The organism is Pseudomonas sp. S35 (assembly GCF_009866765.1).
In the GTDB taxonomy this organism is placed as follows: Bacteria; Pseudomonadota; Gammaproteobacteria; order Pseudomonadales; family Pseudomonadaceae; genus Aquipseudomonas.
Genome location: NZ_CP019431.1, coordinates 5,715,344 through 5,826,247, shown reverse-complemented (window position 1 = coordinate 5,826,247; position 110,904 = coordinate 5,715,344). Strand labels below are relative to the sequence as shown.

108 protein-coding genes (1 of these 108 running past the window's edge) are annotated in these 110,904 nt (G+C 61.4%); 65 read left to right on the top strand and 43 right to left on the bottom strand.

Annotation, left to right across the window (positions count from 1 at the left end; genetic code table 11):
* Positions 1 to 129 carry the 3' end of a flavin prenyltransferase UbiX gene (gene ubiX / locus PspS35_RS26270; protein ID WP_159937402.1) on the top strand. The gene continues 501 nt to the left of window position 1, outside the view, so the window shows 129 of its 630 coding nt (coding positions 502-630); the start codon falls outside the window, past its left edge; its stop codon occupies positions 127 to 129.
* Positions 122 to 406, top strand: a complete 285-nt coding sequence (locus tag PspS35_RS26265; RefSeq protein WP_159937401.1) for a YceK/YidQ family lipoprotein — start codon at positions 122 to 124, stop codon at positions 404 to 406. Before ubiX ends, PspS35_RS26265 begins: the two co-directional genes overlap by 8 nt.
* Before the next feature lie 56 nt (positions 407 to 462).
* On the opposite strand, the gene PspS35_RS26260 is transcribed toward PspS35_RS26265, so the two are convergent.
* The 3 genes from PspS35_RS26260 to PspS35_RS26250 form a co-directional block, all read right to left on the bottom strand.
* Entirely contained in the window at positions 463 to 1,104 is a 642-nt protein-coding gene (locus PspS35_RS26260; RefSeq protein ID WP_159937400.1) for an oxidoreductase, read from the bottom strand.
* 29 nt (positions 1,105 to 1,133) lie between these two features.
* Positions 1,134 to 2,852, bottom strand: coding sequence for a C13 family peptidase (locus tag PspS35_RS26255; RefSeq protein ID WP_159937399.1), 1,719 nt, complete (start codon positions 2,850 to 2,852; stop codon positions 1,134 to 1,136).
* Positions 2,853 to 2,957: 105 nt separating this feature from the next.
* On the bottom strand, positions 2,958 to 3,413 hold the full coding sequence (locus tag PspS35_RS26250) for a MaoC family dehydratase (protein WP_003194496.1): 456 nt from the start codon (positions 3,411 to 3,413) through the stop codon (positions 2,958 to 2,960).
* Between the two features lie 163 nt (positions 3,414 to 3,576).
* Here PspS35_RS26250 and PspS35_RS26245 point away from each other — a divergent pair, with 163 nt between their 5' ends.
* The 4 genes from PspS35_RS26245 to PspS35_RS26230 all read left to right on the top strand — a co-directional run bounded on the left by PspS35_RS26245 (position 3,577) and on the right by PspS35_RS26230 (position 5,572).
* Positions 3,577 to 3,930, top strand: a complete 354-nt coding sequence (locus PspS35_RS26245; RefSeq protein WP_032884588.1) for a CidA/LrgA family protein — start codon at positions 3,577 to 3,579, stop codon at positions 3,928 to 3,930.
* Positions 3,927 to 4,643 carry an LrgB family protein gene (locus tag PspS35_RS26240; RefSeq protein ID WP_159937398.1) on the top strand — a complete coding sequence of 239 codons (717 nt, stop codon included), beginning with the start codon at positions 3,927 to 3,929 and terminating at the stop codon, positions 4,641 to 4,643. Before PspS35_RS26245 ends, PspS35_RS26240 begins: the two co-directional genes overlap by 4 nt.
* Positions 4,644 to 4,665: 22 nt before the next feature.
* On the top strand, positions 4,666 to 5,256 hold the full coding sequence (locus PspS35_RS26235) for an LON peptidase substrate-binding domain-containing protein (RefSeq protein ID WP_159937397.1): 591 nt from the start codon (positions 4,666 to 4,668) through the stop codon (positions 5,254 to 5,256).
* A gap of 100 nt (positions 5,257 to 5,356) precedes the next feature.
* A complete protein-coding gene (locus PspS35_RS26230; protein WP_159938119.1) occupies positions 5,357 to 5,572 on the top strand; it encodes a hypothetical protein in 216 nt (71 codons plus the stop codon).
* On the opposite strand, the gene PspS35_RS26225 is transcribed toward PspS35_RS26230, so the two are convergent.
* Positions 5,566 to 6,882: a bifunctional DedA family/phosphatase PAP2 family protein gene (locus tag PspS35_RS26225; protein WP_159937396.1), complete on the bottom strand. Its 1,317-nt coding sequence runs from the start codon at positions 6,880 to 6,882 to the stop codon at positions 5,566 to 5,568. The genes PspS35_RS26230 and PspS35_RS26225 overlap by 7 nt on opposite strands.
* Before the next feature lie 26 nt (positions 6,883 to 6,908).
* Complete coding sequence (locus PspS35_RS26220) at positions 6,909 to 7,592, bottom strand: DNA-3-methyladenine glycosylase (RefSeq protein ID WP_159938118.1); 684 nt, start codon at positions 7,590 to 7,592, stop codon at positions 6,909 to 6,911.
* Between the two features lie 174 nt (positions 7,593 to 7,766).
* Between PspS35_RS26220 and PspS35_RS26215 the strand changes: the two genes are divergently transcribed.
* From PspS35_RS26215 to PspS35_RS26155, 13 genes are all read left to right on the top strand, one after another.
* On the top strand, positions 7,767 to 9,032 hold the full coding sequence (locus PspS35_RS26215) for a glutamate-5-semialdehyde dehydrogenase (protein WP_159937395.1): 1,266 nt from the start codon (positions 7,767 to 7,769) through the stop codon (positions 9,030 to 9,032).
* Positions 9,032 to 9,676, top strand: coding sequence for a nicotinate-nucleotide adenylyltransferase (gene nadD / locus PspS35_RS26210; protein WP_159937394.1), 645 nt, complete (start codon positions 9,032 to 9,034; stop codon positions 9,674 to 9,676). Before PspS35_RS26215 ends, nadD begins: the two co-directional genes overlap by 1 nt.
* Before the next feature lie 69 nt (positions 9,677 to 9,745).
* Positions 9,746 to 10,240 (top strand): ribosome silencing factor, encoded by a 495-nt coding sequence (gene rsfS / locus PspS35_RS26205; protein ID WP_003215432.1) that lies wholly within the window; start codon positions 9,746 to 9,748, stop codon positions 10,238 to 10,240.
* Between the two features lie 9 nt (positions 10,241 to 10,249).
* Positions 10,250 to 10,717: a 23S rRNA (pseudouridine(1915)-N(3))-methyltransferase RlmH gene (gene rlmH, locus PspS35_RS26200; RefSeq protein ID WP_003176297.1), complete on the top strand. Its 468-nt coding sequence runs from the start codon at positions 10,250 to 10,252 to the stop codon at positions 10,715 to 10,717.
* Positions 10,718 to 10,732: 15 nt separating this feature from the next.
* Positions 10,733 to 12,631 carry a penicillin-binding protein 2 gene (gene mrdA, locus PspS35_RS26195; protein ID WP_159937393.1) on the top strand — a complete coding sequence of 633 codons (1,899 nt, stop codon included), beginning with the start codon at positions 10,733 to 10,735 and terminating at the stop codon, positions 12,629 to 12,631.
* Between the two features lie 31 nt (positions 12,632 to 12,662).
* Positions 12,663 to 13,766: a rod shape-determining protein RodA gene (gene rodA / locus PspS35_RS26190; protein WP_174244894.1), complete on the top strand. Its 1,104-nt coding sequence runs from the start codon at positions 12,663 to 12,665 to the stop codon at positions 13,764 to 13,766.
* A 17-nt stretch (positions 13,767 to 13,783) separates the two neighbouring features.
* Entirely contained in the window at positions 13,784 to 14,794 is a 1,011-nt protein-coding gene (gene mltB, locus PspS35_RS26185) for a lytic murein transglycosylase B (protein WP_159937392.1), read from the top strand.
* A complete protein-coding gene (locus tag PspS35_RS26180; RefSeq protein ID WP_159937391.1) occupies positions 14,794 to 15,792 on the top strand; it encodes a septal ring lytic transglycosylase RlpA family protein in 999 nt (332 codons plus the stop codon). Before mltB ends, PspS35_RS26180 begins: the two co-directional genes overlap by 1 nt.
* A 180-nt stretch (positions 15,793 to 15,972) precedes the next feature.
* Positions 15,973 to 17,130 (top strand): D-alanyl-D-alanine carboxypeptidase family protein, encoded by a 1,158-nt coding sequence (locus PspS35_RS26175; protein WP_099584672.1) that lies wholly within the window; start codon positions 15,973 to 15,975, stop codon positions 17,128 to 17,130.
* An 85-nt stretch (positions 17,131 to 17,215) separates the two neighbouring features.
* Entirely contained in the window at positions 17,216 to 17,497 is a 282-nt protein-coding gene (locus PspS35_RS26170; protein ID WP_159937390.1) for a DUF493 domain-containing protein, read from the top strand.
* On the top strand, positions 17,497 to 18,144 hold the full coding sequence (gene lipB, locus PspS35_RS26165) for a lipoyl(octanoyl) transferase LipB (RefSeq protein ID WP_159937389.1): 648 nt from the start codon (positions 17,497 to 17,499) through the stop codon (positions 18,142 to 18,144). Before PspS35_RS26170 ends, lipB begins: the two co-directional genes overlap by 1 nt.
* 26 nt (positions 18,145 to 18,170) lie before the next feature.
* A complete protein-coding gene (gene lipA / locus PspS35_RS26160; protein ID WP_174244893.1) occupies positions 18,171 to 19,172 on the top strand; it encodes a lipoyl synthase in 1,002 nt (333 codons plus the stop codon).
* Positions 19,173 to 19,261: 89 nt separating this feature from the next.
* Positions 19,262 to 20,182 carry an LD-carboxypeptidase gene (locus PspS35_RS26155; RefSeq protein WP_159937387.1) on the top strand — a complete coding sequence of 307 codons (921 nt, stop codon included), beginning with the start codon at positions 19,262 to 19,264 and terminating at the stop codon, positions 20,180 to 20,182.
* Between the two features lie 119 nt (positions 20,183 to 20,301).
* Here PspS35_RS26155 and PspS35_RS26150 read toward each other — a convergent pair whose 3' ends face one another.
* The 5 genes from PspS35_RS26150 to leuS form a co-directional block, all read right to left on the bottom strand.
* Entirely contained in the window at positions 20,302 to 21,627 is a 1,326-nt protein-coding gene (locus tag PspS35_RS26150; RefSeq protein ID WP_159937386.1) for a lytic murein transglycosylase, read from the bottom strand.
* 61 nt (positions 21,628 to 21,688) lie between these two features.
* On the bottom strand, positions 21,689 to 21,853 hold the full coding sequence (gene arfA / locus PspS35_RS26145) for an alternative ribosome rescue factor ArfA (protein ID WP_003176285.1): 165 nt from the start codon (positions 21,851 to 21,853) through the stop codon (positions 21,689 to 21,691).
* 159 nt (positions 21,854 to 22,012) lie between these two features.
* Positions 22,013 to 23,050: a DNA polymerase III subunit delta gene (gene holA / locus PspS35_RS26140; protein ID WP_159937385.1), complete on the bottom strand. Its 1,038-nt coding sequence runs from the start codon at positions 23,048 to 23,050 to the stop codon at positions 22,013 to 22,015.
* 39 nt (positions 23,051 to 23,089) lie between these two features.
* On the bottom strand, positions 23,090 to 23,695 hold the full coding sequence (gene lptE / locus PspS35_RS26135; RefSeq protein ID WP_159937384.1) for an LPS assembly lipoprotein LptE: 606 nt from the start codon (positions 23,693 to 23,695) through the stop codon (positions 23,090 to 23,092).
* Positions 23,696 to 23,783: 88 nt separating this feature from the next.
* Positions 23,784 to 26,390: a leucine--tRNA ligase gene (gene leuS, locus PspS35_RS26130; protein ID WP_159937383.1), complete on the bottom strand. Its 2,607-nt coding sequence runs from the start codon at positions 26,388 to 26,390 to the stop codon at positions 23,784 to 23,786.
* Positions 26,391 to 26,651: 261 nt separating this feature from the next.
* On the opposite strand from leuS, the gene PspS35_RS26125 reads away from it, so the two are divergent.
* Together PspS35_RS26125 and PspS35_RS26120 are read left to right on the top strand one after the other, a co-directional pair.
* Positions 26,652 to 26,969, top strand: a complete 318-nt coding sequence (locus PspS35_RS26125) for a hypothetical protein (RefSeq protein ID WP_159937382.1) — start codon at positions 26,652 to 26,654, stop codon at positions 26,967 to 26,969.
* 99 nt (positions 26,970 to 27,068) lie between these two features.
* On the top strand, positions 27,069 to 27,830 hold the full coding sequence (locus PspS35_RS26120) for a YdcF family protein (protein ID WP_159937381.1): 762 nt from the start codon (positions 27,069 to 27,071) through the stop codon (positions 27,828 to 27,830).
* A 64-nt stretch (positions 27,831 to 27,894) separates the two neighbouring features.
* Here the strand turns inward: PspS35_RS26120 and lnt are convergent, their stop codons facing one another.
* The 5 genes from lnt to miaB form a co-directional block, all read right to left on the bottom strand.
* A complete protein-coding gene (gene lnt, locus PspS35_RS26115) occupies positions 27,895 to 29,418 on the bottom strand; it encodes an apolipoprotein N-acyltransferase (RefSeq protein ID WP_159937380.1) in 1,524 nt (507 codons plus the stop codon).
* An 8-nt stretch (positions 29,419 to 29,426) separates the two neighbouring features.
* On the bottom strand, positions 29,427 to 30,266 hold the full coding sequence (locus tag PspS35_RS26110; RefSeq protein WP_005791724.1) for an HlyC/CorC family transporter: 840 nt from the start codon (positions 30,264 to 30,266) through the stop codon (positions 29,427 to 29,429).
* Positions 30,267 to 30,297: 31 nt separating this feature from the next.
* On the bottom strand, positions 30,298 to 30,756 hold the full coding sequence (gene ybeY / locus PspS35_RS26105) for an rRNA maturation RNase YbeY (protein WP_159937379.1): 459 nt from the start codon (positions 30,754 to 30,756) through the stop codon (positions 30,298 to 30,300).
* A complete protein-coding gene (locus tag PspS35_RS26100; protein WP_159937378.1) occupies positions 30,749 to 31,753 on the bottom strand; it encodes a PhoH family protein in 1,005 nt (334 codons plus the stop codon). Before PspS35_RS26100 ends, ybeY begins: the two co-directional genes overlap by 8 nt.
* Before the next feature lie 193 nt (positions 31,754 to 31,946).
* Positions 31,947 to 33,275 (bottom strand): tRNA (N6-isopentenyl adenosine(37)-C2)-methylthiotransferase MiaB, encoded by a 1,329-nt coding sequence (miaB, locus tag PspS35_RS26095; RefSeq protein ID WP_159937377.1) that lies wholly within the window; start codon positions 33,273 to 33,275, stop codon positions 31,947 to 31,949.
* 131 nt (positions 33,276 to 33,406) lie between these two features.
* Here miaB and PspS35_RS26090 point away from each other — a divergent pair, with 131 nt between their 5' ends.
* Positions 33,407 to 33,733, top strand: a complete 327-nt coding sequence (locus tag PspS35_RS26090) for a DUF1820 family protein (RefSeq protein ID WP_003236992.1) — start codon at positions 33,407 to 33,409, stop codon at positions 33,731 to 33,733.
* 8 nt (positions 33,734 to 33,741) lie between these two features.
* Here the strand turns inward: PspS35_RS26090 and PspS35_RS26085 are convergent, their stop codons facing one another.
* The 4 genes from PspS35_RS26085 to PspS35_RS26070 all read right to left on the bottom strand — a co-directional run bounded on the left by PspS35_RS26085 (position 33,742) and on the right by PspS35_RS26070 (position 37,277).
* Complete coding sequence (locus tag PspS35_RS26085; protein WP_159937376.1) at positions 33,742 to 34,296, bottom strand: tetratricopeptide repeat protein; 555 nt, start codon at positions 34,294 to 34,296, stop codon at positions 33,742 to 33,744.
* Between the two features lie 225 nt (positions 34,297 to 34,521).
* Positions 34,522 to 35,805 (bottom strand): glutamate-1-semialdehyde 2,1-aminomutase, encoded by a 1,284-nt coding sequence (gene hemL / locus PspS35_RS26080; protein ID WP_159937375.1) that lies wholly within the window; start codon positions 35,803 to 35,805, stop codon positions 34,522 to 34,524.
* 18 nt (positions 35,806 to 35,823) lie between these two features.
* Positions 35,824 to 36,447 (bottom strand): thiamine phosphate synthase, encoded by a 624-nt coding sequence (thiE, locus tag PspS35_RS26075; RefSeq protein WP_159937374.1) that lies wholly within the window; start codon positions 36,445 to 36,447, stop codon positions 35,824 to 35,826.
* Positions 36,448 to 36,479: 32 nt separating this feature from the next.
* Positions 36,480 to 37,277 carry a hydroxymethylpyrimidine/phosphomethylpyrimidine kinase gene (locus tag PspS35_RS26070; RefSeq protein WP_159937373.1) on the bottom strand — a complete coding sequence of 266 codons (798 nt, stop codon included), beginning with the start codon at positions 37,275 to 37,277 and terminating at the stop codon, positions 36,480 to 36,482.
* Positions 37,278 to 37,553: 276 nt separating this feature from the next.
* Here PspS35_RS26070 and PspS35_RS26065 point away from each other — a divergent pair, with 276 nt between their 5' ends.
* From PspS35_RS26065 to PspS35_RS26050, 4 genes are all read left to right on the top strand, one after another.
* A complete protein-coding gene (locus PspS35_RS26065; RefSeq protein ID WP_159937372.1) occupies positions 37,554 to 39,944 on the top strand; it encodes a 7TM diverse intracellular signaling domain-containing protein in 2,391 nt (796 codons plus the stop codon).
* 67 nt (positions 39,945 to 40,011) lie between these two features.
* The gene (locus tag PspS35_RS26060) at positions 40,012 to 41,667 is read left to right on the top strand and encodes an acyl-CoA dehydrogenase family protein (protein WP_159937371.1); all 1,656 of its coding nucleotides are present in this window, start codon (positions 40,012 to 40,014) and stop codon (positions 41,665 to 41,667) included.
* Positions 41,668 to 41,781: 114 nt separating this feature from the next.
* Positions 41,782 to 43,254, top strand: a complete 1,473-nt coding sequence (gene amn / locus PspS35_RS26055) for an AMP nucleosidase (RefSeq protein WP_003176267.1) — start codon at positions 41,782 to 41,784, stop codon at positions 43,252 to 43,254.
* A 72-nt stretch (positions 43,255 to 43,326) separates the two neighbouring features.
* On the top strand, positions 43,327 to 43,962 hold the full coding sequence (locus tag PspS35_RS26050; RefSeq protein WP_159937370.1) for a pseudouridine synthase: 636 nt from the start codon (positions 43,327 to 43,329) through the stop codon (positions 43,960 to 43,962).
* Here the strand turns inward: PspS35_RS26050 and PspS35_RS26045 are convergent.
* Positions 43,957 to 44,166, bottom strand: coding sequence for a DUF2788 domain-containing protein (locus PspS35_RS26045; RefSeq protein ID WP_016773053.1), 210 nt, complete (start codon positions 44,164 to 44,166; stop codon positions 43,957 to 43,959). The genes PspS35_RS26050 and PspS35_RS26045 overlap by 6 nt on opposite strands.
* Before the next feature lie 124 nt (positions 44,167 to 44,290).
* Positions 44,291 to 44,770 (bottom strand): Lrp/AsnC family transcriptional regulator, encoded by a 480-nt coding sequence (locus PspS35_RS26040; RefSeq protein ID WP_003176264.1) that lies wholly within the window; start codon positions 44,768 to 44,770, stop codon positions 44,291 to 44,293.
* A gap of 398 nt (positions 44,771 to 45,168) precedes the next feature.
* Here PspS35_RS26040 and PspS35_RS26035 point away from each other — a divergent pair, with 398 nt between their 5' ends.
* On the top strand, positions 45,169 to 46,221 hold the full coding sequence (locus tag PspS35_RS26035; protein WP_159937369.1) for a DUF6515 family protein: 1,053 nt from the start codon (positions 45,169 to 45,171) through the stop codon (positions 46,219 to 46,221).
* Here the strand turns inward: PspS35_RS26035 and PspS35_RS26030 are convergent.
* Together PspS35_RS26030 and PspS35_RS26025 are read right to left on the bottom strand one after the other, a co-directional pair.
* Positions 46,218 to 47,111, bottom strand: a complete 894-nt coding sequence (locus PspS35_RS26030; RefSeq protein WP_159937368.1) for a cation diffusion facilitator family transporter — start codon at positions 47,109 to 47,111, stop codon at positions 46,218 to 46,220. The genes PspS35_RS26035 and PspS35_RS26030 overlap by 4 nt on opposite strands.
* Positions 47,112 to 47,120: 9 nt before the next feature.
* Positions 47,121 to 47,540 (bottom strand): polyribonucleotide nucleotidyltransferase, encoded by a 420-nt coding sequence (locus PspS35_RS26025; RefSeq protein ID WP_159937367.1) that lies wholly within the window; start codon positions 47,538 to 47,540, stop codon positions 47,121 to 47,123.
* 929 nt (positions 47,541 to 48,469) lie between these two features.
* Here PspS35_RS26025 and PspS35_RS26020 point away from each other — a divergent pair.
* The 4 genes from PspS35_RS26020 to hrpB are packed head-to-tail and all read left to right on the top strand — an operon-like array spanning position 48,470 to position 53,610.
* Positions 48,470 to 49,279: a ThiF family adenylyltransferase gene (locus PspS35_RS26020; RefSeq protein WP_159937366.1), complete on the top strand. Its 810-nt coding sequence runs from the start codon at positions 48,470 to 48,472 to the stop codon at positions 49,277 to 49,279.
* The gene (locus PspS35_RS26015; RefSeq protein WP_159937365.1) at positions 49,276 to 50,475 is read left to right on the top strand and encodes a beta-eliminating lyase-related protein; all 1,200 of its coding nucleotides are present in this window, start codon (positions 49,276 to 49,278) and stop codon (positions 50,473 to 50,475) included. Before PspS35_RS26020 ends, PspS35_RS26015 begins: the two co-directional genes overlap by 4 nt.
* A 10-nt stretch (positions 50,476 to 50,485) precedes the next feature.
* Entirely contained in the window at positions 50,486 to 51,046 is a 561-nt protein-coding gene (locus PspS35_RS26010; protein WP_159937364.1) for a TetR/AcrR family transcriptional regulator, read from the top strand.
* 56 nt (positions 51,047 to 51,102) lie between these two features.
* Entirely contained in the window at positions 51,103 to 53,610 is a 2,508-nt protein-coding gene (gene hrpB, locus PspS35_RS26005; protein WP_159937363.1) for an ATP-dependent helicase HrpB, read from the top strand.
* Positions 53,611 to 53,647: 37 nt separating this feature from the next.
* Here hrpB and PspS35_RS26000 read toward each other — a convergent pair whose 3' ends face one another.
* Entirely contained in the window at positions 53,648 to 54,736 is a 1,089-nt protein-coding gene (locus PspS35_RS26000) for an endonuclease/exonuclease/phosphatase family protein (protein ID WP_159937362.1), read from the bottom strand.
* 40 nt (positions 54,737 to 54,776) lie between these two features.
* The gene (locus PspS35_RS25995; protein WP_159937361.1) at positions 54,777 to 55,436 is read right to left on the bottom strand and encodes a YciC family protein; all 660 of its coding nucleotides are present in this window, start codon (positions 55,434 to 55,436) and stop codon (positions 54,777 to 54,779) included.
* A 180-nt stretch (positions 55,437 to 55,616) separates the two neighbouring features.
* Between PspS35_RS25995 and PspS35_RS25990 the strand changes: the two genes are divergently transcribed.
* The 3 genes from PspS35_RS25990 (at position 55,617) to PspS35_RS25980 (ending at position 57,591) form a co-directional block, all read left to right on the top strand.
* Complete coding sequence (locus PspS35_RS25990; RefSeq protein WP_159937360.1) at positions 55,617 to 56,360, top strand: DUF2076 domain-containing protein; 744 nt, start codon at positions 55,617 to 55,619, stop codon at positions 56,358 to 56,360.
* Between the two features lie 117 nt (positions 56,361 to 56,477).
* A complete protein-coding gene (locus PspS35_RS25985) occupies positions 56,478 to 56,954 on the top strand; it encodes an NYN domain-containing protein (RefSeq protein ID WP_159937359.1) in 477 nt (158 codons plus the stop codon).
* 25 nt (positions 56,955 to 56,979) lie between these two features.
* Complete coding sequence (locus PspS35_RS25980; protein WP_099584701.1) at positions 56,980 to 57,591, top strand: 3'-5' exonuclease; 612 nt, start codon at positions 56,980 to 56,982, stop codon at positions 57,589 to 57,591.
* Positions 57,592 to 57,782: 191 nt separating this feature from the next.
* On the opposite strand, the gene PspS35_RS25975 is transcribed toward PspS35_RS25980, so the two are convergent.
* Positions 57,783 to 58,079 (bottom strand): DUF3077 domain-containing protein, encoded by a 297-nt coding sequence (locus PspS35_RS25975; RefSeq protein ID WP_122310027.1) that lies wholly within the window; start codon positions 58,077 to 58,079, stop codon positions 57,783 to 57,785.
* Between the two features lie 498 nt (positions 58,080 to 58,577).
* Between PspS35_RS25975 and PspS35_RS25970 the strand changes: the two genes are divergently transcribed.
* The gene (locus tag PspS35_RS25970) at positions 58,578 to 59,144 is read left to right on the top strand and encodes a hypothetical protein (RefSeq protein WP_159937358.1); all 567 of its coding nucleotides are present in this window, start codon (positions 58,578 to 58,580) and stop codon (positions 59,142 to 59,144) included.
* A complete protein-coding gene (locus PspS35_RS30475; protein ID WP_238785937.1) occupies positions 59,134 to 59,415 on the top strand; it encodes an acyl carrier protein in 282 nt (93 codons plus the stop codon). Before PspS35_RS25970 ends, PspS35_RS30475 begins: the two co-directional genes overlap by 11 nt.
* Before the next feature lies 1 nt (position 59,416).
* Here the strand turns inward: PspS35_RS30475 and PspS35_RS25960 are convergent, their stop codons facing one another.
* The gene (locus tag PspS35_RS25960) at positions 59,417 to 59,878 is read right to left on the bottom strand and encodes an Lrp/AsnC family transcriptional regulator (protein WP_159937356.1); all 462 of its coding nucleotides are present in this window, start codon (positions 59,876 to 59,878) and stop codon (positions 59,417 to 59,419) included.
* A 161-nt stretch (positions 59,879 to 60,039) separates the two neighbouring features.
* On the opposite strand from PspS35_RS25960, the gene yedA reads away from it, so the two are divergent.
* Positions 60,040 to 60,936 (top strand): drug/metabolite exporter YedA, encoded by an 897-nt coding sequence (yedA, locus tag PspS35_RS25955; protein ID WP_122310033.1) that lies wholly within the window; start codon positions 60,040 to 60,042, stop codon positions 60,934 to 60,936.
* Positions 60,937 to 60,984: 48 nt separating this feature from the next.
* Complete coding sequence (locus tag PspS35_RS25950; protein WP_159937355.1) at positions 60,985 to 62,322, top strand: DEAD/DEAH box helicase; 1,338 nt, start codon at positions 60,985 to 60,987, stop codon at positions 62,320 to 62,322.
* A gap of 129 nt (positions 62,323 to 62,451) precedes the next feature.
* On the opposite strand, the gene PspS35_RS25945 is transcribed toward PspS35_RS25950, so the two are convergent.
* Both PspS35_RS25945 and PspS35_RS25940 read right to left on the bottom strand, forming a co-directional pair.
* The gene (locus PspS35_RS25945; protein WP_159937354.1) at positions 62,452 to 63,678 is read right to left on the bottom strand and encodes a TIGR03862 family flavoprotein; all 1,227 of its coding nucleotides are present in this window, start codon (positions 63,676 to 63,678) and stop codon (positions 62,452 to 62,454) included.
* A gap of 171 nt (positions 63,679 to 63,849) precedes the next feature.
* Positions 63,850 to 64,770, bottom strand: coding sequence for a histone deacetylase (locus tag PspS35_RS25940; protein WP_159937353.1), 921 nt, complete (start codon positions 64,768 to 64,770; stop codon positions 63,850 to 63,852).
* Between the two features lie 76 nt (positions 64,771 to 64,846).
* On the opposite strand from PspS35_RS25940, the gene PspS35_RS25935 reads away from it, so the two are divergent.
* Genes PspS35_RS25935 through PspS35_RS25925 form a run of 3 tightly spaced genes read left to right on the top strand, consistent with a single transcriptional unit; the run spans position 64,847 to position 66,907 of the window.
* Complete coding sequence (locus PspS35_RS25935) at positions 64,847 to 65,416, top strand: GNAT family N-acetyltransferase (protein WP_159937352.1); 570 nt, start codon at positions 64,847 to 64,849, stop codon at positions 65,414 to 65,416.
* Positions 65,417 to 65,453: 37 nt separating this feature from the next.
* Positions 65,454 to 66,323 carry an acyl-CoA thioesterase II gene (gene tesB, locus PspS35_RS25930; RefSeq protein ID WP_159937351.1) on the top strand — a complete coding sequence of 290 codons (870 nt, stop codon included), beginning with the start codon at positions 65,454 to 65,456 and terminating at the stop codon, positions 66,321 to 66,323.
* Positions 66,320 to 66,907 carry an HAD family hydrolase gene (locus PspS35_RS25925; RefSeq protein ID WP_159937350.1) on the top strand — a complete coding sequence of 196 codons (588 nt, stop codon included), beginning with the start codon at positions 66,320 to 66,322 and terminating at the stop codon, positions 66,905 to 66,907. The genes tesB and PspS35_RS25925 overlap by 4 nt, the downstream gene beginning before the upstream one ends.
* A 71-nt stretch (positions 66,908 to 66,978) precedes the next feature.
* Here PspS35_RS25925 and PspS35_RS25920 read toward each other — a convergent pair whose 3' ends face one another.
* Genes PspS35_RS25920 through PspS35_RS25910 form a run of 3 tightly spaced genes read right to left on the bottom strand, consistent with a single transcriptional unit; the run spans position 66,979 to position 69,312 of the window.
* The gene (locus tag PspS35_RS25920) at positions 66,979 to 67,953 is read right to left on the bottom strand and encodes an alpha/beta hydrolase (RefSeq protein WP_159937349.1); all 975 of its coding nucleotides are present in this window, start codon (positions 67,951 to 67,953) and stop codon (positions 66,979 to 66,981) included.
* Positions 67,954 to 68,841 carry a neutral zinc metallopeptidase gene (locus PspS35_RS25915; RefSeq protein ID WP_068931993.1) on the bottom strand — a complete coding sequence of 296 codons (888 nt, stop codon included), beginning with the start codon at positions 68,839 to 68,841 and terminating at the stop codon, positions 67,954 to 67,956.
* 57 nt (positions 68,842 to 68,898) lie between these two features.
* Positions 68,899 to 69,312, bottom strand: a complete 414-nt coding sequence (locus tag PspS35_RS25910; protein WP_159937348.1) for a membrane lipoprotein lipid attachment site-containing protein — start codon at positions 69,310 to 69,312, stop codon at positions 68,899 to 68,901.
* Between the two features lie 191 nt (positions 69,313 to 69,503).
* Between PspS35_RS25910 and PspS35_RS25905 the strand changes: the two genes are divergently transcribed.
* Positions 69,504 to 70,382 (top strand): DMT family transporter, encoded by an 879-nt coding sequence (locus PspS35_RS25905; protein ID WP_159937347.1) that lies wholly within the window; start codon positions 69,504 to 69,506, stop codon positions 70,380 to 70,382.
* A gap of 13 nt (positions 70,383 to 70,395) precedes the next feature.
* On the opposite strand, the gene PspS35_RS25900 is transcribed toward PspS35_RS25905, so the two are convergent.
* Positions 70,396 to 71,730, bottom strand: coding sequence for an MFS transporter (locus tag PspS35_RS25900; RefSeq protein WP_159937346.1), 1,335 nt, complete (start codon positions 71,728 to 71,730; stop codon positions 70,396 to 70,398).
* Positions 71,731 to 71,953: 223 nt separating this feature from the next.
* Between PspS35_RS25900 and quiC the strand changes: the two genes are divergently transcribed.
* Positions 71,954 to 73,855 carry a 3-dehydroshikimate dehydratase QuiC gene (gene quiC, locus PspS35_RS25895; protein WP_159937345.1) on the top strand — a complete coding sequence of 634 codons (1,902 nt, stop codon included), beginning with the start codon at positions 71,954 to 71,956 and terminating at the stop codon, positions 73,853 to 73,855.
* 80 nt (positions 73,856 to 73,935) lie between these two features.
* On the top strand, positions 73,936 to 74,601 hold the full coding sequence (locus PspS35_RS25890; RefSeq protein ID WP_159937344.1) for a TetR/AcrR family transcriptional regulator: 666 nt from the start codon (positions 73,936 to 73,938) through the stop codon (positions 74,599 to 74,601).
* Positions 74,602 to 75,466: 865 nt separating this feature from the next.
* Here PspS35_RS25890 and PspS35_RS25885 read toward each other — a convergent pair.
* Both PspS35_RS25885 and aroQ read right to left on the bottom strand, forming a co-directional pair.
* Positions 75,467 to 76,315 carry a shikimate dehydrogenase gene (locus PspS35_RS25885; protein WP_159937343.1) on the bottom strand — a complete coding sequence of 283 codons (849 nt, stop codon included), beginning with the start codon at positions 76,313 to 76,315 and terminating at the stop codon, positions 75,467 to 75,469.
* Complete coding sequence (gene aroQ / locus PspS35_RS25880) at positions 76,312 to 76,761, bottom strand: type II 3-dehydroquinate dehydratase (protein WP_159937342.1); 450 nt, start codon at positions 76,759 to 76,761, stop codon at positions 76,312 to 76,314. Before aroQ ends, PspS35_RS25885 begins: the two co-directional genes overlap by 4 nt.
* 206 nt (positions 76,762 to 76,967) lie before the next feature.
* Here aroQ and PspS35_RS25875 point away from each other — a divergent pair, with 206 nt between their 5' ends.
* The 7 genes from PspS35_RS25875 to PspS35_RS25845 all read left to right on the top strand — a co-directional run bounded on the left by PspS35_RS25875 (position 76,968) and on the right by PspS35_RS25845 (position 86,744).
* Positions 76,968 to 77,489 carry an RNA polymerase sigma factor gene (locus PspS35_RS25875; protein ID WP_159937341.1) on the top strand — a complete coding sequence of 174 codons (522 nt, stop codon included), beginning with the start codon at positions 76,968 to 76,970 and terminating at the stop codon, positions 77,487 to 77,489.
* Between the two features lie 63 nt (positions 77,490 to 77,552).
* A complete protein-coding gene (locus PspS35_RS25870; protein ID WP_159937340.1) occupies positions 77,553 to 78,551 on the top strand; it encodes a FecR family protein in 999 nt (332 codons plus the stop codon).
* 152 nt (positions 78,552 to 78,703) lie between these two features.
* Complete coding sequence (locus tag PspS35_RS25865) at positions 78,704 to 81,460, top strand: TonB-dependent receptor (RefSeq protein ID WP_159937339.1); 2,757 nt, start codon at positions 78,704 to 78,706, stop codon at positions 81,458 to 81,460.
* Positions 81,461 to 81,564: 104 nt separating this feature from the next.
* Positions 81,565 to 82,197, top strand: a complete 633-nt coding sequence (locus PspS35_RS25860) for a heme acquisition protein HasA (protein ID WP_159937338.1) — start codon at positions 81,565 to 81,567, stop codon at positions 82,195 to 82,197.
* A gap of 175 nt (positions 82,198 to 82,372) precedes the next feature.
* Entirely contained in the window at positions 82,373 to 84,109 is a 1,737-nt protein-coding gene (locus tag PspS35_RS25855) for a type I secretion system permease/ATPase (protein WP_159937337.1), read from the top strand.
* Positions 84,106 to 85,431 carry an HlyD family type I secretion periplasmic adaptor subunit gene (locus tag PspS35_RS25850; RefSeq protein WP_159937336.1) on the top strand — a complete coding sequence of 442 codons (1,326 nt, stop codon included), beginning with the start codon at positions 84,106 to 84,108 and terminating at the stop codon, positions 85,429 to 85,431. Before PspS35_RS25855 ends, PspS35_RS25850 begins: the two co-directional genes overlap by 4 nt.
* Positions 85,428 to 86,744, top strand: coding sequence for a TolC family outer membrane protein (locus PspS35_RS25845; protein WP_159937335.1), 1,317 nt, complete (start codon positions 85,428 to 85,430; stop codon positions 86,742 to 86,744). Before PspS35_RS25850 ends, PspS35_RS25845 begins: the two co-directional genes overlap by 4 nt.
* 143 nt (positions 86,745 to 86,887) lie before the next feature.
* On the opposite strand, the gene trmA is transcribed toward PspS35_RS25845, so the two are convergent.
* Together trmA and PspS35_RS25835 are read right to left on the bottom strand one after the other, a co-directional pair.
* A complete protein-coding gene (gene trmA / locus PspS35_RS25840; RefSeq protein WP_159937334.1) occupies positions 86,888 to 87,967 on the bottom strand; it encodes a tRNA (uridine(54)-C5)-methyltransferase TrmA in 1,080 nt (359 codons plus the stop codon).
* Positions 87,964 to 89,259 carry an NCS2 family permease gene (locus tag PspS35_RS25835; protein ID WP_099584731.1) on the bottom strand — a complete coding sequence of 432 codons (1,296 nt, stop codon included), beginning with the start codon at positions 89,257 to 89,259 and terminating at the stop codon, positions 87,964 to 87,966. The genes trmA and PspS35_RS25835 overlap by 4 nt, the downstream gene beginning before the upstream one ends.
* Before the next feature lie 188 nt (positions 89,260 to 89,447).
* Here PspS35_RS25835 and PspS35_RS25830 point away from each other — a divergent pair, with 188 nt between their 5' ends.
* The 4 genes from PspS35_RS25830 to PspS35_RS25815 all read left to right on the top strand — a co-directional run bounded on the left by PspS35_RS25830 (position 89,448) and on the right by PspS35_RS25815 (position 93,663).
* Positions 89,448 to 89,894, top strand: a complete 447-nt coding sequence (locus PspS35_RS25830) for a DUF4879 domain-containing protein (RefSeq protein WP_159937333.1) — start codon at positions 89,448 to 89,450, stop codon at positions 89,892 to 89,894.
* Between the two features lie 96 nt (positions 89,895 to 89,990).
* Positions 89,991 to 90,497, top strand: a complete 507-nt coding sequence (locus tag PspS35_RS25825; RefSeq protein WP_159937332.1) for a (2Fe-2S)-binding protein — start codon at positions 89,991 to 89,993, stop codon at positions 90,495 to 90,497.
* Positions 90,494 to 91,483, top strand: a complete 990-nt coding sequence (locus tag PspS35_RS25820) for a xanthine dehydrogenase family protein subunit M (RefSeq protein WP_159937331.1) — start codon at positions 90,494 to 90,496, stop codon at positions 91,481 to 91,483. Before PspS35_RS25825 ends, PspS35_RS25820 begins: the two co-directional genes overlap by 4 nt.
* Positions 91,480 to 93,663 carry a xanthine dehydrogenase family protein molybdopterin-binding subunit gene (locus tag PspS35_RS25815; RefSeq protein ID WP_159937330.1) on the top strand — a complete coding sequence of 728 codons (2,184 nt, stop codon included), beginning with the start codon at positions 91,480 to 91,482 and terminating at the stop codon, positions 93,661 to 93,663. The genes PspS35_RS25820 and PspS35_RS25815 overlap by 4 nt, the downstream gene beginning before the upstream one ends.
* 97 nt (positions 93,664 to 93,760) lie before the next feature.
* Here PspS35_RS25815 and PspS35_RS25810 read toward each other — a convergent pair whose 3' ends face one another.
* Positions 93,761 to 95,008: an MFS transporter gene (locus tag PspS35_RS25810; RefSeq protein WP_159937329.1), complete on the bottom strand. Its 1,248-nt coding sequence runs from the start codon at positions 95,006 to 95,008 to the stop codon at positions 93,761 to 93,763.
* A gap of 319 nt (positions 95,009 to 95,327) precedes the next feature.
* Here PspS35_RS25810 and PspS35_RS25805 point away from each other — a divergent pair, with 319 nt between their 5' ends.
* Genes PspS35_RS25805 through PspS35_RS25795 form a run of 3 tightly spaced genes read left to right on the top strand, consistent with a single transcriptional unit; the run spans position 95,328 to position 97,956 of the window.
* Positions 95,328 to 96,767 carry a cytochrome ubiquinol oxidase subunit I gene (locus PspS35_RS25805; RefSeq protein WP_159937328.1) on the top strand — a complete coding sequence of 480 codons (1,440 nt, stop codon included), beginning with the start codon at positions 95,328 to 95,330 and terminating at the stop codon, positions 96,765 to 96,767.
* 1 nt (position 96,768) lies between these two features.
* A complete protein-coding gene (cydB, locus tag PspS35_RS25800) occupies positions 96,769 to 97,776 on the top strand; it encodes a cytochrome d ubiquinol oxidase subunit II (protein ID WP_159937327.1) in 1,008 nt (335 codons plus the stop codon).
* A gap of 12 nt (positions 97,777 to 97,788) precedes the next feature.
* Positions 97,789 to 97,956 carry a DUF2474 domain-containing protein gene (locus PspS35_RS25795; protein WP_010562540.1) on the top strand — a complete coding sequence of 56 codons (168 nt, stop codon included), beginning with the start codon at positions 97,789 to 97,791 and terminating at the stop codon, positions 97,954 to 97,956.
* Between the two features lie 82 nt (positions 97,957 to 98,038).
* Here the strand turns inward: PspS35_RS25795 and PspS35_RS25790 are convergent, their stop codons facing one another.
* Together PspS35_RS25790 and PspS35_RS25785 are read right to left on the bottom strand one after the other, a co-directional pair.
* A complete protein-coding gene (locus PspS35_RS25790; RefSeq protein WP_159937326.1) occupies positions 98,039 to 99,163 on the bottom strand; it encodes a class I SAM-dependent methyltransferase in 1,125 nt (374 codons plus the stop codon).
* A gap of 123 nt (positions 99,164 to 99,286) precedes the next feature.
* Positions 99,287 to 99,997 carry an autoinducer binding domain-containing protein gene (locus tag PspS35_RS25785; protein WP_159937325.1) on the bottom strand — a complete coding sequence of 237 codons (711 nt, stop codon included), beginning with the start codon at positions 99,995 to 99,997 and terminating at the stop codon, positions 99,287 to 99,289.
* Between the two features lie 462 nt (positions 99,998 to 100,459).
* On the opposite strand from PspS35_RS25785, the gene PspS35_RS25780 reads away from it, so the two are divergent.
* On the top strand, positions 100,460 to 101,236 hold the full coding sequence (locus tag PspS35_RS25780; protein WP_159937324.1) for a ferredoxin--NADP reductase: 777 nt from the start codon (positions 100,460 to 100,462) through the stop codon (positions 101,234 to 101,236).
* A 46-nt stretch (positions 101,237 to 101,282) separates the two neighbouring features.
* Here PspS35_RS25780 and mscL read toward each other — a convergent pair whose 3' ends face one another.
* Positions 101,283 to 101,699 carry a large-conductance mechanosensitive channel protein MscL gene (mscL, locus tag PspS35_RS25775; protein WP_056858221.1) on the bottom strand — a complete coding sequence of 139 codons (417 nt, stop codon included), beginning with the start codon at positions 101,697 to 101,699 and terminating at the stop codon, positions 101,283 to 101,285.
* Positions 101,700 to 101,986: 287 nt separating this feature from the next.
* On the opposite strand from mscL, the gene katB reads away from it, so the two are divergent.
* Genes katB through radA form a run of 3 tightly spaced genes read left to right on the top strand, consistent with a single transcriptional unit; the run spans position 101,987 to position 105,526 of the window.
* Positions 101,987 to 103,528, top strand: a complete 1,542-nt coding sequence (gene katB, locus PspS35_RS25770; RefSeq protein WP_159937323.1) for a catalase KatB — start codon at positions 101,987 to 101,989, stop codon at positions 103,526 to 103,528.
* A 55-nt stretch (positions 103,529 to 103,583) separates the two neighbouring features.
* Positions 103,584 to 104,123 carry an ankyrin repeat domain-containing protein gene (locus PspS35_RS25765; protein ID WP_159937322.1) on the top strand — a complete coding sequence of 180 codons (540 nt, stop codon included), beginning with the start codon at positions 103,584 to 103,586 and terminating at the stop codon, positions 104,121 to 104,123.
* Between the two features lie 35 nt (positions 104,124 to 104,158).
* Positions 104,159 to 105,526, top strand: a complete 1,368-nt coding sequence (radA, locus tag PspS35_RS25760; RefSeq protein ID WP_017737417.1) for a DNA repair protein RadA — start codon at positions 104,159 to 104,161, stop codon at positions 105,524 to 105,526.
* A 34-nt stretch (positions 105,527 to 105,560) separates the two neighbouring features.
* Here the strand turns inward: radA and PspS35_RS25755 are convergent, their stop codons facing one another.
* Positions 105,561 to 105,929, bottom strand: coding sequence for a PilZ domain-containing protein (locus PspS35_RS25755; protein ID WP_159937321.1), 369 nt, complete (start codon positions 105,927 to 105,929; stop codon positions 105,561 to 105,563).
* A 174-nt stretch (positions 105,930 to 106,103) separates the two neighbouring features.
* On the opposite strand from PspS35_RS25755, the gene PspS35_RS25750 reads away from it, so the two are divergent.
* The 3 genes from PspS35_RS25750 to yjiA all read left to right on the top strand — a co-directional run bounded on the left by PspS35_RS25750 (position 106,104) and on the right by yjiA (position 109,477).
* On the top strand, positions 106,104 to 108,170 hold the full coding sequence (locus PspS35_RS25750; RefSeq protein ID WP_159937320.1) for a carbon starvation CstA family protein: 2,067 nt from the start codon (positions 106,104 to 106,106) through the stop codon (positions 108,168 to 108,170).
* A 15-nt stretch (positions 108,171 to 108,185) separates the two neighbouring features.
* On the top strand, positions 108,186 to 108,383 hold the full coding sequence (locus tag PspS35_RS25745; protein ID WP_003176208.1) for a YbdD/YjiX family protein: 198 nt from the start codon (positions 108,186 to 108,188) through the stop codon (positions 108,381 to 108,383).
* A gap of 134 nt (positions 108,384 to 108,517) precedes the next feature.
* Positions 108,518 to 109,477 carry a GTPase gene (gene yjiA / locus PspS35_RS25740; protein ID WP_159937319.1) on the top strand — a complete coding sequence of 320 codons (960 nt, stop codon included), beginning with the start codon at positions 108,518 to 108,520 and terminating at the stop codon, positions 109,475 to 109,477.
* A 53-nt stretch (positions 109,478 to 109,530) separates the two neighbouring features.
* Here yjiA and glyA read toward each other — a convergent pair whose 3' ends face one another.
* Complete coding sequence (gene glyA / locus PspS35_RS25735; RefSeq protein WP_053137906.1) at positions 109,531 to 110,784, bottom strand: serine hydroxymethyltransferase; 1,254 nt, start codon at positions 110,782 to 110,784, stop codon at positions 109,531 to 109,533.
* Positions 110,785 to 110,904: the final 120 nt, after the last annotated feature.

The following is a 110,904-nucleotide window of genomic DNA, read 5'->3' as shown; positions in this document are numbered from 1 at the left end:
TTTTATCACCAGCCGCAAACCATCGATGACCTGGTGGACTTTGTGGTGGCGCGCATCCTCAACCTGCTGAACATTCCCCAAGACATGTTGCCGCGCTGGGGCGAGCACCATTTGAGCAGTGATGAATAAGGCGCTGCTGGTGATGCTGGCGTTGCACCTGACGGGCTGCGCCACGGCCCGCACGCTGGACGCCGCGCAACCGGGCGCGCCGGTGGTGTATGCCGGCACGCGGTTGGATCTGTATGCAATCAATGGCGGCTGCTGTGCCAAGGACCGGTTTGGTGCCGAGGCGCCGAGCTATCCCGGCGTCGACCTGCCGGCGAGTGCGCTGCTCGACACCTTGCTGTTGCCGCTGTCGGTGTTGACGGTGCTCGGCGTGGGGTTTAACGCCACGGGCGGGCTCTAGCGCTGACCTGAAAGCAATACAAAACCAATGTGGGAGTGGGCTTGCCCCCTCCCACATTATTTACCGAGCTTGCGCAGTTCGTCCGACTCCACGATCCGCACCCCATCCTGCTCTTCCAGCGCCAGGCGCCACATGGCACGGGCCAGTTCGCATACTTCAATGCCGTGGTACTTGCCCGGAATCAACCGCGACAATGGCCCGGCCAGTTGCTCGGCCAAGCGTGGTTCCAGCCTTTCCCCCAACAACAATGACGGGCGCACAATGGTCAGTTGCGGCCAGTCTTGTGCCTTTAATGCCTGTTCCATTTCCCCTTTGACCCGGTTGTAGAACACCGAGGATTTCGGGTCGGCGCCAATCGCGCTGATCACGATCAGGTGCCGTGCGCCCATTTCCCGAGCGCGCTTGGCGAAAGCGACAACCATATCCAGGTCAACCGCACGGAAGGCTTCTTCCGAGCCGGCTTTCTTGATGGTGGTGCCCAGGCAGCAAAAGGCGATATCCACCCGGCCACTCAGTTGCGGCAGGAACACCGCCGGGTCGCCCACCGGGTTTTCCAGGTGCGGATGTTCGGCCAGCGGCTTGCGGCTCGGCGCGAGTACACGGGTCACGGTGGGTTCGTTGAGCAGGCGATCTAGCAGGTGTTCGCCGGTGAGGCCGGATGCTCCGGCAAGCAAGATATGCTGAGGCGTCAGGTACATAGTGTTTCCCCCTTGTTACACGTTACAGCTTAGTTGCCTTTGGCTTCCTTGCTATTCATTGAGACGCTTTCGAGCGCCTTTCGTGCCTGCTGCTTGCGTAATAATTGCCAGTGGGCGATCACGCCTTTGGGGGCCCAGATCTGCGGTTCGGAGGCTTCGAAGTTGTCGGCCTGTTCGCGTTCGGTCACGTGCAACTGCGCCAGCTTGAAGGCGTGCTGCAGGTCGTCGGTCTGGTTGAAGGCTTGGGCGAAGAGGGCGTCGCCGAAGTAGGTGAAGTCGGCTTCCTCGGAGCAACCGAAGGACACGCGGTCGGCGCGCGAAGCGGTCATGATCAGGGTGTGTTCGTCTTTGAGCGCCGGGATGAAACCACCGGAGTAGCAGGCGGAAATCACGATGATCTTGTCGCGGTTTTTCAGCGGGGTGAGCACGGCGGCCAACTCATCGGCGGGCAGGTCGGCCAGCTCCATGCGCGGTTGGTCCAGCACCAGTTCGTGTTCGTGGGTGCCGTGGCTGGTCATGTAGATAAACACCAGGTCTTCCGGCCCGGTGCGCTCGGCCAGGGTTTGCACGGCGCGGCGCAGGCTTTCGCGGGTGGCCAGGGGGCGGTCGGCGATATGGTCGCGGTGGTTGACCAGGCGGATCTGCCCACGTGCGCCGAAGCGGGTGGCGAGCATGTTGCTGACGTAATCGGCTTCGCGCAGGAACACGCTTTGCTTGCCGTCGCCTGCCACGGCCAGGGTGTACAACTCCACGGCAGGGGTGGAGGCGGGGACAGCCGCGAGGGCGGCGTCAAGCAAGCGGCCTTGGGCCAGCACGCCGATTTCCAGTGGGTCGGGCAGCAACGTGCCGTCGGCGTCACGCACGCGCATGCCGTTGACCCAGGTGCCGGCCTGTACGGTGCCGTCGGTGAGAACCAGGGTGCCGCGGCCCTGATAGTTGTCGCTGTCGAAGCCGCCAATATAGAAGCTGCCGTCGGTGAGGTTCAGGCGGCCTTCGCCGGTAAAGCGCCAGTCGCTGAATTGGCCGACGTAATGGCTGCCGTCCACGCCGATCAGCTCGCCCTTGCCGCTGAGCGCACCTTCCTTGAACTGGCCGATCCACACGTCGCCGTCGGCGTTTTCATAACGGCCCTTGCCGTTGAGCTGGTTCTGTTTGAACTGGCCTACGTAGATGTCGCCGTCGGCGCTGTTGAAGGTGCCATTGCCTTCCAGTTGCCCATCAACGAAGTGGCCACTGAACTGGTTGCCGCTGTCGTCGTTGCGCTGGCCTTCGCCATTGGGCTTGCCGTGGGCGAACTGGCCTTGGTATTGGCTGCCGTCAGCCAACTCCAGGCGACCGAGGCCGGAATATTGGTCGTCCTTGAACTCGCCGCGATAAGTCATCTGCCCCTCTTTGAGGGTGCCTTCGCCGTTGCGCCGACCGTTCTTGAAACCGCCGACATAGTGGCTGCCGGCGGTGGTCAGGCTGCCTTGGCCGTCGAACAGGCCTTGCTGGAACTGGCCTTTGTAGACCTCGCCGTTGCTGCCATGCCATTCGCCCTGGCCGTGCCACTGGCCTTTGTCGAACGCGCCGGCGTACCAACTGCCGTTGGGGTAGTCCACACGACCCTGGCCTTGCAGCAAGCCATTGACCACATCGCCGCGGTACCGGCCGCCGTCGGGCAGGCGCGCATCGGGCGGCAATAGCGATTCGCCGTCTCCGCAAGCGGTGAGCAACAGGGCAAGGGCGAGGGGAGCGAGTGGGCGCATAGCGGGATCCGGGTAATTGAGCGCCGAGTATGCCGCAGCTGCGAGTTTCATACATAAATTTACATACCCTGTGGCGAGTTTCAGTCCCTCACCACAGGGAAGCGCTTACACGAAGCAGAGTGACAGCGACTCAGCGATGTACGCCGGTTTTTCCTGGCCTTCGATCTCCAGGGTGGCGGTGGCCTTGAACAGCCATTGGCCGGGCTTTTTCTCGGTGACGTCGGTGAGGGTGACGTTCAGGCGTACCTTGGAGTTGACCTTCACCGGCTGGATAAAACGCACGCTGTCCAGGCCGTAGTTGACCGCCATCTTCAAGCCTTCGGGCATGATCAGGATGTCTTCCATCAACTTGGGCATCAGCGACAGCGACAGGAAACCGTGGGCGATGGTGCTGCCGAACGGGGTTTGCGCGGCCTTGACCGGGTCGACGTGGATGAACTGATGATCGCCGGTGGCCTCTGCGAACAGGTTGATGCGGGCCTGGTCGATGGTGAGCCATTCGGAACGTCCCAGTTCCTTGCCGACATAATCTTTGAGCTGCGCTACAGGTACATAGGGCATTGCGTCTCTCCTTGGTTCATCAATCTGTTTTTATGGGTTACAGAGAACCAATGTAGATCATCATGGCCAACAGGCCCGGTCAACCCACCATGCTTTTGGCGAATGCCGATGCATAGGGCGGGCATGCTTATAATGCGAGCGAGCTTAAAGGGGGGGAGAGCGGATGCTGTTACGTGGTCTGACATGGCTGGTGCTGTTTCAGTTGATCGGCACGGCGATCAATCATTTGCTGTTGCCGGTGCTGCCGGGGCCGATCATTGGGCTGCTGCTGATGCTAGGGTTTCTGATCTGGCGTGGCGAGGTGGGCGAGCCCTTGAGCCTGGCCGCTGGCAGCCTGTTACGGTACCTGCCACTGCTGCTGGTGCCGCCGGCGGTGGGGGTGATGGTGTACGCCAAGGACATCGCGGCGGATTTCTGGGCCATCGTCGGCGCGCTGGTGTTGTCACTGGTGATCGCGATGGCCTTTGTTGGCGTGCTGATGCAGCAGATGGTCAAGCGCAAGGAGAAGGATCAATGATCTTCGACTGGCAGGGCGCGTGGACGGCCGTCATTCATCACCCGCTGTTCGGTATCGGCATCACGCTGGGCGCCTATCAACTGGTGCTGGCAGGCTTCGAGAAAACCCGCTGGATCTTCCTGCAACCGGTGCTCGTCTCCATGCTGCTGGTGATCGGCGTATTGCTCACCTGCGGCCTGAGCTATGCCGAGTACCGCAAGAGTACTGAGATCATGGGGGTTCTGCTGGGCCCCGCGACGGTGGCGCTGGCAGTGCCGCTGTATCTGAACCTGCGGCGCATTCGCCAATTGTTCTGGCCGATTTTTACTACGCTGGTGATAGGTGGCGTATTGGCGACAGGCCTGTGTGTACTGCTGGGCAGCTGGTTTGGCGCCGAACACATGATGCTGATGACAATGGCGCCCAAGTCGGTGACTTCGCCGATTGCCATGCTGGTGGCCGAACAGATCGGCGGCGTAGCGGCGTTGGCGGCGGTATTTGTACTGATCACTGGGGTGGTGGGCGCAATGGTGGGGCCAGCGCTGCTGTCACGCTTGGGCGTGCACAGCCCCGAGGCGCGCGGCATGGCCCTGGGGATGACCGCCCACGCTGTCGGCACCTCGGTGGCCTTGCAGGAAAGCGAAGAGTGCGGCGCCTTTGCGGCGCTGGCCATGAGCTTGATGGGCGTGGCCACGGCGGTGTTCCTGCCGCTGGCCGTGTCGGTCATTGTTTAAACCGGGTTTAAGGAAACCTTTTATGAGTCTGGCGCTGTTTCCGCTCAACACTGTGCTGTTCCCAGGCTGCACCCTCGATCTGCAAATATTCGAGGCGCGCTATCTGGACATGATCAGTCGCTGCATGAAAAAGGGCGAAGGTTTCGGTGTCGTGTGCATCTTTGAGGGCAGGGATGCGGGCACTGCCGTGGAGAGCTACGCGCTGGTCGGCTGTGAAGCCCTGATTCGCGACTTCAAGCAGCAGGACAACGGGCTGCTGGGGATTCGCGTCGAGGGCGCGCGCCGTTTCCGCGTGCGTGACGCTGACACGCAGAAGGACCAACTGCTGGTGGCCGACGTGCAATGGTTGGACGAGCAGCCCGACCGGCCATTGGAAGACGAGGATGCCGATCTGTTGGCGTTGCTTGAAGCGTTGGCCGAGCATCCCATGGTCGCCTCTCTGGATATGGGCGTCGATGCAAGTGGCCAGCAAGCATTGGGCAACCAGTTGGCCTATCTGCTGCCATTCACGGACTCTGACAAGGTCGACCTGCTGCAACTCGACGACCCGCAACAGCGGCTGGATGCGATCCAGATGCTGCTCGATGAGCTGCAGGGTGAGCTGTTTACCTGAGTTGCGGACTTAACGGGCACTGTTTTCCGATTTCTCCTTCATTCGCCCTATAACGCGCCTGAAATAGTTTCCGATCGCACACGTTGATCTGGGGATGAAAATGATTCGGCTAACGCAATCGGAACTGGCCATCTGGGATGCTTTTTTTGTCAGCGTCGCCACGCAACTGATCCGGCACCATGAAGGGCGGGGCGCGGAATATATCGCCGAGCGCGCCGCTGAAATTGCCGATGAGATGCTGCTGGAGCGGCGCGAGCGGTTTGCCGAGCGCCGAGCCGCCTCAGTGGATTGGATCGGCCCGGCTAAGGGTCAGTAAGCGTACCTGAGCAACGCGTGGGACGTGCCGGTAAAGGCAATAAAGGCGAGCACCGCCACCACGGCGGGCAACACCAGCCACCAGGCCTTGGGCGACATCGGCGGCAGTGGGCTCTGGAGTTGGCTGGCGGTCAGGCTGAATGCGCATACCGTCATCGCCAACAGCGTGCCGGCCAGGATGTCGGTGGGCCAGTGGGCGCCCAGGTAAACCCGGGACAGGGCGATAAACGCGGCGGGGATGCAGCCCAGTAATATCCAGGTTAGCCGCAACCGTGTCGGTTGGCCGCGACCTGCCAGCACTGCCAGGGCCAGGAAAAACGCGAACGCACCGGAAGCATGGCCGCTGGGCATGCTGAAGCTGGTCAGTGGGTCAGTGAGGATCTCCGGGCGGCCACGGGCGAAAAACAACTTCGTGCCGGTGTTGATCACCGCCGAGCCGGCCAGCGTGACACCGACAAAGACGGCGTGTCGCCACTGCCGGGCCAGTAACAAGAGGCCGGTGAACACCGCGCTGGCGACAAACATCTTCTTGAATTCACCCAGTTGGGTGACTCTCACCATCGCTTCATCCAGCCAGGCGCTGCGATGCTCCTGCACCAGGGCGCTTAAGCCTTGGTCGAAATCATTTAGGTGTGGATAACCGATAAACAAGGCAATCAACAGGGTCAGGCTGGCGCAACCTATCCACAAGGTGGTGCGCCGATGGCCGCGCAGGCTGCTGTTCAGGCTCAACCCCAGCAGCACCGCCAGGCACGCCGTGACAACACCCGCTTCGGGCCAGAAACCTTCCGGCAGCGGCAGGCGGAACGCGGCGCCAGTGGCCCAGCCCGGCAGCAGATACGCCACCGTCCAGCCGGCAGCGGCAAGCAGGCTCACCAGGGCAAAGCGCGGGAACGGCATGTCGCACATGCCGGCCACCATCGGCAGCATGGGGCGCAACGGGCCGATGAAGCGTCCGACCAACAGGCTGGCGATGCCGTACTTGTGGAAGTAGGCCTCTGCCCCGTTCATCCATTCAGGGTGATGGCGCAGGCCAGGCAGGCGGCGGATGTTCTGGTGGAAATGGCGGCCCAGGAAGTAGGAAATCCCATCACCGAGTAAACCGCCGAGTAAACCCAGCAGCAGGGTTTCACTCAGGGACAGCGCGCCGCTGCCGGCCAGCACGGCAATGGCAAACAGCAACACCGTGCCGGGCACGATCAGCCCGGCAATGGCCAGGCACTCCACGCAGGCGACGATAAACACCGCTAACGCCAGCCATTGTGGGTTCAGGGTCAGCCAGCCGGTAATGCTATCGAGCCATTGGCCCATAAAACGTCACTCCATCACCATGAATTTCAAATCAGAAAATAGTCGCGGCCTTCGACCTGGCCTCGGCGCAGCGGGTTCCGTGTGCAATACGGCGCATAGCCGGCATCGACAAAACGGTACATCAGGTGTTCATCGCGCCCGCTGGGGATGCCCAGGCGGGTCGTCTGGATGATCTGCGTCGGCACCTGGCCCACATCTTCCACGTAGAGCCGTTCCTGGTCGAAACGCTTGGCGTCCCATATCGGCACTTTCAGCCCCAGCGCCTTGCACAGCAACGTCTGCCCGGCACACAGTTTGTGCAAGGGGCGTGGGCCGCCGTCGGCATTCGGGTTGTTCAGCAGCATCTGCGCCAGGCTCGCCGGCCCGCAGATTTCATCGATCCACGGATACGCTGACTTGATCAATACGGCATTGCCTGGCCCGTGGGCACTGAAGTTCAGGGAATCGCCGCCACGGGCGTAGTACATGTAGATATGACCGCCATCCAGAAACAAAGCCTTACGCTTTTCTGTGTAGCCAAGTGAGGCGTGGCTGCCTTTTTCGGCCACGTAATAGGCTTCGGTTTCAATAATTCGCGCTGAAAGCCAGATTTCCCCGACGCGGTGACGGATGACTTTTCCCAGCAGTTCACGCGCAAGCATTTGTGCGTCTCGGTCGAAGAAGTCGTCGGGCAGGGCGCTGGCGGGGCGTTGGGGCGATGAAGTGGGCATGACGATCAGGGGAAATACGGCTAAATGTGACGGAATCATAACAACTCCCACCTTAATTACGGCTGAACGCCAGGTTTTTACAGTTCATTTCGACCATCCGCCCCTCACCGCTGTCAGTCGGGCGGCGTCACAGCTATAATCTGCCGCTTTCCTCTTTGCCAAGACTCCCTGACCATGACTGAGTCCGTTCTTGACTACATGACCCGCCTGGGTCGCGCTGCCCGTCAGGCCTCGCGGTTGATCGCCCGTGCGAGCACCGCGCAGAAGAACCGTGCCCTGCTGGCCGCCGCCGATGCCCTGGATGCTTCGCGCTCCGAGCTCGCCGCCGCCAACGAACTGGACCTGGCCAACGGCCGCGCCAATGGCCTGGAGCCGGCCCTGCTGGACCGCCTGGCGCTGACGCCGGCACGTATCGACGACATGATCGAAGGCCTGCGTCAGGTGGCCAAGCTGCCTGACCCCATCGGTGAAATCCGCGATATGCGTTACCTGCCGTCCGGCATCCAGGTCGGTAAGATGCGCGTGCCCCTGGGCGTGATCGGCATCATCTATGAGTCGCGCCCGAACGTGACCATCGACGCCGCGAGCTTGTGCCTCAAGTCCGGCAACGCCACCATCCTGCGTGGCGGTTCCGAGGCGATCAATTCCAATCGCGCCATTGCCGCCTGCATCCAGCAAGGCCTGGCCGTGGCCGAACTGCCGGCCGAAGTGGTGCAAGTGGTGGAAACCACCGACCGCGCCGCCGTGGGCGCGCTGATCACCATGCCGGAATTCGTCGACGTGATCGTGCCGCGCGGTGGCAAGAGCCTGATCGAACGCGTCAGCCGTGATGCCAAGGTGCCGGTGATCAAGCATTTGGACGGCGTATGCCATGTGTTCATCGACATCGCCGCCGATATCGACAAGGCGATCCGCATCGCCGACAACGCCAAGACCCACCGCTACGCGCCGTGCAACACCATGGAAACCCTGCTGGTACACGCCGGCATTGCCGAGCGCGTGCTGCCGCCGCTGGCTGCCATCTACCGTGACAAGGGCGTGGAATTGCGTGGCTGCGAGCGTACCCGTGCACTGCTCGGCAGCGATGTGATCGAAGCGACTGAACAAGACTGGTACACCGAATACACGGCGCCGATCCTGTCGATTCGCATCGTCGACGACCTGGACCAGGCCATCGAACACATCAACAAATACGGTTCCAGGCACACCGACGCCATTGTCTCCGAGCATTTCAGCGATGCCCGGCGTTTCCTCAACGAAGTGGATTCCGCGTCGGTGATGATCAACGCCTCGACGCGTTTTGCCGACGGCTTTGAATACGGCCTGGGTGCGGAAATCGGCATCTCCACCGACAAGCTCCACGCACGCGGCCCGGTTGGCCTGGAAGGCCTGACCAGCGAGAAGTACGTGGTGTTCGGCGACGGTCATGTGCGCACTTGATGGCTAAACGCATCGGGCTGCTCGGCGGTACTTTCGACCCCGTGCACATCGGCCATTTGCGCAGTGCCCTGGAAGTTGCGGACGCCCTCGCGCTCGATGAGCTGCGCCTGACCCCCAATTTCCGGCCGCCGCACCGCGACACGCCGCAGGTGTCACCGCAACAACGCCTGGAAATGGTGCGTCTGGCAGTAGAAGGCATACCGCCGCTGGTGGTGGACGACCGCGAACTCAAACGCGATAAACCGTCCTACACTGTCGACACCCTGGAACTGATGCGCGCCGAGTTGGCCGCAGATGACCAGTTGTTTCTGCTTTTGGGCTGGGACGCATTTTGCGGCCTGCCCTCTTGGCACCGCTGGGAGGAACTCCTCCAGCATTGCCACATCCTGGTTTTGCAACGCCCGGATGCCGACAGCGAACCGCCGGATGCCTTGCGCAACCTGCTGGCCGCGCGGTCGGTAAGTGACCCCTTGGCCCTGACCGGGCCGAACGGGAATATTGCATTCGTCTGGCAGACCCCGCTTGCGGTGTCCGCCACCCAGATCCGTCAACTGCTGGCCAGCGGGAAGTCGGTACGTTTCCTGGTGCCTGACGCGGTCCTGGCCTACATCGATGCGCACGGGCTTTACCGTGCGTCGAACTGAAAAGGCGCGCTTGAACGCACGAACAGTCGTGCAGCGAGCGCCCGAACATACGAGCAAAACGAGTTTTATATGACGAACAAAGACGTAAGCAAAGTTAAGCGCAAAGGCACTTTCAAAAGCGCCCCGCTGCCAGTTGAAGCCCACACCGGCCCTGAGCTGGCTGGCGAAGAGCTGGTAAAAGTCGCCGTAGCGGCCCTGGAAGACGTGAAGGCCCAGGACATCCAGGTCCTGGACGTACGCGACAAGCAGAGCATCACCGACTTCATGATCATCGCCACCGGTACCTCCAACCGCCAGATCGGCGCGATGCTGGACAAGGTTCGCGAAGCCGTCAAAGCCCAAGGCGTCAAGCCATTGGGTGAAGAAGGCAAGGGCGACAGCGACTGGGTGCTGCTGGACATGGACGACGTGATCGTTCACATGATGACCTCCAACGCCCGCCAGTTCTATGACCTGGAACGTCTGTGGAAAGGCGCCGAGCAGAGCCGTGCGGCCGATGGCAAGCACCACAGCCCGGAAGTGGGCCACGCGCACTTCGACAAGCTCAACAAAGACCAGGAATAAGGAACGGCTGTGCGCCTGCGTCTGATCGCTGTCGGTTCACGCATGCCCAAGTGGGTGGAAGAAGGCTGGCACGAGTATGCCAAGCGTCTGCCCGCTGAGCTGTCGCTGGAACTGGTGGAAATACCGCTCAACACCCGGGGCAAGAATGCCGACGTGGCGCGCTTTATCCGCCAGGAAGGCGAAGCCATGTTGGCCAAGGTCGGCCCCAACGAGCGTATCGTCACCCTCGAAGTGCACGGCAAACCCTGGAGCACCGAGCAACTGGCGGTGGAACTGGATCGCTGGCGCCTGGACTCGCGTACGGTCAACTTCATGGTCGGTGGCCCGGAAGGGCTGGCGCCGGAAGTCTGCGCGCGGGCGGATCAGCGCTGGTCGCTGTCGGCGCTGACGTTGCCGCACCCGTTGGTAAGGATTCTGATCGGTGAACAGCTGTATCGCGCCTGGACAGTCCTGTCCGGGCACCCTTACCACAAATAGCCTGCGCCCCTCCCGATGACCCAGCCGATCCGCATCAAGGACCACGAGAAAGACGCACGTCTTGTACGCGCTCGGGTCGTGTTTGGTGCGATTCTGGTCGTCGGGCTGATGTGCGTGCTGATCGCGCGCCTGTATTTCCTGCAGGTGATCCAGTACGAGTATCACTCCACGCTGTCGGAAAACAACCGGGTGCATGTGCAGCCGATTCCGCCGACCCGTGGGCTGATTTTCGACCGCAATGGCGTGGTGGTCGCGGATAACCGGCCCAGCTTCAGCCTGAGCATGACCCGCGAGCGTTCTGGTGACTGGCAGCAAGTCCTCGATGTCATTGTCGAGGTCTTGCAGTTGACGCCGGAAGACCGGGTGATCTTCGAAAAACGCATGAAGCAGGGGCGTCGGCCATTCGAGCCGGTGCCGATCCTGTTCGAGCTGACCGAAGAGCAGATCGCCCGTATCGCGGTCAACCAGTTCCGTTTGCCCGGTGTGGAAGTGGTGGCGCAGTTGGTGCGCCATTACCCGCAGGGTGCGCACTTTGCGCATTCGGTCGGCTACATGGGGCGGATCAACGAGAAAGAGCTCAAGAGCCTCGACCCGGTCAACTACAGCGGCACCCACCATATTGGCAAGACCGGCATCGAGCGTTTCTACGAGCCGCAACTGCACGGCCAAGTGGGTTACGAGGAGGTCGAGACCAACGCCCGTGGCCGCGTGCTGCGCGTGCTCAAACGCACCGACCCGATTCCCGGCAAGGACATCGTGCTGAGCCTGGACATCAAGTTGCAGGAAGCAGCGGAGATGGCCCTGGGCGGACGGCGTGGCGCGGTGGTGGCACTGGACCCGAAGACTGGCGAAGTGCTGGCGATGGTCAGCCAGCCGAGTTTCGACCCTAACCTGTTCGTCACCGGCATCAGCTTCAAGGCTTATGCCGAGTTGCGCGACTCCATCGACCGGCCGCTGTTCAACCGCGTCCTGCGCGGCCTGTACCCGCCCGGTTCGACCATCAAGCCGGCGGTGGCGATTGCCGGTCTGGACGCGGGCGTGGTCACGGCCTCCAGCCGCGTGTTCGACCCGGGCTATTACATGCTGCCCAACTACGACCACAAATACCGAAACTGGAACCGCACCGGTGACGGCTATGTCGACTTGGATACCGCGATCATGCGGTCCAACGACACCTATTTTTATGACCTGGCCCACAAGCTGGGAATCGACCGGTTGTCTGCCTACATGGGCAAGTTCGGCCTCGGTCAGAAAGTGTCCCTGGATATGTTCGAAGAGTCCCCTGGCTTGATGCCATCGCGCGAGTGGAAGCGTGCGACCCGTCGCCAGGCGTGGTTCCCGGGTGAAACCCTGATTCTGGGCATCGGCCAGGGCTACATGCAGGCCACCCCATTGCAACTGGCCCAGGCCACCGCACTGGTGGCCAACAAAGGCATCTGGAATCGCCCGCACCTGGCCAAGACCATCGAAGGCGAGAAGCCGGTGGATGACAACCCGATCCCCGATATCGTGCTGCGCGACCCGTCGGATTGGACCAAGGTCAATCATGGCATGCAGCAAGTGATGCACGGCGCCCGTGGCACCGCGCGCAAAGCGGCCATCGGCGCGCAGTACCGCATTGCCGGCAAGAGCGGTACGGCCCAGGTGGTCGCGATCAAGCAGGGCGAGAAATACGACCGCACCAAGGTCCAGGAGCGCCACCGCGACCACGCGTTGTTTGTAGGCTTTGCGCCGGCGGACGACCCGAAGATCGTGGTGGCGGTGATGGTGGAGAACGGCGAGTCCGGCTCCGGTGTGGCAGCGCCCGTAGTGCGCCAGGTGATGGACGCCTGGTTGCTGGCCGACGACGGCAGGCTCAAGCCCGAATATGGCGGCCCCCCTTCAAACACCGAGGTTACGGCCAGTGAAGAGTAATTTTGACCGCATCCTCTCCAGCGAGGATGTGATGCGTCGCCGTGCGACGTTGCTGCAGCGCATGCACATTGATGGCCCGTTGCTGATCCTGTTGCTGACCCTGGCCGCCGGCAGCCTGTTCGTGCTGTATTCGGCCAGCGGCAAGAACTGGGACTTGCTGATCAAGCAGGCGTCGTCGTTTGGCCTGGGGCTGCTGTCGATGGTGGTGATCGCCCAGCTGGAGCCGCGTTTCATGGCGCGCTGGGTGCCGCTCGGCTACGTCGCCGGCGTATTGCTGCTGGTGGTGGTGGACGTCATGGGCCACAACGCTATGGGTGCGACCCGCTGGATCAACATTCCAGGGGTGATCCGCTTCCAGCCGTCGGAATTCATGAAGATCCTGATGCCGGCCACCATCGCCTGGTACCTGTCCAAGCGCACCTTGCCGCCGCAGCTTAAACACGTGGGCATCAGCCTGATCCTGATCGGCATACCGTTCATCCTGATCGTGCGCCAGCCGGACCTCGGCACCTCGCTGCTGATCCTCGCCGGCGGTGCGTTCGTGCTGTTCATGGGCGGTTTGCGCTGGCGCTGGATCCTCAGCGTGCTGGCAGCGGCCGTACCGGTGGCAGTGGCCATGTGGTTCTTCTTTATGCACGACTACCAGAAACAGCGGATCCTCACGTTTCTCGACCCGGAAAGCGACCCGCTCGGCACCGGCTGGAACATCATCCAGTCCAAGGCAGCCATCGGTTCCGGCGGCGTGTTTGGCAAGGGCTGGCTGCTGGGCACCCAATCGCACCTGGACTTTTTGCCCGAGAGCCATACCGACTTCATTATCGCGGTGATGGGCGAAGAGTTCGGCCTGGTGGGCATCTGCGCGCTGTTGCTGATCTATTTACTGCTGATCGGACGTGGCCTGGTGATTACCGCCCAGGCCCAGACCTTGTTCGGCAAATTGCTCGCCGGCGCCTTGACCATGACTTTTTTTGTTTACGTTTTCGTCAACATCGGTATGGTCAGTGGCCTGCTGCCGGTGGTTGGGGTGCCGTTGCCGTTCATTAGCTACGGCGGAACTTCGCTGGTGACATTGCTGTCAGCGTTTGGGGTTTTGATGTCGATTCATACGCATCGCAAGTGGATCGCACAGGTTTGAATAAGGTGAAGATGTCAATGCAAGTAATGCGCGGCTGGGCGACTCGGCATGCGTCCTGGATGAGCCTGATTGGGCTGCTGGGCGCAACGCAAGAGGCGCAGGCCGGTGACTACGATGGTTCACCCCAGGTCGCCGAATTTGTCGGTGAGATGACCCGCGACTACGGTTTCGCCGGTGAGCAACTGATGGGCGTGTTCCGCGAGGCCCAGAAAAAGCAGGCGATCCTCGACGCCATCTCGCGTCCCGCCGAGCGCGTGAAGCAGTGGAAGGAATATCGCCCGATGTTCCTCACCGACGCCCGCGTGGCACGCGGTGTGGATTTCTGGCGCGAACATGAAGCCGTGCTGGCCCGCGCCGAGCAGGAATACGGCGTGCCGGCGCAGGTGATTGTCGCGATCATTGGCATTGAGACCTTCTACGGGCGCAATACCGGCAGCTACCGGGTGATCGACGCCTTGTCGACCCTGGGCTTCGATTACCCGCCCCGCGCCGACTTCTTCCGCAAGGAGTTGCGCGAATTCCTGCTGTTGGCCCGTGAAGAACAGGTCGACCCGCTGACCCTCAAGGGCTCCTACGCCGGCGCAATGGGCTTGCCGCAATTTATGCCGAGCAGCTTTCGCGCGTATGCCGTGGATTTTGACGGCGACGGCCACATCAATATCTGGAGCAACCCCGACGACGCCATCGGCAGCGTGGCCAGCTACTTCAAACGCCACGGCTGGGTGGGCGGCGAGCCGGTAGTGATTCGCGCCGATGTCAGCGGGGAGCGCGCCGATGAAGGCCTGACCCAGGGCATCGAGCCGGTCAAGACGGTCGGGGAGTTGCGGGCGCTGGGCTGGTCGAGTCAGAATGCGCCACGCGATGACATGCCAGTCACGGCGTTCCGCCTGGAAGGCGAAAACGGCCCTGAATACTGGATGGGCCTGAAGAATTTTTACGCAATCACGCGTTATAACCGCAGTGTGATGTACGCCATGGCCGTGCATCAGCTGTCAGACATGCTGGTCCAAGCACGGGGCAACAAGTAATGCGGGTATCGCCGTTCAAACAACCGCTCAAGCTGGTGGCGTTCGCCGCGTTGTCCCTGCTGGTCGTCAGTTGCTCCACCAGCCGTGGCCCGGCACCGAAGTCCGGCGGCACGGCTGTGCGTTCCCAGCCCGGCCTGGACATCAACCGCGCGCACAAAGACGGCGCGCCGTGGTGGGATGTCGATGTGTCTAAGATCCCGGATGCCACGCCGACCCTGCACACCGGGCCGTACAAGGCCAATCCGTATACCGTGCTGGGCAAATCCTACTTTCCGCTGCAAGAGTCCAAGACCTACGTGCAATCGGGTACGGCATCCTGGTACGGCACCAAGTTCCATGGCCAGAACACCGCCAATGGCGAGGTCTATGACCTGTACGGCATGAGCGCGGCGCATAAAACCCTGCCGCTGCCCAGCTATGTGCGCGTGACCAACCTGGACAACAACCGCACCGTGATCCTGCGGGTCAACGACCGTGGGCCGTTCTATTCGGACCGCATCATCGACCTGTCCTACGCCGCTGCGAAAAAACTCGGCTATGCCGAAACCGGCACGGCGCGGGTCAAGGTCGAAGGCATCGACCCGGCGCAGTATTGGGCCCAGCGCGGCAAGCCTGCACCGTTGATGCTCAACGAGCCGCAGGCTGCGCAGCCGCAAGTGACGGCATCGGCCGGCAAGATCGAACAGTGGACACCGCCACCCCAGCAGCACGCACCGGATACGGTCGTGGTGCCCCGTGCAGCGCCAGGCGCTTCCGTCGCGGGCGGGCAATACCTGCAGGTGGGCGCTTTCGCCAACCCGGATGCGGCAGAACTGTTAAGGTCCAAGCTCAGCGGCATGGTCAACGCGCCGGTCTTTATCAGCTCCATCGTGCGTAACCAGCAGACCCTGCACCGCGTGCGCATGGGCCCGATCGGCTCGCCGAGCGAAGTCGCGCAAGTACAGAACAGCGTGCGCCTGGCCAACCTGGGGCAACCCAGCGTGGTCACCGCCGAATAACAAAGCATTGATGGGTCAGGTCCGTGCGCGGGCTTGAGCCTTGGTTGTTGGCTCGTTGAACAACAAAAACCCAGGGGCAAGGGGTGAGCGGGCAACCGAACACGTGACAGTCTGGTAGCGGGCTGTCTGAATAAGTTTTGCCCGTGAGGGCAAGTTTCCATAAGCAATTTCGAGAGACGGATGAACATCACCACCTTAGCCAAACGCACGTGCCTGCTTATCTCGCTGATCATCACTCCGGCCGCCTGGGCGGTTGAAATGGTGCCGGCTTCACCGCAACTGGCCGCCAAGGCCTGGGTCCTGATGGACGCTGCCAGCGGCAACGTGCTGGTCGAGAGCAACGGTGACCAGCGCCTGCCACCGGCCAGCCTGACCAAGCTGATGACCGCCTACATCGCGACCCTGGAAATCCGTCGCGGCCAGATCGGCGAGAACGACCCGGTGACCGTCAGCGAAAACGCCTGGCGTACCGGTGGTTCGCGGATGTTCATCAAGGTGGGCTCGCAAGTCACCGTGAGCGACCTGCTGCACGGCATCATCATCCAGTCTGGTAACGACGCCAGCGTGGCGCTGGCCGAGCACATCGCCGGCAGCGAAGACGCGTTCGCCGACATGATGAACAAAACCGTGGCCGACCTGGGCATGACCAACAGCCACTTCATGAACCCGACCGGTCTGCCGAACCCAGAGCACTACTCGTCGGCTCACGACATGGCGATCCTGGCCCGCGCGATCATCCGTGTTGACCCTGTGCACTACGCGATCTACTCCCAGAAGGAGTTCTTCTGGAACAACATCAAGCAGCCAAACCGCAACCTGCTGCTGTGGCGTGACAAGACCGTCGATGGTCTGAAAACCGGCCACACCGACGAAGCGGGTTACTGCATGGTGTCGTCCGCCGTCCGTGATGGCCAGCGCCTGATCGCCGTCGTGTTCGGCACCAACAGCGAGCAGGCCCGTGCGGCCGAGACGCAAAAACTGCTGACCTACGGTTTCCGCTTCTTCGAAACCCAGACCTTCTACCAAAAGGGCGCCGAGCTGGCGACCGCGCCGGTTTGGAAGGGCGCAACCTCGCAGGTCAAGGCCGGCCTGGCTGAAGACCTGACCCTGACCATGCCTAAAGGCCAGCTGAAAAAGCTCGCTGCCAGCATGACCATGAACCCGCAATTGGTTGCCCCAATTGCCAAGGGTGATGTGATCGGTAAAGTCGAAGTGAAGCTGGACGACAAGGTCGTGCACAGCGCTGACCTGATCGCGCTGGACGCCGTCGACGAAGGTGGTATCTTCCGCCGCGTGTGGGATAGCATCCGTCTATTCTTCTACGGCTTGTTCAACTGATTGTGTGCACCTGCAAAGCCCCGCGTTGATCCGACGCGGGGCTTTGCCCGTCGCCACGGCTTACCGCTTACGAGGCCGTTACGCCATGACCGATAAAGAAGTAGAAGTAAAGGCGCCAAAGATCGAATTCCCGGTGGTCGATTACCCGATCAAGGTGATCAGCGACACGGGCGTTGGCCGCAAGGACAAGATTCTTGAGATCGTGCGTAAACACGCGACGATCAACGATAACCGGGTGGATGAGCGATCCAGCACCACCGGTAAGTACACAACTATCCAGTTGCACATCGTTGCGACCGGACAAGACCAGCTCTACGACATCAATAGCGAACTGCGGGCCACCGGCTTCGTGCACATGGTGTTGTGATGTCACAGGTCCTGGGCTTTCGCGAGCTCGGCCAGATGGCCTACGAGCCTGTCTGGCACGCCATGCAGCGCTTCACGAACGAGCGCGGCACCTCGGCTCCCGATGAGGTCTGGCTGGTGGAGCACCCGCCGGTGTTTACCCAGGGCCAGGCCGGCAAGGCCGAACATCTGCTACTTCCGGGTGATATTCCGGTGGTGCAGGTCGACCGAGGTGGCCAAGTGACTTACCATGGCCCCGGCCAACTGGTGGCGTATTTGCTGTTGGACGTGCGCAAGCTGGGTTTTGGCGTGCGCGACCTGGTCAGCCGCATTGAGGCTTGCCTGATCGAGCTGCTGGCCAGCTACGGGATAACCGCCGCAGCCAAGCCCGATGCCCCAGGTGTGTATGTAGATGGCGCGAAAATCGCCTCCCTGGGGCTGCGCATCCGTCACGGGTGTTCCTTTCATGGCCTGGCCCTGAACGTGGACATGGACCTGGCCCCGTTCCGTCGGATCAACCCGTGCGGCTACGCCGGGTTGGCAATGACCCAGATGAGCGAGCACGCCACACCGATTAAATTTGCCGAGGTTAGTGCCCGGCTGCGCGCGCAGCTCGTCAAACACCTCGACTATGCTGAGCAGACGACCCTTACGGGCGGAATCGACTGATTATGACTACTGATGCAGTGCAAACCATGATCCCGACGCTGGACATTACCGACCGTCCGGCCCCGGCCCCGCGTGCCAAGGTGGAAGCCGGCGTCAAGCTGCGCGGCGCCGAGAAGGTTGCACGCATCCCGGTGAAGATCATTCCGACCACCGAACTGCCGAAAAAGCCCGACTGGATCCGCGTGCGCATCCCGGTTTCGCCGGAAGTCGACCGTATCAAGGCCCTGCTGCGCAAACACAAACTGCACAGCGTGTGCGAAGAAGCCTCCTGCCCGAACCTGGGTGAGTGCTTCTCCGGCGGCACCGCCACCTTCATGATCATGGGCGACATCTGCACCCGTCGTTGCCCGTTTTGCGACGTCGGCCACGGCCGTCCGAAGCCATTGGACGTCAACGAGCCGCAAAGCCTGGCCATCGCCATCGCTGACCTGAAACTCAAATACGTGGTGATCACCTCGGTTGACCGCGATGACCTGCGTGACGGCGGTGCCCAGCACTTTGCCGACTGCATCCGTGAAATCCGCAAGCTGTCGCCCAACGTGATGCTCGAAACCCTGGTGCCGGATTACCGTGGCCGTATGGACGTGGCGCTGGAAATCACCGCTGCCGAGCCACCGGATGTGTTCAACCACAACCTGGAAACCGTGCCACGCCTGTACAAGGCTGCGCGTCCGGGTTCGGACTACCAGTGGTCGCTGACCCTGCTGCAGAAATTCAAGCAGATGATGCCGCACATCCCGACCAAATCCGGCCTGATGCTGGGCTTGGGCGAAACCGACGAAGAAGTCATCGAAGTCATGAAGCGCATGCGCGAACACGACATCGACATGCTGACCCTGGGCCAATACCTGCAACCGTCGCGCAGCCACTTGCCGGTGCAGCGTTTCGTGCACCCGGACACCTTCGCCTGGTTCGCCGAGGAAGGCTACAAGATGGGCTTCAAGAACGTTGCCTCGGGCCCGCTGGTACGTTCCTCGTACCACGCTGATGAGCAGGCCAAGCTGGTCAAGGCGAGCCTGGTCTCGTAATACAGATCTGCGCTACACCGCAGGTCCAATGTGGGAGGGGGCACGCCCCCTCCCACATTTTTTTGCGCGTTAACGAGGGAGAGTTGTGTATGACAGCAGCCGTTCCAGCCCTTCGTCCTGAAGGCACCATCGCCCTGATCGCCCCCGCCGGCCCCGCCGCATTGGACGTTGAAAAGGCCGGCCAATGGATGCGCACCCGCGGCTACGACCTGCGAATTTTCCCCGGCGTCTATGAGCGCGACGGCTACCTCGCCGGCAGCGATAAAGTCCGCCTCAACGATCTGCACGCCGCCTTTGCCAATCCCGATATCGATGCCATCTTCTGCCTGCGCGGCGGCTATGGAACGCCACGATTGCTGGACGCGCTGGACTTCGACCTGATCCGCGCCAACCCCAAGCCGTTTGTAGGCTATAGCGACATCACCGCCCTGCATCTGGCGATCAACCGTTACGCTGGCTTCGTGACCTTCCACGGCCCGATGCTCAATGCCGACCTGCTCGGAAACAAGCAGCCACCTACCGAGTCCTCCCTGTTCAGCCTGCTACGTGGCCAGCTCGGCGCCGGCAGTGTGCTCGCGCACCCGGTGGCGTTCCCGTTGACCACCATAGAGCCTGGCATCGCCTGTGGGCGCTTGCTGGGGGGCAACCTGTCGATGATCGCGGCGGTGATGGGCACGCCTTTCGAGCTGGAGGCTGAAGGCATCATCCTGTTTATCGAGGACGTCAACGAACCGATCTACCGTATCGACCGCTTGCTCACGCACCTGCGCCTGGCGGGCAAGTTGGCGCTGGTCGCCGGGGTGCTGGTCGGTGATGTGGCGGGGGTGGATAACGGTGCGCTGGAGCGCTTGCTGAAGCAGAGCTTCGAGCCTCTGGGCATTCCAGTATTGTCTGGCTGGCGCAGCGGGCATTGCGATCCGAACCTGACGCTGCCGATGGGCGCATTGGTGCGGCTGGATGCGGGGGAACAGCGGGTGGTGTTGGAGCAGGATGTGGTGTTCAAACCCTGAATCTGTTGGTGTCTGCTCAACCGCAATCGAGGGCGAGCCCCCTCCCACACTTGAATGTATTCACAAATCAAAATGTGGGAGGGGGCTTGCCCCGATTGCAATAGTCGCCATAAGCAGATCTAGCGGTTTTGCAACGACTCCAGCAACTTCACCGTCGGATACCCATCCGCCGGCCAGCCCAGCGCCTGTTGCGCCGCACGAATCGCCTTACGGGTGTTGGCACCGATAATCCCATCCGGGTTGCCCGCGTCATAGCCGTTGGCAGTCAACGCGGTCTGCAGATCCATACGCTGGGAGCGGCTCAACGGCAGCTCATCCTTCGGCCATTCGCCGCGAATCACACCGCCCCCACCAAACCGCTCCGACAGCAAGCCAACCGCCAGCGCGTAGGACGACGAGTTGTTGTACTTGAGGATTGCGCGGAAGTTATCCAACACCAGGAACGCCGGGCCACGGTAGCCCGCAGGCAGCAGCAGGGCGGCGGAGAGTTGGTCGACATTGGCCGGCATGCTTGCGCCCGGCGGCAGTTGGATGCCCAGTTTCAGCCATTCGGCAACGGTCTTGCGAATGCCGCCATCGGCCAGGGCGTAATCGAAGTTCGCCGGCAATTGTTTGACCTCAATGCCCCACGGCTGGCCTTTCTGCCAGCCGGAGCTTTGCAGGTAGTGCGCGGTGGAGGCGAGGGCGTCGGCCGGGCTGTTCCAGATGTCGCGGCGACCGTCGCCATCGAAGTCCACGGCGTGGGTGTTGTAGGTGGTCGGGATGAATTGCGTCTGGCCCATGGCGCCGGCCCAGGAGCCTTTCATCTGGTCGGCCTGGATATCGCCGTGCTGGATGATCTGCAGGGCTGCCAGCAATTGCGCCTGGGCAAACGCCGGGCGCCGGCCTTCATAGGCCAGGGTCGCCAGGGAACGGATCACCGAATTGTTGCCCTGGAACTGGCCGAAGTTGCTTTCCATGCCCCACACCGAGACGAGCGCCTGGCGGTCGACGCCATAGCGTTGCTCGATGCTTTGCAGGATGTCGGCGTACTTGATCAGCAGCGCTTGGCCATTACGCACCCGCAGCGGCGACAGCGCGCCGTCGAGGTATTCCCACACCGGGCGGGAAAACTCCGGCTGGCTACGGTCGGCGCGGATCACTGCCATGTCGGGGGTGACGTTGGCGAACGCGTTGTCGAACACGGCAGCGGTAATGCCGGCCTGCAGGGCTTGCGCGCGAAAGCCGGCCTGCCATTCGGCAAACGTCTGGGTCGGCTGGATGTCGAGGTTGTCCACCGCCAGTGGGGCCACGACAGCGGGCGCTACCACGGGAGCGGTCTGGAGCTTTGGCAGCGGTTGGGCGTCGGCTGCGGTGGGTTTTTCCGCGCAGGCGACAAGCAGAATGAGGCTGGAGGCAGCGATCAATTGGCGAAGGTGCCAATGACGGGAAAGACGAGAGGGCATGCACAGGTCCAGGGGTTACAAATCAGGCACAGACCTTATCATGTCAGAGGGGCGCTTGCCTTCAGGCAGCCAGAAAGTAAGAAGCCTCCCAGCTATTAGACTGGAAGGCTTCGCGGCGGTAGCTGCCTTTGCCCTTGCCGGCGCGTTCCTGACGGCTGCGGAACAGTGGCTGGGCGATGATGGATTTGGCCTTGTTGGGGCCATGCTTGGATGGCTTTTTGCTCATGGTCGATACTCTTGATGGGGGATGCGGCGCAAATAATCTGCCGAAGTTAGGCCGCTGTAAAGCCCATGAATTGTAAACGTAATCAAAATGTGGGAGGGGCGGTGCGACGATTCGACTTGCCCCTCCCACATGGGTTTTGCAGTGTTTTTAAGGGAAGGGTTATTCGGCGGGAAGTGTCAGGCGCTGGCCGGCCATCAATAGCGACAAACGGCTCAGGCTCATCCACGGCGAACCGGCTGCCTGGCCTTTGATCTGCGCGTCGATGCGCTGCGCCTCCAGCAACAGTTGTGCCCAGCGTTGCGCCGAGTACCGTTGCAGGGCTTTGCTCATCAGGGGTTTGCGCTTGTCCCAGACGGGTGGTCGGGCTTGGCTGAAACACTTGTCCAGCGGCGTGCCCTGGCTGTATTGCAGGGCAATATTGGCCAGTACCCGCAACTCACGGGCCAGCGCCCAGAGAATCACCGGCGGCTCCACTCCTTCGCCGCGCAGGCCTTCGAGCATGCGCAGGGCGTGGGCGGGTTCGCCGTTGAGGATCGCATCCACCAGCCCGAATACGTCAAAGCGTGCGCTGTCGGCCACGGCACCCTGGACTGTCTCGACGGTAATCTGCCCGTCCTCGGCCATCAGCTTGAGTTTTTCGATCTCCTGGGCGGCGGCAAGCAAGTTGCCTTCGACCCGGGCGGCGATCAACTCCACCGCATCCTGGGTGGCCGACAGACCCGATTGGGAAAGACGCTGACGAATCCACTGGGGTAACTGGTTGCTGTCCACCGGCCAGATCTGGATGAACTGGGTCTGCGCCCCTTCCACCAGGGCCTTGCCCCACTTGGTTTTCTGCGCGCTGGCGTCGAGTTTGGGCAGGCTGATCAGCAATACCGTGTCTTCTGCCGGGCGCGAGCAGTATTCCATGAGGGCCGCCGCGCCTTTATCACCGGGCTTGCCCGAAGGCAGGCGCAGCTCCAGCAGGCGTTTTTCGGCGAACAGCGACATGCTCGCACCGGCTTGCAGCAGCGTGCCCCAGTCGAAACTGGCGTCGGCGCTGAAGACCTGGCGTTCATCGAAACCTTGCTGGCGGGCGGCGGTACGGATGGCGTCGGCGGCTTCCTGGCACAGCAGCGGGTCATCACCGCTGACGATGTAGACAGGCGCGAGGCCACCTTGCAGGTGTTTGGCGAGTTGGGCGGGGGCGAGTTTCATAGGCAGGGTAAACGGGGCGCTTGGAGCGCCCCGTCTGGCTTACTCGGCGGGTACTTCAACAGGCGATTGTTTCGGCGTGTTGTCTTCGTACTCTTTCGCCGCTTTCAGCGCATCGGCATCAGCCTTGGCCTTGTTGTCAGCCGCTTGCTGCAGGGTTTCGAGCTGTTCTGGGGTCAGCATCGACAGGCGCAGGACCATGCGCTGCACCAGTTCGCGACGCATTTCCTTGCGCACCTGGATGATTTCGGAGTCCGAACCCACCAGGTTGTTGCCGTCGTGGCTGACGATTTTCTGCACCTGGATCTTGTCACCCATCAACGGCAGGTGGTCGCGGCCCTGGATTTCGAACTCCAGCACGGTGCTCAGTTCTATGTCCGAGGCGCGACCGGCGCTGGCGTAGCTCAGGTTACGCTGGGTTTCTTTCTCGTTGGCCAGGAACAGTTTGTAGGTCGCGCCGGTGTAGACGTGTACACCGCTGCTTTCCAGGACCTGGCGCAGTTGGGTCACTGTCTCGCTGTAGGCGTCGCGGGCGCTGACGTCCAGTTCCTTGATCGTCAGGTCATTGGTGCCGGTGCCGCGCAGCTGGAAGCCGCAAGCGCTCAGCAGTACGGCAAGGCCCATAACCAGCAGGTTGCGTTTGATCATTTTGTTGCTCCCCTTGAAACCATGTGGGCCTTATCGAGGCCCTGAAGGCTTTGTTCGGCGCAGGGCTTGAGCCCTGCGCCCGATCCGATTAGCTAGCGACGATATTGACCAGTTTGCCAGGCACCACGATCACTTTGCGGATCGTCAGGCCTTCAGTGAAACGCAGCACGTTCTCGTTGACGCGCGCGGCGGCTTCGACTTCTTCACGGCTGGCAGTGGCTGGCATGTCGATCTGGCCACGCAGCTTGCCGTTGACCTGGATCACCAGTTGCAGCGTGTCCTGTACCAGCGCGCTGTCATCCTGCACCGGCCAGCGCGCATCGATGACCGCGTCGCTGTGGCCCAGGCGGCTCCACAGGTCGTGGCTGATATGCGGCGTGATCGGCGCCAGCAGCAGGGTGACTGTTTCCAGGCCTTCCTGTACCAGTGCGCGATCCTGCTCGGTGACTTGCGGGGCTTTTTCCAGCACGTTCATCAGCGTCATCACTTGGGCGATGGCGGTGTTGAACTTGTGGTTCTGGCCCACGTCCTGGCTGGCTTGCTTGATGGCCAGGTGGGTGCTGCGGCGAATGAGTTTCTGCTCGTCGCTCAGGCTCGCGGTGTCCAGCTTGGCCGGCAGGCCTTGGCTGACATGGGCATGCGCCAGGCGCCAGACACGCTTGAGGAAGCGGTGCGAGCCTTCGACGCCGGAGTCGGACCATTCGGCGCTCATGTCAGGCGGTGAGGCAAACATCATGAACAGGCGGCAGGTGTCGGCGCCGAACTGGTCGATCATCGACTGAGGGTCGACGCCGTTGTTCTTCGACTTGGCCATTTTCTCGGTACCGCCGATTTCTACCGGCAGGCCGTCGGCGATCAGCTTGGCGCTGATGACCTTGGCTTTGCTGTCACGCTCGAGCTCGACGTCCGCCGGGTTGAACCAGGTGTAGGCGCCATTGGCTTCGCGACGATAGTAAGTCTCGGCGATCACCATGCCTTGGGTCAGCAGGTTCTTGAACGGCTCGTTGGAGCTCACCAGGCCTTCGTCGCGCATCAGCTTGTGGAAGAAGCGCGCATACAGCAGGTGAAGAATGGCGTGCTCGATGCCACCAATGTACTGATCCACCGGCAACCAATGGTCGGCCGCGGATTTTTCCACCAGGCCGCCCTCGTAATGAGGCGAGGCGTAGCGGGCGTAATACCACGAGGACTCGACGAAGGTGTCCATTGTGTCGGTTTCGCGCTTGGCCGGCGCGCCGCATTTCGGGCAACTGCACTCGTAGAACTCGGGCATGCGTGCCAGCGGCGAACCAGCGCCATCCGGCACCACGTCTTCCGGCAGTACGACTGGCAGTTGGTCCTGCGGTACAGGAACATCACCGCAGGTGTCGCAGTGGATGATCGGGATCGGGCAGCCCCAGTAGCGCTGGCGGCTGATGCCCCAGTCGCGCAGGCGGAACTGGGTGCGCGAGGCACCGAGGTTTTTCTTGATCAGTGCGACTTCGATGGCGTCGAAGGCGCCCTGGAAGTCCAGGCCGTCGAATTCGCCGGAATTGATCAGGGTGCCGTGTTCGTTGTAAGCGTCCTGCCACGGCGTCGGGTTGGTGTCGCCGGAACTTGTGCGCACCACCGACTTGATCGGCAGGCTGTATTTGACGGCGAACTCGAAGTCGCGCTCGTCGTGGGCCGGCACAGCCATTACTGCGCCATCGCCGTAATGCATCAGCACATAGTTGGCGACCCACACCGGCAGTTTTTCGCCAGTCAGTGGGTGCTCGACGAACAGGCCGGTCGGCAGGCCTTTTTTCTCTTGGGTGGCGACGTCGGCTTCGGCCACGCTGCCGCCTTTGCATTCGGCGATGAACGCCGCAAGCTCAGGGTTGTTCTGTGCGGCCTGGGTGGCCAGTGGATGCTCGGCAGCCACGGCGACGTAGGTCGCGCCCATCAGGGTGTCCGGGCGGGTGGTGAAGACTTTGAGTGCGCCGGCGCTGCCGATGGAATCGACGCTGTACGGGAACTGCACTTCCATGCCCTTGGATTTGCCGATCCAGTTGCGCTGCATGGTCTTGACCTGTTCAGGCCAGCCCGGCAGGTCGTCGAGGCTCGACAGCAGTTCATCCGCGTAGGCGGTGATCTTGAAGTAGTACATCGGGATTTCGCGCTTTTCGATCAGTGCGCCGGAACGCCAGCCGCGACCGTCGATCACTTGCTCGTTGGCCAGGACGGTCTGGTCGATCGGGTCCCAGTTCACGGTGCCGTTCTTGCGGTAGATCACGCCTTTTTCGAACAGGCGAGTGAACAGCCATTGTTCCCAGCGGTAGTAGTCCGGCTTGCAGGTGGTCACTTCGCGGGACCAGTCCACCGCCAGGCCCAGGCTGCGCAGCTGGGTCTTCATGTAGGCGATGTTTTCGTAGGTCCACTTGGCGGGAGCCACGTTGTTTTTCATCGCGGCGTTTTCTGCCGGCATGCCGAAAGCGTCCCAACCCATAGGTTGCAGGACGTTCTTGCCTTGCATGCGCTGGTAGCGGGAAATCACGTCGCCGATGGTGTAGTTGCGCACATGCCCCATGTGTAGCTTGCCGCTGGGGTAAGGGAACATCGATAGGCAGTAGAAAGTCTCCTTGCCCGGCTGTTCACTGACTTCAAAGGACTTTTGCTCGTCCCAGAAGGTTTGGGCGGCATTTTCTATTTCACGGGGCTGATATTGTTCGTGCATGGCTACTTTTGAACTGAATAGGGGTGGCCTAATCCTCTTCGGAGCACTGTCCAGGCAGATCGACACCAAAAAGCGGCGCGTCCATGCCCAAACCCTGCGGGAAGTGGAGTTACAGGAAGCGCCGTAGCATACATGACCCCACTCTATCGAGGGAAACCCTGATTGCGCGGTCGAGGCCGTCTGTCGCGGCGCCGGGCAGGCGTAGCAACGGGGACTACGCTGTTTAGTGGGGAGCAAGTCTTTCTTCAATGAGGTGAGGGGATGGTTGAATCGCAGCGAACCGCAACGAAACCGGAAATCTACGAAGGACTGATCGACCGATTGGGTCGTGCATTGGATGCAGCAAGGACAGCAGGCCGATTGCGTGATGAACGGCCTGTGGAGGTGGAACTGCGCGGGTTGAGCCGCGCAGAGCTGGAACTGATCAAGGCTTACCTGGAACGCAACCCGCGCAGTGCGCCTCCTTGGGTGGCAACCCCGCCAGCCAAAGAGCCCACGCACTCTGCCAAAGTGGTGTGGCTCAAGGACTTGCCGGCCGGTCGTGGCCCGGAAACACTCCGGTCCGCCCGCTACAAGTAGTTCACTCCCCGCTGAACCGCACCAGCGTGTTATGTCACCGTAAAGATTGTCGCTAAACCCCGTTACACCTTAGGCTTCGGGCATCTATGGAGATGTCCGATGCCTATTCGTTATTTCATCAAACAACTGCTGCTGCCGCCCGGCATTTTCTTGCTGCTGTTGGTCGTTGCCTGGTGGTTTCGGCGCAGCCGCCCTCGGCTGGCAGGTTGCTGCTTCGCGTTGGGCCTGGGTGGCATGTGGTTGATCAGCCTACCGGTGATGGTGGAGTGGGGCGCGCGCGCCCTGCAAACCGAGCCGCCATTGGCACGTGAGGACTGGTCGACCCTCGCCCAGCGCGCAGACGCCATTGTGGTGCTGGGTTCGGGCCGTGAGCGCGGTGACCCGGCGTGGGGAACTGACCAGCCCACCGGTATCGGCCTGGAACGCCAGCGTTATGCCGCGCAACTGGCGAAGGCCTCCGGGTTGCCGGTACTGACGACTGGCGGCTTGCACTATGGCACCCCGCCCAGTGAAGCGCAGATGATGGCGGTGTCGATGCAGGATGACTTCGGCGTGGCGGTGCGCTGGAAGGAAGAACGCAGCCGTACCACCTGGGAAAACGCGCAGATGAGCGCCGAGATTCTATTGCCTGAGGGCATCAAGCGCGTGGTGGTGGTGACCCAGGCCTGGCACATGCCACGTTCGGTGTGGAGTTTTGAAAAGGCCGGCTTCACCGTGGTGCCGGCACCCGTAGGCTTCCTGAGCGTGGACAATGCCCGGCCGTTGGGCGGCTGGATGCCGGAGTCCAAGTCGGTGTGGCAGAGCGGGCAGTTGATCAACGAGGCGGTGGGGCAGGTGGGGTATCGGTTGTTTTATCGATAACACCGCAAATCAAAATGTGGGAGGGAGCAAGCTCCCTCCCACATTGGGTTTGGGTTGATTCTGGTTAAACGGTTTTGGACATCCGGCCGGCAAGCAGCGCCCAGCCAAACAGCATCACGCACACGATGATCAGCGGCCACGAACGCCATTGCAGGTACGGGGTGAGGTTGTGCATCGGCACCACTTCGCCGTAGAGAATGCCGCGCTCGAACTGCGGGATCTGCACGGTGATCTGCCCAAACGGGTTGATCAGCCCGGTCACGCCATTGTTGGTCGCGCGGATCATCCAGCGGCCTGCTTCCAACGCGCGCATCTGCGCCATTTGCAGGTGCTGCAACGGGCCGATGGAGCGGCCGAACCAAGTGTCGTTGCTGATGGTCAGCAGCAGGTCGCTTTGGGCCGACAGGCCGGCGGCGAACTCTGGGTAAACCACCTCGTAGCAAATGAACGGCGCAATCTGATAGCCCTTGGCCTGCAACATCGGCTGGTCCGCAGGGCCGCGGGCGAAGTCCGACATCGGCAGGTCGAAGAAGGCAATCAGCCCACGCAGCATGTCTTGCAGCGGCACGTACTCGCCAAACGGCACGAGCTTCTGCTTGAGATAGGTGCCATCGCCTTCGCCCACCACGGTAATCCCGTTGAAGTAGCGCTTCTGGTGGTGCACTTCCTGGCGAATCGGAACGCCGGTGATCAGCGCGGTGTGCCGGTCGGCGGCGAACTTGCCCATCATGCCCAAGTAACCCTCGACGGACTCCTTGAGCACCGGCACCGCGGTTTCTGGCCACACCAGCAAATCGACGGGCTTGGAGCTCAAACTCATGTCGCGGTACAGCGCCAGCTGCGCATTGAGCTGCTCCGGGTCCCACTTCATGCTTTGTTCGACGTTGCCCTGAATAGCCGCCACGGTCAGCGGCGCACCGGAAGGGGCAGTCCACGCATGGTGTTTGAGCGCCAGGCCGATGGCCCAGGGCGCGACCAGCAACAGCAGGCCGGCACCGATAAAGGCATTGCGCTTGCCGGCCAGCAGGCGCGGCAGGTTGCACAGCAAGGCCGCCGTGAGTGCCAAGGCAAAGGAAATCAGCCACATGCCGCCGACTGGCGCCAAGCCGGTGAGCGGGCCGTCGAGTTGGCTGTAGCCGGAGTACAGCCACGGGAAGCCAGTGAGGAACCAACCGCGAAAGGCTTCCTGGCCGACCCACAACGCGGCAAACGTCAGCGCATCGGCCAGCGGCGCTTCATTGCGGCGCAGCCAGCGCGCCCACAGCCACGCGGGCAGGGCGAAGAACCAGGCAATGGCGGCGGTGAACAGCAGCATCAAGAACCCCGCCAGCAGCACCGAAGCGCCGCCGAAGTGGTGGATGCTGTAGTAGATCCAGCTGGTGCCGGCACCAAACAGGCCGAAACCAAAACACCAGCCACGGCCCAGGGCCTGACGCGGGGACAGTTCCCGCAGCCCGATATAGAACAATCCGACTGCCAGCAGCGCAAACGGCCACAGGTCGAATGGCGCCAGCGCCAGGGTGGTGATAGCACCGGCCACCACGGCCAGCAAATTACCGGGCCAGCCGGGAGCGGTGAGACGGCGCATTTCAGTCCTTAACGGGCAATAGGTGTCAGGCGAATCAAATGAATCCGACGGCTGTCCGCATTCAGGATGCGAAAGCGATAGGCGCCGATCTCGGTGGTTTCGTTACGCTTGGGCAAATGCCCGAACGCACTCATCACCAGGCCGCCAACGGTGTCGAACTCATCGTCGGAGAATTCGCTGTCAAAGAACTCGTTGAAGTTCTCGATCGGCGTCAGTGCCTTGACCAGGAAATCACCGCTTGGCAGCGGCTTGATGTAGCTGTCTTCTTCGACGTCGTGCTCGTCTTCGATGTCGCCGACGATCTGTTCCAGCACGTCTTCGATGGTGACCAGGCCGGCAACGCCGCCGTATTCGTCGATCACAATGGCCATGTGATTGTGGTTGGCGCGAAATTCGCGCAGCAGCACATTCAGGCGCTTGGATTCGGGCACGAAGGTGGCCGGACGCAGCAGGTCCTTGATGTTGAAGCTGTCGCCGTTCTCCTTGAGGATCAGCGGCAGCAGGTCCTTGGCCAGCAGGACGCCCATGACATCGTCATGGCTTTCACCGATGACCGGGTAGCGCGAGTGCGCCGAGTCGATCACGGCCGGGAGGAATTCCCGTGGGGTCTGGGTCGCCTTGATGCTGATCATCTGCGAGCGCGGGACCATGATGTCCCGGACTTGCAGGTCAGCCACCTGGATGGCGCCTTCGACGATGGCCAGCGCTTCGCTGTCCAGCAACTTGTTCTGGTGGGCCTCGCGCAGCAGCTCCAGCAGCTCCTGGCGGTTTTTCGGCTCGTGGGCAAAAGCCTGGGTCAGTTTACCCAGCCATGACTTTTGCCCGTTGCTCGATCGGTCTTCGCTCATAGCGATTACTCTAAATCCTTTGTTGTGTCAGTTATGTTTCGTCGTCTGCATACGGGTCAGGGTGACCCAATTGGGCAAGCAACGTTTGTTCCAGTGTTTCCATTTCCTCGGCTTCGTCATCGTCTATATGGTCGTAACCCAATAGATGCAAGCAGCCGTGGATGACTAGATGAGCCCAGTGGGCTTCAAGTTCCTTGCCTTGTTCTTTCGCCTCGCGCTCGACCACTTCGACACAGATCACCAGATCGCCCAGCAAGGGGATATCCAGCAGCTCATCAGGGACGTCGGCGGGGAAGGACAGCACGTTGGTCGCGTAATCCTTCTGGCGCCAGGTGCGGTTCAGCTCGCGGCCTTCGGGCTCGTCCACCAGGCGGATGGTCAGTTCCGAGTCGGCGGTACGCTGGCGCAAGGCCAGCGCACACCATTGGCGCAATTGCTCTTCGCTGGGGGCGGGCGCTTCGGTGGCCAGTTGCAGGTCAAGCTCAAGCATCGCGGCGACCGTCCTTTGACAGGCCATCGTCGCGGTGTTCGAAGCGCTCGTAGGCCTCGACGATGCGCTGCACCAGCGGGTGGCGCACTACGTCCTTGGGCGAGAAATGCGTGAAACTGATGCCCGGCACGTCCTTGAGCACTTCAATCACATGGCTCAAGCCGGACTTGGTACCCTTGGGCAGGTCAACCTGGGTAATGTCGCCGGTGATGATGGCCGTGGAACCGAACCCGATGCGGGTCAGGAACATCTTCATCTGCTCGACTGTAGTGTTCTGGCTTTCGTCGAGGATGATGAAACTGTTGCTCAGGGTGCGGCCGCGCATGTAGGCCAGCGGGGCGATTTCGATCACCTGGCGTTCGATCAGCTTGGCCACGTATTCAAAGCCAAGCATCTCGTACAGCGCGTCGTAGAGCGGGCGCAGGTACGGGTCGATCTTCTGGGCCAGGTCGCCGGGCAGGAAACCGAGCTTTTCGCCCGCTTCAACCGCCGGACGCACCAACAGGATGCGCCGCACTTGCTCGCGCTCCAAGGCATCCACCGCACAGGCCACCGCCAGGTAGGTCTTGCCGGTGCCTGCCGGGCCGATGCCGAAATTGATATCGTTGCCGAGGATTGCCTTGACGTACTTCTGCTGATTCAAGCCCTTTGGGCGAATCATGCCTTTCTTGGTACGCAGGGCCACGCTGGCTTCGGCTACAGGGTTGTTGGCCAGGTCTTCCACGGCGGACTCTTGCAAGTACAGGTGCACCGTTTCCGGCGACAGTTCACTGCCTTTGGTCTCGCGGTAGAGGCGGCGCAGCAGGTTTTCTGCAGACGTGGTGTGTTGGGGTTCACCAATAAGCTCGAACTGATTGCCGCGATTGCGGATCTCGATGCTCAGGCGTTGTTCGATCAGGCGCAGGTGCTCGTCGAACTGTCCGCACAGATTGGCGAAACGGCGAGCCTCAAAGGGCTCGAGGATAAAACGATGGGGTTCTGCTATGGGTGCGTTCAAGGTCGCTTTTAGCCGCCCTTTGGCTGTTTAATTGAAAGAGAGGATAACGCCAGTGACGCGGGTACGAAAGCACTTACGTCATCGCAATGGTGCACGGTTCCTATGTGGGAGGGGGCTTGCCCCTGATAGCGGTGTGCCAGCAATCAATGAGTGGTCTGATTCACCGCCATCGGGGGCAAGCCCCTTCCCACATTTATTGCACCAGAGACCCGCGCAACGAGTGCGGCTGCGCCGCATCGATGTGCACATCGGCAAATTGGCCGATCAGGGTTGGATTGTCGCAACGGAAGTTGACGATCCGGTTGTTCTCGGTACGTCCTTGCAGCTCGCCCGGGTCTTTTTTCGAATAGTCGGTGACCAGGATGCGCTGGGTCGAACCGACCATTTGTCGGCTGATCTCGAAGCCTTGCTGGTTCAGGCGGTGTTGCAGCGCGTTCAGGCGCTCTTTTTTCAGGGCTTCCGGGGTTTCGTCCAGCAGGTCGGCGGCCGGTGTGCCGGGGCGCTGGCTGTAGACGAACGAGTAGGAGAAGTCGAAACCGACGTCTTCGATCAGCTTCATGGTCTGCTGGAAGTCTTTCTCGGTCTCGCCGGGGAAGCCGACGATAAAGTCCGAGCTGATGCAGATGCCCGGCACCGCTGCGCGCAGTTTGCGCAGTTTGGATTTGTATTCCAGGGCGGTGTGGTTGCGCTTCATCGCCGACAGGATCCGGTCGGAGCCCGATTGCACCGGCAAGTGCAGGTGCTTGACCAGTTCCGGCACGTCGGCATGGGCCTGGATCAGGCTGTCGGAGAACTCCAGCGGGTGTGAAGTGGTGTAGCGAATACGTTCGATGCCGTCGACGGCGGCAACCACGCGGATCAACTCGGCCAGGTCGGCCAGGCGCCCATCGTGGGTCAGGCCGCGATAGCCATTGACGTTCTGGCCCAGCAGGGTCACTTCGCGCACGCCGTTTTCGGCCAGGTGGATGATTTCTGCGAGCACGTCGTCAAACGGCCGGCTGACTTCTTCACCGCGGGTGTAGGGCACCACGCAGAAAGTGCAGTATTTGCTGCAGCCTTCCATCACCGACACGTAGGCACTTGGCCCATCGATACGCGGCTCGGGCAAATGGTCGAATTTTTCGATTTCCGGAAACGACACGTCTACCTGAGGCAGCTTGGTGATGCGGGCCGCGTCGATCATTTCCGGCAAGCGGTGCAGGGTTTGCGGGCCGAAGACCACGTCGACATAGGGCGCGCGGTCGCGGATGGCGGCACCTTCCTGGCTGGCCACGCAACCGCCTACGGCGATCACCATCTCCGGATTGGCCAGTTTCAATTCACGCCAGCGGCCCAGCTGCGAGTACACACGGTCCTGGGCCCGCTCGCGGATCGAGCAGGTATTGAGCAGGATCACGTCGGCATCTTCGGCGCGGGCGGTGACTTCCAGGGCCTGGTGTTCGCCCAGCAGATCGACCATGCGCGAGCTGTCGTACTCGTTCATTTGGCAACCGTGGGTTTCGATATAAAGCTTCTTGGCCATGGGAATCGTCAACTGGTGGTAAAGAACCGCGCATTATAGGGGGCATGCCCATTGGTTCCTAGCGTTGTGCATCGGGTGCCATGCTATAGTTCGCGCCCTCATTTATATCCCCGATGTGTTATCCGCCCCCCATGACCAAACGTGAAGCTCCAATCTACAAGGTGATTTTCCTCAACCAGGGCCAGGTGTTCGAAATGTACGCCAAGCAGATCTATCAAAGTGATCTGTGGGGCTTTTTGGAAGTGGAAGAGTTCGTCTTTGGCGAGCGCACCCAGTTGGTCGTCGACCCGGGCGAAGAAAAGCTCAAGGCTCAATTCGAAGGCGTGGTGCGCAGTTTTGTGCCGATGCATTCGATTGTGCGCATTGATGAAGTCGAGCGCCTGGGCACGCCGAAGATCAGCGAAGCGCGGGGCGTGAGCAATGTCATGCCGTTTCCGATGCCGATGCCTGAGAAGTAAGGCGGCTGTCAGGGCAGCGGTGAGAAGGGCGAACGCCCATCAGCGCTCTGCAATTCCTGCAAATAGTTGCGGAAAATCTGGCCCAGCACCTGGGTGGCCACTTCCAGTTCATCGCGCTGCATGTGTTCGGCCACTTCGTCGGCCGTGTCCAGCGCGTCTTCAGCGCCGTTGACGGCCGCCATTTTCAGCACGATATACGCCTGGACGTTATTGGCCGGCACACCTTCGCCTTTGAAGAACATCGTGCCGAGCTGGAACTGTGCCTGGGCGTGGCCCTGCAACGAGGCTTTTTCGAAATAGCTCAAGGCTTTGTTGAGGTCGAGCGCCGGGTTCTTGCTGTCGTGGTAGTACTCGCCCAACTCGTATTGCGCCTGCGCATCCCCACTGTCGGCCTGTTTCTGGCACGCGCTCAGGGATTCGGCCTGGCTGTCTGGCTGGGTATTGAGGGTGCAACGACCCATCGCTGGAATTAACAACGAGTTACCGCCTGCTTGGGCATGTGCCAGCAGCGGCTGAAGGAGCAACAGGCAGCCCAGTACCAGGGTGCGGCCGGTGCGTTTCATGGGAATCGACTTACCTCTGACGGGGCGCGCGGACCCTCACGGGATCCAATAAGCGCGCATTATGAAATAAGCAGGCCTCTGCTTACAAAGTCTTTACTCGTTTTTCTGCTGCTTGGGCAAGTTATCTGCCGGATTGCAGGTGAATTCTCGAAAAAATAAGGAAATATCTGTAAGCAAAGTAGCAAATCAGACATCACCTGGGTGATGTCTGATTTTTGTGGGCGTTTATTTCAGGGCGGCGAAGGCGCGCTCGGCGGCATCGAGAGTCAGTTGCAGCTCGGTTTCGCCATGGGCAATAGACGTGAAGCCTGCTTCGAATGCGCTCGGCGCCAGGTACACACCGCCTTCCAGCATCAGGTGAAAGAAACGCTTGAACAGGTCGGCATCGCTGCCCATCACGTCATCGAAGGTGACGATATTGTCGGCACCGCTGAAATACAGACCGAACATGCCGCCTGCCTGCGTGGTGACAAACGGGATACCGGCCGCATCGGCGCGTTGTTGCAGACCGTCCAGCAGGCGCGTGGTGTAGTCGCTCAGTTCGGCGTGGAAGCCCGGGCGGCTGATCAAGCGCAGGGTGGTCAGGCCGGCCGCCATGGCCAGCGGGTTACCGGACAGGGTGCCGGCTTGATACACCGGGCCCAGCGGCGCGATGTGCTGCATGATTTCGCGCTTGCCGCCGAAACAGCCTACCGGCATGCCGCCGCCGATGATCTTGCCGAAGGTGCTGAGGTCCGGCGTGACGCCGTAGTAGGCCTGGGCACCGCCGAGGGCGACGCGAAAACCGGTCATCACTTCGTCGAAAATCAGTACCACGCCATGTTTATCGCACTGTTCACGCAGGCCTTCGAGGAAACCCGGTGCCGGCGGCACGCAGTTCATGTTGCCGGCCACCGGCTCGACGATGATGCACGCCACTTCCTGGCCGACTTCGCTGAGCATCTGCTCGACGGCGGCGATATCGTTGAACGGCAACGTCAACGTGTGTTTGGCAAATGCGGCCGGCACACCGGCCGAGCTTGGCACGCCTTGGGTCAAGAGGCCGGAGCCGGCTTTTACCAGCAGGCTGTCGGAGTGGCCGTGGTAGCAGCCTTCGAACTTGATGATGCTGTCGCGGCCGGTGAAACCACGGGCCAGGCGAATCGCGCTCATGGTGGCTTCGGTGCCGGAGCTGACCATGCGCACCATCTCCATCGACGGCACAATGGCGCACACAAGGTCAGCCATCTCGGTTTCCATGGCGGTCGGAGCGCCGTAGGACAGGCCGTGTTCCAGTTGCTTGCGCACCGCGTCCAGCACGTCCGGGTGGCTGTGACCGAGGATCATCGGGCCCCAGGAGCCCACGTAGTCGACATAACGCTTGTCATCTTCGTCGGTAACGTAGGCGCCTTCGGCATGCTTGAAAAACAATGGCGTGCCGCCGACGCTCTTGAACGCACGCACGGGGGAGTTCACACCGCCGGGGATGTGTTTCTGGGCATTGGCAAACAGGGTTTCGGAACGAGACATGGTGAGGGCTCTCTGAATTCAGGATTTGATTAAAGCGTTGAAAGCGCGGGCTCGGCGCGTGACTTCCTGGGTGCTGTCGGCGCCGAACAGGCCGTGCACCACGGCGAGCAAGTCGGCGCCGTGGGCCACCAAGGGCTCGGCGTTTTCCAGGGTGATGCCACCGATCACGCAGATCGGCAGGTGCAGGCGCTGGCGGGCCTCGGCCAGCATTTGAGCGGTGGCAGCAGGTGCGCCGGGCTTGGTCGTGGAATTGAAGAAGCGACCGAAGGCGACGTAACTGGCGCCTTCCTTCGCGGCCTGCTCGGCCAGTTCGATCTGGCTGTGGCAGGTGGCGCCGATGATGGCCTTGGAACCGAGCAGTGCACGGGCCGGCGTCAGGGGGCCGTCGGTCTGGCCCAAGTGCACGCCGACGCCCAGGCGCGCGGCCAATTCTGCGTCATCGTTGATGATCAGTTGGGTGTTATAGCGCGAGCACAGCTCCCGCAGCTTTTCGGCTTCGCGCAGGCGCCGGGCTTCGTCGCTGCTTTTGTCGCGGTACTGCAACAGGGTCACGCCACCGTCCAACGCCGCTTCAACGTAGGCGAGGAATTTGCCGGCCAGCAGTTGGCTGTCGGTAATGGCGTAAAGGCCACGTAGTTTCATCGGGCAGGCCTCTTGCTTCTAGAAGCAGAAAGTTACGAACAGAAATCCAGCGGCAAACGGCGCGGTACAAACTGGCCCTGGCCGAGTTGTTCGGCGTCACGCAACGTACGCCAGGTGTAGTTGAGCGCCGATTGCACCGCGCTCACCAGCCCTTCGCCCTGGGCGATCCGCCCGGCCAGTGCGCTGGCCAATGTGCAACCCGAACCGTGATAACTGCCGGGCAGGCGCTGGCAAGTAAAGGTCTGGCGCGTGCCGTCGCGGCTATAAAGGCGGTTGTGCACTTGATGCTCGTCGCCGTGGCCGCCGGTGATCAACAGGTGCTTGATGAATGGCAGCAACTTCTCGGCGCATTCGTCCGCCGTGCCTTCGGGCAGTTCGGCGAGGATGCGCGCTTCAGGCAGGTTGGGCGTGGCGATCAGCGATAACGGCAACAACCGTTCGCGCATGGCGTAGCCGACTTCGTCCTTGCCCAGGCTGCCACCGCCGCCGGCCCGCAGCACCGGGTCGCACACCACCGGCAGGTGCGGGTGCGCCTGCAGCAGTTCGACCACGGTGTCGATCATCGCGGTGGAGCCGAGCATGCCCAGCTTGACCGCCGCCACTTCGGAGTCGCCGAGCACGGCATTGGCCTGGGCCAGTACCCACTCGCGGTCAAGCACACGGAAATCGCTGACATTGACGGTGTTCTGCACGGTCAGGGCGGTAACGGCCGGAGCCGCATGGCACCCCTGGGCGAGCAGGGCTTCGATATCTGCCTGCAAGCCGGCACCACCACTGGGATCATGGCCGGAGAGACAGAGGACAACAGGGCGAGAGCTGTAGATATTCATGGTGCGCGAGCTTACCACCAAACGCTTTTTGCGGGGTTGTCGGGCGGTGGTTGAATTTTGTTCAGTGAATGCCGCTTTTTTGGCGTTTTCTCTCGCGACACAATCCCCTGAAAGGCCCGTTCTAGAGCGCTTTTAAAAATTATTTCAATGGTGTCCAATGGCCTTTAGCGGCTATGCTAAAGTGGATCCAAATAACTTAACTGTACCGCCGGTGTACGTCTTCTCAAAAGGAATGGGGGGCATTTGACATAACCGGACAGGCCACGCTGGGGCTCTATGCGCTATTTGCTGATTTTATTGTTGTGTGGGCTGCCGCTGCTCGCCAACGCCATCGAGTTCAACCAAGACACCCGCAGCCTGCCGCTGGGCCGCGCCATGCAAGTGCTCGAAGACCCGACGGACGCCCTCACCATTGCCGAGGTCAGCGCGCCTTCCGCCGCCCCGCAATTCAAGCCCCACGATAAAGATACCCTCAACGCCGGCTACTCGCGTTCGGTGTTCTGGCTCAAGGTCAACCTGCATTACCTACCCCACAGCCCCGAGGCCCAGCGCACCTGGTTGCTGGAACTGGCCTACCCGCCGCTGGACCACCTTGACCTGTACTTGCCCGACAGCACGGGCACCTATCGCCTGGCCGGGCGCACCGGCGACGCGTTGCCGTTTTCTGCCCGTGAGATCCGCCAGAACAACTACCTGTTCAAGGTTGACTTCAACCCCGGCGAGGCGAAAACCGTCTACCTGCGCCTGCAAAGCGAAGGCTCGATCCAGGCCCCGTTGACCCTCTGGTCCAGCACCGCTTACCTGGAGCAACAACCGCTGCGCCTGTACGTTCTGGGTCTGATCTACGGCGTATTGCTGGGGATGCTGGTGTACAACCTGTTCATCTACCTCAGCGTGCGCGACACCAGCTACCTCTATTACATCTTCTATATCGCCTCGTTCGGCATGTACCAACTGTCGGTCAACGGCGCGGCGGTGGAGTATTTCTGGCCGAACAATCCCTGGTGGGCGAATGCCGCGACGCCGTTCCTGATTGGCGCGGCGGCGTTGTTTGGCAGCCTGTTTGCGCGCAGTTTCCTGCACACCGCCCAGCACAGCCGTTGGATCAATCGCCTGTTGCTGGCGCTGGTGGCCTGCGGCGCGGTGGTGATGTTGCTGTCGTTGATGACCAGTTATGCGCTGGCACTGCGCCTGGCCACGGGCTTGGCGCTGGTGTTCACCGGGACGATCTTTGTCGCTGCCATCAAGGCCTGGTACTGCGGCCAGCGGGTGGCGCGCTATTTCATCATCGCCTGGTCGGCGTTCCTGCTGGGCGGGGTGGTGAATACGCTGATGGTGCTGGGCTACCTGCCTAATGTGTTCCTCACCATGTATGCCAGCCAGATCGGCTCGGCGATTGAGGTGGCGTTGTTATCGCTGGCCCTGGCCGACCGCATCAACGCTATGCGCGAGCAACAAGCGCAGATCCTGTTCGACGCCAGCCAGAAGCTTGAAGTGCTTAACCAGCAACTGGCCCGCAGCAATCGGCTCAAGGATGAGTTTCTTGCCACCCTGACTCATGAACTGCGCACCCCCATGAACGGAGTGATCGGCTCCCTGGAGTTGATGCAAACCGTGCCTTTGGGCGAGGACCTGGCGCAGTACCAGCAAACCGCCGCCGGTTCGGCGCGGGACATGATGCGCATGGTCAACGGCATTCTCACCCTCACCCAATTGCAGGCTGGCCGCATGAGTGCCCAGCCCCAGGCGTTCAGCCTGCGCGGCGTGCTCGCGACCTTGCGCCAGCAATTCAACACCAGCGCGCAGGCCAAAGGTTTGGCGTTTTCCATCGACGTGGCCGATGAATTACCGGACCGCGTAGTGGGCGACGCCGACAAACTCCTCCAGTGCCTGGATTGCCTGCTGGACAACGCATTCAAGTTCACTCACGAAGGCGCCGTACGCCTGCGGGTAGTGGGCGTGCCGCAAAGCGACGGCAGCTTGCGTCTGAGCTTTATTGTGACTGACACCGGCATCGGCTTTGCTTTCCTGGATGAGGCCACCCTGTACCAGCGTTTTTTCCAGCTCGATGGTTCCACCACTCGCGAGTACGGCGGCCTTGGTATCGGCCTGGCAATCTGCCGGCAACTGATCGAGCTACTGGGCGGGCGTCTCACCCATCATTCCGAGCCGCGCAAGGGCAGTCGCTTTCAGCTCGAAATGCAAGTCAGCCCGATGCTGCCGGAGCCCGAGTTGGCGCCGGATCGCCAGCGCACACCGCACGAATGCGTCGTACTGCTGGTGGATGACAACAGCGTCAGCCAATTGGTGGTGCGCGGCATGTTGCTCAAGCTCGGCTACCGGGTAAAAACCGTGGACGGCGGCCCGAGCGCCCTGGCGGCCTTGCAGGCGGAACACTTCGACGCGGCACTGCTGGATATCCCCGAAGGCGGCTTCTCGGTGTGCTGTCAGATTCGTGCGCTGCCTGGCTGCGGTGAGTTGCCGGTGATCGCCGTGAGTTCGTCGCTCAATGCCCCTGAGCGCGAGCATTGTCATGGCATTGGGGTCAGCGATCGCCTGGCCAAGCCGGTGCGCTTCGAGGCGTTGCAGGCGGTGCTGGAACGCCGTGTATTGGGTGTATTGCAAGGCGAAAGCGCCGGGAATTCGGCGGGTATGCCACTTTTTTAAGCGGTATTACGGTGCTTAACTGAAATTCAGGCCTCAACCAAACGGGGCTGTTTCCAGGAGGCCCGTCATGAACCTGCACCCGTTCGCTGAAACCCACGACGTCACCAACCAGCCCCCGTCCCTGGACGGCACCAACCTGTACCGCATCGACCTGCCCCTGCAGGAGTGGTCGCGCCGCTTTGGCGCAGGCTGGGCAGAGGCGCGCATCGATGCCTACGGCGCGCTGGCCGGTGGCCCGCTGATGGCGGCCGGGTTCCTGGCGAACCAGAACAAACCGGTGTTCAACAGCCATGACCGGTATGGCCATCGCATCGACCTGGTCGAGTTTCACCCCGCTTACCACGAATTGATGCGCACTGCGGTCGAACACGGCCTGCCGTCGTTGCCGTGGGCCCATCCGCAATCCGGTGCCCATGTGGCGCGGGCCGCGATGACCTACCTACATAGCCAGGCCGAAGCTGGCACCGGCTGCCCGCTGACCATGACCTTTGCCTGCGTGCCGGCCCTGCGCCTGCAACCGGACCTGGCGCAGACCTGGTTGCCAAAAATCCTCAGCAGCCACTATGACCCACGCAATGTCGGCATCGCCCACAAGGCCGGCGCCACCATCGGCATGGCCATGACTGAAAAACAGGGCGGCACCGATGTGCGGGCCAACACGACCCGTGCCTATCCCGTGGGCGCCGGCGGCCCAGGGCAGCCTTATGAGTTGGTCGGCCACAAGTGGTTCTGCTCGGCGCCGATGTGCGATGCGTTCCTGACCCTGGCACAGACTGATAAGGGGCTTACCTGCTTCCTACTGCCCCGGCAGCGCCCGGATGACACGCGCAACGAGTTCTATATCCAGCGCCTGAAAAACAAGCTCGGCAATTGCTCCAACGCCTCCAGCGAAGTGGAGTTTCGCGGCGCCCTGGCCTGGATGATCGGCGAAGAAGGCCGTGGCGTGCCGACCATCATCGAAATGGTCGCCATGACCCGCTTTGATTGCATGGTCGGCTCCAGTGCCTTGATGCGCCAGGCGCTGACCCAGGCCAGCCATCATTGCGCCCACCGTTCGGTAGGTGGGCGCGTGCTCAGTGAACAACCGCTGATGCAAAACGTACTGGCCGACCTGGCCCTGGAAAGCGAAGCTGCGTTGGCCTTGAGCCTGCGCATGGGGCGCGCCCTGGACCACTTGGATGATGAGCAGGAAGCCAAATTCGCCCGGCTGGCCACCGCGGTGGGCAAGTATTGGATCTGCAAGCGCGCACCGGCGATGATCAACGAAGCCGCCGAGTGCATGGGCGGTGCCGGGTATGTCGAGGACAGCATCCTGCCGCGCCTGTACCGTGAGGCACCGGTGAATTCGACGTGGGAAGGTTCCGGCAATGTGCAGTGCCTGGACGTGCTTCGCGCACTGTCCAAAGAGCCCGGCGTGCTGGAAGCGCTGTTTGTCGAACTCGGTGACGGGCATGGCGACAAACGACTGGCGCGGCATATTGAACACCTGAAGTCGGCGTTCATGGACACCCAGGACATCCAGTATCGCGCGCGGCAATTGACCGAGGATATTGCTGTGACGCTGCAGGCCAAGTTGCTGCTGGAGGCCGGTCATGCGGCGGTCAGCGATGGTTTTATCGCCAGCCGTTTGGGCCAGTCGTCTGGCCGCGTCTACGGCACCTTGCCGCGTGGCGTCGATGTCGGGGCCATCGTCGCGCGCTCAAGCCCCAATGTATGTGAATAAACACGGCCCAAATGTGCGAGGGGGCTTGCAGCCATCTTGAGAGGGCACTCCAATTCAAGGTTTGCGTCTGACAGGGATACAGGCAAGATAAAGGCCTGCACGTTAGAACACAGGATGCTTACCGTGACCGAAGCTTTTGTTGTCGTTCAAACCGCCGAAGAGGCCGTGGACCGGCTGGCGGCTCTGCATGAGCGTGCTACCGGCGCGCTCAACCAGGCCCTCAAGCAATACCTCAAGGACCGCGTCGAGCCCGACGCCGCACAACGCGCACTGTTTCGCTACCCGGAACTGCGCCTTACCTACCACTGCCACGGCGAAGTCCCACAAACCACCCGGGCGTATGCCAAGGTTCAATTGCCGGGGACCTACAGCGTCACCGTCACCCATCCGTCGGCATTCCGTAAATACCTGCTGGAGCAACTGGTGCCGTTGATGCACGACTTCACCGTGACGGTAGAAGTGGGCGTCAGCCAGCAGAACATTCCTTACCCGTACGTGGTGGAACAGGGCGACGAACTGGCCGGCTCCGGCGTGACCGCTGCGACCCTGGCCCGCGTGTTCCCCAGCACCGACCTGTCGGCCGCCACCGATGGCATCGCCGACGGCCTCTACGACTGGGAAAACACCGACCCGCTGCCCCTGGCACTGTTCGATGCGGCCCGCGTGGACTTTTCCCTGCGCCGCCTGGTGCACTACACCGGCAGCGACTGGCGCCATGTGCAGCCGTGGATCCTGCTGACCAACTACCACCGCTATGTCGACCAGTTCATCCTGCATGGCCTGGAGCAATTGCGCAGCGACCCGCGCTTTATCCGCATGGTGCTGCCGGGCAACGTTGTGATCGACAAGAGCATGGACCACGGCGAAGCGTCTGCCATCGCGGCGGGCGTGGTCTGGCACCGCTACCAGATGCCGGCCTACCACCTGCAGGCCACTGATGGCCACGGCGTGACCCTGGTGAATATCGGCGTCGGCCCGTCCAACGCCAAGAACATCACCGACCACCTGGCCGTGCTGCGTCCACATTGCTGGCTGATGATCGGCCACTGTGGCGGCCTGCGCCAATCCCAGACCATCGGCGACTACGTACTGGCCCACGCCTATATGCGCCGCGACGGGATCCTCGACCGTGTGGTGCCGCCGAACATCCCGATCCCGGCCCTGGCCGAAGTGCAGATGGCGTTGCAGCAAGCCGCCGCCAATGTCACCGGCGAAAAAGGCGAAGAGCTGAAAAAACGCCTGCGCACCGGCACTGTGCTGACCTACGACGACCGCAACTGGGAACTGCGCTGGGCCCAGGAGCGGCCGTTGATCAACCTGTCCCGCGCCGTGGCGGTGGACATGGAAAGCGGCACCATCGCCGCCCAAGGCTACCGTTTGCGAGTGCCGTACGGCACGTTGCTGTGTGTCTCGGACAAGCCGCTGCACAGTGAGATCAAACTGCCGGGTTCGGCCAACGCGTTCTATGAGCGCGCGGTCAGCCAGCACTTGAAGATCGGCATCGAGGCCGTCGACCTGTTGCGCACTGAGCTCAACTCGCTGCACTCGCGCAAACTGCGCAGCTTCGACGAACCGCCGTTCCGCTAAGCGGTTGGGATGGTCATTTAGCGGTCAGGCCACTAGCATTGTCGGTCCTGACCGTTAGATGTCCCTTTTGCCATGTCCCGTCCTACTCGCCCCGATTCGCGCCGCCCTGGCGTGAAACCTCCGCACTCCGCTGCTCGTCGTGTCGCCAAGGCGCCGCCGGCCGAGCCGAAGCTGATCCTGTTCAACAAGCCTTTCGACGTGCTGACCCAATTCAGCGACGAAGGCGGGCGGGCGACCCTCAAGGATTTCATCGACATCCCCGGCATCTACCCGGCCGGCCGCCTGGACCGTGACAGCGAAGGCCTGTTGCTGTTGACCAACGACGGCCAGTTGCAGGCGCGTATAGCCGACCCCAAGCACAAGTTGGCGAAAACCTACTGGGTGCAGGTGGAAGGCGAGCCGACGGAAGAACAACTGCAGCGCCTGCGCGACGGCGTCGAGCTTAACGACGGCAAGACCTTGCCCGCCGAAGCGCGACAACTGGAGGAACCGCAGTTATGGCCACGCAACCCGCCAGTGCGGTTTCGCAAAAGCGTGCCGACCCACTGGCTGGAGTTGGTGATTCGTGAGGGGCGTAACCGCCAGGTTCGGCGCATGACTGCTGCGGTGGGCTTGCCGACCTTGCGCCTGGTGCGCGTGCGCATTGGCGATTGGACGATCGAAGGCCTCGACCAAGGCCAGTGGAAGGCTGTGCCAGCGCGTTTATAAAGCGCCGGACTCGATCAGGCCGATCACCACGCTCTTGATGATGAACGCGGCCACGCCCAGGCCCAGCACGAAAAACAGGATGAACGAGCCAAAGCGCCCGGCTTTGGACTTCTTGGCCAGGTCCCAGACGATAAAGCCCATGAAAATGATCAGAATGCTGACCAGGCCGGTCATCATCCATTCTTCGAAGAGGGCGGGGTCGATGTTGTTCATGGGCTCTTCCATCGGGGCAGGCGAGCAGTATACGGCAGGGTTGCGGGCTCAAGATTGATCTGGGTCCAAATGTGGGAGCGGGCAAGCCCCCTCCCACATTTGACCTTTATTGATCTCAGGTGCGCAGGTGAGTCAGCGGCAGCTCGGTGCTGTTAAGCACCTGGTTCAGCACAAAACTCGAGCGCACGCTGGTCACGCCTTCGATCCGAGTCAGGTGCCCCAGCAGCAATTTCTGATAGTGATCCATATCCGGCACCACTACTTTCAACTGGTAGTCCGCATCCATACCAGTCACCAGGCTGCATTCCAGCACTTGCGGCAAGGTGCGGATGGCCGCTTCGAAGTTCTCGAAACGCTCCGGCGTGTGGCGGTCCATGCCGATCAACACGTAGGCCGTGAGGCTCAGGCCGAGCATCTTGCGGTCGAGCAGGGCGACCTGGCGGGAGATGTAGCCGTCGTCTTCCAATTGCTTGACCCGGCGCGAGCAGGGCGACGGCGACAGGCCGATGCGCTCGGCCAACTCCTGGTTGGAGATCCTCGCGTCGCGCTGCAATTCCGCCAAAATACTCAGGTCGTATCGGTCAAGCTTGCTCATTGGGTTGGCCTTTGTCGTAACTATTGCGGTTAATTATCCATGAAGGGTTAAAAATTGCGCAAGCACTGTTTATTGACGCAATCTTCGCAATCATCTGTCAGGCGCGGGCCTGTATCTTTATCAACAGAATCACCGCCTGGACAACAGTCCACTTACAGCGAGCCCAATCAGGCCCGCTGCGGCCGCCACCCCAGCAGGGTTGAGCCGGCCTCCAGGCTGCACACTGTCCACAAGACGGCGTGAGGTGAGCCAACGCCAAAAGCGTTGAGCCAGGACGAAGTTCTCAAGGGGTGGCCGACGGGTCACCCCTTTTCTTTTGCCTGCTGATAACCTGTGCCAGAACCGGGCCCCTCTTTTCCAGTCTCATGGACAGGCCCTAATCCGCAGTGAGGAATAGCATGAAGCGCATCTGGCGTATGGCAGGTGTTGGTTTGCTGGTGGTCAGTGTCGGCACGCAAGTCGTGGCTGACGAGCGCGATAACTCACCGAATCAGGGGCAGCGGCCGCAGGGCGGTGGTGGACAGCATGAGCGGGGTCCTGAAGGCGGGCGGCCAGAAAACAATCCGCCACGACCCGAGAACAATCAGCCACGTCCGCAGAATCAGCATTTTGAACGTGGCGGTCCTAACGGTGCCGGTCAGTGGCAAAGTCGTCCGCAAAGCAATGAGCAGGCTCGGCCGGCACCGCAACCCCAACCGGCAAACAACCTGCCGATCCAGGGCCGGCCTGATACCGTGCGCCAGACCCAGGAGCCGCGCCAGGGCTATTACCGCGACATACCCCGGCGCAACGACGACAACAGGCAGTGGGAGGCCGGTGGCCCAGGTTCGCGTCCGGGTAACAACGGCGGTGGCTACAACAACGGCCATCCCGGTGATAACCGCTGGCCAGGTCGCCCGGATGGGCATGGCAACGGTTGGGGCCCAGGGCCGCAATATCGTCCAGGGTATACCGTCGACCGTTTCCCCGACCGCAACTACCGCGTGCCTTACCGTGGCCAGGATTATTTCTTCTCCGGTGGCTACTGGTATCGCCCGCAAGGCCCGCGTTATGTCGTGGTGAGGCCGCCTTATGGCATTCGCGTGCATTACCTGCCGGATTACGCGCGGGAAGTGTGGGTGGGCAGCTCACTGTTGTTCCTTGCTGCCGGCGCCTACTACGCCTACGAGCAAAGCACCCAGCAATACGTGGTGGTCCAACCCCCGGCGCAAGTGCCTTCGCCGCAACCGGCGCCGCAGGGCAATGGCTATGACGTGGTCGCCTATCCCGCCAACGGCCAGTCACCGGCGCAAGTGCAGCAGGACGGTTACGACTGTTACCGCTGGGCGGTGCAGCAAAGCGGCTTCGACCCGCAGGCCGTCACCTACGCCCCTGACCCGGCGGTGGTGCAAGCCTACCGTCAGGCCCAGGGCAACTGCTTGAGCAGTCGCGGTTACCAGGTCCAGTATTAGGCCTTCGCGCCCGTGACCACTTCCCGCGGGTCGGCATGCACCAGCACTTCGGCGCGCGGGTAGGCCGTGTGAATGGCATCGGCGGCCTGGTCGCTGATGCCGTGGGCGACTGACAGGGTCAACTCCCCCGGCAACTCCAGGTGCAACTGCACAAACCAGTGGTTGCCCGACACCCGCGTGCGCAGGTCATGTGCCCCCAATACCCCGGGCACTCCACGGGCGAGTTCGAGCATGTGCTGGCTCACTTCCGGCGGCAGCTCTTCATCCATCAACACGGCAAAGCTTTCCCGGGCGATCTGGATCGCGCTCCACAAAATGTACGCGGCGATCCCCATGCCGAACCAGGCATCCACCTGATGCAACCCCATCGCGGCCAACACCAACGCTACCAAGATGCTGCCGTTCAGCAGCAGGTCCGAGCGATAGTGCAGCGAATCCGCACGCACCGCGTTGGAGCCGGTTTCGCGGATCACCCGGTGTTGCAGCATCAGCAGTGCCACGGTCAGCACGAGCGAAAACACGATCACCCCAATGCTCAACCACGGCGCGCCCACGGGCTCCGGATGCTGCAAGCGCGCATACGCCTGCAGCGCGATCAGCACCGCACTGGCGCCGATAAACAGCGCCTGAGCCATGCCCGACAGCGACTCCGCCTTGCCATGGCCGTAACGGTGATCGTCATCGGCCGGGCGCAGGGCGTAGTGCACCGCCAGCAGGTTCAACAGCGAAGTCACGCCGTCCAGCAGTGAGTCGGTCAGCCCGGCGAGCATGCTCACCGAACCGCTGAACCACCAGGCAATCGCCTTGGTAACAATCAGTACACAGGCCACGCACACCGACGCGCGGGTGGCCAGGCGCAAAAGCCTGGCGTGTTCGGCACTGCTGGTCATAAACGGTCCTTAGGCGGCGGGCTGCAGGCCCAGGGCCGCGAGTTGCTGCACGCTGCCCTTGAACTGGATCATGCGCGGGTCGTCCAGCGGCAGGGTGCGACCGGTTTCTTTCTGGATGATGGTTTGCAGCTTGGCATTGTCGACCTTGCCGTCGGCGCCGATGGCTTCCTGGAGTTTTTCCGGGGCGACTTGGGCCGTCTTGCCCGGCTCGAAATAAATCGCGCCCGTGGCGAAGTCGACGCCAAACGCGATCAGGCCGGGGATCACATAAAACAGCAGGCCCACGGCGTCGAGCACGGCGATGGTCGGGTCGATCTTGCCGTCGATCTGGCCACGGCGGTCCGGGTAGAAAATCGAACCGCAGGCCGTCAGTTGGCTCAGCAGGGTGACGGCGAGGACACCGCCGATGACACGGGAAGCGATACGCATAGAGGCTCTCCTGAAGGGTTGAAAACGCGACTATATAGGAACAGCTATCAACAAATCTCTCCAAGGCCGGAGGTGGCGAGAAATGTCCAAGGCCATGCCTTCTTCGCCCTGCCCATAGAGTATCAAGTGATTTTTACATTTTGTAATATTTGCTTTGGCTTAGAGCAATGAGTTAGTAGGCCATGAATGGCGTGGTTTCTGGAGGTGGCAAACCTTTTTATATGCTTGCTCGTTCTCTATTTTTCCAGGTGCGGCAAGAATGTTTATTTCGTGGGTTGAATAGGTTTAAAACTATGTTTAATATCCACTCCGCAATTAATGGAATAACGATATTCCTGGGCAAGCCAGGGGTTCTCCAAGGATGGGTTGAGCTGTTTCTATACTGAAAAGTTCTGTTTTGATGAAGTCTCCGAGAGATTGAGTTCTCGTGCGAGCACGTATAGCGCTGGGTGTTTTTTTGACGAATGGGTCGTAAGGCTTAGGCTGCTGCGAGGGCGTTTCTGCCGTTTTCAGTCCGGAATAAATGCACATAAAGATACGTAACTATATGTTTTCAAAGGTTATTATTGTTTTGTCAAGTGTCGCATTCTATTTGGCATTTTTAAATGGACTGCTGGGTTTAGTTAATGTTACTGAACTCCTAAGTTTATTCTTTTGATCGGGTGTTGAGCGGTTCTGTGCTGTTGTTGTACCCGTGAGTATTGTTTGTATTTGTAGTATCGCCAGTTTAGTTAGTGGTGTTGCCAAGTTTGTTTCAGTTGTTCATGGGACGTCGGAGTGTTTCAACTATGGGCTGTGCTCACGCAGCGCAGGCGTGCAGTGTTGGTCGTATGTTTATTAAGTATTAGCAGCGGCTGCCTGTTTAGGGCGGTGGCGCAATGCACAGATGTTTCTGAGTTCTATGGCAATTAACAACAGGGAGCATGAGCGTGAGCAAAGACGAGATGTTGAACAGGTCGATGCCGTTGCTGACCGAAGCAGGCATTGAAAAGCTCGCGGGCTGCAGTGTGGTGATCGCCGGCTGCGGCGGGGTGGGGGGAGCCATGGCATTGACGCTCTGCCGCATGGGCGTGGAGACCTTCAGGCTCGCCGACCCCGGTATTTTCGACCCACCGGACATGAACCGTCAGTGGGCCGCGACCGGAAGTTCGATGGGGCGTAACAAAGCCTTGGTCTACCGAGAGCTCATCCTCGATCTGAACCCGCTTGCCAAAGTCGAAATTTACGTCGAAGGCGTTACCGACCATAACCAGGCTGAATTCCTGTCCGGCGCCGACATCATGGTTGACTGCCTGGACGCCAATGTTCCCCACTCGTTGCGCGAGTCGCTGCACCGTAAAGCTCGGCAGTTGGGTATTTTCAGCGTCGTCGGTCCCATCATGGGGTTCGGTTGTTTTGCGCTGTGCTCCTCGCCACAGGGCCTGGCTATGGATTACTGGCTCCAGACACTCAAGGCGGCCAAGGAACAGGGCACATTGCCGCCGATGTTTGATGAGATCTTCGTGCCGGAGCATATGCGGGCTATCGTGAAAAGCCTGGATATCGGCAAGGTGCCCACCGTTGCCGTAGGGCCGCTGATTGCGACGTCGTTGCTGGCCACTGAATGTGTGAACCACCTGCTGCACGGAACCGCCCCAGGTTTCCGGGCCCCCATCGTGCTGCCGAACGTGATGTTTTTCGACCTGAACCGGATGAATTACAAGGTCGTTGATATTTCTGCCCTGGACGCCAGCGCATGAGTGCCGTCGGTGCAGGTTCTGTCACAGCACGCCGCGACGCCCTCGCGCAGGCCGGCTTCAACCTGGATCTGGTACCGGCTGGCTGCGTGGTTGACGATTATCAAACCGACAGCCTGATGAATGCCGTGGGCCTCGCGTTTGCCCCGGGCGGTGATGCCGATGAGCACACCGACCTTTGGTTGTCGAAGTGCATTGCGCAGTTGTTTGAGATGCCCCTGGCGATTCCCGTTGCACAGGGGCGGCTGGCGGAAGCGATACTCAGCAATGTGCTGGTTGCGCCAGGTGATTGTGTGCCGGGCAGCCTGCCGTTTCCGACCGCGGCCGTGCACCTGGCGCGAAACGGAGCCGTCTCCATGCCCATGCTATCTGCGCGATCGGAAGCCTCAGAACATCTGTTCCTTGGGGGCATCGATACCGCAGCCTTGGCGCGATTCCTGGAAAGCAGCGGCCGTGCCAGGGTTCCCTACCTGATGTTGGAGGCCTGTACCAACGCGATTGGCGGGCACCCGCTGTCTATTGAAAACCTGCGCGCGGTGCGGTCAGTGGCTGAGCGCCATGGCATTGCGATCTATCTTGATGCCACTCGGATCTTCAGCAACGCCTACCTGATTCAGCAGCGTAATCGCGCAGAGGGCGCCAACAGCATTGCGGCCATTGTGCTTGAACTGTGTGCGTTGGTGGACGGGATCTGGCTGAGCGCGAGCAAAGAATTCCCGGTAACCATTGGTGGTGTTCTGGCCCTGCGCAATCGCCAGGTATTCGAGCAATGCAGGGACCAGGCCCTGCTTTTCGGTACCGGCCTCGATGCCGCTGCCAAGCACCGGTTGGCCGCAGCGATGGCGAATGCGCCAGCGTTGGTTGAGCGGATTGTCGAGCGGGCGCAGCGGGTAGAGCGGTTTCAGGCCATGTTGGAGCCGCATTGCGAGGTATCCACGCCGGGCTGTGCTCATGCGGTGTTCCTGAAGGCATCGGCAGTCTCCAGCCACATCGCGCACCACCACCACCCACACCGCGCCTTCTTGAATCATCTGTACGTGAAATATGGCATCAGAGGCGCGCTCAACCCGGGCGCCTCGCCAGAGACGGGCGAAGCGGTGATCCGTTTTGCCGTGCCCATTTTGGGCAAGGACGATCATGCCATCGAATCGGCCGCAACGAGCATTCGCGCGGCCCTGTCCGAGACGCATGAGTTTTGAAGGCAGCAGCATGGACGCCATTGCTGCCGAGGCAGGTGTGTCCAAATTGACGGTCTACAGCCACTACTGTGACAAGGCGACGCTGTTCTCTGCGGCAATCACCGCCAAGTGCGAAGATCAGTTGCCTGAGCGATTATTCGAGTTTTCCCCGCAAGCGAGCATTGAAAGCGTCTTGCTGAAAATCGGCGGGCATTATCACGAACTGATCAGCAGCCGCGAAGCGGTGCAGTTGCAACGCATCGTGGTGTCCATGGCGACCCAGGAGCCCAGGCTTGCCCGAATGTTTTATGAAGCGGGCGCGCAGCACATGCTCAATGAAATGAGCCGTCTACTGGCACTTGCCGCACTCACTGGACGATTACGCGTTGACGACCCGCAGAAGGCCGCCGAGTGCTTTTTTTGTCTGCTGAAAGGCGGGGAGTATTTTCGTGTTCTGATTGGTTTTTGCGCACCGATGGCCGGTGAAGAGGCCCGCCAGCATGTCAGGGACGTTGTGGCGCTGTTCATGCACATCCACCAGCCGGTGACTGGCATTACAGGGGCACCCGAGGCCTTGATCGCATCGGGTTAAGGTTGTGGAACAAGGCTGGTTCGCCGTTACAATCCGCGACCAGCCTTGGAGTCGTCATGAACTCGTTGCCCATAGATTCCGTTTTGCCAGCTCTGCGCGATGCTCTGAATACCCGTGATAACGCCGTGCTTGAAGCGCCACCAGGGGCGGGTAAAACCACACGTGTCCCCCTTGCACTGCTCAATGAGTCCTGGCTGGCCGGGCAGACCATCCTGATGCTCGAACCCCGGCGGCTGGCCGCTCGTGCCGCCGCCGAACGCCTGGCCAGCGAGCTGGGTGAAAAGGTCGGCGAAACCGTCGGTTACCGCATCCGCCTCGACAGCAAAGTCGGCCCCAACACGCGCATCGAAGTGGTCACCGAAGGCATCCTCACCCGCCGCCTGCAGGACGACCCGGCGCTGGACGGCGTAGGCCTGCTGATCTTTGACGAGTTCCACGAACGCAGCCTCGACGCCGACCTGGCGCTGGCCTTGAGCCTCAACGGCCGCGAGCTGTTTCGCGACGAGCAACCGCTGAAGATCCTGCTGATGTCCGCGACCCTGGAAGGTGAGCGCCTGGCCAGCCTGCTGGATGACGCGCCGATCCTGCGCAGTGAGGGGCGCATGTTCCCGGTGCAGATGCGCTGGGGCCGGCCGTACCAGGCTGGCGAATTTATCGAGCCGCGGGTGGTGCAGACCGTCCTCGAAGCGGTGCATGACGAGACCGGCAGCGTGCTGGTGTTTCTGCCGGGGCAGGCCGAGATTCGCCGGGTCCACCAGCAACTGGCCGACGCGCTGGGTGATCGCCCGGATGTGCTGTTGTGCCCGCTGCATGGCGAGTTGGACTTGAACGCCCAGCGCGCCGCCATCGACCCGGCACCCGCAGGTAAACGCAAAATCGTACTGGCCACCAACATTGCCGAGACTAGCCTGACCATCAACGGCGTGCGCGTGGTGATCGACGCCGGGTTGGCGCGGGTGCCGCGTTTCGACCCCGGCAGCGGCATGACCCGCCTCGACACCCAGCGTATCTCCCGCGCCAGCGCCACCCAGCGCGCTGGCCGGGCAGGGCGCCTGGAGCCGGGGGTATGTTATCGGTTGTGGTCCGAGGACCAGCATGAAGGCCTGGCCGCGTATGGCAGTGCGGAAATCCTCGCGGCGGACCTGGCCGGTTTGGCCTTGCAACTGGCGCGCTGGGGCGTCACGCCGACGCAACTGGTATGGCTGGATGTGCCGCCGACCGCCGCCTATGCCCAAGCCCAGGATTTGTTGCAACGCCTCGGCGCATTGAATGAAGACACACTGACCGCCCATGGTCAGCAAATGGCCGAACTGCCGGCCCACCCGCGCATCGCCCACTTGCTGCTGCGTGGGCAGGACCTGGGGCTGGCGGCCACCGCGTGTGATGTCGCCGCCCTGTTGGGTGAGCGCGATATCTTGCGCGGCGGCGGCGCGGATTTGCACAGTCGTCTGGCGTTGCTGTCCGGCGAAGAACGGGCGCGGGGCACCCAAGGCGGCGTGCAGCGGGCCAGGCAATTGGCGCGGCAATATCGCGGGTATTTGCGAGGCAAGGCCACGCAACCGGTGGCCGATCCCGAGCATCCACGTTGGCTCGGCGCCTTGCTGGCCCTGGCATACCCGGACCGCGTCGCCCAGCAACGGCGCCCCGGTGGCGCCGAATACCGCCTGGCCAATGGCCGCGCGGCGCTGTTCGCCGAAGCCGACAGCTTGATGAAACAAGCCTGGCTGGTCATCGCCGACCTGGGCAGCCGCCAGGGCCAGCGCGAAGAGCGCATCTACCTGGCGGCGGATTTTGATCCGGGGTTGTTCGACACGGTGCTCGCCGAGCAAGTGCGCAACGTCGACCAACTGGACTGGGACGAGCGCGAAGGCGTGTTGCGCGCCGAACGCCAGCGCAAAGTCGGCGAACTGGTGCTCAGCCGCGAGCCCCTCACCGGTCTTGACGAAAATGCACGTAGCCAGGCGCTGGTCAACCTGGTGCGGCGCAAAGGCCTGGAGCTGCTGCCGTGGACGCCCGAGCTGCGCCAATGGCAGGCCCGTGTGATGCTACTGCGCCAGTTGGACACCGGCAAAACCAGCGAATGGCCCGACATCAGCGACAAGGCCTTGCTCGCCGGCCTGGAGCACTGGCTGATGCCTTACCTGGGCAAAGTCTCGCGCCTGAGCCATTTTGCCCACCTGGATATTTCCAGCTTCCTGCACAACCTGCTGCCCTGGCCGCTGCCCCAGCGCCTGGACGAATTGGCGCCGCAGCATGTGAAGGTGCCATCGGGCTCGTCGGTGCGTTTGGACTACAGCGAACAGCCGCCGATTCTGGCGGTGCGCTTGCAGGAACTGTTCGGGCTGGCGGATACGCCACGCATCGCCGGTGGGCGCCAAGTGGTGAAGTTGCATCTCTTGTCCCCGGCGCGGCGGCCGGTGCAGGTGACGCAGGACCTGGCGAACTTCTGGCGCAGTACGTATGCCGAGGTGAAGAAGGATTTGAAGGGGCGGTATCCGAAGCATTATTGGCCGGACGATCCGTTGATCGCAGAGCCGACTGCCCGGATAAAACCGCGCAAGTAGCCGCGACAGAGGTTAAATGTGGGAGCGGTGGTGTGGGTTATTGCGCGGCAGGCAATAGGAAGCGTGCAATCACCGGCAAATGGTTGGAGATACGCAATGTATCCTCCTGCCGCACCTTTGCCTCCACCCGCTTGATCCGCGGGCTATAGAACAGGTAATCCACCGTGCGATCCGGCCCGTCCAGGCTTGGATCATTGGGGAAGTACGTCAGCCACTTCTCACGGTTTATCCCGCTGGATTGGCTGTTGCTCGGGATCATCGGGTATTTGTCCCACAACAAATGCAGTTCGCTGTCCGGCGAATACTGCCCACGCTTACCGGCATCCAAACGCAGGAATTGCCCCAGCGGTAGCAAGTTGAAATCCCCGCCGATCAGCCACGGGGTGCCACGGCCTTCGAACTTGTCCAGCAACTTCACGGTGGCTTGCACTTGCTCCTGCACGGCACTGCGTCCGGGGGCGTCGTCGTCCAGGCGGGTGTTGAGCACGGCCAGTTGGCCGCCATCGCTCAACGGCAGGTAGGTCAGCAGCAACGCCGGCTTGGGCTGGAATTGGCGGCGGATGATGTTGGCGTCCGGTGCCGGCAATTGCAGGCGTTCGGCGTGTTCGATCTGGTAGCGGCTGAGGGTCGCGAGTTTGCGGCCGACGCTGCCGAAGATATGCAGGTCGGGCACGAAGTCGGCTTTCCAGTCGAATGCCTGGGCGCTGCAGGGGTAGAGGTCCACCAGGCGCTCCTGCAGCAGGGCGAATTGGTCCTGGTAGTGGGAGGGCTTGGCGTTTTCGTCGAGTTCCTGCAACAGCAGGATGTCGGGCTGTTCATCGCGGATCACCCGCGCCACTTCGTCCAGGCTCACGGCCATGTCTTGTACGGTGGGGCGTTCGTCCGGGCCACTGCCGTCGGGCGTGTCGTACCAGAACACATAGTTCTTGCCGGCCAGGTATTGCACGTTCCAGGTCATCACCTTGAGTGCCTGCCCAGGCAACAGGGTCGGCGCACGGGGCGCGACGCAGCTCACCGGCAGGGTTTCCTTGGCGGCAGGGCGCCAGGTCAGGCTGTAGATCAGGGCAGTGAGCAGGCCTGCGATGACAAGCAGGCCCAGCAAGGTGATGCGCAATAAACGGGTCATCGGCTCGGCTTATAGCGTTTCAGGAATGGCACGGAGCATATCACCGCGCGTCGGCATCGCCACCGATCAGCATGAATAAACGGAACAGCACCACGCTGGTGAACAGTTGCAGGAAGCTGTGGGCACTGTCCATCACCAACCCCAGCAGCGGCGCCGGGTTGGGATACGCCGCCACGCTGGCGCCTTTGAGCAGCCACAGCGGGGTCATGACGCACAGCAGGCACACCAGGATCCGCCAGAAATGCCCACGGGTCAGGCGAAAACTTTCCTTCATCGCCTCCAGTGCCGGCATGCCGCGCAGTACCAGCAGGTACTCGGCGAAGGCCAGCACCACCATCAGCCACAGGCCCGGCAGGAAATACAGCGACAGGCCCAGCAGGATCAGCAGCGTGCTCATGGCCGTGAGCAGCGCAAAACGCGGCCACAGCGTCAGCGCCATCGCCCACACATCCTTGGTGCGCGGCGACTCGCCACGGGTGCGCGCGTCGAGGAACAGAATCAGCGCGCCGGTGTACAGCGGGTACACCAATAACCCCACCACCACGCTGTAGCCGGGAAACGCATCCGCGCCCAACGTGTGGTCCAGTATCTGTTGCAGCAAGGCTTCAAGAATCACCAACGGCAGGCACAACTGGACGATGGCGCCCAGGTTGCTGCGGGTAAAACGGAGGGAGTCGCGCAATACGTCTAACGGATTCATCAGGTTCATCGCAGGCCTGGAAACAAGGGCGACACTTTAACCGATCACGGTCAGAGGGGCACAAACGTAAACCTTGAGTAAAGACTATTGAAACAACTCGTAACACCCCCATAACTGGAAGGCACCTGACCTGACCACAGGCGGGACCAGAATTTCTACCGGCAATCTAACGAGGTCGCCATGAACAGCGAAGAGCAAACCCTGATCGATGGACTGTTTTCACGGTTGCAACAAGCCGAAACGGACTCAGCCCCCCGCGACGCCCAGGCCGAAGCGCGGATCAAGGAGCACATGACTCGCCAACCGGCAGCCGGGTACTACATGACCCAGTCGATCCTGGTGCAGGAACACGCACTCAAGAGTCTCGACGCGCAGAACAAACAGCAGGCGCAGCAGATCCAGCAATTGCAGGACGAACTGCAACGGGCCAAATCCGCGCAACCGGCGGCGCCGAGCGGCGGTGGTTTCTTGTCGAGCATCTTTGGCGGCGGCGGTTCCCGTGATGCGCAACCGGCGCCGAGCGCTCCGGGCAATGCGGGCGGCGGCTGGCGTGAACCGACGCGGCCTTCGTTCGGCGGCCAGCCCGCGCCGCAGCAAAACTATCAACAGCCCCAACAGCCGGCCGCTGCCGCGCCAATGGGCAGCGGCTTTCTCGGCGGCGCGATGAAAACCGCCGCCGGCGTGGCCGGTGGTGTGTTGCTGGCCGAAGGCATCAGCAGCCTGTTCCATCACAACCAACAGCCGCAGGTGGTCGAAGAAATCATCGAACAACCGGCACCCGCCAGCGGTCAAGGCGGCTGGGGCAACGACGACCAGAAGTTCGCCGGCAATGACAGTTGGGGCGCTAACACCTCGGACAGTTTCGCCGACAGCGATTATTCCGACGATTCCTCTTCCTTTGGCGACGACGACTCCTTCGTCTGACACACCCGGTCCGGGGCGCTGCGGCGCCCCTGTCTGATTTTTCACGGAAACGTTCTCGCGGCTGGCATACTGGCACCCTTTCCGGGCCCAGGCGCCTGGCTGTCATGAGGAAGTGCGGTGAAGAAAATTGCAGTGTTCGCCGATGTACAAAACCTCTATTACACCGTCCGCCAGGCGTATGGCTGCCACTTTAACTACGCCGCCCTGTGGGCCGACATCAGCTCCCGCGGGCAGATCGTCGAGGCGTACGCCTATGCCATCGACCGTGGCGACAGCAAGCAGCAGCAATTCCAGCAGATCCTGCGCAACCTGGGCTTTACGGTGAAACTCAAGCCGTACATCCAACGCAGCGACGGCTCGGCCAAGGGCGACTGGGACGTGGGCATTACCCTCGACATCATGGACGCCGCCGACCACGTCGACGAAGTGGTGCTGGCCTCCGGTGACGGCGACTTCGACATGCTGCTCGAGCGCATCATCCAAAAGCATGGGGTTCAAGCCGTGGCCTACGGCGTGCCGGGGCTGACCGCCAATTCATTGATACGTGCTGCCAGCCGCTACGTGCCGATCGAAGGCGCGTTGCTGCTCAAATAAATGCTTAGACGGAGTTGGAACAGGTTTGGAACGTATAGCGGTCATCGACTTTGAAACCACCGGCATCACCCCGAGCAGCCACTGCCGGGCCACGGAAATTGCCGTGGTCATCCTTGAGCGTGGCCAGATCGTGGACCGCTACCAGAGCCTGATGAATGCAGGCGTGCGCGTGCCGGGCTTTATCGAACAACTCACCGGCATCAGCAACGCCATGCTGCGCAGCGCCCCGCCGGCCGAACGGGTGATGAACGAAGTCAACGAATTCGTCGGCACCACGCCGCTGATGGCGCACAACGCCGCGTTCGACCAGAAGTTCTGGGACTTCGAACTGGGCCTGATCCGCCGCACCCGCCTGCAAAAATTCGCCTGCTCCCTGCTGCTGGCCCGCCGATTGATGCCGGCCGCGCCGAACCACAAGCTCGGCACGTTGAATTCATTCGCAAAACTGCCCCACACCGGCCAGGCCCACCGAGCGCTGGCGGATGCGGAAATGGCGGCCAACCTCACGGCGCACCTGGCCCAGGAACTGCGGCGTACCCACGGCTTGCGCGAGCTGTCCCACGATTTTCTGTGCACCCTGCAGAAAGTCCCAGCCGCGAAGATCAATGAGCATCTGAAAAAACATCGCGGGTTCTGATAGAACAACGCCGCTCAAAATGTGGGAGGGTGCTTGCTGTAGTGAGCGGGCTTGCCCCGCGCTGGGCTGCGCAGCAGCCCCCAATGAAGTCACCTCCGAATGTCTGGATTAACGGCGGTGCAGGTTTTAGGGCTGCTTCGCAGCCCAGCGCGGGGCAAGCCCGCTCACCACAGAAGTCCGCGCTCGTCAGGCTATCGAGGCTGCACACACTCCAACGCCCGATCCACTACGCCCTTCGCCATCTCCACCAAATGCATCACTGCCCGCTGCTGCACAGCCATCGCCTCGCCCGACGAGTGGGCAGTGCCCACCGCGCAATGCAGCAAATCTGCCGCATGGGCGAGGGCGTCTTCGAGGCTCAGGTTGTCGTTCAGGATGAAGGGCGGGGCATCTGGGGCGCAGGCTTTGAGGTAGTAGTCGATGGCTCGGCGATTGAGCAGGGCGTCTTCGCTGAGGAAACTGGGTGGATCGGGGGTGACTTTGACCATGGTGAAACTCCTCTTGTTAAGCAGGAGCTGCGTCTATTCGCTTGCACGCGATTAGGGTGGCAGCGGCACGCGGGTGTGCAAGACCGGGACAAAAGGCAAACCCAGTAGATCCGAAGATCTCCCGCGTACAGCTGCCATAACAGACCAGCGCCATCTCGCAATAAATGGGCGCTGATTTTGCGGGCATCTATAAAGCCTATGTTTGGTCGGACTTGCACGTCCGGCCACCGAACATTCGATGACGGGGCGAGACTAGCTACCTGATCCAGCGGAAACAAGGCCGTGGGATTCTCTCGGAAACGTCCCGCAAATGAAAGGGATCGGTCTTGCTGTCCTTGAAACAACAGCTGTTTTTGGGGGCGTTTACCTGCTTTCTGAATAGTCGGTAGGCTTAGCCTTGCTGTCCTGTCGGACCTTTCTGGATTTTACCTTCTCCCGTCTATAGCCCTTCGCTGCGACCTAAGATCCCGACTGTCATTTACGTACAGGGACTACGTCATGCAGGAAAGCGATCTTCACACAGCAATCATGCGAAGCCAGTTTGAACTCCAACGCAACGGCATCGATTTCGGCTCAACTTCAAGCATGGCGTTTCATTTGGGAAACTCGATGATAAGTTGCCCGGCAGTCATGGTTTTACCTAATTCGCCAGACTGGACCCATGGCGCCAGTTACCAGTTACTCAAGCCCGTTCATGCTGACTACTCGGTGCCGAGCACCACGTTTGACGAACTCTGGAAATGTACACAGCAACACTATGGCTTGACGGCCGCAACGGTTCTCACTGGCGCCGCGGGCATACCTATAAGCAAAATTGCCGTGGGCACTTGGGTTCATGTTGGGTCTAGCAAAACGACGAACTTGGCGAGTCTCATTGGAATGCGCTTTTTCCCTCGTACATTGATCAGGCAACCCACGGTGGCCAGAATGGCGAAAGCAACGTTTGGCACCGTCCGGGTATTTGGCATTATTGGACGGGGCATTCCTTTCGTAGCTGCGGGGTTGGCTGTCTTTGATCTAATCAGTATTGGTAAGTGCGCCTATGAGGCAAGAAATGGAAGGTAGCCTGACTAGAGCCGAGATCAGCGAAAAGGTGATTCAGCTATTCGTCGATATCATCGGTTTCATCGACCGAAGCCAGGTCACGGAGCAAACAGACTTCATCCATGACTTCAAGATTATTGATGATGATTTGACCTGCTTTGTCATGCAGATCAAGTGGCAATTCAACTTGCAAGCGACCCAGGAAGATTGGGATCACATCACTACCATCAAGCAGATAGTTGACTTGATCGTTGAACGCTCGGATCTGCAGTGCGGCCCCCGATGGCGGTAGATCAGCCACCATTTTTGCCATTGGTTTCCAACTGTCCCAACGGCACCCGCCGCTCTATCGCGCTCGACAAAATGATCGAGGTCTTGCTGAACCCGAACTTCGCGATTCGGTTAATCAAATTCTCCAACTCCGGCATCGAGCCCACTGCTGCCTGCATGATCACGCACGGATCGCCGGTCACCCGGTGGCATTCAGTCAGTTCGGGGATTTCGGCCAGGGCGTCGTAAACCTTCTGGCTGCCGTGGTTGGTCAGGCGCAGTTCGATCACGCACTGGATCGGCAACCCCACTTTCGACATATCCACCTTGGCCTGATACCCGGTGATCACCCCGCAGGCTTCCAGCTTGGCCACGCGCTCGGCCACGGCGGGGGCGGAGAGGTTTACCGTGCGGGCCAGTTGCGCGTAGGACGCGCGGCCGTCTTCGAGCAGGGCGCTGAGGAGCATGCGGTCGTATTTATCCATAATAAGGCTCCAGTTGCGCGTGGCTTTTGAAAGCATGGTTTATAGCCCTCATAACCATGCTTTGAAAAGTGTATGGGCGGTTTAAACAGGTTTTGTAACTTATGTTTAAGCGCCTGCCTTTTTAGAATAAGCCTCTCTTATTTCTGCCTTCGAGCCGCCCAATGCCTGGCACACGTCGCTTTCCCTTACCGTTGATCGCCGCTTTTTTTGCGTTATATGTGATTTGGGGGTCTACCTACCTGGTGATCCGCATCGGCGTTGAATATTGGCCGCCGCTGATGCTGGGCGGGATTCGCTTTTTGCTGGCGGGGGCTGCGATGTATGGCTTTTTGCGCTGGCGTGGGGCGCCGGCACCGACCTGGGAGCAGTGGAAGGCGGCGGCCAAGATCGGCATTTTGCTGCTGACCTTCGGTAACGGCGCGGTGAGTGTGGCCGAGCACACCGGGGTGTCGTCCGGCGTGGCCGCGCTGGCGGTAGCGACGGTGCCGCTGTTTACCTTGCTGTGCGGCTACTTTTGGGGCGCGCGCAATACCCGCTTGGAATGGGCGGGCGTGATCCTGGGGATGGTCGGCATCGCCATGCTGAATATGGGCAGCACCTTGCAATCGAGCCCGATGGGCGCCGCGTTGCTGCTGTTCGCGGCGGCGTCGTGGGCGTTTGGTTCGGTGTGGAGCCGGCGCCTGCCATTGCCGCCGGGTGCAATGGCCAGTGCCGCAGAAATGCTGGTCGCCGGCGTGACGCTGTTGATCGCCAGTGCGCTCACTGGCGAGCGCCTGCAAGCCATGCCGCCGCTGGAAGGCTGGCTGGCCCTGGCGTACCTGGCCGTGTTCGGCTCGATCATCGCCTTCAATGCCTATATGTACCTGCTCAAGCACGTACGCCCGGCGGCGGCCACCAGCTATGCCTACGTCAACCCGGCGGTGGCCGTGTTGCTGGGGATTGTGTTCATTGGCGAGACCATCGGCCTGGAAGAAGCCTTGGCGATGCTGGTGATCATCAGCGCGGTGCTGTTGATCAGCCTGCCCCAGTGGCGCAAGCCGAAGCCGGAAATAAGGTAAACTGCGGCGCAATTGCGACCTTGCGCTGAATTTTCCTACGGTAACTACATGACTTTCGCCACCCTTGGCCTGATCGAACCCTTGCTGCGCGCCCTTGAGACGCTTGGCTACCAGACCCCGACGCCGGTGCAGGCGCAAGCCATTCCGGCGGTGCTGGCCGGTCGCGACCTGATGGCTGCGGCCCAGACCGGCACCGGCAAGACCGCCGGTTTCGCTTTGCCGCTGCTGCAGCTGCTGACTATGGAAGGGCCGAAAGTCGCCGCCAACTCGGCGCGTGCGCTGATCCTGTGCCCGACTCGCGAGCTGGCCGAGCAGGTGCACGCCAGCGTTGCCGAATATGCGCAAAACCTGCCGTTGACCACTTATGCGGTGTACGGCGGCGTGAGCATCAACCCGCAGATGATGAAGCTGCGCAAGGGGGTCGACATCCTGGTCGCCACCCCTGGCCGCCTGATCGACCTGTTCCGCCAGAACGCGCTGAAGCTCAATCAACTGCAAACCCTGGTGCTGGATGAAGCTGACCGCATGCTCGACCTGGGCTTCTCCGAAGAGCTGGCGAACATCTACCGCATGCTGCCGAAAAAGCGCCAGACCCTTCTGTTCTCTGCGACCTTCTCCGACGAGATCCGTACGCTGGCCGGGCAGATGCTCAACGACCCGCTGAGCATCGAAGTCAGCCCGCGCAACGTCGCCGCCAACACCGTGAAGCAGTGGGTGGTGCCGGTGGACAAGAAGCGCAAGGCGGAGCTGTTTGTGCACCTGATGCGCAAAGGCCGCTGGAAGCAGGTGCTGGTGTTCGCCAAGACCCGTAACGGTGTGGATGCGCTGGTGGATAAGTTGCAAGGCCTGGGCATCAATGCCGACGGCATCCACGGCGACAAGCCCCAAGCCACTCGCCAGCGTGCGCTGGATCGCTTCAAGAGCAGCGAAGTGCAGATCCTGGTGGCCACCGACGTGGCGGCCCGTGGCCTGGATATCGAAGACCTGCCGATGGTGGTCAACTTCGACCTGCCGATCGTGGCCGAGGACTACATCCACCGTATCGGCCGTACCGGGCGTGCGGGCAACACCGGCGAAGCGATTTCCCTGGTGTGCGCCGATGAAGTGAACATGCTGTCGGCCATCGAGATGCTGACCCGTCAGACGCTGACCCGCAAGATGGAGCAGGACTTCGAACCGGAACACCGCGTGCCGGACACCGATGCCAGCGGGCAAGTGGTGAAGAAGCCGAAAAAGCCGAAGAAGCCTAAGGCGTCCGGCGGTGGCGGCGGTAAGCGCAACCTGGGTAAGTGGGTGGACAGTGGGGAGTCGGCGCCGGTGGAGCCGTCGATCAAGCCGGTGCGCAAGGTGCCGGTGTTCAATACTGGGCCGCGCAAGAAGAAGTAATTTGCGCTGTAGCTGATGGCCTCTTCGCGAGCAAGCCCGCTCCCACTTCGACAGCATTCCAACGTTGGAACTCGGTCAAATGTGGGAGCGGGCTTGCCCCCGATGGCGGCTTTGAACTCACCAAAAATCTCAGCGCTCAAGCCACTCCAACATCCCCCGTCCAGCCGCCCGCCCGCTGGCAAAACACCCCGTCAGCAAGTACCCGCCGGTCGGCGCTTCCCAATCCAGCATCTCCCCCGCACAAAACACCCCCGGCAGTTGCTTGAGCATCAGTCGCTCATCCAGCGCCTCAAACGGCACACCGCCTGCGGTACTGATCGCCTCGTCCATCGGCCGCGTCTTCACCAGCGTCAACGGCAAGGCTTTGATATCCACCGCCAGTTGCTCCGGGTCATGGAAGTGATCGGCTGGCGCCAACTCCCGCAACAAAGCCGCCTTGACCCCGTCCAGCCCCAGCTGACTGTGCAAATGCTTGCTCATCGAACGTGAACCGCGTGGCTTGGCCAGCGCCGCCTGGACCTTGTCCAGGGGCCGGCTCGGCAGCAAATCGATATGCACCGTGGCTGAGCCGTCGCGGTTGATCGCCTCGCGGATCGGCGCCGACAGCGCATAGATCAGGCTGCCCTCGATGCCGGTGGCGGTGATTACACATTCGCCGAGCCGAGGTTTGTCATCGCCCAGCCCAATGGCGACGTTTTTCAACGGGGCGCCGGCGAATTTGCTCACCAGCAATTCGCTCCAGGCCGACACCTCGAAGCCGCAATTGCTCGGCTGCAGCGCCACGTAAGGCACGCCTTTGGCTTCCAGCAATTGCAGCCAGGCACCGTCGGAGCCCAGGCGCGACCAACTGCCGCCACCCAAGGCCAGCAGCACGGCATCACTGTGGATAGTTTTTTCGCCTTCCGGGCTGTGGATAACTAAGCCGCCCTCGGCATCCCATCCGATCCAGCGATGCCGGGTGTGGATAACCACCCCTTGGTCGCGCAAACGCTTGAGCCAGGCGCGCAGCAGCGGGGCGGCTTTCATGTCCGTGGGAAATACCCGCCCGGAGGTGCCGACAAACGTCTCGATGCCCAGGCCGTGGATCCATTCGCACAATGCCTCGGCACCAAACCCACGCAGCAACGGCGCCAACTGCGGCGCGCGTTCGGCATAGCGTGAGAGAAAGGCCGGGTAAGCCTCGGAGTGGGTGATGTTCATGCCGCCCACACCCGCCAGCAGGAATTTGCGCCCCACCGACGGCATGCCGTCATACAGCTCTACGCGCACCCCGGCCTGGCTCAAGACTTCGGCGGCCATCAGCCCGGCGGGGCCGCCGCCGATGATGGTGACGTGGTGAGGTGCGGTCTGAGACATGGGCAGGGCTACGGTGACGTGAATAGGCCGAGCATTCTACCCGACGCCAGCCTGGCTGCCTGATCAAAAAACGTACACTTATCTACAGGCCTTATAGGCGCTGGCTCTCAGACGCTTACACTCAAGTTATCCACAGGCCGTTCCACAGCCATTGTGGGTAACGCTCATAACTCAATGACAACCTGATGACGTCCACACCCGTTGCGCACTGTGGTGCAGGATGCCGTGGCGCCTGGCCAGGGCCGGGCGGTCTTTGCTGTAGCCGCCGCCGATCACGCCCATCACCGCAATGTCGCGGCCCAGGCAATGGCGCATCACGCTTTCATCGCGGGCGGCGACGCCTTCGTCTGTCAGCTTGAGATAACCGAGGGCGTCATCCTTGTGCACATCGACGCCGGCGTCGTACAGCACCAGGTCGGGCTGGTAGAGCGGCAGCAGGTAGTTGAGGGCGTCGTCGACCACGCGCAGGTAATCGGCATCGCCCATGCCCATGGGCAGGGGGATGTCCCAGTCGCTCTGGGCCTTGCGCGCCGGGAAGTTCTTTTCGCAGTGCAGTGACACGGTGATGGCATCCGGCGTGTCATGGAGGATACGTGCGGTGCCGTCGCCCTGGTGCACGTCGCAGTCAAAGATCAGCACGCGGTTGACCCGACCGCTGGCCAGCAGGTAATGGCTGATCACCGCCAGGTCATTGAAGATGCAAAAGCCCGCTGGGTAATCGTAATGCGCGTGGTGCGTGCCGCCCGCCAGGTGACAGGCCAGGCCGTGCTCCAGCGCTTGCTCTGCCGCCAGGATCGAGCCGCCCACTGCGCGCACCGTGCGCCGGGCCAGGTCTTCGCTCCAGGGCAGGCCGAGGCGGCGCTGGTCTTCGCGGGACAGTTCGCCGCTCATGTAGCGTTCGATATACCCAGGTTCATGGGCCAGGGCCAGGATCTCGGCAGGGCACAACTGCGGGCGCAGCAGTTGGCTGTCCTCGGTCAGGCCGCTGTCCACCAGGTGGTCGCGCAACAGGCGGAACTTGTCCATGGGGAACCGGTGGTCTTCCGGGAACGCGGGGCTGTAGTCATCGTGGTAGATCAATGGCAAAGGCATGGGATTTTCTGACGGGAACCTGCGAAGGATCTTACCAGCGCTGTACACTCACGCACATGGCAAGGGGAGGGGACCCATGGAGCCGATACTCGAATTGGAAAGTGCACGCCTGGTGCTGCGCCAATGGCGCGACAGCGACCTGACGGCTTTCGCCAGCATGTGCGCCGACCCGCAGGTGATGCGCTATTTCCCGGCCAAGCTGAGCCACCTGGAAAGCGCCGCGCTGATCGGGCGGATTCGCGGCCATTTTGCCGAATACGGCTTTGGTTTCTGGGCCTTGCAACGCAAGGACACCGGCGACTTCATCGGCCTGACCGGGCTGCAGCATGTCAGCTTTGACGCAGGGTTTGCCCCCGCGGTGGAAATCGGTTGGCGCCTGGCCCGCGAGCATTGGGGCCTGGGTTATGCCAGTGAGGCGGCGTGGACTGCGTTGCGCTGTGGTTTTGACCGCGTGCAGTTGGATGAAATCGTCGCCTTTACCACTGAAGCCAATCTGCCATCACAAAAAGTCATGCAGGCCATCGGCATGCATTACGATCCCCAGGCAGATTTTGAACACCCCAAGGTCGCAGCCGATGACCCGCTGCGCCCACATGTTTTGTACCGCATCACCCGCGCCCAATGGTTGGACACGCTGCACGGATAGCAGCCCGGAATGCCCCATAGATTGTAGGAGTTGCTCTATGAGCCAAGTTTTGGAAGATCTGGTGGACCTGCTGACCCTGGAGCCGATCGAGGAAAACCTCTTTCGTGGCCGCAGCCAGGACCTGGGTTTTCGTCAACTGTTCGGCGGCCAAGTGCTCGGCCAGTCACTGTCGGCAGCCAGCCAGACCGTTGACGAAGCGCGCCACGTGCATTCCCTGCACGGTTATTTCCTGCGCCCCGGCGATGCCGCATTGCCAGTGGTGTACTCGGTCGACCGTGTGCGTGATGGCGGCAGTTTCAGCACGCGCCGCGTGACCGCGATCCAGAAGGGCCAGCCGATTTTTACCTGCACCACCTCGTTCCAGTACGACGAAGAAGGCTTCGAGCACCAGACCACCATGCCCGTGGTGGTCGGCCCGGAAAACCTGCCGTCGGAGCTGGAGCTGACCCAGCAGCGCGCGCACCTGATCCCCGAACACATGCGTGACAAGCTGCTGTGCCCCAAGCCGATCGAAGTGCGCCCGGTGACCGAAAAAGACCCGTTCAACCCGCAGCCGTCCGACCCGGTCAAGTACGTGTGGTTTCGCGCCGACGGTGCGTTGGCCGACACGCCGGCGCTGCATAAATACCTGCTGGCCTACGCCTCGGATTTCGGCCTGCTGACCACCTCGTTGCTGCCCCACGGCAAGACCGTGTGGCACAAAGACATGCAGGTCGCCAGCCTCGACCACGCGCTGTGGTTCCACGCCGACCTGCGTGCCGATGACTGGTTGCTCTACGCTATGGACAGCCCGTGGGCCGGCAATTCCCGTGGGTTCTCCCGTGGCAGCGTGTACAACCGCGCCGGGCAGCTCGTGGCCTCTGTGACCCAGGAAGGCTTGATTCGCCATCGCAAGGATTGGGCATGAGCCTGAGGGACTTTAAACACTGGGTGTTCGACATGGACGGCACCCTCACGGTGGCCGTGCATGACTTCGCGGCCATTCGCGTGGCGCTGGAGATCCCGGCTGAGGACGACATCCTCACGCACCTGGCGGCATTGCCGGCGGACAGTGCGGCGGCCAAACATGCCTGGTTGCTGGAGCACGAGCGCGAGCTGGCGCTGGGTTCTGTCGCGGCTGACGGTGCGGTAGAGCTGGTTCGTGAGCTGGCAGGGCGCGGTTACCGCCTGGGTATCCTGACCCGTAATGCGCGTGAGTTGGCGCATATCACCCTGGAGGCGATCGGTCTGGCGGACTGCTTTGCCATCGAGGATGTGCTGGGCCGTGACGACGCGCCGCCTAAACCTGATCCAGGCGGCCTGCTGAAACTGGCGGAGGCCTGGGATGTGTCGCCGAGCGCGATGGTGATGGTCGGCGATTATCGCTTCGACCTGGACTGCGGCCGTGCGGCGGGGGCCGGGACGGTGTTGGTCAACCTGCCGGAGAATCCGTGGCCGGAGCTGGCGGATTGGCATGCTGAAGATTGCGCTGCATTGCGCCGGATGATTTAACCCAAGCAATAGAGATCAAATGTGGGAGGGGGCTTGCCCCCTCCCACACGTTGAGACTGTTTCTTCAGGTATTACTGAGTGAACAGCACCTTCTGCCCTTCGGGCGAAGTAAACATCTCATCCCCGTTATGCCCCACCCCTGGCACCTCAACCAGCGTCTGGCGCAACTGCGGATGCCGATGCTTGAGGTCGTCAAAATAGTTATGCCCCCGCATCAGCCGATAAGCGCCCTGTGCCTCGGCCTCACAGCTTTTATCCAACGCAGGATGGTTCGGGTCAGTGTCTTGCTGGCCCAGCAGGTAGGTGATGTCCCGTGACACGTAAGCCTGTTCCAACTGCGCGGCGCTCCGGCCCTTGGCGTAGGCCGGCAGGTGTTGCAGGCCGTATTTCCAGTCGTTGAAGCCGGGGCAGCGGGCGGCGTCGAACGGCACCGGGCGTTGCGGGCCGAAGTACGCGTACGACGAAGGATTGGCCACCACATAGCGCAGGCGGATGCCTTCGTTTTGCAGGGTGGGGTGGTCATGGCCGATGAGGGCGAAGCGTTGCACCACTTGGCCACCGCCGGAATGGCCGGCGACGACGATTTCCTTCAAGGCCGGAAACAGTGTGCGGTTACCCAAGTGCTTGATGATCTGGTCAAGGGCGCTGTAGGAACTGACCTGACCGGGGCCGGTGGAAGGCTCGCCGGCCATCCAGTCGTTGCCGTTCCAGCGCAGTACCTGGCCGTCCAAGTGGTTGCGCTTGATGTCGGACGCATTCAGAAACTGTGGCGCGATGACCAGGGTATTCGCGCCAGCGCCTGCGTGCTCGGCGGCGTCGATACCACTGTGCAGGTAGGTCTGCGCATTGCGCAGGCGGCCATGCACGATGATCAAGGCACGGGTGACGTTGGGCAGCGGCTGGCGCCAGTCCTGGCTCACACCGAGGCTGAGGTCGCCGGCCTCCAGGTGGAAACGATCGGGGCTGACGATTTTGACGCCGTGTTCCGCTGCCAGGGTGGAACACGACACGACTAGACCCAGCAGCAAACCCAATCGTTTATTCATTTAAAGACTCTTGGCCGTGAAGGTGTCGCATTGCGTGATCTGGCCTTGGGCGAAACCGGTCTTGAACCAGCGAACCCGCTGCGCCGAGGTGCCGTGGGTAAACGAGTCCGGTACCACGCGCCCTTGACCCTGTTGTTGCAAGCGGTCATCGCCAATCGCGTTGGCGGCGTTCAGGGCTTCTTCGATGTCGCCGGGTTCCAGCCAGTTCAGGCGTTTTTGCGCACGGTTGGCCCATACCCCGGCAAAACAGTCGGCTTGCAACTCCTGGCGTACCAGCAGGCCGCCATCGCCTTGCATCTGCCGGCCTTGCTGGCGGGCGGCCTGGATCTTCGAGGAAATGCCGAGCAGCGTCTGCACGTGGTGCCCGACTTCATGGGCGATCACGTAGGCCTGGGCAAAATCGCCGGCGGCCTGGAAGCGTTGGGACATTTCCCGGAAGAAATCCAGGTCCAGGTACACCTGCTGGTCAGCCGGGCAATAGAACGGACCGCTGGCGGAGGTGGCGCCGCCACAGGCGGAATTGACCCGGCCACGGAACAGGATCAGTTTCGGGTTCTTGTAGGCCAGGCCGTTTTCCTGGAACACCTGGCCCCAGGTGTCTTCGGTATCGCCGAGCACGGCGCGGACGAAATCGGCCTGTTCATCATTGGCCGGCGGCGCCTGGCGCGATTGCGTGCTGACGGAAGGCGCCTGTTCCATCTGGCCGGTCAATTGGCCGAGGATCTGCAGCGGGTCCTGGCCAGTCAGCCAGCCAATGCCGACGATCAGCACAATCGCCGTCAGGCTCAAACCCTTGCCACCGCCAAAGCGCATGCCGCCACCGCCGCCGCCACTGTCATCGCGGGCATCCACCACGTTGTCGCTGCGTCGGCCTTTTTTCCATAGCATGGGGGCAATCCTCTTGATGAACGGTCCTACAAAGATGTGGGTTGAGTATGGCCGGTATTAGCGGCAGTACCCTTCGCCGGTATTCACGATCAGGCAGTCTTTTTTATCCGCCAGCCATTTCAACCCAGTGGCTTCGCCGTCGCCGGCGCGCAGCAATTGCGGGCCGTCCGGGCGGGTGAAGGCGATGCCGTCTTCAAAGGCGGCGCCCTTGAAGCTGCCGGAATCTTCAGCGTCGAGGCCGTATTGCATGGTAATGACATAGTGGCCACGGCCGATGGCGTCGTCCTTGGCGAGGGTCAGGTTCAGGCCTTCGACGCCGATCCATTTGCCGACCCATTTATCGGTGGGCGGCGTCTCTGGCACCAGGGTCGCCTGCACGGAGGCCGGCGCGGGTTTGGGCGCGTCCTTGGCTTCCTGGTTGCAGGCGGTGAGCAGGGTGAGGGCAGATAGAATAAAGAGGATTTTTTTCATAGCAGCAGGCCTTGGTTAAAAAGTGTGCAGCGCGGTGGCGAACGTGCAGGGTTGGACTCGATTCCCGTGATTTAGTGCGCTGTTCGCCCGGTGTTTGGTTATGCTCTTGGGGCAGACTGCGGCCCGGCTGCTAGATTACCGGGTTGAGCGCCACCGCGTTCAGCGTTCCGCCCGCCACGCAAGAGAATTCCATGACTGTCAGTACCCCGCTGTCCGGCGTCAACCATCCCTTCAAAGGCATTGTGCTGATTGTGGTGGCGACGTTCCTGTTTTCCAGCCACGACGCGTTGTCCAAATACCTGGCCGGTTTCTACCCGATTGTGATGGTGGTGTGGGCGCGCTACCTGGTGCATACGTTGCTGATGGCCGGCATCTTCCTGCCGCAATCGGGCCTGCGCGTGCTGCGCAGCAAGCGGCCCGGCATGCAGGTGGTGCGGGCGTTGTGCCTGTTGGGTACCAGCCTGTTTTTTACCTCGGCCCTGCATTACATCCCGTTGGCGGAAGCCACAGCGGTGAACTTCCTCGCGCCGATCCTGGTGACGGCGCTGTCGGTGCCGCTGCTGGGTGAACACGTCACGCGTGGCCAATGGCTGGCAGTGATCTGTGGCTTTGTCGGCGTGCTGGTGATCATCCATCCCGGCGGTGAACTCTTCACCCCGGCAGTGTTGTTGCCGTTGTGTTCGGCGCTGTTCTTCTGTTTCTACCAGTTGCTCACTCGCATCCTCAGCCAGTACGACACGCCGACCACCAGCAACTTCTTCGCCGGGCTGTGCAATACCTTGGTGATGAGCGCGCTGGTGCCGTTCTTCTGGCAGATCCCTACGCTGTGGCATGGGGTGATGATGCTGGCGCTGGGCACATGCGGGATGACCGCGCACTTGATGCTGACCCAGGCGTTCCGCTTTGCGGCGCCGGCCTTGCTGGCGCCGTTCGGCTATTGCCAGATCGTGTTTGCGGGGTTGTTGGGTTGGCTGGTGTTCAGCCATACCCCCGACATGACCACGGTGGTCGGTATCGGGGTGATCTGCATGAGCGGGTTGGCCGCTGCCTGGCAGCAGCGGCGTCGATAGCTCAGGGGATGGCTCAGACGTCTACGGTCGGAATCTTGCGCGGCGCCATGAAGTACATCCAGGTCAGCGCAATGAAATACATCGCCGGGATCAGGGTGAACAACACGGTGTAGTTGTTGTTGGTCACGGTGAGGATGTGGCCGACGATCTGGGTCATGAACATGCCGCCGATGGCCGCGCACATGCCGCCGAAGCCAAACACGGTGCTCATCATGTGCTTGGGCGTGTAGTCCATCACCAGGCTCCAGATGTTGGCAGTCCAGGCCTGGTGCGCGCCGATGGCCAGGGAGATGGCAAACACCGCGACCCACAGTTGGCTGGAACCGGCCGCCATGATCACGCCGACGATGCAGCAGGCAAACAGCAGCATCGACAGCAGCCGCGCCTTGATCGAGTTCATCCCGCGACCGATCAGGAACGACGACAGGATGCCACCGCCCACGCTGCCGAAGTCGGCGGTCAGGTAGATGATGATCAGCGGGATGCCCATCTGGGTCACGTTGATGCCCAGGTTGTATTGCTGGTTCAAAAACGGCGGCAGCCAATACAGGTAGAACCAGAACACCGGCGCGGTCAGCGCGTAGGCAATCGCAAAAGCCCAGGTGCCACGCATGCGCAGGATGCGGCTGAACGGTACGCCCGGCTGTTCCGGCTCGACTTCCCGTTGCACGTAGTCCAGTTCCGATTGTTTAACGCTCGGATGATCTTCCGGGTTGTAGTACTTCAACCCCCAGAACACCAACCAGATCGCGCCCAGCGAGGCCATGCACAGGAACGCGGCTTGCCAGCCCCACACATGCAGGATCAACGGCAGCAGCATCGGCGTCATCATCGCGCCGACGTTGGTACCGGCGTTGAAGATCCCGGTAGCCACCGCGCGCTCCCCGGCGGGGAACCACAGGCGAGTGGTCTTGACGCAGGCCGGGTAGTTGGCGGCCTCGGTCAGCCCGAGGATGAAACGACACACCATAAAGCCGACGGCCGAAGTGGCCAGGCCGTGGGCGCCGGTCGCCAGGCTCCACAGCAGCACCGCGCAGAAGAACACGCGTTTCACGCCGACCTTGTCGATCAAGCGGCCTTGCAGCACAAAGCCAATCGCGTAGCCCACCTGGAACCAGAAGTTGATGTTGGCGTAGTCCATCGCCGTCCAGCTCATCTCTTTGGCCAGGATCGGTTGCATCACGCCCAAGGCGGCGCGGTCGATGTAGTTGAGGGTGGTGGCGAAGAACACCAGGGCCAACATGCCCCAGCGAGTTTTACCGACGGCCATGGCGCCGCGGATCTTGTCGCCGATGCCGGCGTGCGGGGTGCCGGGGCGCGAGGCCAGGGCGGAATTTTGCGAAGGCATGTGGTTGTACCCGTTTTTTGAAATTTTTATGGTGTGTTCTGGGTCTTTTCTAAACGTTGGTTGCGGGATCGATGGTGCGCAGTGGCTAAAAAATCGTCAATTCGCCAAAGAGGCTTAGTGTTCGATAATCGCACCAAAAACTAACCGGTTCGTACATTTTAATTGCTGCGTGTAGGCTGGGGGCGAATAATTTGCCACAAACAACAATTGCCGGGAGTCGTCCATGCAACGTTCCATTGCCACCGTTTCATTGAGCGGCACCCTGCCGGAAAAACTTGAAGCCATTGCCGCTGCCGGGTTCGACGGGGTCGAGATCTTCGAGAACGACCTGTTGTATTACGACGGCAGCCCCCGTGAAGTTAGGCAGATGTGCGCCGACCTTGGCATTGCCATCACCTTGTTCCAGCCGTTTCGCGACTTTGAAGGCTGCCGCCGCGACCGCCTGGCGCGCAACCTGGAGCGGGCCGAACGCAAGTTTGACCTGATGCAGGAGCTGGGCACCGACCTGGTGCTGGTGTGCAGCAATGCCTCGGCCGATTGCGTCGGTGATGAACGTATCCTGCTCGATGACTTGAGCCTGCTGGCCGAACACGCGGGCCGCCGTGGTTTGCGCATCGGCTATGAAGCGTTGGCCTGGGGCAAGCATGTGAACACCTGGCAACAGGTGTGGAACCTGGTGCGCCAGGTCGATCACCCAAGCCTGGGCGTGTTGCTCGACAGCTTCCACACCCTATCGCTCAAGGGCGACCCGAGTGCCATCGCCCAGATCCCCGGTGACAAGATCTTTTTTGTACAGATGGCCGACGCGCCGATCCTGGCCATGGATGTGCTGGAGTGGAGCCGGCATTTCCGCTGCTTCCCCGGCCAGGGCGAGTTTGATCTGGCAGGCTTTCTGGCGCCGATCATCAAAAGTGGCTACACCGGGCCACTGTCCCTGGAAATTTTCAACGATGGTTTCCGCGCCGCGCCGACCCGGGCCAATGCCGCCGATGGCCTGCGCTCGCTGCTGTACCTGGAAGAAAAAACCCGTCAGCGCCTGGCCGAAGAAACGCCCGCCACACCGGTGGAGATCCTCTTCGAAACCCCGGCGGCCAGTGAGTACGACGGCATCGAGTTTCTCGAGTTTGCCGTGGATGAAAACCTCGGCGCCAAGCTGACGAACTGGCTGGAACGCCTGGGCTTCGTCAAGGCCGGGCAGCACCGCTCCAAGAGCGTGAGCCTGCTGCGTCAGGGCGATATCAACCTGATCCTCAACTGCGAGCCTTATTCCTTCGCCCATAACTTTTTCGAAGCCCATGGGCCGTCGTTGTGCGCCACGGCGATCCGGGTCAAGGACAGCGCCAAGGCCCTGGAACGGGCGGTGGCCTACAAGGGCCAACCCTATCGCGGCCTGGTCGGGCCCAATGAGCTGGAGCTGGCGGCCGTGCGCGCGCCGGACGGCAGCCTGATCTACCTGGTGGACCAAAGCGAGGGCGGGCTGTACGACACCGACTTCAACCTGCAAACCGCCTCGACCGACGGCGGCGGCTTGCTGCGTATCGATCATATGGCGATGGCCCTGCCGGCCGACAGCCTCGACAGTTGGGTGCTGTTCTACAAGAGCCTGCTGGACTTTGAAGCCGATGACGAAGTGGTGCTGCCCGACCCGTACGGGCTGGTGAAAAGCCGCGCACTGCGCAGCCGGTGCAGCTCGATCCGCTTGCCGCTGAATATTTCCGAGAACCGCAACACCGCGATTTCCCACGCGCTGTCGAGCTATCGCGGCTCGGGCGTGCACCATATTGCCTTCGACTGTGCGGATATTTTCGCCGAAGTGCGCCGGGCGAAAGAGGCGGGCGTGCCGCTGTTGGACATCCCGCTCAACTACTACGACGACTTGGCCGCACGCTTCGATTTTGACGATGAGTTCCTCAGCGAGCTGGCGTACTACAACGTGTTGTACGACCGTGACGCCCAGGGCGGTGAGCTGTTTCACGTGTACACCGAACCCTTCGAGGGGCGGTTCTTCTTCGAGATCATCCAGCGCAAGAACGGCTACGCCGGCTACGGCGCGGCCAACGTGGCGGTGCGCCTGGCAGCGATGGCCAAGTCCCGCAGCGGTGCGGTGCGCCAGGCACGTTTATAAGGGGCGCTCGGGTGCTTCCTTCGGGGAGCACCGGGGCCCATAATCGCGGCCTGCACAATAAAAATGGCCGTGAGCGCACCATGACCTCAAGTCCCGAACTCCCCGTGGTGCCAGACGCACCGCGCAAGAGTCGTAAGAACAATCCGGAAAAGACCCGCGAAAACATCCTCCAGGAAGCCATTGTGGAGTTCGTGCAGCAGGGCCTGTCCGGCGCGCGTGTGGATGCCATCGCCGAGCGCATCCACACCTCCAAACGCATGATCTATTACTACTTCGGCAGTAAGGAGCAGCTCTACGTCGAGGTATTGGAGAAGCTCTACGGTGATATCCGCAACACCGAAACCCGTATGAACCTTACCGAGCTGGAGCCGCGTGAGGCGATTCGGCGGCTGGTGGAATTCACCTTTGATCACCACGATCAGAACGTGGATTTCGTGCGCATCGTCAGCATCGAAAATATCCACAATGCCGAGTACGTCAAACGCACCGACACGATCAAGGCGATGAACAGTAAGATCCTTGAGGGGCTGGGCGCGACCCTGCGCCGGGGCGCCGAAATGGGCGTATTCCGTGAAGGCCTGGAGCCGTTGGACGTGCACCTGCTGATCAACTCATTCAGCTTTTACCGGGTGTCCAACCGCCATACGTTCAGTGAGATTTTTCAGATCGAACTGTCGGACGACGTGGTTAAGCAGCGGCATCGCGAGATGATCTGTGAGTCGGTGTTGCGGTATCTGCAGGCTTGAGTGACCCGATTGGAATGCATTCCAATGTGGGAGGGCAAATGGGCTCAGCATCCACGGGAAGTTGTGTAGGCCCCTACACAACTCTCAAAAGCTGACACATAACTCTGTGGTGAGCGGGCTTGCCCCGCGCTGGGCTGCGAAGCGGCCCCCAAACGTTCACCTCGATTGGTTCTGGCACTCAGCGGTGACCTTGTTGGGGCTGCTGCGCAGCCCAGCGCGGGGCAAGCCCGCTCACCACAACAGCCCATTTGCCATCGATTCAGCATCCACGGGAAGTTGTGTAGGCCTCCAAGCCCCGATGAGCATCGGTATCTACACAACTCTGTAGTGAGCGGGCTTGCCCCGCGCTGGGCTGCGAAGCGGCCCCCAAACGTTCACCTCGATTGATTCTGGTACTCAGCGGTGACCTTGTTGGGGCTGCTGCGCAGCCCAGCGCGGGGCAAGCCCGCTCACCACAACAGCTCATTTGCCATCGATTCAGCATCCACAGGAAGTTGTGTAGGCCCCCATGCCCCGATGAGCATCGGTGTCTACACAACTCTCAAAAGCTCATACATAACTCTGTAGTGAGCGGGCTTGCCCCGCGCTGGGCTGCGCAGCGGCCCCAAAACGCTCACCTCGATTGATTCTGGCACTCAGCGGTGACCTTGTTGGGGCTGCTGCGCAGCCCAGCGCGGGGCAAGCCCGCTCACCACAACAGCCCATTTGCCATCGACTCAGCATCCACAGGAAGTTGTGTAGGCCGCCATGCCCCGATGAGCATCGGTGTCTACACAACTTTCAAAAACTCATACATAACTCTGTGGTGAGCCTTTGAGAGTTGTATGGATACCAATGGTCATCGGGGGCAAGCCCGCTCCCACATTCAGGTGTTCATGGCCTTGAAGTGCGCGAGCATTCGCTGCGCATCCGCCACCTCGCCACTGAACAGCTCAAACGCCTTTACCGCCTGGAACACCGCCATGTTGCCGCCATCCAACGTGCGGCAACCCAAGGCGCGGGCATCGCGCAGCAGTTCGGTTTGCAGCGGGAAGTACACGATTTCTGCCACCCAGAGTTCGGCTCTCAGCAGCGCCGCAGGTACGGGAGTGCCGGGCAGTTTGGCCATGCCCATCGGCGTGGTGTTGACCAGGCCATCGGCCTCGGCCATCGCGTTTTCTAAATCATGGCCTACTTGCGCACGGCCATTGCCGAAACGCTGGGCAAGGTTATCCACCAGGTCGCGGGCGCGGCTGACGTCCACGTCGAAAATACTCAAGTGCTCCACACCTTCGGCCAATAGCGCATGCGCTACCGCCGCGCCCGCGCCACCCGCGCCCATCTGCACCACGCGTTGGCGCGGTACATCGTTGAGGTTGCGGCGAAAGCCCTCGGCAAACCCCAGGCAGTCGGTGTTGTGGCCGATACGCTTGCCGTCCTTGAACACCACGGTGTTGACCGCTCCGATGCCACGGGCCTCGTCGGATAAATCATCGAGCAGCGGCAGGATCGCCTGCTTGCACGGGTAGGTAATGTTCAGCCCGGTGAAGTGCATCAACTCGGCAGCGTCCAGCAGGTCGGGCAGGGCGTTGATGTCCAGGTGCAGGGGTTCAAGGTCAATCAGGCGATACAGGTAACGCAAGCCTTGGGCGTCGCCTTCCTGTTCGTGCAGGGCTGGGGTGCGGGAAGCCTGGATGCCGGCGCCGATCAGGCCGGCGAGGATGCGCGGTTTCATTGAGCCGATCCCTTCAGCAATTGGCTGAAGTGTTCCAGCGCCAAGTGGTAGCCGTGGCTGCCAAACCCGGCGAGCACCGCTTTGGCGATGGGCGATACAAACGAGTGATGACGAAACGCTTCACGGGCATGCACGTTGGACAAATGCACTTCGATCACCGGCACTTCACTGGCCACCAGCGCGTCGCGAATCGCCACCGAGGTGTGGGTCCAGGCCGCCGGGTTGATCACGATGCCGGCGCAACGGCCACGGGCGGCGTGGATCCAGTCCAGCAGTTCGCCTTCGTGGTTGGTCTGGCGGAATTCGATTTTCAGCCCGAGCTTGTCGGCACTGCGCCCGCACAGGGCGGCGACGTCGGCCAGGGTTTCATGGCCGTAGGTGGCGGGCTCGCGGGTGCCGAGCAGGTTGAGGTTGGGGCCGTTGAGCACCAGCACGATAGGCGGCATTGGGGTCTCTCCACAGTTCTTGTTCGTTGTGTGGATAAAATGTACTGGTTGGTTAATTTGGTCAATTGATGGCGGCGGATGTGTTCGATTACCGAACTCTTAATCAGACACGTCCCACGACCGAATCAGATTAGATATCAATTGAAAATCATTCTCGACAACGCTTAAGATGCCTGCCTGTTTCCTATTCATTCCAGGGAGTCGGTTTGTCGGACGTGGATCTCAAGGGCCTGTTTCTCAAGCACGCCGATACCCTGCGCGGGTATCTGGCCCGCAAGGTACGGGACCCGCAGTTGGCGGCTGACCTGGTGCAGGAGAGCTTCCTGCGCCTGGCGGAAAAACCGCCCGGCGAGCGCATCGACAATTCCCAGGGCTATCTCTATCGAACGGCGAGCAATCTGCTGATCGACCATATTCGCCAGGAAGCACGGCGCAAGACTGATTCCGTGCCCCATGAGGCGCTGGCCGAGATTGAAGATGACGTGGCCGGCTTGGAGGCGCAGGCAATGGCGCAGCAACAGCGGCAGGCATTGAAGCAGGCATTGGCGCAGTTGCCGGAACGAACCCAGCAGATCTTCCGTCTGAACCGCATAGAGGGCATGACCCACGCCCAGGTTGCCCGGCACCTGGACATATCCGACAGCTCCGTGCAAAAGCACCTGGCCAAGGCGTTGGCGTATGTGATGCAGCGCTTGCAGGACGAGGAGGTGGCGCCATCCGACGAATGAGTTACGGAAAATTGCCACGTCAGACGTCACAGCGTTATATAACGAAAAATTCGAGATTCACACGTGAATAGCCAGGGTCCGCAACAGCACAGCATTACCGAGGCGGCCGCCGATTGGGCGGTGCGCCTGCACGCCGGTGCCCTGACCGACCAGGAGCAGGCCGAGCTGCGCCAATGGATCGCCTGCGACAGCCGTCATGAAGCGGCGCTGCGCTTTGCCGAGCAGACCTGGGCGGCGTTGGGCGAGGCGCATAAGGACGAGCCGGTGCACCGCCAGCGTCCGTCGGCGGCGCCGCTGCCGGTGCGCCGAACCCCGCGACGCCGGCCGTGGCAACGTGCGGCGGCGGTGGCGCTGGTCGTGGTGGTCGCGGGCGTGGGCTGGGTGCGCGGGCCGCACGCTTGGCTGCATATGCAGGCCGATTACGTCACGCAAAAGGGCGAAGTGCGCACCGTGCACCTGGCCGATGGCAGCACGGTGGAGCTGGACTCCGCCAGCGCCATCCGCCTGGACTACGACGGCGTGCAGCGGCGCATCAGCCTGATCCAGGGCTCGGCAATTTTTGACGTGGCGCCGATGGTGGGTGCAGAAACCCGGCCATTCGTGGTGCAGAGCGCCGGCGGCCAGACGCGGGCGCTGGGCACGCGGTTCGTGGTGCAGCGTGAGGACGACCGCCAGGGCTGGGTCGGCGTGTTGCAGCACAGTGTCGAAGTGTCCCTGCACGCCACGCCGCAAAAAGGCCCGAGCGACCGCGTGCTCAAGGAGGGCCAGGCCGCGCGCTACAGTTCCGAGCGGGGCATCGTGCCCCTGAATCAATTCGACCTGGACCGTGCCACCAGTTGGCGGCGCGGCGTGTTGATCTTTGATCGCCAGCCCCTGGCCAAAGTCGTTGAACAACTCAACCGCTACCGTCCTGGCCAAGTGGTGTTGACCCATGCCGACCTGGGCGAGCGGGAAGTCAGCGGCGTGTTCCGTCTCGACATGCTCGACACGGCACTCAGCACCCTGACCCAGGAACTCCAGGTGCAACGCCTGGACCTGGCAGGCCTGAGCCTGATCTATTGATCACCCGGTGGGAGGCCCGCTCCCACCTGCTTAAAACCCCCTGCACAAAAAACTTTTAAAAAAGTCTTACTGACTTCCTGCGCCTCGTACGTCTTGCTAGGTGAGAAGCATTCGCATAAACAAAAATACGATCAGCGCAGGGAAAACCAGAAATGTCAGCACTCACCAAGGGGCGTATCACCGGTAGCCGGTTAGCCCTGGCCATCCACTTGGGCCTGTTCGCCGCTGTGGCACCCGTATACGCGGCGCAGCCTCAAGCGGGTGCGGCCCAGCCCGCCGTGCTGACGTTCGATATCCCTGCGCAATCCTTGGGCAGTGCTGTCTTGGCCTTCGCCGACCAGGCCGGTTTGCAGGTGCTGTTCGACAGCCAGCGCCTGCAAGGCCTGAGCAGCACTGCGCTCAAAGGCAGTTTCAGCGTGCAGGAAGGCCTGGGCCGTTTGCTCGGCGCCGCGCCGGTGGAATATCGCTTTACCAGTGAACGCCAGGTGACCCTCAGCCGCGTCAGCGATGATCACGACGGCGCCATGACCGTAGGCACCACCACCATCACCGGCAACACCAACGGCCAGGCCAGTGATTGGGTGTACCAGACCCCAAAGTCCGTGGCCGTGATCAGCCGTGACATGATCGATAAACGCCCGCCCCGTCACGCCGCCGACATGCTTGAAGAAACCGCCGGCGTCTACACCGCCGTCAACCAGCGCGACCCAGGCTTGTCGGTGAACATTCGCGGGGTGCAGGACTACGGCCGCGTGAACATGAACATCGACGGCATGCGCCAGAACTTCAACGTCAACGGCCACCAGCAGCGCAACGGCACCATGCTGATCGACCCGGAGTTCATCTCCAGCATCGAGATCGACAAAGGCAGCCAGTCGGGGCAGGGCGGCGCCGCGGTGTTGGGCGGGATTGCCTCGTTCAAGACCCTGGACGCCAGTGAGTTCTTGAAGGACGGCAAGGAGTACGGCGGCCGCCTGCGTGCCGGCAGCGGTATCGGCGAGATGGGCAATGGCACCGACTTCAATGGCAGCGGCGTGTTCGCCTTTGGTGATGAGCGCGGCGATGTGTTGCTGGGCTACAGCGAGCGCCATTTTGGCAACTACCGTGGCGGCAAGCACAACGACCAGAACCTGGGCACCAACATCCGGGCCCGCAAGTACGCCCCGGTCGCCTTCGATGACTGGTTGAACAGCGAAGTCGGCGACACCGGCAGCGTGACCCGCTCGCAGATCGTCAAGTTCGGCCTGAACCTGCCCAACGATCAACGCGTGCAACTGAGCTACCTGGAAAGCGACACCGACAGTAACGATTCCTGGGGCTACATCACCGATGACCTTCAGAGCACCTATTACGTACGTACCAGCAAGAACAATCTCAACGCCAAAAACGTCGCGCTGGACTACAGCTACAGCCCGGATAACCCGCTGATCGATTTCAAGGCCAAGCTCTATTACGTCACCACCCAGCTGGATCGCAAGAATGCCCCCAATATTGCGTCCCTCAGTTCGGGGAATGCTTTCGCGGCCTACACCGACCATTTCCAGACCGACACCTGGGGTTTGCAGGGTGAAAACACGGCGCGCTTCGACCTTGGCCGCGTGGGGCATTTGAGCTGGAACTATGGCCTGGAGATGTACCAGGACACCTTCAAACCCAGCACCAACAAGGTCGAGTCGACCAACACCACCACCAGCGGCTCGTTGCCTTACGCCGCCAGTGCCGACCCGGAGGGCAAGCGCACCATCGCCAGCCTGTTCAACAGCCTGCAATACGAATATGACGACTGGCTGACGGTGGATGCCGGCCTGCGTTACGACCGTTATCGGCTCGAAGGTGTCACGGGGATGACGCTCTGGACGCGTGGCCAGGTTTACTCAAGCACAGTGGGCTCCAAGCGCGTCGAACAGATTTACGATATTGATCGTCAAGAGGGGCAGTTCTCGCCCACGTTTGGGATCGGCATCAAGCCCGGGCTCGACTGGCTGCAACTGTACACCCGCTGGGGCAAAGGCTGGCGTCCGCCGGCCGTCACCGAAACGTTCATGAGCGGTCGCCCCCACGGCGGTGGTTCGAACGAGCGGGTGTTTCCCAACCCTTACCTCAAACCTGAGGAGTCCCGCGATTGGGAAGTGGGGATGAATGTGTTCAAGGAATCGTTGTTCTTCAATGACGACCGCCTGGGCATCAAGGTCGCGTACTTCGATACCAAGATTAAAAACTTCAGCTTCCTCAACACCAGCGTGAGTTTGCCGGAGACCACCGTCGGCGGCTTCAACGGGATCATGGCGTACACCAACAACCTCAATGACACCCGCTTCCGTGGCCTGGAGTACCAACTCAACTACGACATGGGCCGGGCGTATACCAACCTCAGCTACACCCACATGATCGGCAGCAATGAGTTTTGCTCGAAGAATTACTACATGGGCGGCGCCAAGATGGCGGGCACCGTCACTCGAGGCGTCGAGCAGTTCACCCGGCCAAACGGGACCATTGGCTTCCGTCCTGTGACCACCTACCCCGTGCTCGATGATGACGTGGCCAACAACCTGGAAAGCTGCGGCAAGATCATGGGCAATGCCACCTACACCCCGGCCGATCGCGGTTCGTTGACGGTGGGCGCGCGCTTTTTGGACAAACGCCTGGATACCGGTGTGCGGGTTCGCTACAGCTCCGGCAATGGCGAAAACCTGAACAGCCAGGGTTACGACCTGATCGACCAGGCCATGTGGCCCAAGTACACGGTGTATGACCTCTACGCCAGTTACTGGATGACCGACCAACTGAACATCGCACTGGCGTTGGAAAACGCCACCGACGAGGCGTATTTCGTCGCGATGGGCGACGCCAACAACCTCAGCCTGGCGCGCGGGCGGACGCTGAGCGGGATGCTCGAATATAAATTCTGATACCGATGCCTGAGCACGGGATCAACCACGGTTTTGCCCAGGGTTGGGCAAAAAGTGCGCACCTGCGTACTGATCAATAGCGCTGTATATAACGAGGTTTAGTGATGACTATTTCTGTTAGCTACGAGTCGTACTTGGGCACTACTTCGCTGTCGAACTACTTGTCGGACTGGGCGCTTGGTTTTGCCACCGCAGGCCACGGCACCGGTGGTAACAACGGTGGCTTCAGCAACGGCACCTTCAGCGGTGACCAATATTCGGCTCACGGCGGCAACAACTCCGACTACGCGTTTATTGCCGATAGCGACACCAGCAACGGCTTGCACTACGTGTTCAACCCAACGCTGCCGTCTACCAGCAACCTGAACCACTACCTGTGGGGCGAACTGGACAACGTTGAGCTGGGCACCGGCCTGACCGGCGGCAGTGGCAGCGATTTCGATCTGAGCGCCTACAAAGTGGCCTTCAACGGCCTCGACCTGTTCGCTGCGGAAGGTGCCGGCCGCACTGGCAACGAAGTGCAAAGCGTGATCTACGGCCTTATCCAGGGCAACACCACGGCGTTGGAGTCGGTGCTCAACGAACTGCTGGGCGCTATCGACTCCAGCCTCTCCACCGCCAGCACCTTTGACGAAATCTCCGCTGGCCTCGCGGCCCATGCGGCGTCCACTGCTACCACCGACGTTGCGCTGGTGGGCGTGCAAGACGTGGCGCAGGACTGGGCGCTCGCCGCCTAAAACCGTCGCTGCATGAAAAAAGCGAATGGAAGATCGCTCTCCCATTCGCCGCATCACACACCGCCGTCGCCCAAGCCTTCTAACTCTGCGGCGATGGCGGTGCCGAATTCTGCGCAGCGTCGTATCGCCTGTCAACGCGGCGACGCTGCACGCTCAACCCCACGAGAACCTCCAGATGCGCCACGCCGGCAACGAAACCCTGGCCGCCCTTACGGCCTATAAAAGTGGCTTCTTCAACATCGGCCTGTTCTCGGCGGTGATCAACCTGCTGATGCTGGCCCCGGCGCTGTACATGTTGCAGGTGTATGACCGGGTGCTGGCCTCGGGCAATCAGATGACCCTGTTGATGCTGACGCTGATGATCCTCGGCCTGTTCGGCCTGATGGGTGCCTTGGAGTGGGTGCGCAGCCAGGTGGTGATCCGCCTCGGCACGCAGATGGACATGCGCTTGAACCAGCGCGTATACGACGCCGCGTTCGAAGCGCAACTCAAGGGTGGCACCCAGGCGGCGGGGCAGGCGCTGAATGACCTGACCACGCTGCGCCAGTTCGCCACCGGCCAGGCGTTGTTCGCGTTCTTCGATGCGCCGTGGTTTCCGGTGTACCTGTTGGTGATCTTCCTGTTCCACCCCTGGCTGGGGATGCTGGCCTTGGGCGGCGCGCTGATATTGATCGCCTTGGCGTGGATCAACCACCGTGTGAGCCAGGCGCCGATGGCCCAGGCCAGCCAACTGTCCATCAGCGCCAGTCAGCAGGCCACCGCCAACCTGCGCAATGCCGACACCATCGAAGCGATGGGCATGCTTGCCACCTTGCGCGGGCGTTGGTTCGCGCAGCACCAGGCGTTTCTGGCACAGCAGAACCTGGCCAGTGAAAAGACCGCTGCCGTCAGTGCCTGGTCCAAGGGCGTGCGGCTGGCGCTGCAATCGCTGGTGCTGGGCCTGGGCGCGTTGCTGGCGGTGCAGGGAGACATCACGCCGGGGATGATGATTGCCGGTTCGATCCTGATGGGCCGGGTGCTCACGCCCATCGACCAATTGATCGGCGTGTGGAAGCAATGGGGCTCGGCACGCCTGGCCTTTGATCGGCTATCGAAAATGTTGGCGGACAACCCGGCGCGGCCGGCGCGCATGAACCTGCCGGTGCCCAAGGGCCAGTTGAGTGTCGAGCAGGTCAGCGCCTGCGCCCCCGGCAGCCGTCGGCCGGCGCTGGCTAACCTGGGGTTCAACCTGCCGGCGGGTGAGGTGCTGGGGGTGATCGGGCCGTCGGGCTGCGGCAAGTCCACCCTGGCCCGCGTGTTGGTGGGTGCCTGGGCACCGCTGGCCGGCAAGGTGCGCCTGGACGGTGGCGACCTGACCCAGTGGGACAAGCAGCAACTCGGCCCGCACATCGGCTACCTGCCCCAGGACATCCAACTGTTTGCCGGCAGCATCGCCGACAACATCGCGCGGTTTACCGCGTTGGATACCGACAAAGTCCTCGCCGCCGCGCAAATGGCCGGCGTGCATGAACTCATCCTGCAACTGCCCCAAGGCTATGACACACAGTTGGGGGAGGGCGGCGCGGGCTTGTCCGGTGGCCAGAAACAACGGGTGGCCCTGGCCCGCGCGCTGTATGGCCTGCCCGCGTTGATCGTGCTGGATGAACCCAACGCCAACCTCGACGAAGTGGGCGAGCAGGCGCTGCTCCAGGCCATCGCCCAGCTCAAGCAGCAGCGTCGTACGGTGATCTTGATCACTCACAAAGCCAATGTGCTGAGCCTCACCGACCAATTGCTGATCCTCAAGGACGGCCAGTTGCAGGCCTTCGGCCCCACGGCGCGGGTGCTGGAAGCGCGGCAGAAACCGGCCGCCAGCAAACCGGTGTCGACCATGAGCATGAGTTACCGCCTCGGTGAAGGAAAACAGGCATGAGCATGAGTAAACCAGTGCTGGTCAGCGACGCACCCAATAACGTGCTGGCGCTGGATGACAAAAAATATTCGCGCCTGGGTTGGTTGCTGGTGCTCGGCGGATTTGTCGGGTTTGTCGGCTGGGCCGCGTTGGCGCCGCTGGACAAGGGGGTGGCGGTGTCAGGCAAGGTGATGGTTTCGGGCCATCGCAAAACCGTGCAGCACCCCACCGGCGGCATCGTCGAGCGTATCGAGGTGCGCGACGGTGAGGTGGTCAACGCCGGCCAAGTGTTGCTGCGTTTGAAGGAAACCCCGTTGCGCGGGCAGATGCAGTCGCTGCGCAGCCAGTACCTGGCGTCCCTGGCCAGCGAAGCGCGCTTGAGTGCGGAAAGCGAAGGCTTGCCTGCGATCAGCTTCGGCCCTGAACTGCTCAACGAGCCCGACGCGGCCAACACCCTGAACCTGCAACGGCAACTGTTCAACAGCCGCGCCCAGTCGCTGGCCACCGAGCAACAAGGCTTGCGTGAAACCATCGCCGGCGCCGAGGCGCAGTTGCGTGGCACACGCGATTCCCAAGCGAGCAAAGTGCAGCAGCGGGCGGCGCTCAATGAGCAATTGCAGGGGTTGCGTGAACTGGCGCGTGACGGCTACATCCCGCGCAATCGCCTGCTCGACAGCGAGCGCCTTTACTCGCAGGTCGACGGCACCATCGCCGAAGACTACGGCCGCATTGGCCAGTTGCAACGCCAGGTGCTGGAGTTGCGCCTGCGCATCCGCCAGCTCGGCGAAGACTTCCAGAAAGACCTGCGCGGCCAGTTGGCCGAAACCCGCACCCGCAGCGACGACCTGCGCAATCGCCTGGCTTCGGCCGAGTTCGAACTGGCCAACAGCCTGGTCCGCGCACCCGCGTCCGGCGTCGTGGTGGGGTTGGATGTGTACACCGAAGGTGGCGTGATCAAGCCCGGCCAGGCGCTGATGGACATCGTGCCCCAGGGCGAGCCACTGCTGGTGGAAGCGCGAGTGCCGGTGCAGATGGTCGACAAGGTGCACCCAGGCTTGCCGGTGGAGCTGTTGTTCTCGGCCTTCAACCAAGCCACCACGCCACGGGTGGCGGGCGAAGTGACCTTGGTGTCGGCCGACCGCCAGGTCGATGAACGCACCGACGAGCCTTATTACACGTTGCGTGCCCAGGTCAGCGCGGCGGGCATGCAACAACTCGACGGTGTACAGATCCGCCCTGGCATGCCGGTGGAAACCTTCGTCAAGACGGGGGAGCGCTCGATGCTCAACTACCTGTTCAAACCTTTGCTGGACCGCACCCATATGGCCCTGGTGGAAGAATGAAGGCGCTGCTGTTTACCCTGTGCTTGAGCTGTACACCGGCGGTGCAGGCGCTGGGTTTGTTGGACGCTTACGATCTGGCGTTGCGCAATGACCCGACCTTCCAGGCGGCGATCCAGGCGCGTGAGGCCGGTGACGAGAACCGCGTGATCGGCCGGGCGGCGTTGCTGCCGAACCTGTCGTGGAGCTACAACAATTCGCGCAACGCGTCCGAAGTGACGGCAGGTGATGTCACCAGCGACCGTGACTACCGCAGCTACGCCTCGACCTTGACCTTGCAGCAACCGCTGCTGGATTACGAAGCCTACGCACGCTTTCGCCAGGGCACGGCCCAGGCGCTGATGGCCGATGAGCGCTTTCGCGGCAAAAGCCAGGAACTGGCGGTGCGTGTACTCAGTGCCTACAGCCAGGCGTTACTGGCCCAGGAACGCATTGAGTTGAGCCGTGCGCAGAAGCGTGCATTTGCCGAACGCCTGCAACTCAATGATCGCCTGCTTAAAGGGGGGGAGGGCACGCGCACCGATGTGCTGGAAACCCAAGCGCGCCTGAGCCTGGCCCAGGCCGAAGAAATCGAATCCCTGGATGCCCAGGACAGCGCCCTGCGAGAGTTGGAAGCCATCGTCGGCCAACCGCTGCAGATCGAAGAGCTGGCGCCGCTGAGCCGTCAATTCGACATCCCGCCCCTGGAGCCGAACCGTTTCGAGACCTGGCGGGAAATGGCCCTGGCCAACAACCCCGAGCTCAAGTCCCAACACCACGCGCTGGATGTGGCGTCCTACGAAGTGGAGCGCAAGCGCGCGGGGCACCTGCCCAAGGTCAGCCTGTACGCCAGCAGCCGCCAGACCAGCTCCGATTCGGAAAGCAGTTACAACCAGAAGTACGACACCAACAGCGTCGGCATCCAGGTCAGCTTGCCGCTGTTCGCCGGCGGCTCGGTGTCGGCGTCTACCCGTCAGGCGGGCAATCAGTTGAGCCAGGCCCAGTACGAACTGGACGCGCAAACCTCGGCCACGCTGGTGGAGCTGCGCAAGCAATTTAACCTCAACACCAGCGGCGCGGCGAAAGTGCGTGCTTATGAAATGGCCGTCAGCTCCGCCACGGCGCTGGTCACCGCGACGAAAAAAAGCGTCAGCGGCGGCGAGCGCGTCAACCTCGACGTGCTCGACGCCGAACAACAACTGTTCACCGCCCGCCGCGACCTGGCGAATGCGCGGCACGCGTATTTGCTGGCCAGGATTCAGCTGAAGTATTACGCGGGGTTGCTCAGCGAGCAGGACTTGCGGGCGTTGGCGGGGTATTTCCAGCCGTCGGCCTGACAAAGCTATTTGCCAATACACCAACCCAATGTGGGAGGGGGCTTGCCCCCGATAGCAGTGCGTCAATCAGCAAACCTTCAACTGACCGACCGCCATCGGGAGCAAGCCCCCTCCCACATGTTGAACTGCTACCAGCCTTGGAATTACCGACGAGTCAGCAACACCCCGGATTCCATGTGGTGCGTCCATGGGAACTGGTCAAACATCGCACACTGGGTAATCCGGTGCGTGTCATGCAGTTGCGCAATGTTCGCCGCCAGCGTCTGCGGGTTGCAGGAGATGTACAGGATGTTGTCGAAGCGCCGGGTCAGTTCGCAGGTGTCCGGGTCCATGCCGGCGCGGGGCGGGTCGACGAAGACGCTGCCGAATTCGTAGCTTTTCAGGTCGATGCCGTGCAGGCGACGGAATGGACGCACTTCATTCAACGCTTCGGTGAGTTCTTCGGCGGAGAGGCGCACCAGGGTGACGTTATCCACCGCGTTTTCATCGAGGTTGCTCAGGGCCGCATTCACCGAGGTCTTGCTGATCTCGGTGGCCAGCACTTTGCGCACGCGAGTGGCCAGCGGCAGGGTGAAGTTGCCGTTGCCGCAATACAGTTCCAGCAGGTCATCCGGGCGATCGCCCAACGCGTCGTATGCCCAGTTGAGCATCTTCTGGTTCACCGTGCCGTTGGGCTGGGTGAAGGCGCCTTCGGGTTGGCGGTAGCTGAAGGTGCGCCCGCCGACGTCGAGTTTTTCCACCACGTAGTCGTGGCCGATCACATCGCGCTTGCCCTTGGAGCGGCCGATGATGCTCACGTTCAGGTCGGCAGCCAGCTGGTTCGCGGCGGCGTGCCAATGCTCGTCCAGCGGGCGGTGATAGCACAGCGTGATCATCGCATCGCCGGCCAGGGTGGTCAGGAACTCCACCTGGAACAGCTTGTGGCTCAGGGCGGCGCTGGCTTGCCAGGCGGCCTTGAGCTGCGGCATCAACTGGTTGATGCGCAGGCTGGCGATGGGGAACTCTTCGATCAGGATCGGCGTGCGCTTGTCGTCCTGAGCGAACATGGCGTAGTGGCGATCCCCGCCTTCGCGCCACAGGCGGAACTCCGCCCGCAGGCGGAAGTTCTGCAACGGCGAATCGAAGACCTGTGGCTCGGGCGCGTCGAACGGCGCCAGCAGGTCACGCAAGCGCGTGACCTTGTCTTGCAGTTGAACGGTGTAGCTTGCGGCGTCAAAAGTCATGCGTTGAACCAGCCCAGCTTGATCACGAACAGAATCGACAGGATCACCAGCGCCGGGTTCAGCTCACGGTAGCGGCCCGAAAGCAGCTTGATGGCGGTCCAGGCGATGAAACCGAAGGCGATGCCGTTGGCGATGGAGTAAGTGAAGGGCATCGCCAGGGCGGTGATCACCACCGGCGCTGCAACGGTAATGTCATCCCAGTCGATTTCCGCCAGGCCCGAGGTCATCAGCACGGCCACGAACAGCAGCGCCGGCGCGGTGGCGTAGGCAGGAACGCTGGCGGCCAGTGGCGAGAAGAACAAGGCCAGCAGGAACAGGATCGCCACCACGATGGCGGTCAAGCCTGTACGGCCACCCGCGCTCACGCCAGCAGCCGATTCGATGTAGCTGGTGGTGGTCGAGGTGCCCAGCAGCGAACCGGCCATGGCGGCGGTGCTGTCGGCGATCAGGGCGCGGCCCATTTTCGGCATGTGGCCGTCCTTGCCCATCAGGCCGGCGCGCTTGGCAACGCCGATCAGGGTGCCGGAGTTATCGAACAGGTCGACGAACAGGAAAGCGAAGATCACGCTGACCAGGCCGATATCCAGCGCGCCTTTGATATCCAGTTGCAGGAACGTCGGGGCCAGGGACGGTGGCATCGAGGTCACGCCAATGAACGGGGTGAAGCCCAGCACGATGGAGGCGATGGTCACCGCCAGGATGCCGATCAGCACCGCGCCGCGTACGGCCAGGGCTTCCAGCGCAACGATCAGCACGAAACCCAGGGTGGCGAGGATCGGCGCCGGTTGTTTCAGGTCGCCCAGGCCCACCATGGTGGCCGGGTTGCTCACCACGATACCGGCGTTGTGCAGCGCGATGAGCGCCAGGAACAGGCCGATACCGGCGGCAATCGCCGAGCGCAGGGGCAGGGGGATGGCGTTGATGATCCACTCACGGATGCGGAAGATCGACAGCAGGAAGAACAGCACCGCCGAAATAAAGACCGCACCCAGCGCCACTTGCCAGGTGTGGCCCATGTGCAGGACCACGGTGTAGGTGAAGAAGGCGTTGAGGCCCATGCCCGGCGCAAGCGCAATCGGGTAGTTGGCGATCAGGCCCATCACGGTCGAACCGATGGCGGCCGCCAGGCAGGTCGCGACGAACACCGCGCCCTTGTCCATGCCGGTTTCGCCGAGGATGCTCGGGTTCACGAACAGGATGTAGGCCATGGCCAGGAATGTCGTGATGCCCGCGAGAATCTCGGTGCGCACGTTGGTGTTGTGTGCCTTGAGTTGAAACAGCTTTTCCAGCATGCCTGCTCCCTGTGACGCTATCTTGCGTCGTTATTTGTTGACCTCTAAGTCAAAGCACAAACTGCGCCAAGCGCCTTTGGTTTCAGAGAGGATCGGAAAAAGCGGCGCATCATACCAGCAGCCGAGGCTGTATGGCGCGTGGCCTTGAGGCATACTGCGCCGACGTTCAATAGCGGGTCATCGACAGCATGAAAAAAGCCAACGCGTGGAGTCTAGCTCTGATCCCTTGTCTCGGCCTGTGGCTGGGCGCGGCACCGGCTTGGGGCGCGACTGCACCGGCCTTGAGCGAGGTGCGCGTGTTCAAGGTCGAGTCGGCCAAGTGCACCGAAACCATTGCGCAGCGCTCCAGCGCCACGCAAATGTGCACGCACCGTGGGCCGACCAAGGTGTCGGTGATGGAAGTGGGCTTGGGCAACAACCCGGTCGGCCTGTTCAACGGCGCGGTGCTCAACGGCCAGCGCACGCCGGTATGCCAGGTCGGCAACGTCAGTGAGGCGTGCAATGGGGCGGGCACCTTGATGGGCTACATCTATGTGTTCGACTTGAACGTGGACGCCCAGGGCTGGTTCGAATACAGCAACTCCTCGATCAATCCCCCGCGCAACACCCTGAAAACCCTGCTCAATATCCGCTGATCAATTTGCTTGAACGCTCAAAACCCCGGGAAGTCGTAACCCTGAGACGGCGACTTTCCTGAACGCCGCGGATGTACACCAACCCGTGAGGTGTTTATGAGCGCGACCCCCAATGGCGCGGCGGCCCAACCGTTCGTCGCCCACTCCATACGCTTGACCTTGAATGGTCAGGACCGCCAGCTGGACGTGTTGCCCTGGACCACCTTGCTGGACCTGCTGCGCGAACAACTCGACCTGGTCGGCAGCAAAAAAGGCTGCGACCACGGCCAATGTGGCGCCTGCACCGTATTGCGCGGTGGCAAACGCATCAACGCCTGCCTGACCCTGGCGGTGATGTGCGACGGCGCCGAGTTGACCACCATCGAAGGCCTGGCCAGCGGCGACCAACTGCACCCGATGCAGCAGGCGTTTATCAAGCACGACGCCTTCCAGTGCGGTTACTGCACCCCCGGCCAGATCTGCTCCGCCGTCGGCCTGGCCAATGAAGGCCGTGCCCACGACAGCGCACAAATCCAGGAGTTGATGAGCGGCAACCTGTGCCGCTGCGGCGCCTATACCAACATCCGCGATGCCATCAAGGACGGCCTGGGAGGTGAGCAATGAACCCCTTCCACTACAGCAAACCCGCCGACGTGCAGGAGGCCGTGCACCTGAGCAGCGGCGCCTCGCGGTTTATCGCCGGCGGCACCAACCTGCTGGACCTGATGAAAGAAAACATCAGCCGTCCCGAGCACCTGATCGATATCACCGGACTGCCCTTGCATGAGATCGAAGAAACCGCCGACGGTGGCCTGCGGATCGGCGCGCTGGTGAGCAACGCCGACCTGGCCTGGCACCCGCTGATCGAAGCGCGCTACCCGCTGTTGTCCCAGGCCATCCTCGCCGGGGCTTCGCCGCAACTGCGCAATATGGCCAGCACTGGCGGCAACCTGCTGCAACGCACCCGTTGCTATTACTTCTACGACGCCACGGTGCCCTGCAATAAACGCGAACCCGGCAGTGGCTGCCCGGCGCGTACCGGCCTGAACCGTATCCACGCCATTCTCGGCGCCAGCGCGCAGTGCGTGGCCACTCATCCGTCGGACATGTGCGTCGCCTTGGCAGCGCTGCAAGCGCGGGTGCATGTCGAAGGTCGCGGCGGCGCACGGGTCATCGAGTTCGCTGACTTCCATCGCCTGCCCGGCGAGACCCCGCAGCGCGACAACCTGCTGGCCGACGATGAGCTGATCACTGCGATTGAACTGCCTGCCGACCACTTGGCGCGTCACAGTCACTATTTGAAGATTCGCGATCGTGCGTCCTATGCCTTTGCGTTGGTGTCTGTGGCCGCCGCCCTCGAACTGGACGGCGATATCATCGTCGACGCTCGCCTGGCCCTCGGTGGCGTAGCCCACAAACCCTGGCGTGACCGCGCGGTAGAAGCCACGCTGATCGGCCAGGCAGTGAGCCGCGAAACCTTCAGCAACGCCGCCGACGCGCTGCTGCAAGACGCCGAACCGCTGGAGCACAACGGCTTCAAGATCAAGCTGGCGCGCCGCGCAATCATCCGCGCGCTGAGCGACGCCGCCGTCGCAGGAGTACAACCATGACCGCTATCGGTAAACCCTTGGACCGTGTCGACGGTCTGCTCAAGGTCACAGGCCAGGCGCGGTACGCCGGTGAGTTTCCCGAAGCTGGCCTGCTGCATGGCAGTGTGGTGTCCAGCAGCATCGCCAAAGGCCGGGTCATCCATATCGATGCCTCCAAGGCGTTGGCGCTGCCGGGCGTGGTGGACGTGATCCATCACCTCAACCGTCCGAAAATCGCCAGCTACGATGACGCCTTCGCGGATGCCGATGCCGCGGACGGTTCACCGTTTCGCCCGCTGTATAACGACCGCGTGCTCTACAGCGGTCAGCCCCTGGCATTGGTCATTGCCGATAACCTGGAGTTGGCGCGACACGCCGGCTCGCTGGTGCACATCGACTATGAGCGCGAGGACTTCGAGACCGACCTGCTCGCCCAGCAGGCGCTGGCCCATCCCTCACCGCAAACCCCGCCCACGCCACGCGGCAACTTCCAGGCCGAATGGTCCGGCGCGGCCATCAGCCTGGATCTGCACTACAGCACGCCCATCGAACACCACAATCCGATGGAGCCCCACGCCAGCACCGTGCTGTATCAGCCGGACGGCACCCTGCATATCCACGACAAGACCCAAGGCCCGCAGAACTGCCAGGCCTATGTGCAAAAAGTGTTCGGCCTGGATAAAAGCCAGGTACGCATCTTCGCGGCGTTCGTCGGCGGTGCCTTCGGCTCCGGCCTGCGCCCGCAATACCAACTGCCCTTGGCGGTGATGGCGTCCCTGGCGCTCAAGCGTTCGGTGCGAGTCACCCTCACGCGCCAGCAGATGTTCACCTTCGGCTACCGTCCGCGCACCCTGCAGCGGTTGCAGATGGGCGCCGCCGCCAACGGCCGCTTGCTGGCGCTGGGGCATACCGCGATTGGGCAGACGTCACGTTTCGAGGATTTCAGCGAACACGTGGTGGAATGGAGCGGCATGCTCTATCACTGCGACAACGTGCAACTGACCTACAAGTTGGTGCCGCTGGATGTCTTCACGCCCCTGGACATGCGCGCGCCGGGTGCCGCGCTGGGCGTGATCGGCCTGGAATGCGCCATGGACGAACTGGCCTGCGCCCTGGGCATGGACCCGGTGCAACTGCGCCTGATCAACTACGCCGAACGCAACCAGAACGAAGACAAACCCTGGTCGAGCAAAGCCCTGCGCGAGTGCTACCGCGAAGGCGCCGAACGTTTCGGCTGGAAGCAGCGCAACCCGGAGCCGCGCAGCATGCGTGACGGCCGCCAGTTGATCGGCTGGGGCATGGCCGGCGGCGTGTGGGAGGCCATGCAAATGAAGGCCAGTGCCAAGGCGCGTATCGACGCCCAGGGCAAGTTGACGGTCAGCAGCGCCACCACCGATATCGGCACCGGTACTTATACGGTGATGACCCAGATCGCGGCGCAGGCCAGTGGCGTGGCGGTCGAGGATGTGGTTTTTCTGCTCGGCGACTCTTCATTACCCACCGCGCCGTTGCAGGGTGGCTCGTTTACCGTGTCATCGGTGGGCACCGCCGTGCAGCAGGCCTGTGAGGCGTTGACCGCCAAACTGCTGAGCATCGCCCGCCAGACCTACCCGGTATTCAAGGACGCCGAGGCCGTGCGTTTTGAAGACGGCCACCTGTACACAGGTGACGTGAGTGTGTCGCTGGCGCAGTTGGTCAAGGACAGTGGCGAAGAGGCGCTGCAAGTACAGGTCGACAGCGAACCCGACAAAAAACGCGAGGGTTACGCCACTGCCACCCATTCGGCGGTGTTTGTCGAGGTTCAGGTGGACGAAGACCTGGGCACGATCAAGGTGCGGCGGGTGGTCAGCGCGATTGCGGCCGGGCGCGTGGTCAACCCGAAGATGGCCCGCAGCCAGATTCTCGGCGGGGTGGTGTGGGGGATCGGCATGGCATTGCACGAGGAAACCCAGATCGACCATCAACTGGGGCGCTACATGAACCACAGCCTGGCCGAATACCACATCCCGGTGAATGCCGATATCGGCGAGATTGATGTGGTGTTTGTCCAAGAGCACGACGAGATCGTCAATGCCCTCGGTTCCAAGGGCGTGGGGGAAATCGGGATTGTCGGGGTCGCGGCGGCGGTGGCGAATGCGATTTACCACGCCACCGGCAAGCGGGTGAGGGAGTTTCCGGTCACCCTGGACAAGGTGCTCTGACGCCATTCTTTCAAGCACCTGGAGATCCAAATGTGGGAGGGGGGCAAGTCGAATCGTCGCACCGACCCTCCCACATTGACCTTATTGCCACATCGGATCATGCAGCGGGCTTGATGCTTTCTTCCACCGGCACATGCATTCGATCCCGATTGGCCAATGTCGGGAACAGCTTGATCCACACCCCGGTCACCACCAGCGTGCCGATCCCGCCCATGACCACGGCGGGTACGGTGCCGAACCAGTGCGCTGTAATCCCCGACTCAAACTCGCCCAATTGATTGGACGCACCGATAAACAAGCCGTTGACCGCACTGACCCGCCCGCGCATTTCATCCGGCGTCTCCAACTGCACGAAGGACGCACGGATGACCATGCTGATCATGTCCGCCGCGCCCAGCACCACCAGCACCGCCAGGGAAAACCAGAACGAGGTGGACAGGCCGAAGGCGATGGTCGCCACGCCGAACACGCCGACGGCGGTGAACATCACCCGGCCGACCTTACGGTCCACCGAAAAGCGCGCCAGCCACAGCGACATCAACAACGCCCCCACCGCCGGTGCCGAGCGCAGCAGGCCCAGGCCCCAGGCGCCGGTCAGCAGGATGTCCTTGGCGAACACCGGCAACAGCGCGGTGGCGCCGCCCAGCAGCACGGCAAACAGGTCCAGGGAGATGGCGCCGAGGATGTCCGGGCGGCTGCGGATAAAGCGGATGCCGGCCAGCAGTGAATCGAGGGTGGCCTTGCCTTTGTTCAGCGGGGTCTGGCGGGCGGGCAGGTTGAGGGTCAGCACGCAGGCGATGATGTACAGCACCACGGTCGGGCCATATACCCACACGCTGCCGAACGCGTAAAGCAACCCGCCGAGTGCCGGGGCGACGATGGTAGCCAGTTGCTGCGCCGACTGTGAAGACGCCACCGCACGCGGGAACAGTGCGCTGGGCACGATGCTCGGCAGCAGCGCCTGGGTGGTGGGCATTTCAAAGGACCGCGCGGCGCCGAGCAGGAAGGCGAGGATAAAGATCATCTCGCGGGTCACGTTGCCGGTCAGGCCGCCAATGGCCAGGGACAGTGCGATCAACGCCTGCACGGTCTGGCAGATGGCCGCGACCTTGCGCCGCTCATAGCGGTCGGCCACGTGCCCGGTGTGCAGCATGAACAGCACCCGTGGTACGAACTCCACCAAACCGACCAACCCTAGGTCCAGCACATTGCCAGTCAGTTGGTAGAGGTTCCAGCCGATGGCCACGGTGAGCATCTGGAAGCCGCTGGCGGTGAAAATCCGGGCCAGCCAGAACGCGATGAAAGGGCGGTGATGACGCAACAGCAACACGGGTTCACTAGGCATCGGGAGTTCGGGTCGAGGCGGAAGGGAGCGTCGAGATTATCATCAAGCTGTAACAAATAGTTGCAAGATCATGCCTGAGGCAAGCTGTCACGCGGCAAAAGACCACACAACTGGACACAGAAAATGGGACTACTCTTTCAGCAATGCTTGACCCAGATCAAAACCTCCGTGGGGGATTGACCTGGCGGCCGCAAGGCCAGAATCCCTACGTGGCTGGTTAAAAAAAGAAACGAATTGAAATTCGCCACACTCCATATCCGTGGGGGCAGTGGGTGCAGGCTCCCGCCAGCAGCCGGTATTACCTGACAGAGGAAGACTTATGTTCGGTTTGGAGGCGCTAGATCTCGCCCGAATTCAATTTGCATTCACCATCTCGTTCCACATCCTGTTCCCGGCGATCACCATCGGCCTGGCCAGTTACCTCGCGGTACTGGAGGGCTTGTGGCTCAAGACCCACAACGACACCTACCGTGACCTCTACCATTTCTGGTCGAAGATCTTTGCCGTCAACTTCGGCATGGGCGTGGTCTCGGGCCTGGTCATGGCCTATCAGTTCGGCACCAACTGGAGTCGCTTCTCGGACTTTGCGGGCGCCGTTACCGGGCCGCTTCTGACGTACGAAGTGCTCACGGCCTTCTTCCTTGAAGCCGGTTTCCTCGGCGTGATGCTGTTCGGTTGGAACAAAGTAGGGCGCAAGCTGCACTTTTTCTCCACCGTGATGGTGGCCGTCGGTACGTTGATCTCGACGTTTTGGATCCTCGCGTCCAACAGCTGGATGCAGACGCCCCAAGGCTTTGAAATCATCGACGGCCGGGTGATTCCGACCGACTGGCTGGCGGTGATCTTCAACCCCTCGTTCCCCTACCGCCTGATGCACATGGCCACGGCCGCTTTCGTGGCGACGGCATTTTTCGTCGGGTCCTCGGCGGCCTGGCATTTGCTGCGCGGCAAGGACAACCCGGCGATCCGCAAGATGCTCTCGATGGCGATGTGGATGGCGTTGATCGTGGCGCCTATCCAGGCGGTGATCGGTGACTTCCACGGCCTCAATACGTTGAAGCACCAGCCCGCGAAAATCGCTGCGATTGAAGGCCACTGGGAAAACAAGGGCAACGAACCGACCCCGCTGATCCTGTTCGGCTGGCCCGACATGAAGGCCGAAAAAACCAAGTACGCGGTGGAAATCCCGTACCTGGGCAGCTTGATCCTGACCCACTCCCTGGACAAACAGGTGCCGGCCCTCAAGGAGTTCCCGCCTGAGGATCGTCCCAATTCGACCATTGTGTTCTGGTCGTTCCGGGTCATGGTCGGCCTCGGCTTCCTGATGATCTTCACCGGTCTGTTCAGCCTGTGGCTGCGTCGCGGCGACAAGATGTACACGTCCAAACCGTTCCTGTACCTGGCGTTGTGGATGGGCCCGTCCGGGCTGATCGCGATTCTCGCCGGTTGGTTCACCACTGAAATCGGCCGCCAGCCGTGGGTGGTCTACGGGCTGATGCGCACGGCGGATGCTTCGTCCGGGCATAGCCTGGCGCAGATGACCATCACCCTGGTGCTGTTCGTGGTGGTGTACTTCGCGCTGTTCGGCGCAGGCCTGGGTTACATGATGCGCCTGGTGCGCAAAGGGCCTCAGACCCACGAAGGAAGCGAACCGACCCCTGGTGGTCCTGGCCAGAAACGTACACCGGCGCGTCCGTTGTCGGCCGCCGATGACAGTGGCGATGACGACCACACCCACATCCAGCACAAGGGGAATTGAGATGGGTATTGATCTTCCGCTGATCTGGGCCGTGATCATCATCTTCGGCATCATGATGTACGTCGTGATGGACGGCTTCGACCTGGGCATCGGCATCCTCTTTCCGTTTATCCCAGGCAAAGTCGACCGCGACGTGATGATGAACACCGTCGCGCCGGTATGGGACGGCAACGAAACCTGGCTGGTACTCGGCGGCGCGGCGTTGTTCGGCGCGTTCCCGCTGGCCTATTCGGTGGTGTTGTCGGCGCTGTATCTGCCGCTGATTTTGATGCTGATCGGGCTGATCTTTCGCGGCGTGGCCTTCGAGTTCCGCTTCAAGGCCAAGGACCACAAGCGTCACCTGTGGGACAAGGCCTTCATCGGCGGCTCGCTGGCGGCAACGTTCTTCCAGGGCGTGGCGCTGGGCGCGTTCATTGACGGTATTCCCGTGGTGGACCGCCAGTTTGCCGGGGGCTCGCTGGACTGGCTCACACCGTTCACGATGTTCTGCGGCGTGGCGCTGATCGTGGCTTACGCCTTGCTCGGCTGCACCTGGCTGATTATGAAGACCGAAGGCCCGTTGCAGCAGAAGATGCACGACCTGGCGCGGCCGCTGGCGTTCGTGGTGCTGGCGGTGATTGGTATCGTGAGCATCTGGACGCCGCTGACGCACCCGGAAATCGCCTCGCGCTGGTTCACCCTGCCAAACCTGTTCTGGTTCCTGCCGGTGCCGATCCTGGTGTTGGTGACTATGTACGGGCTGATCCGCGCCGTGGCGCGAAATGCGCACTACACGCCGTTCCTGCTGACGCTGGTGTTGATCTTCCTCGGCTACAGCGGCCTGGGGATCAGCCTGTGGCCGAACATCATTCCACCGTCGGTATCGATCTGGGATGCCGCGGCACCGCCGCAAAGCCAGGGCTTCATGCTGGTGGGCACCTTGTTCATCATCCCGTTCATCCTGGGCTACACCTTCTGGAGCTACTACGTGTTCCGCGGCAAGGTCACCCACGAAGACGGTTATCACTAGGAGGGGCGTCTCATGTCCGGCAAACCTACGTTGCACGAGATCGAACAGGCCGAGAAACAGCCGTTGTGGCGGCGCCTGGGGTGGCTGGCGATGATCTGGACCGGCAGTGTGCTGGCCCTGTTCGTCGTGGCCAGCCTGATGCGCATGTTCATGAATGCGGCTGGCCTGACCACTCACTGACATCCCGCCCCGGGCTTCGCGGCCCGCTGCCTGCTGACTTGAGGGGCAAGCCCTGTGTTTCGTTGCGAAGCACAGGGTTTTTTTATTTGCGCGCTTTGAGAATGACGAATTTTGGTGTGGCGGCCACTTGCTCGACGCCTCGGAACAGCCGCGCCAATTTGCTGTGATAACCCAGGTGGCGGTTGCCGACGATATACAGCGCGCCGCCCACCACCAGCGCTTCCCGCGCTTGCTGGAACATGCGCCAGGCGAGGAAGTCGCCGACCACTTGTTGCTGGTGGAATGGCGGGTTGCACAGCACCACATCCAGGGAATCCGGCGCCTGGCCGGCCAGGCCATCGGCGGCGCGTACGGTCACATCGCGTTCGCCGAGGGCGGCTTGCCAGTTCTCCAGGGCCGATTGCACGGCCATGTACGACTCATCGACCAAGGTGTATTGCGCGTCCGGGTTTTGCAGTGCGCTGGCAATCGCCAGCACGCCGTTGCCGCAACCGAGGTCCGCGACACGCGCACTGCCCAGGCCTTTGGGCAAGTGCGGCAGGAAGGCGCGGGTGCCGATGTCCAGGCCTTCACGGCAGAACACGTTGGCATGGTTGAGCAGCTCAATGGCTGGGGTTTGCAGGTTGTAGCGTGTTGGGTAGGGCGATACGGCGGCGGGCCGATCGGCCAGGGTGGCGATCAGCAGTCGCGCTTTTTTCACCGCCAGCGAGGCGTGCATCGGCCCGATGTAACGCTCCAGCAACTCCCCGGCGGCTCGTGGCAGATGTTTGACCATCGCCCCGGCAAACACTTCGGCGCCAGGGGCCAGTTGGCCTTGCAGGCGAATCAACTGCTCTTCCAGCAGTGCCAGGGTCTTGGGGACGCGGATCAGTACGCGGTCGAACGGCCCGCTCGAATGTTGGCTGGCAGGAATGAATGTCACCGCGTCAAACGCCTTGCCATTGCGTACCAGGTTTTTCTCCAGGCCTTGGGCGGCGAGAAACGAGTCGCCGCTGGAGGTGACCTGCACCTGGCCTTCCAGGCTGGCGGCCAGTGCCCCGAAGCTGTCATTGAGCACCAGCACACGCGTTGCGGCGCTCGGCTGCTGTTCGGCCAGGTGGCTGAGCAGGTACTCGTCGGCGGCATCGAAGGCCTGCAGCGGATCGTTGTGTTGCTCTGGCTGGCGGATCAGATCGAGCTGGGCGAAGTGGCTTTCGAGCAGGGGCATGGCGGGAGAAACTCTGGGTAATCGAACCATCTGGGTGAACGGCGGCGCGAGGCTGCAAGCTGCGCTCTCACCCGGAACTGGTCGCGAATGTTACGTTTTTTCCGCAAGGATTACATGAGCTGTTTACAGAAACCCGGCCTTGGCGGCCACCATCACGGCGGCAATCTTATTATTGACGCCCAGTTTTCGCATCGAACTGCAGTTGTGAAAGCCGACGGTGCGTTCGGACAGGCACAGAATCTTGGCGATTTCGCCGGCAGTCTTACCCAGTGCGGACCACCGCAGGACTTCGATCTCACGCGGCGTCAAGTTACTGCAGGGCTTGTCGGCCGGCTCGTTGGCGTATTTGTGCGCCACCACGGTGTGCAGCGCATGGCAGAGCCACAATACATTCCCGGCTTTTTCGTAAAGCTCCTCAGGGCTGATTTCATCGGTGCTTCGACCCAGTGTCAGCATGCTGAACACGCCTTTTGGCCCATGCAGTGGCTGAGTCCACCCCAAATGCACACCGTAGGATTTTGCCAACTCCCACAGATGCGGGGTGCTTTGGAACGCAGCTTCCTTCCAGACAAAAGGCAGGACGGAGCGCTGGCAATGAGCAACAACGGGATCTACATCAGAGAAACTTGCTTGTTTGTATAAGTGGTTCCATTCATTTGGATAGTTGTTTTGCTCGAATAGCGTTGTTTGATTTATAGGTTGGTGCGTACTCATCTTGAACGAACAAAATTGGAAGCCGAGTGCGTAGGTCTCGTTGATAACCATTTCAAAAACATTGGTGATCTGGTCTTCGTCTTCCAGTTTAGGGAGCCGTGTGTTGCGCCAGTTGACCATCGGTAAATCTCCATGGGTGTTGGTGTGACTTGGGTACGTCCTGAATCCCAATGCGGCACGGAAATGAGTGTAGGACAACGGCTACTTTATGGCGTGAAAAAAATGTTATATCCGTAGGAGATTTGAACCCTGCAAGACTTATACATTGGGTTTGGTTGTGTATAGAAAAATCGGGGCGATATAGGCGTCATGTGTGTTTTAAGGCGTTTTAAGTAGTATCCAAATGATGGCTTTTTTCACTGGTATTACACCCACTGCTCTACATAGCCAACAGCGTAATAGCGAAATAATTAGTGGGTGCAGTTCGATGAGCTGCATGCTGAGTAACCGCAATTATCGAGTGGTTTTTGCAGTGATGTTGCGTGTAAGCAGGACGAGCGTCAGCAATGCCAGTACAAATCACCGGTGTTAGCAGATGCTGCTTTGAGGGACACTAGGGCTCTGTGCAAAACGGAGTTCCCCATGACGGCCAGCGCTGAAAAATTCACCCGCCAGACATTGCTCGATGTGCAATCGCTGACCCCCAGCCTCTTTACCCTGCGCACGACGCGCGATCCGGGCTTTCGGTTTACTGCCGGCCAATTTGTGCGACTTGGCGTGACCAAGCCGGATGGCAACACCGTGTGGCGTGCTTATTCCGTGGTGTCTTCGCCCTTTGATGAACACTTGGATTTCTTCTCGATTGTCGTCCCAGGTGGTGAGTTCACCAGCGAACTGAGCCGCCTGCGGGTGGGCGACACCCTGATGGTGGAGCGCCAGGCCACGGGCTATCTGACCTTGAACCGCTTCGTCGATGGTCGTGACCTGTGGATGTTGGGGACTGGCACGGGCGTGGCGCCGTTCCTCTCGATCTTGCAGGACTTTGAGGTCTGGGAAAAATTCGAGCGCATCCTCTTGGTGTACAGCGCCCGCGAGGCCAAGGAGCTGGCCTATCAATCGTTGATCAACGAACTGGGGGCGCGTGAGTACCTTGCCGAACACGCACATAAACTCACCTATATTCCCATTGTTACCCGTGAACAGCAGCCGGGCGCGCTGAATGGGCGTATTACCACGCTGATCGAAAATGGCGAGCTGGAGCGCGCGGCGGGCGTCGAGCTAAGCCCTGAACATTCCCGCGTGCTTATCTGTGGCAACCCGCAGATGGTCGATGACACACGCCAGTTGCTCAAGCAACGCGACATGCAACTGAGCCTGAGCCGACGCCCAGGGCAGGTGGCGGTGGAAAACTACTGGTAGTAAAAAGGCGCCTCAAGCAGGCGCCTTTTTTCCAAGCCGATGCGGGTTAGAGCGGCTTGTCGTTCTGTGCCTTGAGCAGATCGCGGATCTCGCCCAACAGCAGCTCTTCCTTGGTCGGCGTCGGTGGCAGGCTAGGTGCCACGGCCTCTTCGCGCTTGAGGCGGTTGATGGCCTTCACGCCCATGAAGATTGCAAAGGCGACGATCACGAAGTCAATCACGCTCTGGATAAACTTGCCGTAGGCCAGCACCACGGCAGGCACATCGCCTTGCGCAGCCTTGAGCGTTATGGCCAGGTCCCCAAAATCCACGCCGCCGATCAACAGACCAATGGGTGGCATCACCACGTCGCCTACAAACGAGGAAACAATTTTGCCGAAGGCGGCGCCGATGATGATACCGACGGCCATGTCGACCACATTACCTTTGACCGCGAAGGCCTTGAACTCACTGATCACGCCCATAGGTTATTCCTTGTTACAGATGAGAAGGGTGGAGCTCAGTGTAAGTCAGTCATAGAGCGCTTGCGCGACACAACTGTTAACACTGTTGGTTTTAATCGACACATTAAAACGCAAATAGTTTGCAAAGTGCCACCAATCGCGCGCGAAATACTCGCTATTTCAGCGCTTTACCACGTTATTTTCTTAATCGTCCTTGTGTTGATTTTCTATTTATCTTCTGACTCCCGGGTCACTAGCCTCTGGCAAGCACAACTGAATGTGCACTAAAAAAACCAGAGGAAACCTCGATGAAGAACCCAATGAACGCCAGGCACGTCCTGGCGCGACATGCGCTGGTATTGGCGACTGCCAGCCTGCTTTCCCTGTCGGTGCAGGCGGCCAACCTGACTCGCGATAACGGTGCTGCCGTCGGTGACAACCAGAACTCGCAGACCGCTGGCGCAAATGGCCCCGTACTGCTGCAAGACGTGCAACTTATCCAGAAGTTGCAGCGTTTCGATCGCGAGCGCATTCCAGAGCGCGTCGTGCATGCCCGTGGCACCGGCGCGCACGGCACCTTCACGGTCACGGACAACCTCAGCGACCTGACCAAGGCGAAAGTCTTTGCGGCCGGCGAAGCCACTCCGGTGTTTGTGCGCTTCTCGGCCGTGGTGCATGGCAACCACTCACCAGAAACCTTGCGTGACCCGCGCGGTTTCGCCACTAAGTTCTACACGGCTGAGGGTAATTGGGATTTGGTCGGTAATAACTTCCCGACATTCTTTATCCGCGATGCCATCAAGTTTCCAGACATGGTGCATGCGTTCAAACCCGATCCGCGCACTAACCTGGATGACGACTCCCGTCGCTTTGACTTCTTCTCCCATGTTCCCGAAGCCACTCGCACATTGACCGAGTTGTACTCGGACTCCGGCACGCCTGCCAGTTACCGTGAAATGGACGGTAATGGCGTACATGCCTACAAGTTGATCAACGCCAAGGGCGAAGTGCACTACGTCAAGTTCCATTGGAAGAGCCTGCAAGGCATCAAGAACCTTGATCCCAAGCAAGTTACCGACGTGCAGGGTCGTGATTACAGCCATATGACCAACGACCTCGTCACCCATATCAACAAGGGCGACTTCCCCAAGTGGGACCTGTACGTGCAGGTGCTCAAGCCGCAAGACCTGGCCACGTTTGAGTTCGACCCACTGGACGCCACCAAGATCTGGCCGAACGTGCCTGAGCGCAAAGTCGGGCAGATGGTGCTGAACCGCAACCCGGCGAACGTGTTCCAGGAGACCGAACAAGTGGCGATGGCCCCAGCCAACCTGGTGCCGGGCATCGAGCCATCGGAAGACCGCCTGCTGCAAGGCCGGGTGTTCTCCTACGCCGACACCCAGATGTACCGTCTGGGCGCCAATGCGCTGCAACTGCCGATCAACGCGCCACGGGGTACCGTCAACAACGGTAACCAGGATGGCGCGATGAACTTCGGCGCCACCACCAGCGGCGTGAACTACCAGCCAAGCCGCCTGATGCCACGGGAAGAGCCGCAAACCGCGCGCTACAGCCAGTCGGCGTTGGTGGGCAGCACCCAGCAGGCGAAGATCCAGCGCGAGCAGAACTTCAAGCAGGCCGGTGATCTGTATCGCTCCTACAGCAAAAAAGAGCAGCAGGACTTGATCGACAACTTTGGCGGCTCCCTGGCCACCACCGATGACGAGAGCAAGCACATCATCCTGTCGTTCCTCTACAAAGCAGACCCGGCGTACGGCACGGGCGTGGCCAAGGTCGCCAAGGGTGACCTGGCGCGCGTGAAGGCGCTGGCTGAAAAACTGACTGACTGACGTTGGTGACGGTCGACGCGCTGGTGCAGGCGTCGACCCTTGGCAGGAGAATCCCATGCGTATTTCTATCGGTTTGCTGATGGCCATGCTGGCCTTTGTCGCCCATGCCGAATCCCCCGAGCCGGCAGCGCTCAAGGCACAGCTGCAGGACTATTACTTCGACGCCGCCCGTCGTGGCGACCTCGATATGCTCAACACCTTTATCGACTCCGGCTACAGCCTCAACACCCAGGACGACAAGGGCTACACCGCGCTTATCCTTGCCGCCTACCACGGCCAGGGCCCGTTCGTGGAGCGTTTGCTCAGCGCCGGTGCCGACGCCTGTGTGCAGGACAAACGCGGCAACACTGCGCTGATGGGCGCGATCTTCAAGGGCGAACTGAGCATCGCCCAGCGTCTGCTGGCCACCGATTGCAACCCCGACCAACGCAACGGCGCGGGGCAGACGGCGGCGATGTATGCGGGCCTGTTCAAGCGCATCGAGTTGCTGGATGAATTGAAAGCCAAGGGCGCCGACCTCAACGCCGAAGACCCGATCGGCAACAGTGCTTCACGATTGGCCAGTGGTGAAATCCGGACCCCGGCGCCGCGCTGAGCTATCATCGCGGTTTTTCGGTTGGAGGTTCTCAAATGGCAAAGGCCAAGCGCATGTACGGCTGCACCGAGTGCGGCGCGACCTTTCCCAAGTGGGCCGGCCAGTGCGGTGAATGCGGTGCGTGGAACACCCTGACTGAAACCATGATCGAGAGCGGCGGCGCTGCGGCGCCCACCGGCCGTGCCGGCTGGACCGGCCAGCAGGCGCAGATCAAGACCCTGGCCGAAGTCAGCGTCGAAGAAATCCCGCGTTTTTCCACCGCCTCCGGTGAGTTGGACCGAGTGCTGGGCGGCGGACTGGTGGACGGTTCTGTCGTGCTGATCGGTGGCGACCCTGGCATCGGCAAATCGACCATCCTGCTGCAAACTTTGTGCAGCATCGCCAGCCGCATGCCGGCGCTATACGTCACCGGGGAAGAGTCCCAGCAGCAAGTGGCCATGCGTGCGCGCCGCCTGGGCTTGCCCCAGGATCAGCTGCGGGTCATGACCGAAACCTGTATCGAAAGCATCATCGCCACGGCCCGCATCGAAAAGCCCAAGGTCATGGTGATCGACTCGATCCAGACGATTTTCACCGAGCAACTGCAATCGGCGCCGGGCGGTGTATCCCAGGTGCGCGAGAGTGCGGCGCTGCTGGTGCGGTATGCCAAGCAGAGCGGCACGGCGATCTTCCTGGTTGGCCACGTGACCAAAGAGGGCGCACTGGCCGGGCCACGGGTGTTGGAGCATATGGTCGACACCGTGCTGTATTTCGAAGGCGAGTCCGATGGCCGCCTGCGTTTGCTGCGGGCGGTGAAGAACCGTTTCGGCGCCGTCAACGAGCTGGGCGTGTTCGCCATGACTGACCGGGGGCTGAAAGAAGTCTCCAACCCGTCGGCGATTTTTCTGACCCGTGCCCAGGAAGAAGTCCCCGGCAGTGTGGTGATGGCGACGTGGGAAGGCACCCGGCCGATGTTGGTCGAAGTCCAGGCGCTGGTGGATGACAGCCATCTGGCCAACCCACGTAGGGTCACGTTGGGCCTGGACCAGAACCGGTTGGCCATGTTGCTGGCGGTGCTGCACCGTCACGGTGGCATTCCAACTCACGACCAGGACGTGTTCCTCAACGTGGTGGGCGGGGTCAAGGTGCTGGAGACCGCGTCCGACCTGGCCTTGATGGCGGCGGTGATGTCCAGCCTGCGCAACCGGCCGTTGCCTCACGACCTGCTGGTGTTTGGTGAAGTGGGCCTGTCGGGCGAAGTGCGCCCGGTGCCGAGTGGCCAGGAGCGTTTGAAGGAAGCAGCCAAACATGGCTTCAAGCGTGCGATCGTGCCCAAGGGCAATGCGCCGAAGGAGTCGCCGCCGGGGATCCAGATTATTGGGGTGACGCGGCTGGAGCAGGCGTTGGATGCGTTGTTCGAATAACCCAGCAACACCCCACATTTGAGTTGTGTTGCTTTTATATCTCTAGCAGCGCTGCCAACTCCCGGTGGAGTTCTTGCTCGTCACCCAGATTCAATTCGATCAGCCGCCGCAAGTGGCTGATCGAATCCAGGTCGATGTCCTTGCACTCAAACCCCAACTGACCATGATCTTCATGGGTCAGGCGTACTTGCATCTTTATATGGGCCTTTGGGTCCAGGCGTATGTCCACCTCGAACGGCAGCGCCTTATTCCCCTTCCAGTCTTGCGGGCGCTGTACCAACAAGCCCTTTAGCGACAAATCCACCAATTGCACCGGCCATTCCTGCCCGTTTTGCCGAAGTTCGGTCTTGGCATCAAAGGCTATCCGGCGAAAACGGCGGCGATCGGACGCTTGCTCGGTCATGTTCAAACCCTCTGTGGATAAAAGGAGTGTAGCCCTGCGCCATCACGGGGCCTTTATTTCTGCTTTTTTCGCCGTTGCAAGGCTCTAGACCAACGTAGGGGGGTGGCCTTTAAGGCCAACAGCGCTAAACTCCGGGTGGCTGTCCTTTCTGTCCACCCTGGCTGGAATATAAAAATGAAAAATAATAATAGCCTGCTACGCCACTTACCCTGGCTGGTGCTGGCAATCGTAGGAGCGTGCGCCCTTGGCGTAGTGGCCTTGCGCCGCGGTGAGGCGATCAACGCCTTGTGGATTGTGGTTGCTGCGGTGGCCATCTACCTGGTTGCTTATCGCTACTACAGTCTGTTCATCGCGAATAATGTGATGCAACTCGATCCACGGCGGGCCACCCCCGCAGTGATCAATAACGACGGTCTGGACTATGTGCCGACCAACAAACACATCCTTTTTGGTCACCACTTTGCGGCAATTGCCGGTGCAGGCCCGTTGGTGGGCCCGGTACTTGCGGCGCAAATGGGCTACCTGCCCGGCACGCTCTGGCTGATTGCCGGCGTGGTGCTGGCCGGTGCGGTGCAGGACTTCATGGTGCTGTTCCTGTCCACTCGTCGCAACGGCCGCTCCCTGGGGGACATGGTTCGCGAAGAGATGGGCCGCATTCCGGGGACCATCGCGCTGTTTGGCTGCTTCCTGATCATGATCATCATCCTCGCGGTGCTGGCGCTGATCGTGGTCAAGGCCCTGGCCGAGAGCCCGTGGGGCATCTTCACGGTAATGGCGACTATCCCGATCGCGATGTTCATGGGCATCTACATGCGCTACATCCGCCCGGGCCGCATCGGTGAAATCTCGATCATCGGCGTGCTGTTGCTGCTGGGTTCGATCTGGCTGGGCGGGCAGATTGCCGCTGACCCTGTCTGGGCCAAGGCGTTCACCTTCACCGGGATCCAGATCACCTGGATGCTGATCGGCTACGGTTTCGTCGCCGCAGTCCTGCCGGTATGGCTGATCCTGGCACCGCGTGACTATCTGTCTACGTTCCTGAAAATCGGCACCATCATCGCCCTGGCCATCGGCATCCTGGTCACCATGCCAGACCTGAAAATGCCAGCGCTGACCCAGTTCATCGACGGCACCGGCCCGGTGTGGAAGGGCGGCCTGTTCCCGTTCCTGTTCATCACCATCGCCTGTGGCGCCGTTTCGGGTTTCCACGCGCTGATCTCCTCGGGCACTACGCCCAAGTTGCTCGCCAACGAAAGCCACGCCCGCTACATCGGTTACGGCGGCATGCTGATGGAGTCGTTCGTCGCGATCATGGCCATGGTTGCCGCTTCGGTGATCGAGCCTGGTGTGTACTTCGCCATGAACAGCCCGGCCGCCGTGGTTGGCAGCGACGTGGTCACCGTGGCACAAACCGTCAGCAGCTGGGGTTTTGCAATTACCCCTGAGGCGCTGTCGGCCGTGGCCCATGACATCGGTGAAACCACCATCCTGGCCCGTGCCGGCGGTGCACCGACGCTCGCGGTGGGTATCGCGCAGATCCTGCACAGTGTGCTGCCGGGTGAAAACACCATGGCGTTCTGGTACCACTTTGCGATCCTGTTCGAAGCGCTGTTCATCCTGACGGCTGTCGATGCCGGTACCCGTGCCGGTCGCTTCATGCTGCAAGACTTGCTGGGCTCCTTCGTGCCGGCGCTCAAACGCACCGAGTCCTGGACCGCCAACCTGATCGCGACCGCCGGTTGCGTGGCGATGTGGGGTTACCTGCTGTACCAAGGCGTGATCGACCCATTGGGCGGGATCAACACCTTGTGGCCGCTGTTCGGTATCTCCAACCAGATGCTGGCGGGTATCGCGCTGATGCTGGCGACGGTTGTGCTGATCAAAATGAAACGCCAACGCTACATCTGGGTGACCATGCTGCCGGCTGTCTGGCTGCTGATCTGCACCACCACCGCGGGCTTCATCAAGCTGTTCGACGCGAACCCTGCGATCGGCTTCCTGTCGCTGGCCAAGAAATACAGTGATGCACTGGCCAACGGCCAGATCCTGGCCCCGGCCAAGAGCATCGACCAGATGCAGCACGTGATCTGGAACGCCTACACCAACGCAACGCTGACGGCGCTGTTCCTGTTCGTGGTCTTCAGCATCCTGTTCTATGCACTCAAGGTCGGCGTTGCTGCCTGGGGCAACAAAGAACGTACGGATAAAGAAGCCCCGTTCCAGGCTCAGCCGGACGCGTAATCGAGGATTGCAAGCATGTTCAATGACATCAGTCGCCTCGGTAAATACCTCGGTCAGGCCGCGCGCCTGATGGTCGGCATGCCCGACTACGACACGTACGTCGAGCATATGCAGACCAAACACCCGGACAAACCGATGATGGACTACAAGGCGTTCTTCCGGGAACGCCAGGAAGCTCGTTACGGTGGCAAGGGTGGGCCCAAGTGCTGTTGATTTAACGTAACACCCCTGTGGGAGGGGGCTTGCCCCCGATAACGGTGTATCAGTGACACATCAGTGCCTGACACACTGCTATCGGGGGCAAGCCCCCTCCCACACTTGTTTGTGTTCCTTCAAGGAGAATATTTTTGCCCTCTCCCATCCCCGTCACCGTCCTCAGCGGCTTCCTTGGCGCAGGCAAGACCACCTTGCTGCGCCATCTGCTCAAGGCCGAACACGGCTTGAAAATCGCCGTGATCGAAAACGAATTCAGCGACGCCGGTATCGACACCCAATTGCTGGGCACCGAACCGGTGCAAGTCATGACCCTGTCCAACGGCTGCGTGTGCTGCACCATCCACACCGACCTGACCAAAGCGCTCTACCTGTTGCTGGAACGCCTGGACAGCGGCGAGATCGCCTTCGACCGCCTGGTGATCGAGTGCACCGGCCTGGCCGACCCGGCACCCGTAGCCCAGACCTTTTTCATTGATGAGGAACTGCGCGAGCGCTACATCCTCGACGGCATCATCACGCTGGTGGACGCGGCCCACGCCGAGCACCACCTGACCCAGACCATCGCCCAGGCCCAGATCGGGTTTGCCGACCGGCTGTTGGTGAGCAAGCGTGACCTGGTGGACGATGCCACCTTTGATGCCCTCAGCGAACGCCTCACTCGCATCAACCGCCGCGCGCCGATTCGTGGGGTTGAGCATGGCAAGATTGACCTGGCCGAATTGCTCGACGTGCGCGGCTTTAACCTCAACGCTGGCATGAGCCTGCGCCCGGTGAGCAAGGCGCCGTCCATCGACCGCATCTCCAGCCTGGTGCTGCGCACCGACCAGCCGCTGGATATCGACCGGCTCAGCGAGTTTATGAACGAACTGCTGGAAGACCACGGCAAGCAACTGCTGCGCTACAAGGGCGTGCTGAACATTGCCGGCGAAGACCGGCGCATGGTGTTTCAGGGCGTGCTGAAACTCTACGGCTTCGATTGGGACACCGAATGGGCCGAGGGCGAGACGCGGGAAAGTGTGATCGTGTTTATTGCTGATGAGCTGCCGCAAGACAAGATCCGCGAAGGCTTTGCCCGTATCTATCAGGCATAAAAAAGCCCACTGTAGGTGCGAGCAAGCTCGCTCCTACAGTGGGCTTCTTTTTGTTACGCGCCGTATACCGGCAGTTTCTTGCAGATGGCCTTGACCTTCTCACGGACCGCGTCGATCACGGCTTCGTTGTTCAGGTCAGCCAGGATGTCGCAGATCCAGCCAGCCAGTTCCTTGCACTCTGCTTCTTTAAAGCCACGAGTGGTCACTGCCGGGGTGCCGAAGCGCAGGCCCGAGGTGACGAACGGCGAACGTGGGTCGTTCGGTACGGAGTTTTTGTTCACGGTGATGAAGGCTTTGCCCAGGGCAGCGTCTGCATCTTTACCGGAGATGTCCTGCTTGATCAGCGACAGCAGGAACAGGTGGTTTTCAGTACCGCCGGACACCACGTCAAAACCGCGCTCGATGAACACGCTGGCCATAGTCTGGGCGTTCTTGACCACTTGTTGCTGGTAGGTCTTGAACTCAGGCTGCAGCGCTTCCTTGAAGCAGATCGCCTTGGCGGCAATCACGTGCTCCAGCGGGCCACCCTGGGCGCCTGGGAATACAGCGGAGTTCAGCTTCTTCTCGATCTCGGCGTTGGCGCGAGCCAGGATCAGGCCGCCACGTGGACCGCGCAGGGTCTTGTGGGTGGTGGTGGTGACCACGTCAGCGAATGGCACCGGGTTCGGGTAGACGCCAGCGGCGACCAGACCGGCCACGTGGGCCATGTCGACGAACAGGTAGGCGCCAACCTTGTCAGCGATCGCACGGAAACGTGGGAAGTCCAGGATCTGCGAGTAGGCAGAGAAACCGGCCACGATCATTTTTGGCTTGTGTTCAACCGCCAGGCGCTCGACTTCGTCGTAGTCGATCAGGCCGTTGGCATCGATACCGTATTGAACGGCGTTGTACAGCTTGCCGGAGGAGGAAACGCTGGCGCCGTGGGTCAGGTGACCGCCGTGTGCCAGGCTCATGCCCAGGATGGTGTCGCCGCCTTGCAGCAGGGCCAGATACACGGCGCTGTTGGCTTGGGAGCCGGCGTGTGGCTGGACGTTGGCGTAGTCGGCGCCGAACAGTTCCTTGGCGCGATCAATGGCCAGTTGCTCAACCACGTCGACGTACTCGCAACCGCCGTAGTAGCGCTTGCCTGGGTAGCCTTCGGCGTATTTGTTGGTCAGAACCGAACCTTGAGCCTCCATAACCGCAGGGCTGGTGTAGTTTTCCGAAGCGATCAGCTCAATGTGCTCTTCCTGGCGCACGGCTTCTTGCTCCATGGCGGCGAAGAGATCGGCGTCGTACTTGGCAATGGTCAAATCACGGCTGAACATGGCGGTCCTCAAGGATCGGGGGCAGAAAAGGAGGGCATTCTAACCCAATGGGTTTTAGATGGCATATGAAAGGACATCATGTCGCGGACAAGCGGGATTCACTTGGGGATGAGTGGTGGC

Excerpts from the sequence above, each read along its gene's own strand:
- PspS35_RS26265 (WP_159937401.1), top strand. The coding sequence starts at position 122 with ATGAATAAGGCGCTGCTGGTGATGCTGGCGTTGCACCTGACGGGCTGC.
- PspS35_RS26260 (WP_159937400.1), bottom strand. The coding sequence starts at position 1,104 with ATGTACCTGACGCCTCAGCATATCTTGCTTGCCGGAGCATCCGGCCTC.
- PspS35_RS26255 (WP_159937399.1), bottom strand. The coding sequence starts at position 2,852 with ATGCGCCCACTCGCTCCCCTCGCCCTTGCCCTGTTGCTCACCGCTTGC.
- PspS35_RS26250 (WP_003194496.1), bottom strand. The coding sequence starts at position 3,413 with ATGCCCTATGTACCTGTAGCGCAGCTCAAAGATTATGTCGGCAAGGAA.
- PspS35_RS26245 (WP_032884588.1), top strand. The coding sequence starts at position 3,577 with ATGCTGTTACGTGGTCTGACATGGCTGGTGCTGTTTCAGTTGATCGGC.
- PspS35_RS26240 (WP_159937398.1), top strand. The coding sequence starts at position 3,927 with ATGATCTTCGACTGGCAGGGCGCGTGGACGGCCGTCATTCATCACCCG.
- PspS35_RS26235 (WP_159937397.1), top strand. The coding sequence starts at position 4,666 with ATGAGTCTGGCGCTGTTTCCGCTCAACACTGTGCTGTTCCCAGGCTGC.
- PspS35_RS26230 (WP_159938119.1), top strand. The coding sequence starts at position 5,357 with ATGATTCGGCTAACGCAATCGGAACTGGCCATCTGGGATGCTTTTTTT.
- PspS35_RS26225 (WP_159937396.1), bottom strand. The coding sequence starts at position 6,882 with ATGGGCCAATGGCTCGATAGCATTACCGGCTGGCTGACCCTGAACCCA.
- PspS35_RS26220 (WP_159938118.1), bottom strand. The coding sequence starts at position 7,592 with ATGCCCACTTCATCGCCCCAACGCCCCGCCAGCGCCCTGCCCGACGAC.
- PspS35_RS26215 (WP_159937395.1), top strand. The coding sequence starts at position 7,767 with ATGACTGAGTCCGTTCTTGACTACATGACCCGCCTGGGTCGCGCTGCC.
- nadD (WP_159937394.1), top strand. The coding sequence starts at position 9,032 with ATGGCTAAACGCATCGGGCTGCTCGGCGGTACTTTCGACCCCGTGCAC.
- rsfS (WP_003215432.1), top strand. The coding sequence starts at position 9,746 with ATGACGAACAAAGACGTAAGCAAAGTTAAGCGCAAAGGCACTTTCAAA.
- mrdA (WP_159937393.1), top strand. The coding sequence starts at position 10,733 with ATGACCCAGCCGATCCGCATCAAGGACCACGAGAAAGACGCACGTCTT.
- rodA (WP_174244894.1), top strand. The coding sequence starts at position 12,663 with ATGCGTCGCCGTGCGACGTTGCTGCAGCGCATGCACATTGATGGCCCG.
- mltB (WP_159937392.1), top strand. The coding sequence starts at position 13,784 with ATGCAAGTAATGCGCGGCTGGGCGACTCGGCATGCGTCCTGGATGAGC.
- PspS35_RS26180 (WP_159937391.1), top strand. The coding sequence starts at position 14,794 with ATGCGGGTATCGCCGTTCAAACAACCGCTCAAGCTGGTGGCGTTCGCC.
- PspS35_RS26175 (WP_099584672.1), top strand. The coding sequence starts at position 15,973 with ATGAACATCACCACCTTAGCCAAACGCACGTGCCTGCTTATCTCGCTG.
- PspS35_RS26170 (WP_159937390.1), top strand. The coding sequence starts at position 17,216 with ATGACCGATAAAGAAGTAGAAGTAAAGGCGCCAAAGATCGAATTCCCG.
- lipB (WP_159937389.1), top strand. The coding sequence starts at position 17,497 with ATGTCACAGGTCCTGGGCTTTCGCGAGCTCGGCCAGATGGCCTACGAG.
- lipA (WP_174244893.1), top strand. The coding sequence starts at position 18,171 with ATGATCCCGACGCTGGACATTACCGACCGTCCGGCCCCGGCCCCGCGT.
- PspS35_RS26155 (WP_159937387.1), top strand. The coding sequence starts at position 19,262 with ATGACAGCAGCCGTTCCAGCCCTTCGTCCTGAAGGCACCATCGCCCTG.
- PspS35_RS26150 (WP_159937386.1), bottom strand. The coding sequence starts at position 21,627 with ATGCCCTCTCGTCTTTCCCGTCATTGGCACCTTCGCCAATTGATCGCT.
- arfA (WP_003176285.1), bottom strand. The coding sequence starts at position 21,853 with ATGAGCAAAAAGCCATCCAAGCATGGCCCCAACAAGGCCAAATCCATC.
- holA (WP_159937385.1), bottom strand. The coding sequence starts at position 23,050 with ATGAAACTCGCCCCCGCCCAACTCGCCAAACACCTGCAAGGTGGCCTC.
- lptE (WP_159937384.1), bottom strand. The coding sequence starts at position 23,695 with ATGATCAAACGCAACCTGCTGGTTATGGGCCTTGCCGTACTGCTGAGC.
- leuS (WP_159937383.1), bottom strand. The coding sequence starts at position 26,390 with ATGCACGAACAATATCAGCCCCGTGAAATAGAAAATGCCGCCCAAACC.
- PspS35_RS26125 (WP_159937382.1), top strand. The coding sequence starts at position 26,652 with ATGGTTGAATCGCAGCGAACCGCAACGAAACCGGAAATCTACGAAGGA.
- PspS35_RS26120 (WP_159937381.1), top strand. The coding sequence starts at position 27,069 with ATGCCTATTCGTTATTTCATCAAACAACTGCTGCTGCCGCCCGGCATT.
- lnt (WP_159937380.1), bottom strand. The coding sequence starts at position 29,418 with ATGCGCCGTCTCACCGCTCCCGGCTGGCCCGGTAATTTGCTGGCCGTG.
- PspS35_RS26110 (WP_005791724.1), bottom strand. The coding sequence starts at position 30,266 with ATGAGCGAAGACCGATCGAGCAACGGGCAAAAGTCATGGCTGGGTAAA.
- ybeY (WP_159937379.1), bottom strand. The coding sequence starts at position 30,756 with ATGCTTGAGCTTGACCTGCAACTGGCCACCGAAGCGCCCGCCCCCAGC.
- miaB (WP_159937377.1), bottom strand. The coding sequence starts at position 33,275 with ATGGCCAAGAAGCTTTATATCGAAACCCACGGTTGCCAAATGAACGAG.
- PspS35_RS26090 (WP_003236992.1), top strand. The coding sequence starts at position 33,407 with ATGACCAAACGTGAAGCTCCAATCTACAAGGTGATTTTCCTCAACCAG.
- PspS35_RS26085 (WP_159937376.1), bottom strand. The coding sequence starts at position 34,296 with ATGAAACGCACCGGCCGCACCCTGGTACTGGGCTGCCTGTTGCTCCTT.
- hemL (WP_159937375.1), bottom strand. The coding sequence starts at position 35,805 with ATGTCTCGTTCCGAAACCCTGTTTGCCAATGCCCAGAAACACATCCCC.
- thiE (WP_159937374.1), bottom strand. The coding sequence starts at position 36,447 with ATGAAACTACGTGGCCTTTACGCCATTACCGACAGCCAACTGCTGGCC.
- PspS35_RS26070 (WP_159937373.1), bottom strand. The coding sequence starts at position 37,277 with ATGAATATCTACAGCTCTCGCCCTGTTGTCCTCTGTCTCTCCGGCCAT.
- PspS35_RS26065 (WP_159937372.1), top strand. The coding sequence starts at position 37,554 with ATGCGCTATTTGCTGATTTTATTGTTGTGTGGGCTGCCGCTGCTCGCC.
- PspS35_RS26060 (WP_159937371.1), top strand. The coding sequence starts at position 40,012 with ATGAACCTGCACCCGTTCGCTGAAACCCACGACGTCACCAACCAGCCC.
- amn (WP_003176267.1), top strand. The coding sequence starts at position 41,782 with ATGCTTACCGTGACCGAAGCTTTTGTTGTCGTTCAAACCGCCGAAGAG.
- PspS35_RS26050 (WP_159937370.1), top strand. The coding sequence starts at position 43,327 with ATGTCCCGTCCTACTCGCCCCGATTCGCGCCGCCCTGGCGTGAAACCT.
- PspS35_RS26040 (WP_003176264.1), bottom strand. The coding sequence starts at position 44,770 with ATGAGCAAGCTTGACCGATACGACCTGAGTATTTTGGCGGAATTGCAG.
- PspS35_RS26035 (WP_159937369.1), top strand. The coding sequence starts at position 45,169 with ATGAAGCGCATCTGGCGTATGGCAGGTGTTGGTTTGCTGGTGGTCAGT.
- PspS35_RS26030 (WP_159937368.1), bottom strand. The coding sequence starts at position 47,111 with ATGACCAGCAGTGCCGAACACGCCAGGCTTTTGCGCCTGGCCACCCGC.
- PspS35_RS26025 (WP_159937367.1), bottom strand. The coding sequence starts at position 47,540 with ATGCGTATCGCTTCCCGTGTCATCGGCGGTGTCCTCGCCGTCACCCTG.
- PspS35_RS26015 (WP_159937365.1), top strand. The coding sequence starts at position 49,276 with ATGAGTGCCGTCGGTGCAGGTTCTGTCACAGCACGCCGCGACGCCCTC.
- PspS35_RS26010 (WP_159937364.1), top strand. The coding sequence starts at position 50,486 with ATGGACGCCATTGCTGCCGAGGCAGGTGTGTCCAAATTGACGGTCTAC.
- hrpB (WP_159937363.1), top strand. The coding sequence starts at position 51,103 with ATGAACTCGTTGCCCATAGATTCCGTTTTGCCAGCTCTGCGCGATGCT.
- PspS35_RS26000 (WP_159937362.1), bottom strand. The coding sequence starts at position 54,736 with ATGACCCGTTTATTGCGCATCACCTTGCTGGGCCTGCTTGTCATCGCA.
- PspS35_RS25995 (WP_159937361.1), bottom strand. The coding sequence starts at position 55,436 with ATGAATCCGTTAGACGTATTGCGCGACTCCCTCCGTTTTACCCGCAGC.
- PspS35_RS25990 (WP_159937360.1), top strand. The coding sequence starts at position 55,617 with ATGAACAGCGAAGAGCAAACCCTGATCGATGGACTGTTTTCACGGTTG.
- PspS35_RS25975 (WP_122310027.1), bottom strand. The coding sequence starts at position 58,079 with ATGGTCAAAGTCACCCCCGATCCACCCAGTTTCCTCAGCGAAGACGCC.
- PspS35_RS25970 (WP_159937358.1), top strand. The coding sequence starts at position 58,578 with ATGCAGGAAAGCGATCTTCACACAGCAATCATGCGAAGCCAGTTTGAA.
- PspS35_RS30475 (WP_238785937.1), top strand. The coding sequence starts at position 59,134 with ATGGAAGGTAGCCTGACTAGAGCCGAGATCAGCGAAAAGGTGATTCAG.
- PspS35_RS25960 (WP_159937356.1), bottom strand. The coding sequence starts at position 59,878 with ATGGATAAATACGACCGCATGCTCCTCAGCGCCCTGCTCGAAGACGGC.
- yedA (WP_122310033.1), top strand. The coding sequence starts at position 60,040 with ATGCCTGGCACACGTCGCTTTCCCTTACCGTTGATCGCCGCTTTTTTT.
- PspS35_RS25950 (WP_159937355.1), top strand. The coding sequence starts at position 60,985 with ATGACTTTCGCCACCCTTGGCCTGATCGAACCCTTGCTGCGCGCCCTT.
- PspS35_RS25945 (WP_159937354.1), bottom strand. The coding sequence starts at position 63,678 with ATGTCTCAGACCGCACCTCACCACGTCACCATCATCGGCGGCGGCCCC.
- PspS35_RS25940 (WP_159937353.1), bottom strand. The coding sequence starts at position 64,770 with ATGCCTTTGCCATTGATCTACCACGATGACTACAGCCCCGCGTTCCCG.
- PspS35_RS25935 (WP_159937352.1), top strand. The coding sequence starts at position 64,847 with ATGGAGCCGATACTCGAATTGGAAAGTGCACGCCTGGTGCTGCGCCAA.
- tesB (WP_159937351.1), top strand. The coding sequence starts at position 65,454 with ATGAGCCAAGTTTTGGAAGATCTGGTGGACCTGCTGACCCTGGAGCCG.
- PspS35_RS25925 (WP_159937350.1), top strand. The coding sequence starts at position 66,320 with ATGAGCCTGAGGGACTTTAAACACTGGGTGTTCGACATGGACGGCACC.
- PspS35_RS25920 (WP_159937349.1), bottom strand. The coding sequence starts at position 67,953 with ATGAATAAACGATTGGGTTTGCTGCTGGGTCTAGTCGTGTCGTGTTCC.
- PspS35_RS25915 (WP_068931993.1), bottom strand. The coding sequence starts at position 68,841 with ATGCTATGGAAAAAAGGCCGACGCAGCGACAACGTGGTGGATGCCCGC.
- PspS35_RS25910 (WP_159937348.1), bottom strand. The coding sequence starts at position 69,312 with ATGAAAAAAATCCTCTTTATTCTATCTGCCCTCACCCTGCTCACCGCC.
- PspS35_RS25905 (WP_159937347.1), top strand. The coding sequence starts at position 69,504 with ATGACTGTCAGTACCCCGCTGTCCGGCGTCAACCATCCCTTCAAAGGC.
- PspS35_RS25900 (WP_159937346.1), bottom strand. The coding sequence starts at position 71,730 with ATGCCTTCGCAAAATTCCGCCCTGGCCTCGCGCCCCGGCACCCCGCAC.
- quiC (WP_159937345.1), top strand. The coding sequence starts at position 71,954 with ATGCAACGTTCCATTGCCACCGTTTCATTGAGCGGCACCCTGCCGGAA.
- PspS35_RS25890 (WP_159937344.1), top strand. The coding sequence starts at position 73,936 with ATGACCTCAAGTCCCGAACTCCCCGTGGTGCCAGACGCACCGCGCAAG.
- PspS35_RS25885 (WP_159937343.1), bottom strand. The coding sequence starts at position 76,315 with ATGAAACCGCGCATCCTCGCCGGCCTGATCGGCGCCGGCATCCAGGCT.
- aroQ (WP_159937342.1), bottom strand. The coding sequence starts at position 76,761 with ATGCCGCCTATCGTGCTGGTGCTCAACGGCCCCAACCTCAACCTGCTC.
- PspS35_RS25865 (WP_159937339.1), top strand. The coding sequence starts at position 78,704 with ATGTCAGCACTCACCAAGGGGCGTATCACCGGTAGCCGGTTAGCCCTG.
- PspS35_RS25860 (WP_159937338.1), top strand. The coding sequence starts at position 81,565 with ATGACTATTTCTGTTAGCTACGAGTCGTACTTGGGCACTACTTCGCTG.
- PspS35_RS25855 (WP_159937337.1), top strand. The coding sequence starts at position 82,373 with ATGCGCCACGCCGGCAACGAAACCCTGGCCGCCCTTACGGCCTATAAA.
- PspS35_RS25850 (WP_159937336.1), top strand. The coding sequence starts at position 84,106 with ATGAGCATGAGTAAACCAGTGCTGGTCAGCGACGCACCCAATAACGTG.
- PspS35_RS25845 (WP_159937335.1), top strand. The coding sequence starts at position 85,428 with ATGAAGGCGCTGCTGTTTACCCTGTGCTTGAGCTGTACACCGGCGGTG.
- trmA (WP_159937334.1), bottom strand. The coding sequence starts at position 87,967 with ATGACTTTTGACGCCGCAAGCTACACCGTTCAACTGCAAGACAAGGTC.
- PspS35_RS25835 (WP_099584731.1), bottom strand. The coding sequence starts at position 89,259 with ATGCTGGAAAAGCTGTTTCAACTCAAGGCACACAACACCAACGTGCGC.
- PspS35_RS25830 (WP_159937333.1), top strand. The coding sequence starts at position 89,448 with ATGAAAAAAGCCAACGCGTGGAGTCTAGCTCTGATCCCTTGTCTCGGC.
- PspS35_RS25825 (WP_159937332.1), top strand. The coding sequence starts at position 89,991 with ATGAGCGCGACCCCCAATGGCGCGGCGGCCCAACCGTTCGTCGCCCAC.
- PspS35_RS25820 (WP_159937331.1), top strand. The coding sequence starts at position 90,494 with ATGAACCCCTTCCACTACAGCAAACCCGCCGACGTGCAGGAGGCCGTG.
- PspS35_RS25815 (WP_159937330.1), top strand. The coding sequence starts at position 91,480 with ATGACCGCTATCGGTAAACCCTTGGACCGTGTCGACGGTCTGCTCAAG.
- PspS35_RS25810 (WP_159937329.1), bottom strand. The coding sequence starts at position 95,008 with ATGCCTAGTGAACCCGTGTTGCTGTTGCGTCATCACCGCCCTTTCATC.
- PspS35_RS25805 (WP_159937328.1), top strand. The coding sequence starts at position 95,328 with ATGTTCGGTTTGGAGGCGCTAGATCTCGCCCGAATTCAATTTGCATTC.
- cydB (WP_159937327.1), top strand. The coding sequence starts at position 96,769 with ATGGGTATTGATCTTCCGCTGATCTGGGCCGTGATCATCATCTTCGGC.
- PspS35_RS25795 (WP_010562540.1), top strand. The coding sequence starts at position 97,789 with ATGTCCGGCAAACCTACGTTGCACGAGATCGAACAGGCCGAGAAACAG.
- PspS35_RS25790 (WP_159937326.1), bottom strand. The coding sequence starts at position 99,163 with ATGCCCCTGCTCGAAAGCCACTTCGCCCAGCTCGATCTGATCCGCCAG.
- PspS35_RS25785 (WP_159937325.1), bottom strand. The coding sequence starts at position 99,997 with ATGGTCAACTGGCGCAACACACGGCTCCCTAAACTGGAAGACGAAGAC.
- PspS35_RS25780 (WP_159937324.1), top strand. The coding sequence starts at position 100,460 with ATGACGGCCAGCGCTGAAAAATTCACCCGCCAGACATTGCTCGATGTG.
- mscL (WP_056858221.1), bottom strand. The coding sequence starts at position 101,699 with ATGGGCGTGATCAGTGAGTTCAAGGCCTTCGCGGTCAAAGGTAATGTG.
- katB (WP_159937323.1), top strand. The coding sequence starts at position 101,987 with ATGAAGAACCCAATGAACGCCAGGCACGTCCTGGCGCGACATGCGCTG.
- PspS35_RS25765 (WP_159937322.1), top strand. The coding sequence starts at position 103,584 with ATGCGTATTTCTATCGGTTTGCTGATGGCCATGCTGGCCTTTGTCGCC.
- radA (WP_017737417.1), top strand. The coding sequence starts at position 104,159 with ATGGCAAAGGCCAAGCGCATGTACGGCTGCACCGAGTGCGGCGCGACC.
- PspS35_RS25755 (WP_159937321.1), bottom strand. The coding sequence starts at position 105,929 with ATGACCGAGCAAGCGTCCGATCGCCGCCGTTTTCGCCGGATAGCCTTT.
- PspS35_RS25750 (WP_159937320.1), top strand. The coding sequence starts at position 106,104 with ATGAAAAATAATAATAGCCTGCTACGCCACTTACCCTGGCTGGTGCTG.
- PspS35_RS25745 (WP_003176208.1), top strand. The coding sequence starts at position 108,186 with ATGTTCAATGACATCAGTCGCCTCGGTAAATACCTCGGTCAGGCCGCG.
- glyA (WP_053137906.1), bottom strand. The coding sequence starts at position 110,784 with ATGTTCAGCCGTGATTTGACCATTGCCAAGTACGACGCCGATCTCTTC.